Below are 115343 nucleotides of genomic sequence, written 5' to 3' on the forward strand. Positions count from 1 at the left end.
TATCGGAGGGGGGCTGACCCGAGGCGGCCGCCCCGCCGCAGGTCCGCACGCGCGATCTTGCACTTTGAGCCCTCGGAACGCCCGATTCGCCAGATTTATGGGGCACCCAAGTGCAAGATCGCGCGGGGCATCAGGAGCTAGGGGGCGGCAACCCGTCCCGAACTTCTGGGAACTTCGGCGATCTTGGAGTTGTGGTGCCTCGCATACCTCGTCAAACGGGCATCGTGGGCGCCACAACTCCAAGATCGATGGCGAGGTGAGGGCTGTCGTGCGGGGGCAGCCGGACTGGGCGACCCGGGTGCCGGATTCAGCCGGCCAAGGTGTGCGGGGGTGCCGCCACTTCGGGGAAGTGGAGTCGATCAAGCGGCTGAGGTCAGGCGGCGGGCCAGTCCTGGGAGGCCAGACGCGGCGAGACCGCCCCGGGTGGGGCGGCCTCGAGCCAGGACAGGAATCCGGTAACCGTGGAACGCGCCATGGCGATCTCGATCGGCGCGTGGTGGCTGGTACAGCGCAGGATCACCCACTCGGCCGGCATGGACATGCGCTCCTGGCCCTCGGGAAGCCGCCGTCGCTCGACCGCAAGCCCCTCGCGGGAGAGCACCCGCTTGGGGCGCAGCGCGAAGCTGAACATGCGGTACCAGCGGAGTTCGTCGCCGACGAAGCGACCGAATCCGGGTGACCAGCCGCGACCGTCGAGGATCGTGGAGACCCGCACGCTCAGCCGGATGGTGCCACCGCTACGTGTGAACAGGGCCCGCCGGATGAAGAGGATCAGAATGGCGACGACGACTACCGCTACGCCGATTCCGAACCCTTCGACGATCTCCATCGGCGGGTCTGCTCAGCGGGCCGGGGTGGCGGGGGTCGCGCTCTCGGCGAGCACCGTGACGCCCTCGCTGGTCACCGACAGGAAGCCGCCGGGCACGTCGAAGACGACCTGCTGGCCACCGGCCTGCTTGATGCGTACCTGGCTGGGCTCCGCGAGCTGGCCGAGCAGCGGCGCGTGCCCCGGCAACACACCGAGCTCACCCTCGGTCGTCCGTGCGACGACCATTTCGGCCTCGCCGGTCCAGACCTTCTCCTCGACGGCTACGAGCTCGACGTGAAGCTGCTGTGCCACGCTGTCTCCTTGCTGCGGCGGCGGATTGCCGAAAGTCTAGTCGCGCCCCCGCGGCCCACCCAACGCGGGTGGTGAGAGCCGGACCACCACGGCCCCGCACCCGCCCAGGCTACTTGGTTTTCTGAATGAAATCGGGGTGCTCCAGCAGGAAGGCATCGAGCTGTTCGGTGCGCAGGGCGGTGAAGAAGTCCTCCGCCGGTTCGAGCAGCCGCTCACCCCGGTACGCGCTGCCGGAGCCGATCGCCCCGCCGGGCAGCTTGATCGTCTCGATCGCGTTCGGACGGATGTCCTTCAGCGCCAGCCCGAAGTCCACCACGCTGTTGCCGCGCCCGTTGAAGACGAGCGACTTGCCGGCGGCCCGCAGCACCCGGTCGAGCTTGACCGGGTTGGTCACCACGTCGGCGCTGACCGCCTGGCTCGCCATGGCCTTGACGAACTGCTGCTGGTGCCGCTGCCGGCCGTAGTCACCGTCCGGCACGCCGTTCTTCGGGTAGCGCTGCCGGACGTAGTCCAGCGCCTGCCAGCCTTCGAGGTGGGCGTTGCCCTTCTTGTACACCGCCTGCGGTCCGAGGTAGCCGCCGCCACCGGGCCGGAGCTGGCGGGGCGTACCGTCCGGCTGGAGGTGTTCGGACCGGACCTCCCGCTCGATGTACATGTCCACGCCGCCCATGGCGTCGACGATCTTCTTGAAGCCGCTGAAGTTGATGATCGCGCCGGCGTCGAAGCGCTTGATGCCGGTGACGTCCTGCACGGTCTTGGCGAGCAGTTCGAAGCCCTGCGCGGTGCTGGGATTCTGCCCCGGTACGTTGCTGCCGTGCGACATGGCGGCGTTGAGCCGGTCGTTGCCGCCGGAGTAGTCGGCCTTGGCGAAGGCCGGGATGTCCACCCGCAGGTCGCGCGGGAGCGAGAAGAGGTAACCCCGGTCCATGCTGGCGGGCACGTGCAGCACCATGATCGAGTCGGCGAGCGGCCGGGCGGTCGACGTACGCGGGTCGACGCCGACGAGCAGGATGTTGAGCGGACCCTTGATGTCGCTCTTCTTCTCGTTGGCGCCGGCGGCCTGGTCACCGAAGAGGTCGGCCTTGCCGACCGAGCCCTCGTAGCGGGCGACGAGGGCGCGGGAGCCGAGCAGCACGGAGCCGCTGAGCACCACCATGACGATGCCCAGGATCGTGCACACGCGGGCCCAGCGGGGCACGCCTCGCCACATGGACCGCTTGCCGCGGTCCGTGCCGCCCTTACCGCCCACGAGCATCTCCAATCGTCACGCCCACGGGTAGGAAGACGGGCGCGGGGGTCCGTTTGGTTGCAGAGATCAACGGCCGGGATGTGAAAGTCGTGTCAGGAACGGTACCGCGCGATTCGGCGAACTGCTTGCCGGAGATCCGGGCATCTGGTAGTGCAATGGTCGGAAACGGCGAGGGCCGCCCCGGCTTTCGCCGGGACGGCCCTCCCCTGTGTGAGCGGGCTCTCAGCCCTCCTCACCCATCAGTTCCTTGGCCTTGGCCTTGAGGTCCTCCAGGCCGCCGCACATGAAGAACGCCTGCTCCGGGAAGTGGTCGAACTCCCCCTCGCTGATCCGGCGGAAGGCGTCGATGGTCTCGGCGATCGGGACCGTCGAGCCGGGGACGCCGGTGAACTGCTCCGCCGCGTACGTGTTCTGCGAGAGGAACCGCTCGATCCGGCGGGCGCGGCCGACGGTGAGCTTGTCCTCCTCGGAGAGCTCCTCGATACCGAGGATGGCGATGATGTCCTGCAGGTCCTTGTAGCGCTGCAGGATCCGCTTCACCTCGGTGGCGACGGCGAAGTGCTCCTCGCCGACGAACTCCGGGGCGAGAATCCGGGACGAGGACGCCAGCGGGTCCACGGCCGGGTAGATGCCCTTGTCGGAGATCGACCGCTCCAGGTTGGTGGTCGCGTCGAGGTGGGCGAACGTGGTGGCCGGCGCCGGGTCGGTGTAGTCGTCGGCGGGCACGTAGATCGCCTGCATCGAGGTGATGGCCTGGCCCCGGACGGAGGTGATCCGCTCCTGGAGCTCGCCCATCTCGTCGGCCAGGGTCGGCTGGTAACCCACGGCGCTCGGCATACGCCCGAGCAGCGTGGACACCTCGGAACCGGCCTGGGTGAAGCGGAAGATGTTGTCGATGAAGAGCAGCACCTCCTGCTTCTTCACGTCGCGGAAGTACTCCGCCATGGTGAGCGCGGAGAGCGCGACCCGCAGACGGGTGCCCGGCGGCTCGTCCATCTGGCCGTAGACGAGCGCGGTCTTGTCGATGACGCCCGACTCGGTCATCTCGGCGATGAGGTCGTTGCCCTCGCGGGTGCGCTCACCCACGCCGGCGAAGACCGAGGTACCACCGAAGTTCCGGGCCACGCGGGTGATCATCTCCTGAATGAGCACCGTCTTGCCCACGCCGGCGCCGCCGAACAGGCCGATCTTGCCGCCCTTGACGTACGGGGCGAGCAGGTCGATGACCTTGATGCCGGTCTCCAGCATCTCGGTCTTCGGCTCCAGGTCCGCGAAGGCCGGGGCCTTACGGTGGATGCCCCACCGGTCGTCGGCCTCGATCGTCTCGCCCTCGGTGAGGTTGAGGCACTCGCCGATCGCGTTGAACACGTGGCCCTTGACCGCGTCACCCACCGGCACGCTGATCGGTGCCCCGGTGTCACGCACGTCGGCGCCGCGGACCAGACCGTCGGTCGGCTGCATCGAGATGGCACGGACCAGGTTGTCACCCAGGTGCTGGGCGACCTCCAGGGTCAGCGTCTTCTCACCACCCGAGAGGGTCACGTCGACGTGCAGAGCGTTGAACAGCTCCGGCATGGCGTCGCGCGGGAACTCGGCGTCGACGACCGGGCCGATGACCCGGACCACGCGACCCGTGGCCGTCTTGGTCTCAACTGCGGATACAGTCATCACACTTCACTTCCCGACGCGGCCAGCGCGTTCGCGCCGCCGACGATCTCACTGATCTCCTGGGTGATCCCGGCCTGACGGGCCGAGTTCATCTCGCGCGTGTACTTCTCGATCATCTCTTCGGCGTTGTCGGTGGCGCTCTTCATCGCCCGCCGGCGGGCGGCCGACTCGCTCGCCGCCGACTCCAGCAACGCCGCGAAGATCCGCGTGTTGATGTACTTCGGCAGCAGGGCGTCGAGCAGCGACTCCGGCTCCGGCTCGAACTCGTACGCCGGCAGCGCGCCCTCGGTCCGAGGCCGGTCCTCGACCTGCATCGGGCCGATGATCCGGGTCACCGGGTTCTGCGTCATCAGGGACTTGAACTCGGTGTAGACGATGTGCAGCTCGTCCACGCCGAGGATCCCGTCGGCGCCGGCATCCCCGTCCACGTCGTCCGCGCCGGCGGTGAACGCCTTGATCAGCGTGTCACCGACCTCGCGGGCGTCGGCGAACGTCGGCTGCTCCGAGAAGCCGGTCCAGCTTCCGGCGATCTGCCGGCTGCGGAACCGGTAGTACGCCACGCCCTTGCGGCCGATGACGTAGAGCACCGGCTCCTTGCCGTCGGCGCGCAGCCGGGCGATCAGCGACTCGGCGGTCCGGATCGCGTTCGAGCTGTAGCCGCCGGCCAGACCCCGGTCGGCCGTCACCAGCAGGACGCCCGCCCGCCGCACCCGCTCGCGCGGGGTGAGCAGCGGGTGGTCGATCCGCGCGTTCGAGGCCAGCGCCGTCAGCACGCCGGTGATCGCCTCGGCGTACGGCAGCGAGGCCGCCACCTTGGCCTGGGCCTTGGCGATGCGGCTCGTCGCGACGAGCTCCATCGCCTTGGTGATCTTCTTCATCCCCTTGGCGGAACGGATCCGCTGCCGGAGAACGCGTACCTGGGCGGCCATCGGATCAGCTCTCGGCCGGGCGGTCGGCGCCGTCGCGCAGGCGGGTCACCGTCTCGCGGGACTGCTCACCCTCCAGCGGCTTGGCCGGCGCCTCGTTGATCCGGACCTCCTCCTCCTTGCCCAGGAAGAGCTGCTTGAACTCGGTGATCGCCGAGTCGAGCGAGGCGATGATGTCGTCGTCCCACTTGTGGTCCGCGATCGAGGCCAGGACGCCCTCGTGCTTGTGCCGCAGGTACTGCAGGAACTCCGACTCGAAGCGGCGGACCTCGCCGACCGGGACGTCGTCCAGCTTGCCCTCGGTGCCGGCCCAGACGGAGACGACCTGCTCCTGCACCGGGTACGGCGAGTAGTTCGGCTGCTTGAGCAGCTCGACCAGGCGGGAACCGCGGTCCAGCTGGGCGCGGGAGGCCCGGTCCAGGTCGGAGGCGAAGGCGGCGAACGCCTCCAGCTCGCGGTACTGGGCCAGGTTCAGCCGCAGCGAGCCGGCGACCTTCTTCATCGGCTTCACCTGCGCGGCGCCACCGACCCGGGAGACCGAGGTGCCGACGTTGATGGCCGGCCGGACGCCCTGGTTGAACAGGTCGGTCTCGAGGAAGATCTGGCCGTCGGTGATGGAGATGACGTTGGTCGGGATGAACGCCGAGATGTCGTTCGCCTTGGTCTCGATGATCGGCAGGCCGGTCATCGAGCCGCCACCCAGCTCGTCGGAGAGCTTGGCGCAGCGCTCCAGCAGACGCGAGTGCAGGTAGAAGACGTCACCCGGGTAGGCCTCACGGCCCGGCGGGCGGCGCAGCAGCAGCGACACGGCCCGGTACGCCTCGGCCTGCTTGCTCAGGTCGTCGAAGACGATCAGGACGTGCTTGCCGCCGTACATCCAGTGCTGCCCGATGGACGAGCCGGTGTACGGGGCGAGGTACTTGAAGCCGGCCGGGTCGGAGGCCGGGGAGGCGACGATGGTGGTGTACTCCATCGCGCCCGCCTCCTCCAGCGTCCCCTTGATGGAGGCGATGGTGGAGGCCTTCTGGCCGATCGCGACGTAGATGCAGCGGACCTGCTTCTTCGGGTCGCCGGAGCGCCAGTTCTCGCGCTGGTTGAGGATGGTGTCCAGCGCGACGGTGGTCTTGCCGGTCTTCCGGTCACCGATGATCAGCTGACGCTGACCGCGGCCGATCGGGGTCATCGCGTCGATGGCCTTGATGCCGGTCTGCAGCGGCTCGTCGACCGACTTGCGGGACATCACGTTCGGGGCCTGGAGCTCCAGCTCGCGGTAGCCCTCGTTGGCGATGTCGCCGAGGCCGTCGATGGGCTCGCCGAGCGCGTTGACCACGCGGCCGAGGAACGCGTCACCGATCGGCACGGAGAGCACCCGGCCGGTGCGCTTGACGCGCTGGCCCTCTTCGATCCCGCCGAAGTCACCGAGGACGACGACACCGATCTCCCGGACGTCGAGGTTCAGCGCCACACCGAGCGTGCCGTCCTCGAACTCCAGGAGCTCGTTGGTCATGGTCGAGGGGAGGCCCTCGACGTGGGCGATGCCGTCGCCGGCGTCGGCGACGGTGCCGACCTCCTCGCGGGAGACGTCGGCCGTGTAGGAGGAGACGTAGCGCTCCAGGGCGCCGCGGATCTCCTCCGTCGAGATGGTCAGCTCGGCCATCCTCTGCTTCCTTAAGTATCTCAGGGCCCGGGATACCTGGTACCGACCGGTCCGGTGGCGACGAATCAGGGCTCAGCGCTTGGCGAGCGCGTTGCGGGTCTCGTTGAGGCGGCGCAGGACGGTGCCGTCGTACAGGTCGGAGCCGACCTGTACGCGCGCCCCGCCGAGTACGTCGGGGTCGACCGTCTGCTTGACGGAGACCTCCCGACCGTACATCTCCGAGAGGCGGGCACCGAGGCGTCGCTCCTCCTCCTCGGTCAGCGGAGCCGCCACGGTCACGTACGCGACCTGACGGTCCCGCCGGTCGGCGGCGAGCTCGACCAGCCGGGTGAGCGCACCGGTGAAGGAGCGTCCACCGAAACCAGCGAGCGCGGCCTCGACGAGGCTGACGGTGACCGGCTGGGCCTTGCCGGCGAGCAGCTGCCGGGCCAGTTCGGCCCGCCGCTCGACCGACGCCATCGGGTCGGAGAGCGTGTTGGACAGCTCGGCGGAACCGGAGACGACCTGCCCGAAGCGGAACAGCTCGTCCTCGACCTCGCCCAGGTCGCCGGACAGGTCGGCGCTGGCCAGCAGCGCCTCCACGCCGAGGCGCTCGACACCGTCGAGCAGCTCGGACGGGGCCGACCAGCGGCCGGACACCATCGACGCGAGCAGGTCGAGCGCTTCCGCGCCGACCCGGCCGCGCAGCATGTCGCCGAGCAGGCCGGAGCGGTCGGCGCCGGCCCGGGCCGGGTCGGAGAGCGCCCGGCGCAGCCGCGGCTCACGCCGCAGCAGGGCGGCGACGGAGAGGATGTCGTCGGCGGTGGCAGCCACCGCCGACGGCTCCGCGCCGCGGACGTACGCGTCGAGGCGCTCGGCCCCGGCCCGGTACGACTCCCGGCTGGCGGCCTGCATCAGCGGGCCCCCGTGCTCTCGAGACCGCTCAGGAACCGGTCGACGGTGCCCTTGCGACGCGCCTCGTCGGCGAGCGACTCACCGACGATCTTGCTGGCCAGGTCCACCGCGATGGTGCCCACCTCGGTACGCAGCTCGCGCACGATGGTGGCCCGCTCGGCGGCGAGCTGCTCCTTGCCGGCGGCGATGATCCGATCGGACTCCTCACGCGCCTTGGCGAGGATGTCCTGGCGGATCCCGTCGGCGTCGGCCCGTGCGTCGTCGCGGATCTTGGCGGCGTCGGTACGCGCCTCCGCGAGCTGGGCCCGGTACTGCTCGAGCAGCTTGTTCGCCTCGGCCTGGGCCGCCTCGGCGCGCTTGATGCCACCCTCGATCGCGTCGACCCGCGCCTGGTACATCGCCTCCATGCGGGGCATGACGAACTTCAGCAGGACGAAGACGAGCAGGGCGAAGGAGATCGTTCCGACGACCATCTCCTGCCAGATCGGCAAGATCGGATTGTGCGCGCCTTCGGCGGCGAGATACATGTCAGACCTCCGGATCGGGAGAGCTCGCGTCAGCTAACGGCGAAGGCGAGCACCAGGCCGAACAGCGCCAGCGCCTCGACCAGGGCGAAGCCCAGCACCAGCCAGGTGCGGTTGTAGCCGGCCGACTCGGGCTGGCGGGCGCTCGACTGGATGTAGGCCGCGAAGACCAGGGCCACACCGATACCGGGGCCGATGGCGGCGAGGCCGTAGCCGATGGTGTTGACGTTGCCACCGATCTCGGCAAGAACGTTCATTGCGGGTATTCCTCCTAGTTCACACGTGAGGGCTCACGTGTACGCGGTCGGTACCAGATGCTTGGCCGGGCCGGGTGCCCGCCGAGCCGGATCTCAGTGCTCGTCGGCCAGCGACGTGCCGATGTAGTTGGCGCTCAGCGTGACGAAGACGTATGCCTGCAGCACCGCCACCAGCGCCTCGAAGAAGGCCATCACGATCGCCATCGCGAAGGAGAAGACCGAGGTCGCCTGCACGAAGACGCTGCTCGACCCGAGCATCACGAAGCCGCCGACGGTGAAGACCAGCAGGAGCAGGTGGCCGGCGAACATGTTGGCGAAGAGTCGCAGTGCCAGGGTGACCGGCCGGACGACGAAGTTCTGCAGGAACTCGATCGGAATCAGCAGGAAGTGCATCGGCCACGGCACGCCGGGCAGGATGAGGCTCTGCTTGAGGTACTTGCCGAGGCCGTGCTTGCGGACGCCGACGTAGTTGTACATGACGTACGAGATGGCGGCGAGCACGATCGGGAACGCGATGTGCGAGTTCGGCGAGATCTGCAGGCCGGGCACGATGCTGAAGATGTTTGTCAGCAGGATGAAGCTGAACAGCACGGTGAGGTAGGGCGCGAAGCGGATGCCCGCGTTGCCCATCTGCTCACGGGCGATGTTGTCCCGGACCAGCCCGTAGACGGCCTCGGCGGCCCACTGGCCCTTGCCCGGCACCAGCTTCGGCTTCCGGTACGCGGCCACGAAGAAGATGATCAGCAGCGCGACGGCGATCCAGATCATGATGCTGAACTTGGTGACCCAGGGGCCGGCCACGTCCGGCGGGTAGAAATCCCCGACGCTGGGGGGCCAGGGAAGGTCCTGGGCGACGACCAGCTGTCCGCTCACCGTGTCATCCTCCGCACTCAACAGACCCGCGTGTGCCGGAACTCAGGCACTGAGCCTCTTCATGATCAGGTAGATCGCCCCGGCCGCGCCGAGCATCATGCCGACGGCGACCCCGATGCCGGCTGGCAGACCGAGGAACCGTTCCGCCAACCAGCCGAGGCCACCCCACACCAGAATGCCGGCGAGCAGGTAACCCACGACGGCGCCTGCCACACCCTCCGACGAGTGCTCGTCGGACTTGTGGGAGTGGGGGTCATCGGCCATGACGTGGCGAACAATATCAGCAGGGGCGCGCGGGGATGTGCGGCACCCCCCACACTGCGGACAGCGTGCGGGCCGTACTGCGGGCGCGTCAACCTGGCGCCACGTTACTCCTGTCGCGCCCGTCAGGGCACCCGCCGTACCGGACACGATTCAGCAAAGTCACTCGCTGTCGTCGCGACGCTCGAATGTGGGCAGCGGTGATCTCATCGCCCAGGTCAGGTGGGCACCGGTCCACGCCACCACGGCCGCGATGATCGCCACGCCCATGTCCGGCAGGCCGGGCCAGCCGGTGGCCGCCACGGCGGCCATCACCACGCCCAGGATCACGATCTTGGTGGCGTAGGTGACCAGCCCGACCGACATGATCATCCGAGGGTGGATGGCGTCCGCCCAGGCGACCGAGAGGCTGGAGATCAGGTAGCTGACGATCACCAGCGCCACCCCGGCCGCGAAGCCGGCCGCCCCGGTCGGGCCGCGCAGCAGCGCCGCCGCCGGCACCCCCACCACCGCGAGGGCCGCGCACGCCAGCAACGGTAGCCGCAGGTGGTTCAGCCGGGACCGGATCGCGCCGGGCTCACCCGCCCGTGGCGCCGTCATCGGGGGTACGCCGGGAAGGCGGCGACCAGCTCGGCGACCTCGCGGGCCACCCCGGCAAGCGCGTCGGCGCCTCCGGGGGCGCCGGGATCGGTGCGTACCGCGCGCGCGATCAGCCCGGCGATCCGGCCCATCTCCCCCTCGCGCATGCCCTGGGTGGTGACGCTCGGCGTACCCACCCGGATGCCGGAGGCGACGAGCGGCGGCTGCGGGTCGTACGGGATCGCGTTCTTGTTCAGCGTGATGCCGGCGGCGTCGCAGCGGGCCTCGGCCTCGGCGCCGGTCACGCCCGTCTCACGCAGGTCGAGCAGCGCCAGGTGGGTGTCGGTGCCGCCGGAGACCGGCCGCAGGCCGTCGGCGGCCAGGCCGTCGGCGAGCGCCCGCGCGTTCGTCACCACCTGGGCGGCGTACGTGCGGAACTCCGGCTGCGCGGCCTCGCGCAGCGCGACCGCCTTGGCCGCCACCGCGTGCATCAGCGGGCCGCCCTGGGTGAACGGGAAGACCGCCTTGTCGATCCGCGCGGCCAGCGGCTCCCGGCAGAGGATCATGCCGCCGCGCGGACCGCGCAGCACCTTGTGCGTGGTCGCGGTGACCACGTCGGCGTGCGGCACCGGGGACGGGATCGCGCCGCCGGCCACCAGGCCGACGAAGTGGGCGGCGTCCACCATCAGGTACGCGCCGACCTCGTCGGCGATCTCGCGGAAGCGAGCGAAGTCGATGAGCCGGGGGTACGCGGTCGCGCCACAGATGATCAGCTTCGGCCGGTGCGCCCGGGCCAGGTCGCGTACCTCGTCGTAGTCGATCGTCTCGGTGTCCGGCCGGACGGTGTAGCCGACCGGGTGGAACCACTTGCCGGAGAAGTTCACCCGGCTGCCGTGGGTCAGGTGCCCGCCGTGCGGCAGGTCCATGGCCAGCACCGTGTCACCGGGCTGCACCAGGGCGGCGTACGCGGCCAGGTTGGCGCTCGCCCCGGAGTGCGGCTGGAGGTTGGCGTGCTCGGCGCCGAACAGGTCCTTCGCCCGGGCGATGCCCAGCTCCTCGGCCCGGTCCACCTCGGCGCAGCCGCCGTAGTAGCGCCGGCCCGGGTAGCCCTCGGCGTACTTGTTGGTGAGCGTGGAACCGAGCGCGGCCAGCACCGCGGGCGAGGTGAGGTTCTCGCTGGCGATCAGTTGCAGACCGCCGCGCAGCCGGTCCAGCTCCCCCAGCACCACCTCGGCGATCTCCGGGTCGACGGTACTGAGCTGCTGGAAGTCCGGCCCCCAGAAGGTGTCCCTCGCGTTCTCCACAGCGAAGGAGTCTACGGAGCCGCAGACTGGAGGCCGTGAGATGCCTCGTCACCGGCGCGACCGGCTACATCGGCGGGCGCCTGGCGCCCCGGCTGCTGGCCGAGGGACACACCGTACGCTGCCTGGCCCGCACGGCCGGGCGGCTGCGAGACGTGCCCTGGGCGGCCGACGCGGAGATCGTCGAGGGCGACCTGCGCCGCCCGGAGACGCTGCCGTCCGCGTTCGAGGGCGTGGAGGTCGCGTACTACCTGGTCCACTCGCTCGGCCAGCGCGGCTTCGAGGCGGCCGACCGGGAGGCGGCGACCAACTTCGCCGAGGCGGCGCGCGCCGCCGGCGTACGCCGGATCGTGTACCTCGGCGGGCCGGAGCCGGCGGAGCGTGACGGCCTGCCCTCGGCGCACCTGCGCTCCCGGGCGGAGGTCGCGCGGATCCTGCTGGACAGCGGCGTGCCGACGGCGGTGCTGCGCGCCGCGGTGATCATCGGATCCGGCTCGGCCTCGTTCGAGATGCTGCGGTACCTGACCGAGCGGCTGCCGGCGATGGTCACCCCGCGCTGGGTGCGCAACCGGATCCAGCCGATCGCGGTCCGGGACGTGCTGCGCTACCTGGTCGGCTGCGCGCACCTGCCGGCCGAGGTGAACCGGGCCTTCGACATCGGCGGCCCGGACGTGCTGACCTTCAGCGAGATGATGCAGCGCTACGCCCGGGTGGCCGGGCTGCGGCCCCGGGTCATCCTGCCGGTGCGCCCGCTCACCCCGTCGCTGTCCTCGCACTGGGTCGGCCTGATCACGCCGGTGCCGAACGCGATCGCCCGGCCGCTGGTGGAGAGCCTGGTGCACGAGGCGGTGGCGCACGAGCACGACATCGCCGAGTACGTGCCGGACCCGCCCGAGGGGCTGACCGGCTTCGACCAGGCGGTGGCGCTGGCGCTGTCCAAGGTGCGCGACGCGCAGGTGGAGACGCGCTGGTCGAACGCGAGCGGGCCGGACGCGCCGGCCGAGCCGCTGCCGTCGGACCCGCGCTGGTCCGGCGGCACCGCGTACACCGACATGCGGGAGCGGGCGGTGGACGCGCCACCGGAGGCGCTGTGGCGGGTCATCGAGGGCGTCGGCGGCGAGCACGGCTGGTACTCGTTCCCGCTGGCCTGGTCGGTCCGCGGCTGGATGGACCGGCTGGTCGGCGGCGTCGGGCTGCGCCGGGGGCGGCGTGACCCGCATCGCCTCCAGGTCGGTGAGGCGCTGGACTTCTGGCGGGTCGAGGAGATCGTCCCGGGCGAGCTGCTGCGGCTGCGCGCCGAGATGCGGCTGCCCGGCCGGGCGTGGCTGGAGATGCGCGCCGAACCGGACGGTAACGGCGGCAGCAGGTACGTGCAGCGTGCCGTGTTCCTCCCGCGCGGCCTGCCCGGCCATCTCTACTGGGCCTCGGTGGCCCCGTTCCACGCCGTCGTCTTCGGCGGCATGGCCCGCAACATCGCCAAGGGCGCCGAACACCCGGCCGGTTAGGCGGGAGAGTCGCCCCGCAGTGCGGGGCCGAGGAGCAGTCCCCCGTCGATGACGTACTCGGCGCCGGTGATGAAGGCCGCGTCCGGCGACGTGAGGAACAACAGCAGCGCGGTGATGTCGGCGGGCTGCCCGAGTCGCGGGACGGCGAACGGCTCCGGCGAGTAGAAGTCGGCGATCGGGGCGTCGCTGCCGGCCGCCGGCTCGGTGATGAACGGAGTCTCGATCACGCCGGGGTGGATCGCGTTGACGCGGATGTTGTCGCGACCCAGCTCCAGGGCGGCGGTCCGGGTGAGCCCACGCACCGCCCACTTACCGGCGACGTAGGGCGCGTAGAGGGCGGTACCGCCCATCCCCATGGTGGAGCCGATGTTGACGATCGCTCCTCCCCCCGCGCGACGCAGCGCCGGGGCGGCCGCCTTGATGCCGAGGAAAGTGCCGGTGAGGTTGACGTCGAGGATACGAGCCCAGGTGGCCCGGTCGGTGGACTCGATGAGGGCCGGCGGGTTCTGCACCCCGGCGTTGTTGACCAGGATCGTGAGCGCGCCGAATGCCTTCTCGGTCTCCGCGACGGCGGCGACCCACGACTCCTCCCGGGAGACGTCCAGGCGGACGGACCGCGCCCGGTGTCCCAGCTCGGCGGCGAGGCCGGCGCCCCGCTGGGCGTCGATGGCGCCGATGACGACGTTGGCGCCCTCGGCGTGCAGGGCGCGAACGTGGCTGGCCCCCTGCCCACCGGTGCCGCCGGTGACGAGAACTGTCTGATTGGCGAAGCGGGACATCGGATCCTCCGGTGACGCGAGACGGATGGCGAGTCGGGCGACTCACCATGCCGACGCTACGCCCTGGGCGAATGGTGAGTCAACCCACTCGCCTCGCTATGATGGCCGCATGACCCCAGCGCCGTCGGCCTATCACCAGCGTGTGGCGGAGGAGAAGCGCGCGCTGATCGTGCAGGCCGCCACCGAGCTCTTCCTGGAGTTGGGCTACGACCGGGCCTCACTGGCGCGTGTGGCCGCCAGTGCCGGCGTGTCGAAGGCGACGCTGTTCAAGCAGTTTCCGACGAAGGCGGCTCTGTTCGACGCCATCGTCATCGACTCCTGGGCCCGCAACGAGGTCGCCGACGTGCCACCTGCCGGTGACCTGACGGCCGGATTGACGGTCCTCGGACGGCACTACGCGACGCTGTTGAGCCGGCCGGAGATGACCGACCTGTTCCGCATCGTGATCGCCGAGCTGCCACGCTTTCCCGAGCTGGCCAGAGCACATTTCGCGCAGGGCAAACTGCCGTACTTCGAGTCCGTCCGGATCTACCTCTCGGCCGAGCACGACGCGGGAGCCGCGGACGTCGCCGACCCGGAGATGGCCGCCACGCACTTCCTCGGGATGATCTCCAATTACCTGCTCTGGCCGCGCCTGGTCCTCCCGGACTGGACGGTCACCCCGGACCGCACGACAGCGGTCGTCGACGAAGCCGTCCGAACCATGGTCGCGCGATACGGCAGGCCGGCGAGCTGACCCTCAGTTGCCGGTGCGCGGGCTGGTGTGCTGGAAGGCGACCGCCTGGCCCGGCGGGACGAAGTCGCGTACCGGCTCGTCGCGCAACGCCCACGCGAGGATGCGGCCCACCGCGGCGATCTGCCGCTTCTGCACGCCGCCGCCGACCGCGTCCCGGGGGTCGTCCGGGTTCGCCGCGATCGTCGCCACCGAGAGCTGCGGCGTGAACGCGACGACCGTCTCCGTGGCGTTCCGCTCCGAGCTGCCGGTCTTGCCGGCCACCGGACGGCGCAGGCCCGGAGCCAGCTCCTCGGCCGTGCCGCCGTCGCAACGCCGGTACATCGACTGGTCGCCGACCGGGCAGCGGCTGGCGTCGGCCGCCGCGCGGGCGACCTCGGTGTCGAGCACCTGCCGGCAGTCGGTGTTCCCGGCGGGGATCTTCCGGCCGGACGGGTCGGTGATCGAGGTGACCGGCGTGGGCCGGCACCAGGTGCCCTCGGCGGCCACCGCGGCGTACGCGCCGGCCAGGTCGAGCGGCGTGGTGGCGGAGACGCCGAGCGTGAACGGGCCCCAGCTCTTCGCGCCGTCGTGGGCCATCTTCGCGTCGGCCGGAGCGCGGAACACGATGCCCAGCCGCTGGGCCATCTCGACCACCCGGTCCGCGCCGACCCGCTCGGTGAGCCAGGCGAAGTACGTGTTCACCGACCGGCCGAACGCGTCCCACATGTCCCGGTCGCCGTCCATCCAGTAGGTGTTGGCGTTCGCCGGGCACCACCGGCCGCCGCAGCTCGCCGGGCCGGCGCCGACCGGGTACTGCGTGACGTAGACGCGCGGCGCGTCGAACACCGTGTCCAGCGGCAGCCCGGACTCCAACGCGGCCAGCAGGGCGAACAGCTTGAACGTCGAGCCCGCCTGGTAGCCGGTGATGCCGCCACCGCCGGCCACCAGCTGGTTGACCGTGTTCGGGTAGTTCTGCTGACCGTCCGGGTTCGCGGCCACGCCGTACGTGCGGTTCACCGCCATCGCCAGCACCCGCCCGGTGCCCGGTTGCACCACAGCGGTCGGCGCGGCGCGCGCGATCGTCTCCGGGTAGATCTCCCGCACCTGCTCGCTCGCCTTGGCCTGCACGTCCGGGTCGAGCGAGGACACGATCGACCAGCCACCGCGGCGCAGCGTGCGCTGCCGCTCGTCCACCGTCTCGCCGAACGCCGGCTGGGCGTTCCACCACTGGGTGAACCAGTCGCAGAAGAAGCCCCAGTCGTTGTGGTCGGCGGGCACCGCGGCGCAGTCGTTCGGGGTGGTGTTGGGCGCCAGCGCCAGCTCCGCCGCCTTCGCCGCCTCGGCGTCGGCCGCGCTCGCCCGGCCGGTCTCCACCATCCGGTCCAGCACGTACGCCCGCCGTTGCCGGGCCGAATCGGCGTCGCCGTTGATCGGGTCGTCCGCCGGGGACCGGACCAGCCCGGCGAGCAGCGCGGCCTGGGCCAGCGTGAGCCGGTCCGGTGTGGTGGAGAAGTAGCGCTTGCTGGCGGCGGCGATGCCGTACGCCCCGGCGCCGAAGTACGCGATGTTCAGGTAGCGCCCGAGGATCTCGTCCTTGCCGATCTGCCGTTCCAGCGTCAGCGCGTACCGCATCTCGCGGATCTTGCGCCCGACGGTGATCTCGGTGGCGGCGGCGCGCTGCTCCTCGGTCAGCCGGGGGTCCCCGGCCAGCGCGTTGCGCACGTACTGCATGGTCAGCGTGGAGGCGCCCTGGCGGGTGCCCTCGCGGCGGTTGGCGGTGAACGCCCGCGCGACGCCGCGCACGTCGACGCCGTGGTGCTCGTAGAAGCGCACGTCCTCGGCGGCCACGATGGCGTCGCGCATCACCGGCGCCACCTCGGCGACCGGCACGTCCACCCGGTCCTCGACGTAGAACGAGGTGATGAGCGTCCGCCCGTCGTTGGCGTACAGGTTGGACCGCTGTGCCGGCTGCGGCGTCTTGAGCGCTTCCGGCAGCGCGGTGTACGGCATCAGGTTCTTCAGGCCCAGCCCGAAGACCAGCGCGGCCGGCAGCGCCGCGACGGCCAGGACCAGCCCGGCGAGCACGCCGGCGAGCACAACGGTGAACAGTTTGTCGAGATAGGCCCGGTTCATCAGCTCTCCCCGCAGGAGCCGGCCGTACGGACCAGTTCAGAATGACCCGAATGTTCGCTTTAGCCGACACCTTCCGAGAAAGGCGCAGAAAGTTCGCGAGGAAGGATGAATCTCAGGGCAACAGCGCGGCAGCCAACGGCTGCACCGTCTCCTCGATCTCGTCCGCGACCCGGCTGAAGCACTGGTCGCCCCGGCCCCACGGGTCGTCCAGATCGTCGGTGGGCAGCGCGGAGGCGTTCTGCCGGGCCGCGTCGACAGCCGCCACGAGCGCGACGCCGCGCGCGTACACGGCGTCCGGCGTGGGCTCGGCCGGCGGCAGCGCAGCGCGGTCCAGCCCGCCGAGCAGACGGCCGAACTCACCCAGCACGAACGTGCGCGCGGCGGCGTCCGGCCGCAGCGCCACCACGTACTCCTGCTGGTCGGCGGTTGCGGTGAGCACCAGGTCGGCGGCGTCGATCAGGTCCGAGCGCAGCCGCCGGGCGGCGAACCCCTCGGTGTCGCCGCCGCGCGAGAGCACCTGGCGGGCGGCGGGCGGGTTCATCTCCTCGCCCGCGTGCCAGCCGCCGGTGCCGGCGCTGTGGCTGTGCACGAGCGCGTCCGAACCGGCCGGGTCGACGCCGAGGCGGGCCAGCCGCTCCCGGACCGCGAGCAGCAGCAGCCGCTCGGCCATCGGCGACCGGCAGATGTTGCCCATGCAGACGTGCAGGACGGTGAAGGGCGGCACTCAGATCCCCCGCTCGTCGAGGATGCCCGGCACGACCTCCCGCAGCTTCGCCAGCGTCACCGCGCCCTCACGCAGCACCCGCGGCACCTCGCCGGTCAGGTCGACGATCGTGCTCGGCACCGGGTCCACCGCCGGCCCGGCCTCCAGGTAGGCCCGCACGCCGTAGCCGAGCTGGTCGCGCGCCTCCTCGGCGGTGAGCGCGGCCGGCTGGCCGACCTTGTTGGCCGACGCGACGGCCATCGGCCCGGTCTCCCGCAGCACCTCCAGCGCCACCGGGTGCAGCGGCATCCGCACCGCCACCGTCCCGCTGGTGTCGCCCAGGTCCCAGGCCAGGCTCGGCGAGTGCTCCACGACGATGGTCAGCGCGCCCGGCCAGAACGCCTCGACCAGGTCGCGGGCCGCGCCGGGCAGCGAGAACACCAGGCCGTCGAGCGTGTGCCGGGAGCCGATGAGCACCGGGGGCGCCTGCCGGGCGCCGCCCTTGGTGTCCGCCAGGGCCTTCACCGCGTACGGCGTGAACGCGTCCGCCCCGATGCCGTAGACCGTGTCGGTCGGCAGGACGACGAGTTCCCCGTTCTTGACCGCCTCGATGGCAGCGGCGATGCCGCGGTCCCGGTCGGCGGGCGACCGACAGTCGTAGAGCATCACGAGGAGTCAGTCTGCCACGCCCGGGCGGTCTCGGCGTGGGTGCCGTCCGCCCGCCGGGACGCGCTCGCCCAACGGGGCCGCCCGGCCAGGTCCCGGTGCTCCTCGACGCGGTCGTAGCGGCCGTCGCCGCGCAGCAGCGCGGGCACCGCCGCCGCGTGCGTGTCGTCGTGCTCGATCCCGATCGCGCCGCCCGGGCGCAGCAGCTCGGCGGCCCGGCGCACCACCGGGCGGATCACGTCCAGCCCGTCCGCCCCGCCGAACACCGCCTCGTCCGGGTCGTGCCCGGCCACCTCCGGCGGCACCGCCACCGACCTCGGCACGTACGGGGGGTTGCACAGCAGCACGTCGACCCGCCCGGCCAGGCCGGCCAGCAGCTCCGGACCGGTCACGTCGGCGGCCACCACCTCGACCGGCCGGTCCCCGGCGGCAGCCCGGTCGGCCGCGTTGCGCCGCAGCCAGGCCAGCGCGGCCGGGGACCGTTCCACAGCCACCACCCGGGCCGCGGGCACCTCCTGCGCCACCGCCAGGGCGATCGCGCCGGAGCCGCTGCACAGGTCGACCACGAGCGGCGCGGCGTGCTCCCGGGCCCGCTCGATCCCCCACCCGGCCAGCAGTTCGGTCTCCGGCCGGGGCACGAACACGCCCGGCCCGACCGCCAGCTCCAGGTGCCGGAAACCGGCCGAGCCGAGCAGGTGCTGCAACGGCTCCCGGGTCACCCGCCGCCCGACCAGGGCGTCCAGGCGGTCACGCTGCGCCGGGGTGAAACCGTCGGCCAGCGCCAGCCGGCCACGTGGCACGTCCAGGACGTACGCGGCCAGCTGCTCGGCCTCGGCTCGGGGCGCCTCGACGCCCGCCGCGGCGAGCGCGCGCGCCACCCGGTTGATCACCAGCGAGGCGCGTTCGCGTTCTGTCCCTTCGGACGGGTGTTGCGGGAGTGCGGTCACGCAATAATCATGAGGCGTCGCGGCTCACCTCACGAGCGGGTGCGTCCGGGCGCACACCGCAGGGAGGTCGCGAGTGGGCTGGCTCGACCAGGTCGAGGACCAGGTTGACGCTCTCCGACGCGCACGGTCACTGCAGGAGGCCAGCCGGTCCGCGGAGGCGTGCGTCCTGCTCGACCGCGTCATCCGCACCACCGGCGACCCGTACGCCCGCGCCGACGCGCTCGTGCAGCGCCTGTCCGCGCTGATCAACCTCGGCCGGACCGCCGAGTTCACCCGGGCCGTCGAGGACGCCTCCGCCGCGGTACGCGACCTCGCCGAGCCCTACCTGCACGGGCACCTCAACGCGCTCGCCGCGCTCGCCGCCCACCACCAGGGGGCGCTGGACCGGTGCGTGATGCACCTGGTCCGGGCCGCCCGCGCGCTGGGCGCCGACGACACGCCGGACCGGGACACCGCGTGGGGCTGGCACGACCTCGCGATGGCGTACTCGTACCTGAGCTTCCACGGCCACGCTCTGGGCGCGATCGAGCGGGCCCGCGAGGTGGGGCTCAGCGCCGGCATCCCGGAGGAGACGTTCGCCGCGCCGGGGATCCGGCTGCGCAACGCGGTGGCGCTGGACCACAACGGCGACAGCGACGGCTGCCTGCGGGTGCTGCGCGACGTCGCCGGTGACCTGGCCCGCTTCCTGCGCGGCGGGCGGGCCGGCAACCTGCGCCCCAGCAGCCTCGCCGCGTACGGCTACGCGGCGGCCCGGCGGGCCGCGCTCGGCGACCGGGTGGAGTCCGCCGGAGACGCCGACCCGAAACGGCTGCTCGGCCACGGCGGCGACAGCGCCCGCGCCCGCGACCTGCGCCAGCTCGGTCAGGTCTGCCTGGCCGTCGCCGCCAACCGCCCGATCGAGGCGGTCACCCGGCTGGACGCGCTCCAGGTCTCCGACGAGACGCTCGGCGCGGCCGAGGCGCCCCGGCTGCGCAGCGTCGCGCTTGCAAGGGCCGGCGACCACGCGGGCGCGCACCGGGCCGACCGGCACGCGTTCCGGCTGGCCGCGCGGCGCAGCGACCGGCTGCGGGACGTCTACATCGACGGCATCGCCGCCCGGATCGACCACGAGGAGATGCGCCGCGAGGCGGCCCGCTACGAGGGCGAGGCGCTCACCGACCCGCTCACCGGCCTGCCCAACCGGCGCCGGCTGGAGCGCTACCTGGGGGCCGTGGTGTCCCGGGGCGAGCGCGTGGTGATCGGGGTCTGCGACCTCGACGGGTTCAAGGCGGTGAACACCCGCCACGGCCACCACTCCGGTGACCTGGTGCTGCAACGGGTCGCCGGGGTGATCAACCGGGTGATGCGGCGGGGCGACTTCGTGGCCCGCTACGGCGGCGACGAGTTCGTCGTGGTGCTGCCCGACACCGTCATGCCGGAGGCGGTCGAGGTGGCCCGGCGGATCGAGGCCGCCGTCCGCACCGAGGACTGGGAGTCCCTGGTCCCGGGCACCCCGGTCGGGGTGACGATCGGTTTCGCCGAGGTCGACGGCAGCACCACTGTCAGCGTCCGGGAGGCGCTCGGCACCGCGTTCGAGCTGGCCGACCGGGAGATGCTGCGCGCCAAGGCGCGACCACGCGCGAGCTGAGCGGTAAGGAAGGGCCCCCTGTTAACGCCTCCGGTAGAGGAAGGGCCCCCTGTTAACACCCAGCGGTCAGCGGCGGGACAGCTCCGTCTCGCCGGCCAGGCGGGCCGCGCGGTCCGCCTCGGCCAGCGCGTCGAGCACCCCGTCCAGCTCGCCGGCCAGCGCCAGGTCCAGGTTGTACGCGGTGTAGCCGATGCGGTGGTCGGTGATCCGGTTCTGCGGGAAGTTGTAGGTGCGGATCCGCTCGGACCGGTCCACGGTGCGGACCTGCGCCTTGCGGGCGTCCGACGCCGCCGCGTCGGCCTGCTCCTGGGCCGCGGCGAGCAGCCGGGCCCGCAGGATGCGCATGGCCTGCTCGCGGTTCTGCAGCTGCGACTTCTCGTTCTGGCAGGACACCACGATGCCGGTCGGCACGTGGGTGATCCGTACCGCCGAGTCGGTGGTGTTCACCGACTGCCCGCCGGGGCCGGACGAGCGGAACACGTCGATGCGCAGCTCGTTCGGGTCGATGGTGACGTCGACGTCCTCCGCCTCGGGCAGCACCAGCACGCCGGCGGCGCTGGTGTGGATCCGGCCCTGCGACTCGGTCACCGGGACGCGCTGCACCCGGTGCACGCCGCCCTCCCACTTGAGCCGGGACCAGACCCCGTTGCCGCCCTCCGGCACGCCCTTGCTCTTGATCGCCAGCGACACGTCCTTGACGCCGCCGAGGTCGGAGTCCTGGGCGTCGATCACCTCGGTGACCCAGCCGTGCCGCTCGGCGTACCTGGTGTACATCCGCAGCAGGTCCCCGGCGAACAGCGCCGACTCCTCGCCGCCCTCGCCGGCCTTGATCTCGACGATCACGTCCTTGGCGTCGTGCGGGTCGCGCGGGATGAGCAGTTCCGCGAGCCGTTCCTCGAGCGCCGGCAGGGAGCTGGCGATGGCCTCCGCCTCGGTGGCGAACGTCGGGTCCTCGGCGGCCAGCTCGCGCGCGGCGGCCAGGTCGGCGCGGGCCTGCTCCAGTTCGCCGGCCGCCTTGTGCAGCGGGACCAGTTCGGCGTACCGGCGGCCGACCCGCCGGGCGGTGCCCTGGTCGGCGTGGATGGCCGGGTCGGCCAGCCGCCGCTCCAGCTCGGCGTACTCGTCGAGGAGGGCGGCGAGGCGCTCACTGCTCATGCTGCGGATGCTCCTTGGGTGTGAAAACCGGCGCAAACGGACGAACGCCCGTGCCCGGCAGGAGCCGGACACGGGCGTCGTCGACGGAGCTACTTGGCCTTCTTGCCCTGAACCTTGGCGTACTTCTGCTGGAACTTCGCGACCCGACCGGCGGTGTCCAGCACGCGCTGCTTACCGGTGTAGAACGGGTGGCAGGCGCTGCAGGTCTCGACGCTGATGGCGCCGCCCTTGGCGGTGCTGCGGGTCGTGAAGGTGTTGCCGCAGGAGCAGCGGACCTCGGTGGTCACGTACTCCGGGTGGATGTTGGGCTTCATGTCGCCTCGGTCCTTTCGTCGGTGGTCGCCGGGTCGCCGTCGATGCTCCCCGTCGTCCGCGACGGGCTCGGGCGTGAACCGGAACCGGTGGCCGATTGACCAGTCTGCCACGGGCGTCTTCCACCCGGCACAGGAGGTCCGCCACCCGCAACGCCCGCCCACACTCCCGCATTCCCACCCCCACGCCCCCCACCCTGCTGATCATGAACTTGGCGGCAATTCCTGTCGCTTTTGTCGAGGTCAACTTCATGATCAACGGAGCGAGCGGCGGAGCGAGGCGGGGGGCGGGGGCCGGGGGCGGGGCTCCTCCCCCAGGATGAGGAGCCCCGGCCTCCGGGTCAGGCGGCGGGGGCGCGGACCGCTGCGGCCGTGGTGACAGTCGTCTCGGCCTTCACGCCGTTGACGGTCACCGCCAGCAGCACCTGCGCCCCCGGGCGCAGCGCGGTCAGCCGGCCGGTGGCCGGGTCGAACCGGGCCACGTGCCACGGCCGTACGCCCGTCGCGCCGCCGATGTGCAGGTTCGGCGAACCGGACCAGTCGGCGCTGACCGGCGCCGCCACCGGCACCTGCCGGCCGCTGGGCTGGGTGAGCGTGGCCGTGACGTCCACCGGCGAACCCTGGCGCACCTGCGCGGGCGCGGTCAGCGCGAGCCGGTCGACGTGGGCGTGCATCTCCGCGCTCACCCACGTCGGGCCCTCGGCCAGCGGGTCGCGGCGGGCCCGCTCGGCCTCCCCCGGCGTCACCGGGTCCACCCCGAACTCGGTCCAGCCGGTGAACCCGCCGAGCGCGGCCGGGGTCGACGGGTCCTTGCCCGAGTTGCCGTTGATCACGTACGGCACGCCGTCCACCCGGTCGGCGTGGAACGTGCCGACGTGCCCGTTGACCATCAGCGCGCCCTTGCCGGTGCGGTGCTGGAAGTCGGCCAGCCACTGCTCGACCAGCGCCGCCTCCTTCCGGTCGCCGAGCTGGCTGGCCTTGGCCGGGCTCGGGTCGCGCGGCGGGTGGTGGAACAGCACCGCCACCGAGCCCACCGAGCGGTCGCCGGCGGCCTGGTCGAGCGTCCGGCGCAGCAGCTCCACCTGGTCGAACCCGCCGCCGCGCAGCGAGCCGGTGGCCGTGCTGAGCGTGAGGAACCGGGTGCCCCGGTGATCGAAGACGCGCGAGGTGTCCCCGAAGACGCTGCGGAAGTTGTCGATCGGCGCGCCCATGATCTCGTGGTTGCCGGGCACGTAGTGATACGGCACCTCGCCGCCCAGCTCCTCGTCCAGGATGCGCTTGGCCAGCGCGAAGTCCGCCGGGTAGGCGGTGTCCACGAAGTCGCCGTTGATGATCAGGAAGTCCGGCCGGGCGGCGCGGACCTCGCGCAGCGTACGGCGGGCCTGGGCGACCAGGTCGCTGTCCGGGTTCGCGGCGACGAACTGGGCGTCGGAGAGCACCGCGAAGCGCCAGGGCGCTCCGTCCACTGTGCCGTCGCGCAGCACCACCCGGTCGGTGCGGTTCGGCTCCGGCGGCGCCTGCACGTCCGGCGGTACCCGGGCCACCAGGTCGTCGATCACGACCTCGCTGCGGTACTGCTTGGCCGGGTCGGTCTCGGCCACGTAGAACCGGCGCACCCGCACCGGGTACTGCACGCCCGGCGGTACGGCGAACTCGACGTACTTCCAACCGGTCCAGTCCAGGTACGGGCCGCGCAGCACGAACTGGGTGTCCTGCGCGTCGTGCAGGTGCAGGCTGGGCCACTCGCCGGTGCCGTTGGCCTTGATCCACATGCCGAACGCCTGCGGCTGGCCCGGTACGTCGATCCACGCGGGCGGGTCGGCGTACGCGGCCCGGGTGCCGGTGGACTGGCTGAAGTCGTACGACATCCGCAGCCCGCTCCCGGTGTGCCCCTCGGCCGGTGCGACCGACCCGGAGGCGCGGGCCTGGCTGAACTTCCAGGACGCCGCGTCGTCGAACCCGGCCACCGGCACGTCGGTGAGCCCGACGGTCACCGGCAGGACCGTGCTGTGGTTGCCGACCCGTGCGGTGACCAGCGCCGAGCCGGTCGCGGCGAGCGCTTTGACGGACAGGTTGCCGTCGGCGGTGGGGGTGACGGAGAGCAGGTCCCTGTCGTACTCCAGCTTCAGGTCGGCCGGCTCGATCGGCGCGGTGTTGCCCTCGGCGTCGTAGCCGACCACGCCGAACAGGCCGCTGTCACCGGCGCGGTCCAGGCCGACCCGGTCGACGGTGCCGTCGATCCGCTGCAGCGGGCCGAGCACCGTCAGCTCGATGGTGCCGCGGGCCCGGCCGCGGGCGGCGGTGACGGTGCTGCGGCCGGGGACGGCGGCCCGGAACACGCCGTCGCCGTCGACCCGTCCGTGGGTGGCGTGCCAGCGCGGCTCGCCGGCGGCTGGGCCGTACGTCTCGTCGTATCCGGCGGCGGTGAGCCGGCGGGTGAGGCCGGGGAAGACCCGGTCCGGCCGGCCGCCGCGCACCGGTGCGACGCCCGGCGCGGCGGTCGGGTCGCTGGCGGTCTCCAGCCAGTAGCCGGTGAGCCGGCCGCTGCCCTTCGGGGCGTAGACGGCGAGCCCGTTCGGTACCGGCCGCTCGCTGCCGTCGGACGGGCTGTTCTCCACCTGGACCGTGGCCGCGCCCGGCTCCCGGGCGAGCAGCGTGGAGGAGCCGCCGCCGTCGAGGTTGAGCGCGTTCGCGGCGCCCAGCTCGGCCATCATGCGGCCCATCTCGGTCTGCGTGACGCCCCGGCTGTCCACCTGCCGGCCGTCCACAGTCATCATGATCATCTTGCGTCCGTCGGCGGAGAAACCGACAGCGGTGCGCGGGGCCAGCGACGCGTCGGCGATGGTCTGCACCACGCCGTCGCGGACCAGCACGTTGCCGCCGCCCACGGCGGCGCGCAGGTCACCGCCGTCGGAGGCCCGCGGCCGCCAGGTCACGTCCACCGCGTCGCCGGGCCGCAGCGCGGCGAGCGCGTCGGCACCGGCCTCGCGGCCCAGCAGCACGGTGCTGCCGGCCGGGATCGGCCCCTCGCCCGCCGTGGTGGCCACGCTCGCCACCCGGCCGCCGGTCAGCGTCACCTCGACGGTCCGGGCCGCGCCCTCCACGGCCCGCTTGCGGGTGTACGAGCCCCAGAGCGGCGTGAACACGCCCACGCCGTCGCGCTGCACCATGTTGTTGAACTGGGTGAGCGGCACCGGGCCGGCGGGCAGCGTCGCGGCGCCCTCGAAGCCGACCTCGACCACCCGGCCGATGCCCTGCGCGCTGATGCCCACCGCGTTGGGGTGCCCGGCGATCGGCGACTGCACCAGTTCGCCGGAGCGGATGCCGACGCCCTGGGCGGCGCCGGAGTTGTTGATGTCGAAGAAGTCTCCGTTGACCGCCGCGACCGCGCGGGACCGGTCCACCGCGGCGCGCAGCGGCTCGTCCCTGGTCACCTCGCCGGAGTTCACGTAGTCCACCGTCAGCCCGCCGCCCAGGTCGGCGGTGAGCGCGTCGGCGCGCAGCCAGCCGGCCGCGTCGTACCTGTCGAAGGAGGTCAGGCTCAGGCCGGGCGCGACCGGCCGGGTGCTCTTGGCGGTCTCCAGGCCGCCGGCCGGCTCCACACCGGCGAGCGCGACGGCGGGGTCGGGGCGGGACGAGGCGCGTGGCGCGTCCTCGGCGGCGGTGGCGGCCGGCGGCGCGACGGGCGACGGCCCGGCGGCCGTCGCGGCGGACGGCGTCGGCGCGGTGATGGTCAGCAACGGCGTCAGCAGCAGGACGCCGGCGAGGCGGGCGGGTCGACTGCGGGTTCGCATGGACGACAGTCAACCCGACGATGAACAGAAGTTTCAATACCTAGCGACTGAACCGTAGGAAAACTTCACCATCGGCGGTACCCGGTACGCGACGAGGGGCACGGCCGCGTACGGCCGTGCCCCTCGTTCGTCGGATCCGTCAGCTCACTCGCCCGGGGTGGACTTCGCGATCTGCATCAGGAACTCGATGTTGGTGCGGGACTGCTTGAGCCGGTCCAGCAGGAGGTCGAGCGCCGCCTGCGAGTCCAGCGAGTGCAGCACCTTGCGGAGCTTGTGGATGATCGCCAGCTCCTCCGGCGCGAGCAGGACCTCCTCCTTGCGGGTGCCGGAGGGGTTGATGTCGATCGCCGGGAAGACACGCTTGTCGGCGATCTTCCGGTCCAGCTTCAGCTCGGCGTTACCCGTGCCCTTGAACTCCTCGAAGATGACCGTGTCCGCCATGGACCCGGTCTCCACCAGCGCGGTGGCGAGAATGGTCAGCGAGCCGCCGTTCTCGATGTTGCGCGCCGCGCCGAGGAAGCGCTTGGGCGGGTAGAGCGCGGTGGAGTCGATACCACCCGACATGATCCGGCCGCTGGCCGGCGCCGCCAGGTTGTACGACCGGCCGAGCCGGGTCACCGAGTCGAGCAGCACGACCACGTCGTGCCCCAGCTCGACCAGGCGCTTGGCCCGCTCGATCGCCAGCTCCGCCACCGTGGTGTGGTCCTGCGGCGGACGGTCGAACGTGGCCGCGATGACCTCGCCCTTCACCGAGCGCTGCATGTCGGTGACCTCTTCGGGCCGCTCGTCGACCAGCACCACCATCAGGTGGCACTCCGGGTTGTTGCGGGTGATCGCGTTCGCGATCGCCTGCAGCACCATCGTCTTGCCGGCCTTCGGCGGCGACACGATGAGCGCCCGCTGGCCCTTGCCGATCGGCATGACCAGGTCGATCACCCGGGTGGTGAGGATGTGCGGCTCGGTCTCCAGCCGCAGGCGCTCCTGCGGGTAGAGCGGGGTGAGCTTGTAGAACTCCGGCCGGCGCTTCGCCTCGTCCGGCTCCATCCCGTTGATGGTGTCCAGCCGGACCAGCGGGTTGTACTTGTCGCGCCGCTGCTCGCCGTCCCGCGCGGCCCGCACGGCGCCGGTGATCGCGTCACCGCGGCGCAGGCCGTACTTCTTGATCTGGGACATCGAGACGTACACGTCGTTCGGGCCGGCCAGGTAGCCGGTGGTCCGGACGAAGGCGTAGTTGTCGAGCACGTCGATGATGCCGGCGACCGGGACGAGCACGTCGTCCTCGCCGACCTGCGGCTCGCGGCCGCCACCGCTGTCGCCCTCGCCGCGCTCGCCGCGGCCGCGACGACGGTCCCGGAACCGGCTGCGCCGGCCCCGCCGGCCGCCGCCCTCGCCGTCGTCGTCGCCGTCGTTGTCCCGCTCGGCGCGCTGACCACGGTCGTTGCGGTCGCCCCGGTCGTTGCGGTCGCCCCGGTCGTTCCGGTCGCCCCGGTCGTTGCGCTCGGCGCGCTCGCCCCGGTCGGCACGCTCGTTACGGTCGCCCCGCTCGGCCCGGTCACCCCGGTCGTTGCGGTCGCCCCGGTCGTTGCGGTCGCCGCGCTCGGCCCGGTCGCCACGCTCGGCCCGGTCGCCGCCACGCTCGGCACGCTCGCCGCCGCGCTCACGGCCCCGGCCCTCGTTGCGCTCACCGCGCTCGGCACGGTCGGTCCGCTCGCCGGTCTCGGCGGGCGCCTCCTCGGCGCGCGGCGTCTCGGCCGGCCGCGCCTCGGTCGCCGGCGTCTCGGCCGGGCGGGCCTCGGTGGTCGCGGCCGCAGTCCGGCTGCGGCGACCACGGGTACGGCCCTCGGTCGCCTCGGCGGCGGGCGCCTGCTCGGCGGGGCGCGCCTCGGCCCGCTCCTCACGGACCTCCGCGTGCACCTCCTCACGGGCGGGAGCAGCAGCCGCGGCCGCTACCTCGGCGCGCGGTCGAGGGGTTCCGGCGGCGGCGCCGCCCTGCTGCCGCTCGGTGATGGCACTGATCAGCTCGCCCTTGCGCATGCGGGCCGTACCAGAGATGCCGAGCGACGCGGCCAGGCTCTGGAGCTCCGGCAGCAGCATGGCCGACAGGCCGGTGCCGCTCCGGCGGCGGCGCGTGGGGGCGGCGGTGGTGGCATCGCCAGCGACGTTGGAAACATCCGACGTCACGTCGGTGGTGTCGCTCAATGGATTCCTTCCCTCGATAGGCCGGAGCTGCCCGGAGTCGTGGAGCCAGGTGGCCGGGCGGCCTCGGTGCACCCGCCTCGCATGGACGCGTCGCGGGAGTCTGTGACACAGCAGCCGGTGGTTTCCCGACTCACCACCATCGGTGAGCAGGTCTCGCCGCCTGCGGCGACCTGTGGAAACTGCGGTGCGGCGTGGGCCTTGGGCAGGGGTGACGGGCTGACCGCCGAGAGCTTCGGGGGTGCGCCGAACCGCAGGAAGATCGCATGCTTCGCGGCTGTGCTAGGTCTAGAGCGTAATCAACTCTTCCGACCTGCGGCAACAGGGCCCCGCTCGGCGTGTCAAAGTCTACCCCGGATGACCCGGGCACCGCTGACATCTATCGGCAACTCCCACCGGCGCCAATCTGTTCCCGGCTCAAATCCCACCGGGACCTGGGAAAGCGCCAGCACCGTCGGCCCCGCCCCACTGACCACAGCCGCCACACCAGCCGCACGCAGCGCGCCGACGAGCGCCGCGGTGGCGGGCATCCCGGGCGCCCGCTGCTCCTGGTGCAGCCGGTCGACGGTGGCCGGCAGCAGCAGCGCCGGATCGGTGGTCAGCGCGTGCACCAGCAGGGCCGCCCGGCCCGCGTTGAGCGCCGCGTCGGCGTGCGGCACGGTGGCCGGCAGGGCGGCCCGGGCCACCGAGGTCAGGCCCCGCTCGGCGGGTACGAAGACGGTCGGGCGCACGGCCGGCGCCACCGGCAGCGACACCGCCCGCGCGCCGCCCGGCTCCGTCCAGGCGATCGTGAAGCCCCCGAGCAGGCAGGGCGCGACATTGTCCGGATGCCCCTCCAACTCGGCGGCCAACCGCAGCGCGGCGTCGTCGTCCATCCGCTGCTCGCCGCCTGCAACCAGCGCGCGGGCCGCCAGCACCCCGGCCACGATCGCGGCCGAGGACGAGCCGAGCCCACGCGCCTGGGGAATGCGGTTCTCGCACTCCAGCGCCAGGCCGGCCGGCTGCGCGCCGAGCACGTCGAAGGTGGCCCGCATGGCGGTCACGATCAGGTGCCGCTCGTCCGCCGGCAGCTCACCGGCACCCTCGCCGGTGACCGCCACCCGCACGCCGCCGCCGGTCACCTCGGCCGTGACGTCGTCGTGGCGGCCCAGCGCCAGGCCGAGCGCGTCGAAGCCGGGGCCCAGGTTGGCGCTGGTCGCGGGCACCCGGACCCGGACCGGGCCGGGGAGGAAGGTCGTCGGCACCGGCTCATGCTAGGACGTCACCCCGACAGCCCGGCCGGACCGCCCGGAGCGTGGGACCGGCGTGTCAGCCGGTGCGCTCCGGGGTCGGCGCGTCGACCGGGTCGGTGAGCGAGAGCCGCCGGGTGGCGAACCGCCAGCCGAGCGCGTAGACGACGGTGACCAGGCCGCAACCGACCAGCACGGTGCGCTCGTCCACCCGGTCCACCACGAGCGCCACGACCAGCTGGCTCACCGCGATGGCGAGCGTGGCCAGCATCATGTCGGTGGCGAAGACCCGGCCGCGCAGCCGGTCCGGCACCTCGCCCTGCAACGCGTAGTTGGACAGCACCCAGTTGCTGCCGCCGCCCAGGTGGGCCAGGAAGACCAGGACCAGCACCAGCGGGAACCAGGACACCACCGACGCGCCCAGATAGGCCAGGCCGTACAGCGACATGGACAGCGCCAGACCGGTCAGCAGCCAGGCCCGGTTGCTGAGCACCCGGCGCATCAGGATCGGACCGACCAGGGCCCCGGCGCCCCGGGCCGCGAAGAGCAGGCCCGCGCCGACCGGGCCAACGCCGTACACGCCGGCGAGCAGCGGGAAGACGGTCAGCACGCCGTTGCCCAGGCCGACTGCCGACTTCACGGTGACCAGCGCGAGCACGCGCGGGCGCTGGGCGATGTAGCGCAGCGCCTCCCGGATCGCCGCCCACGTGCGCGGCACGGCCGCCGCCGGGTCGCGCGGCGCCTGCAGGGGCCGGCGGATCAGCGCGGCCAGGCCGAACGCGGCGAGCAGGCCCGCGGCGGCCACCCAGAAGCTGGCGTACGGGCCGTACGCGGCGCTCAGGATGCCGCCCAGTGAAGCGCCGACCACTGTCATGGTGCCCCAGGCCGAGCCGGCGACCGCGTTCGCCGCCGCCAGGTCCGCCGGGTCGACCACGTTGGGCAGCGCGGCCTGGGCGGCCGGCGAGTAGAACGCCTTCGCCACCGCCACCAGCGCGATCGCCGCCAGCGCCAGCCAGGCCGTGCCGGCGCCGCGCACACCGAGCAGCAGCAGGACACCGGCCAGGGCCGCGATGTTCGCCGCCATCATCACCTTGCGGCGGTCGAACCGGTCGGCCACGGTCCCGGCGTACGGCAGCAGCAACGCGGTGGTGCCGGTGTCCACGGCCAGCACCAGCGCGCCCCACACCCCGCTGCCGGTCAGCTCCGGCAGCAGCACCAGCAGCGGCACCATGACGAACCAGTCCGCGCCGAACACGACCAGCTCGGCGATGAACAGATGGCGGAAGTCGCGGTTGCGGACGAGGACGGAGAGGGTGGGCGACACGCGGGCACCCTATCGGGCCGCTCCCCCACCGGCAGCTCGGCGCAGCAGGTCGGAGACCGTGACGAAGGTGTATCCCCGGGCCCGCAACCCGTCGATCATGTCGGGCAGGCCGCGGAGCGCGACCAGCCGCCGGTCGTCGCCCACGTCGTGCCCGAGCACGATCGTGCCGGGGCGCACGTCGGCCACGATCCGCCGGGCGTGCCCGGCCGGGTCGTGCGGGAACTCGCTCTCGACCATCTGCAGCGTCCACAGCACCAGCCGGTAGTCCAGCCGGGCCGAGGCGTACAGCACCGCGCCGCCCAGATGTCCCCAGGGCGGGCGGAGCAGTCGCGGGGACGATCCGGTGGCCGCGGTGATCGCGTCGTGGCTGCGGCGCAGGTCGTCGTAGACCGTCGCGGCGTCCATCCGGGCCAGGTCGCGGTGCGCCCAGCTGTGGTTGCCGACCTCGTGGCCGTCCATCCGGTCCCGGACCAGCGGGGCGTGCCGGCGCGCCCGCTCACCGACCAGGAAGAAGGTGGCCGGCACCCGGTGTTCGGCCAGCGTGTCCAGCACCATCGGGGTCCACTGTGGGCGGGGGCCGTCGTCGAAGGTGAGCGCCACCAGGGGTTCGTCGGTGCGTACGCCCCAGACGACCTGGACCCCGCCGCGACCGACGTCCTGGTGGCGGTTGCCGAGCGTGGCGCTGGCCGGGCCGCCCGCCAGCGGGAGGCGGCGGTCGGCCACCCAGGTGCTCTCCACGGTGGCGGCGGAGCCGAGCGCGGCGCCGCCCAACAGCAGCGCGGACCGGCGCAGCACGGTACGTCGATTCCACCGGCCCGCGACCCCCATCGCGCCCCCGCACCGAAAGTAGGCATCAGCTCACCGAGCGTACCGCCGGATGCGCTTCTGGTGTGTCCCGTGCGTCGAGGTGTCGGGAGGGGCCGCGCGGGCCCCTCCCGACCCGTCACTCGGTGGGGGGAAGCGGGGAACGGCGGCTCTTGGGCAGGCGGAGCACCTCGAACTGGTCCGTACCGTCGATCAGCGCGCCCGACGGGCGGGCCGGTGGCGGCGCGACCTGAGCCCGCTCCTCGACGCGCTCCTCGCCGCCGCCGACCGGCACCGGCACCGGATCGGCCGCCGGCTCCGGCTCGACCGGCGCCGCCGCGCCCCGGCGCCGGGCCCGGAACGAGCCCTTGGTGTGCTCCACCATCGTGTAGAGCGTCGGCACCAGCACCAGCGTCAACAACGTCGAGCTGAGCAGGCCGCCGATCACCACGATCGCCAGCGGCTTGGAGATGAAGCCGCCCTCACCGGTCAGGCCGAGCGCCATCGGCAGCAACGCGAAGATCGTCGCGACGGCTGTCATCAGGATCGGCCGCAGCCGGCGCCGGCCGCCCTCCACCACGGCCTCGGTCACGTCCATGCCCTGCGCCCGGTACTGGTTGATCAGATCCAGCAGCACGATCGCGTTCGTCACCACGATGCCGACGAGCATGAGCACGCCGATCAGCGCCGGCACGCCCAGCGGCGTCCCGGTGACCAGCAGCAGCCCGATCGCCCCGGTCGCCGCGAACGGCACCGAGATCAGCAGGATCAGCGCCTGGGTGAGGCTGCGGAACGTGGCCACCATGATCAGGAAGACGATCGCGATGGCGGCCAGCACCGCGAGCCCGAGGTCCGCGAACGCGTCCGCCTGGTCGGCGCTGACGCCGCCGATCTCGTACGTGGCGCCCGGCACGTCCAGCGCGTCCAGCCGCTTCTGCAGCTCCTGCGTGGTGGCGCCGAGGTTTGAGCCGGTCGCCGTGCCGGTGACCGAGACGCTGCGCTCGCCGTCGATCCGGGTCACCTGCTGCGGGCCCTCGACCTGGTTGACGTCCGCGATCGCGTCCAGCGGCACCGCGCCGACCGGCAGCGCCCGCAGCTCCGCCACGGTCAGCGGCGGCCGGGCGCCGCTGCTCAGGACCACGGTCTGGGCCGTGCCGTCGAGCGTGACCTGGCCCAGCGGCGCACCCCGGTACACCTGCGCGACGAGCTGCCCGACGGCCGCCTCGGTGAGCCCGGCGCGGGCCGCGGCGACCCGGTCCACAGTCACCTCGACGCGGGGCACCCGCGTGGCCAGGCTGCTGGTGACGTCCTCCACGCCCGGCGTGTCGGCCATCGCGGCACGTACCGCCTCGGCCGCACGGGTCAGCGTCTCCTGGTCGGCGGCCTGCACCACCACCTCGACCTGGTTGGCCGAGGCGTTCTGCCCGCCGCCGAACGTCAGCTCGCCCACCTCCGGGCCGAGCGCGTCGAACTCCTTGCGCAGGCCCTGGCGTACCGTCGCGGCGTCGGTGTCGTCGGAGAGCGACAGCGACCAGGTGGCCCGGTCGCTGCCGCCGCCGGCGAACGGGTTGTCGCCACCACCGGCGCTGACCTGGTAGGTCTCCACCCCGGGGGTACGCCGCAGCACCTCCTCGATCCGCGCGGCGGCCCGGTCGGTGCCGGCGAGCGAGGTGCCGGCCGGCATCTCCTGCCGGATGGCGAGCGTGTCCTGGCCCGAGTCGTCCAGGAAGTTCGTCTCCAGCTTCTGTGCCAGCCCGAACGTGCCCAGGAGCACCAGCAGGCCCAGGCCGACGGTCGCCCACCGGGTCTTCCGGGAGCGGGTGGCGAAGTCGATCACCGGCAGGTACGCCCGCTGCAGCGGGTTGCGCAGCTCCTTCTCCTCGGCCTCCCGCCGGGCCGCGGCGTCGTCGGCGCCGCCGCGCGGCCGCAGGAACCAGTACGCCAGCACCGGGATGACAGTGAGCGACACCAGCAGCGAGGCGAGCAGCGCCACCGTCACGGTGATCGCGAACGGGGCGAAGAGCTGCCCGACGAAGCCGCCCACCAGGGCGATCGGCGCGAACACGGCGACAGTGGTGAGCGTGGACGCGGTCACCGCGCCGGCCACCTCGCGGACCGCGGTGAGAATCGCGTCCCGCTTCGGCTCGCCGTACTCCAGGTGCCGTTTGATGTTCTCCAGCACCACGATGGAGTCGTCCACCACCCGGCCCACCGCGATGGTCAGCGCGCCCAGGGTGAGCAGGTTGAGCGAGTAGTCGCCGGACCAGAGCACGATCAGCGCGACCAGCACCGACAGCGGGATGGACACCGCGGTGACCACCGTGGAACGCACCGACAGCAGGAACACCAGGATCACCACGACCGCCATGACCAGGCCCAGCAGGCCCTCGGTGGTCAGGCTCTCGATGGACTTCTCGACGAACGGGGCCTGGTCGAAGACCACTGTCAGCTCGGCGCCTGCGGCGTCACCCAACTCGTCCAGCCGGTCCCGGATCTCGTGCGAGATCTCCACCGCGTTGCCGTCCGGAGCGGCCGTCACCGCGATGCCCAGGCTGGGCTTGCCGTTGGTACGGGTCAACGAGGTCGCCGGGGCGAGCTGCTGCTCCACCGCTGCGACGTCGCCGAGGCGTACCGGGGCGGCGGGCGCCGTGGTGAGCACGATGCCGCGCAGGTCGTCGAGCGTCCGGATCGGCGTGCCCACCTGCACCGGCAGCGACCGGTCGCCGTCGGCGAGCGCGCCCGCCGGCACCGCCACACCGTTGCTCTTGAGCGCCGACGCGATGGCGGTCGGCGCCACCCGGGCGGCGGCGAGCTTCGCCGGGTCCGGCGTGATCGTCACGATCTGGTCCCGGGCGCCGGTGACGTCCACCGACCGGACCCCGTCCAGCGCCTCCAGCTCCGGCACGACGGCGGTACGCAGCTTCTCGGCCAGCGCCCGCTCGTCGCCGTCACCGGTCGCGGCGACCACCACGGCGGGCAGGTCGTCGGTGCTGCCGGCGATCACCTGCGGGTCGACGCCCTCGGGCAACTGGGCATCGATCCGGTTGAGCGCGGTCTCCATCTTGTTGACCACGTCGTCCAGGTCGGTGCCGAACTCGTACTGCACCTGGACCGTGGCCGAGCCCTCGCGCGAGGTCGAGGTGACCGTGTCCAGGCCCGGGATGCCCTTGAGGCTGTTCTCGATCGGCTCGGCGACCTGGGCTTCGACGATCTCCGGCGCGGCACCCGGGTACGTCGCCACGATGAACGCGGCGGGAAACTCCAGCGACGGCAGGAGCTGCTGCTTCAGCGACGGCACGGCGAACAGCCCGAACGCCGTCGTCACCAACGCGACGAGGGCGATCAGGCCCCGGTTGGCGAGACTGAATCTGGCGAGCAGCGACATCGGCGTTACTCACTCCTGAAGAGGGGGTTTGCGGGGCCCTGAGTCTGCCGCACGGCCCGACACTCCCGGCATCCGCCCCAGCCGATGACATCGCCGTGCTTGAGGGTCGCCCGCACCCGCCTTGATCGACTCCACTTCGCCGAGGTGGTTGCGTCCCACCCACCCCGATCCCGCCACTTCCCCGATCTGGAGTCGATCAAGGGCGGGGATACCGCCACCTCCCCGAACTGGCATGGGTCGAGCGCGGAGGGCGCCGGCCGGTCCGGGAACGACGCGGGAGACGGAGGGATCAGACCAGGTCGAGGGAGCGCGCGGCGGCCAGCGCGTCGTTGGCGATCGTCACCGGCGCGGGCGCGGTCGAGATGGCCCACTCCGGGTCCTTCAGACCGTGCCCGGTGACCGTGCAGACCACCCGCGACCCGGCCGGCACCTTGCCGGCGGCGGCCTGCTGGAGCAGACCGGCGACGCTGGCCGCGCTGCCCAGCTCCACGAAGACGCCCACCTCGCGGGCCAGCAGCCGGTACGCCGACAGGATCTCCCGGTCGGTGACGGCGGAGATCAGGCCGCCGGAGGCGTCCCGCGCGTCGAGGGCCTTGGTCCAGCTCGCCGGGTTGCCGATCCGGATGGCGGTGGCGATCGTGGACGGCTCCGGCACCACCTGGCCGGTGACGATGGGGGCCGCGCCGGCGGCCTGGAAGCCGTACATCCGGGGGGCCTTCGTGGCGTTGCCGTCGCGCAGGTCCTCGGAGTAGCCCATCCAGTACGCGGTGATGTTGCCGGCGTTGCCGACCGGCAGGCAGTGGATGTCGGGCGCGTCGCCGAGCGCCTCGACGATCTCGAAGGCGGCGGTCTTCTGGCCGTGCAGCCGGTCGATGTTGACGGAGTTGACCAGCGCGACCGGGTAGTCCTGGGCGAGCTTGCCGGCCAGCCCGAGGCAGTCGTCGAAGTTGCCCTGCACCTGGAGCAGCTTCGCGCCGTGCACGAGCGCCTGGGCCAGCTTGCCCAGCGCGATCTTGCCCTGCGGCACCAGCACCGCGCAGGTGATCCCGGCGCGGGCCGCGTACGCGGCGGCGGAGGCGCTGGTGTTGCCGGTGGACGCGCAGATGATCGCCTTGTCACCGGCCTCGACGGCCTTGGAGACGGCGACCGTCATGCCCCGGTCCTTGAACGAGCCGGTCGGGTTGGCCCCTTCGACCTTGAGCCAGACGTCCGCGCCGACCCGGGCGGAGAGCACCGGTGCCGGCAGCAGCGGCGTGTTGCCCTCGTGCAGGGTGACGACGGGAGTCGCGTCGGTGACCGGCAGCCGGTCCCGGTACGCCTCGATCAGTCCCCGCCACATGTCGCGCTCCTCGCCTCTGTCGCCCCGCTCCGGGGCCTGCCAACAGCGTGGACCAGCCTGCCCGGCCGGCCACCGGCACACCCTGCCTTAACCATCAGGCGGGACGCGCCGGTTACGCGCCGCCCTCCACCCGCAGCACGCTCGTCACCGAGCGGACGATGTCCAGTCCGCGCAGCTCACGGACGGTGGCCGCGAGCGCGGCGTCGGGCGCGACGTGGGTGACGATAACCAGTTCCGCGTCGCCGCCGGCCGGGCCCTGCCGCACCGTGGCGATGGACACCTCGTGCCGGGCGAAGACCCCCGCCACCCCGGCCAGCACACCCGGGCGGTCGGCCACGTCGAGGCTGATGTGGTAGCGGGTGAGCGCCTCGCCCATCGGCCGCACCGACAGGTCGGCGTACGCCGACTCGCTCGCCGCGCGTACCCCGGCGAGACGGTTGCGGGCCACCGCCACCACGTCGCCGAGCACCGCGCTGGCGGTGGGCGCGCCACCGGCGCCCCGGCCGTAGAACATGAGCTGCCCGGCCGCGTCGGCCTCGACGAACACCGCGTTGAACGCGTCGCCGACGCTCGCGAGCGGGTGGGTCAGCGGGATCATCGCCGGGTGCACCCGGACGTTCACCGTCTCCCGGCCCTCCGGGTCGACGCCCCGGGCGGCGATACAGAGCAGCTTGATCGTGCAGCCCATGGCCTTGGCGCTGGCCACGTCGGCGGCGGTCACCTCGGTGATGCCCTCGCGGTGCACGTCGGCGGCGGTCACCCGGGTGTGGAACGCCAGCGAGGCGAGGATGGCGGCCTTGGCGGCGGCGTCGAAGCCCTCCACGTCGGCCGTCGGGTCCGCCTCGGCGTACCCCAACTCGGTGGCCTCCTCCAGCGCCTCGGCGAAGCCGGCGCCGGTGGCGTCCATGGCGGAGAGGATGAAGTTGGTGGTGCCGTTCACGATGCCGGTGACCCGGGTGATCCGGTCGCCGTGCAGCGACTCGCGCAGCGGGCGCAGCAGCGGGATCGCCCCGGCGACGCTCGCCTCGTAGTAGAGGTCGGCGCCGCCCTCGGCGGCGGCGTCGTGCAGCGTCGCGCCGTCCTCGGCGAGCAGCGCCTTGTTGGCGGTGACCACGCTCTTGCCCGCGCGCAGCGCCTCGACGAGCCAACCGCGGGCCGGCTCGATGCCGCCGACCACCTCGACCACCACGTCCACGTCGTCGCGTTTGATCAGCCCGAGCGCGTCGGTGGTGAACAGCGCCGGGTCGACCGGCAGGTCGCCGCGGTCACGGCCAAGCCGGCGTACGGCGATCCCGGCGATCTCCAGCGGGGCGCCGATCCGGGCGGCGAGGTCGGCCGACTGCTCGTGCAGCAGTCGGACCACGTCGCTACCGACCGTGCCACAGCCGAGCAGCGCCAAGCGAACCGGTGAGGTCATCCCACATCCAATGCCAGCAGGTCGTCTTCGGTCTCCCGGCGGACGATCAGCCGCGCCCGACCGTCACGGACGGCGACGACCGGGGGCCGCGGGACATGGTTGTAGTTGCTGGCCATGCTCCGGCAGTACGCCCCGGTGCCGGGCACCGCAACAAGATCTCCGGGCTGCACGTCGGCGGGCAGAAATTCATCCTTCACCACGATGTCCCCGGACTCACAATGCTTTCCCACCACGCGGGCGAGCATCGGCTGCGCCGTCGACGTGCGGTTCGCCATCGTGGCCGAGTACGAGGCGTCGTAGAGCGCGGTACGGATGTTGTCGCTCATCCCCCCGTCCACGCTCACGTAGGTGCGCAGGCCGTCCACGTCCTTCACGGTCCCGGCCTGGTAGAGCGTGAACACGGCCGGGCCGACGATCGCGCGGCCCGGCTCGACCGACAGGTGCGGCACAGCGAGGTTCTCCGCCGCGCACTCCCCGTCGACGATCTTGCGCAGGCGCTTCGCCAGGTCGTGCGGCGACGCCGGGTCGTCCTGGGTGGTGTACGCGATGCCGAAGCCGCCGCCCAGGTCCAGCTCGGGCAGCTCCACGCCGCGGGCGTCGCGGATCTGCGACTGGAGCGCGAGCACCCGGCGGGCGGACACCTCGAAGCCGCTGGCGTCGAAGATCTGCGAGCCGATGTGCGAGTGCAGGCCGCGCAGCTCCAGCACGTCCTCGTCGAGGATCTTGAACGCGGCCGCGGCGGCGGCGCCGCCGGCGAGCGAGAAGCCGAACTTCTGGTCCTCGTGCGCGGTGGCGATGAACTCGTGGGTGTGTGCCTCCACGCCGACGGTGACCCGGACCAGCACCTTCGGGCGTACCCCGCGCTCGCGGGCCAGCTCGGAGAGCCGGTCGATCTCGGTGAACGAGTCGACGATGATCCGCCCCACCCCGGCGTCGACCGCCCGGGTCAGCTCGGCGACCGACTTGTTGTTGCCGTGGAAGCCGATCCGCTCCGCCGGCATCCCGGCCGACAGCGCGGTGGCGAGCTCACCGCCGGTGCAGACGTCGAGGAACAGGCCCTCCTCGGCGATCATCCGGACCACCGCGCGGCACAGGAAGGCCTTGCCGGCGTAGTAGACGTCCGTGTCCGGGAAAGCCGCGCGGAACTCGCGGCAGCGCTCGCGCAGGTCGTCCTCGTCCAGCACGTACGCCGGGGTGCCGTACTCGGCGGCCAGGTCGCGGACGTCCAGGCCCGCGACGGTCAGCGCGCCGGCCGGGCCGCGCACCACGTTGCGCGGCCACAGCTGCGGCACCAGGGCGTTGACGTCGACCGGGGTACGCAGCCAGGCCGGCCCCCGGCTGCCGATCTCGCCGTGCAGCGCTCCTGCCTCATGCGCCCGCATGACTACATCCGCTCCGGCGCGGACACCCCGAGCAGGCGCAGGCCGTTGGCGATGACCACCCGGGTCGCGTCGTTGAGCCAGAGCCGCGCCCGGTGGGTGTCGGTGATCTTCTCGTCGCCCTGCGGGGCGATCCGGCAGTTGTCGTAGAACCGGTGGTACGCCTGCGCGACGCTCTCCTCCAGGTAGCGCGCCACCCGGTGCGGCTCGCGCAGCTCGGCGGCGGTGGCCACCACCGCGGGGAACTCGGCGAGCGCCTTGAGCAGCTCGTTCTCCTTGTCGTGGCCGAGCAGCTCGGGCTGGAACGCGGCGGCGTCACCCCGGGTCAGCCCGATCTCGGCCGCGTTGCGGGCCACCCCGGCGGTACGCGCCGCGACGTACTGGACGTAGTAGACCGGGTTGTCGTTCTTGGCCCGGGTCCACAGCTCCACGTCGATGTCGATGGGCGAGTCGGCCGAGTAGCGGGCCAGCGCGTACCGGGCCGCGTCCACGCCGATCGCGTCGACCAGGTCCTCCAGCGTGACCACGGTGCCGGCCCGCTTGCTCATCCGCACCGGGGCGCCGTCGCGGACCAGGTTGACCAGCTGGCCGATGAGGATCTCCAGGTTGCGCGCCGGGTCGTCGCCGAAGCAGGCCGACATCGCCTTCATCCGGCCGATGTAGCCGTGGTGGTCGGCGCCCAGCATGATCACGACCCGGTCGAAGCCGCGCTCCCGCTTGTTCAGGTAGTAGGCGCAGTCGGCGGCGAAGTACGTCCACTCGCCGTTGGACTTGCGCAGCACCCGGTCCTTGTCGTCGCCGAACTCGGTGGTGCGCAGCCAGGTCGCGCCCTCGGACTCGAAGACGTGCCCCTGCTCCCGCAGCCGGGCCAGCGCCGCGTCCAGCGCGCCCTGGTCGTGCAGGTCCTTCTCGTTGAAGTAGGTGTCGAACTCCACACCGAAGTCGCGCAGCGAGGACTTGATCTCGGCGAACATGAGCTGGACGCCCTCGGTCCGGAAGACCTCCTCGGCGGCGTCCGGGGTGAGGTCGAGCACGTCCGGCCGGCGGCGGACCACCTCGGCGGCGATCTCCGCGATGTACGCGCCGCCGTAGCCGTCCTCCGGCGCGGGCTGGCCCTGCGCGGCGGCCAGCAGCGAGCGGGCGAACCGGTCGATCTGGGAGCCGGCGTCGTTGAAGTAGTACTCCGTGCCGACCTCGGCGCCGGTGGCGCGCAGCAGTCGGCTGAGCGCGTCACCGACGGCCGCCCAGCGGACCCCGCCGATGTGCACCGGGCCGGTCGGGTTCGCCGAGACGAACTCCAGGTTGATCCGCTGCCCGGCGAGGGTGTCGCTGCTCCCGTACGCCGGGCCGGCCTCGACGATGAGCTTGGCGAGCTGACCGGCGGCGGCCGCGTCGAGGCGGACGTTCAGGAAGCCCGGCCCGGCGATCTCCACCGACTTGACCCCCGGCGCCTTGGCCAGCTCGTCGGCCAGCGCGGTCGCCAGTTCCCGCGGGGGTACGCCCACCTTCTTGCTGAGCTGGAGCGCCAGCGTCGAGGCGTAGTCGCCGTGATCCGGGTTACGGGGTCGCTCGACGGTGGTCTGCGCGGGCAGCGCGGCGCGGTCCAGCCCGCGCTCGTCGAAGACGGCGTGGGCTGCGGCGAGGACGACCTCGGCGAGTTCTGCGGGAGTCACTGATCCATGTTATCGGGGGTAGACTCGGGCACCGCGGCGGCGACCCAGCATGTGAACCGGCCCCGCGGTCCCCCTGACCGACCGACCTGACGAGGCACGATGAGCATCAGCACCCCGGGCGGCCCGGAGCGCCGTCCCACCGTGGTCAGCACCGGCAAGAAGCCGGCCGCCGGCCGGCCCGCGGCTGCCGACAAGCCAGCCGCGAAGGCCGGCGCGGGCAAGGCCGGGGGCGGCAAGGGCACGCCACGGCCCGGTGCCGGCGGCAAGGGCCGCAAGCCGATCGCCCCGGTGAAGGTGAGCCAGGGTCGCTCGTGGGGCCCGATCGCCCTGTTCGTCGCGGTCGGCGTGCTGGCCGTGGGCATCATCGGCGTCGGCGCCTGGGCGGTCTACCAGGGCGGCCAGCCGTGGGAGAAGCGGGCCCAGGCGATCAACGGCATCGTCGACTACCGCGAGAAGGACAAGGACCTGGTCAAGGGCGGCAACCACCAGCCCGGCGCGATCAAGTACGACGTCCTCCCGCCGGTCGGCGGCCCGCACAACCAGGCCTGGCAGAACTGCATGGGTGACGTCTACGACGCCCCGATCGCCAACGAGCACGCGGTGCACAGCCTGGAGCACGGCACGGTCTGGATCACCTACCGCCCGGACCTGCCCGCCGACCAGGTGGAGAAGCTCAAGAGCAAGGTGCAGGGCAAGGAGAAGCTGATGCTCAGCCCGTTCGAGGGGCTGGACAAGCCGATCTCGCTGCAGGCCTGGGGCTACCAGCTCAAGGTCGACAACGCCGACGACGGCCGCATCGACGACTTCATCAAGACGCTGCGGGTGAACGCCTCCATCGAGGGCCCGAACGCGCTCTGCGACCAGGGCGTCACGGCCACCGGCACCGCTCCGCGCGACAACCTGCAGAACACCATGCCCCAGCAGCCCACCCAGTAAGGACGACGCCGCGATGACCGCTCCGGTGACCACCGACAGCGAACTGGACGAGGCTCCGGCCGCCGACCAGGGCGGCCGGGGCGCGATGCGCCGTTACGGCCTGCCGGCGGTGGTCGCCGCCCTCGTGGTCGGGCTGCTCCTCGGGTACGCCGGCGGTCTGCTCACCCCCACGCTCACCCGGCCGGGTGAGAACTCGGCGGAGGCCGGGTTCGCCCGGGACATGACCGCCCACCACAACCAGGCCGTGGCCATGGGGCTGCTCGCGTTCAACCAGGGGCAGGACCCTGAGGTACGCCAGGTCGGCGTGGACATCGCCACCGGCCAGCAGGGCGAGATCGGCACCATGCAGACCTGGCTGCGGTCCTGGAAGCTGGACCCGACCGGCGGGCAGGCGCCGATGGCGTGGATGAAGGACGGCGGCGGGCTGATCAAGGACGGCCTGATGCCGGGCATGGCCACGCCGGAGGAGATGGCGAAGCTGCGCGCCGCGAGCGGCCGCGAGTTCGACGTGCTCTTCCTGCAGATGATGATCCGCCACCACATCGGCGGCGTGCACATGATCGACGGCATCCTCGAGCAGGGGCGTGACGACGACGTGCTGGCGGTCGCGCAGGTCATGAAGAACACGCAGCAGAACGACCTGACCAACCTGAGCGCGGCGCTGAAGCGCCTGGGCGGCACCCCGTAACACCACCCGCCACCCCGCAAGACCCCCGAGGCCCGGTCCCCCTTCCCAGGGGCACCGGGCCTCCCCCGTCCCGCCCTCACCCGCCCGCCCGCCCGCCCGGCGATCTTGCAGTTACTGCCCCGGCCATGCCGGATTCGCCCCGTTACGCGAGGGCCGCAAGTGCAAGATCGCGGGAGGATGGGTGAGGACGGCCCGGGTCGGCCCGACAGGGCATCCTCGCCCGCCCCTCGCGCGTCCGCGCTTCCGGTTCGGAGCTTGATCGACACCAGTTCGGGGAAGCGGCCGCCTCCCCGCTCTTGATCCACTCCAGTTCGGGGAGGTGGCGTTATCCCCGCCCTTGATCGACACCAGTTCGGGGAGGTGGCGGGGTCAAGGTGGGTGGGATGCAACCACTTCGGCGAGGTGGAGTGGATCAAGAGCAGGGTGATGTGCTCGGGCAGGCTGGCCGGTCGAGGTAGGACGGGGTGGGACGGGGTGGCCGTGCCGAGGGTCGGCTGGTGGCCGAGGGCCGGCCCGACAGGGGCATCCCACCCGCCTCGCGTACCCGCGCTTCCGGTTCGGAGCTTGATCGGCACCAGCTCGGGGAAGTGGCGGCATCCCCGCTCTTGATCGACACCAGTTCGGGGAGGTGGCGAGATCAGGGTGGGTGTGATGCAGCCACTTCGGCGAGATGGAGTCGATCAAGGGTGGGCTCGTGGCCCGGGGTGATGTGTTCGGGGCAGGCGGGCCGGTCGAGGTTGGACGGAGAGGCCACGTCGAAGGTTGGGGCCGGGGGTGAGATGTCCCGGTTTGGGTGTTTGTAACGTTTTGGGGCTAACGGGTCATTGTGGGGGTTGGAGAGTTTTCTACCCACATATCGTGACCAGTTGCGATTCGGGCTCGTTGCCCAAGACGTGGGGGTTGCACTCAGAGACGCAGGGCGGTCGGTGACCAGCTGGTGCCGACGCCACACCATCGGCGGTGACGGAGCGGTGGCAGCCGTCCGTCGCGGACTGCGGCAGGGCGAGCCGGGAACGCTCAGCCGCGAACAGGAACTCGAACTCATCGACGTGCTCCGGGGGGTCCACCCCGACGAGTTCGGCCTCGACGAGGAACTCTGGACACGGCAGAGCCTGACCGCCCTCATCGAGCGCCGGTTCGGGCTGACGATGGACGCCGGCACCGTCGGGGCGTACCTGCGGGCCTGGGGTCTGGGGCCGCGCGAGCCGCGCGAGCGGGCCTGCGGCCTGTGCGTCAGCGCGGTCGAGCGGTGGGTACGCAGCGAGTACCCGACGATCACGCGGGCGGCCCAGGAGCACGCCGCCGAGGTCTACTGGATCGGCCGGGTACGCCTGCGCGGCACCATGCCCGCCGCCGACGTGGTCTCGGCGGTCTCGTCGCGGGGACGGGTGCGGTTCATGGTCACCACGCCGTCGGTGGATCCGCCGCTGCCCCGGGACTTCGTGCTGCGGCTCAGCGGCGCCGAGGAGCGCACGGTGCACCTGATCGTGGACGGCTCGTGGCCGCGCAACGAATGGCCCCGTCGGCTGCCCCGGCGCGTCGTGCTGCATCCGCTGCCGAGCTGTGGTCGCGCCGTCGCCGCCGCCTGATCCGACGAAGATCGACTCGCGGGGTACCGATTCGGTGATCCGGGAGGGGGTTTGCTACTCTTCTCGGGTCGCTGAGCCCCCGTAGCTCAGGGGATAGAGCACCGCCCTCCGGAGGCGGGAGCGCAGGTTCGAATCCTGCCGGGGGCACCAGATCAGATCACCGCAAGGCCCTTGACCAGCTCGGTCAGGGGCCTTCGTCGTGTCCCCGGCGTGCGCGGCAGTGTCCCCGAATTCGGGAATGTACAGGTCACGGGCTGGCTAACCTCGCGGTGAACGGGTCGAACCCCAGCACCTGCGAAGGTGAGCCAGTTGCCCGAGACTCCGTTGACCAACCGCCCCAAGATGCACACGGGCGTACCCTCCTCGCTGACCACCGCGCACCGATCGGTGATGCGCGCCGTCGCCGTCGCGGACGCCCCTTGCGGGCTGTGGTTCCTCGAAGCGGTGGCCGCGCACACCGGCACCACGTCGGACGAGCGGATCGACGCGACGGTGGAGGAGCTGATCGTGCGCGGGTTCCTCGTCGACACCGCCGCCGGGCTGCGGCTGTCTTCCATCGCGTTGCGCGACGACGTACTGCGGGACACCCCGCCCTCGGTGCGGCAGGCGCTGCGCGAGGCGGCGGCCGAGGTGCTCGCCGACGGCGGGCGCCCGGCCCAGGCGGCCCGGCAGCTGCTGCGGGTCCTGCCGGCGGTGAGCCGGTCCGCCTCGGCGCTGGCCGCGCGGCTGGCGGTCGACCCGGCGGTCGGTCCCAGCCTGGCCGCTGATCTGCTGCTGGCCGCCCCCGCGCCCGGGGCGGCGGAGGCGCGCCTGGCCTGGCTGGTCGACGTCGCCGACAACCTCTACCTAGCGGGCCGGGTGGACGAGACGCTGCGGATGCTGCACCGGGAGGTCGCCGCCGACCGGTACGGGCCACGCCAGCGGGCGATGCTGCTCGGGCGGCTCGGCGCCTACTACGCGACCCAGCGTCCCTCGCTGTCCCTGACGTACCTCGGGCGGGCGCTGAACCAGGAGCTGGACGTCGCGGGGCGGAGCTGGACGCTCACCATGCTGGCGTCGCTGGCGGCCCGGTTCGGGCACCCCGACGCCGCCGAGCTGGTGGCGGCGGCCCAGCGGGCGCACGAGCACAGCCCCTCCCCCGGCGGCGCCATCCGGCTGGCCCTGGCGAACGCGGCCCGCGCAACCGCCTGCGGCGACCTGCCCCGCGCCGCGCGGATCCTGCGGGAGGTGGACGCGGGCGAGCCCGCCGCCCGGCCACCGAGACCCGCCCGATCTGGACGATGATCGTCACCTGGGCCCTGGCCGTGGTGCTGATCGCGTTCACCTGGGGCAAGCACCCGCCGGCGGCGAGGACCGGGCGGCGCTGACGCGGACCGGGCTCACCCGGCCTCGCGGCGGGCCTTGGCGCGCCGCTTGCCCTCGTGCATCGCCTGCACCCGGGCCACCGGGATGGTCCGTCCCTGCTCGACCAGGTCCGCCGGCAGCCGCTGCGGCGCGGGCAGCGCCTCCGCCCAGGGATCCCGGTCGCCCAGTAGCGCGGGCACGGTCCGCACGGTGAAGTCGGCTGGGCTCGCGCTCTCCAGGTCGGTCCAGCCCACCGGGTACGACACGGGGGCGCCGGGCCGGATCCGGGGACTGTAGGCGGCCACCACAGTCGCCCCGTACGCCCGGGTGGAGTCGACGAAGACGCGGCCGCGGCGGTCGGCGACGATGAACGCGGTGGTCGCGGCCGCCGGGTCGAGCCGTTCGGTACGGACGGCGAGCGCCCGGGTCGCGGCGGCGGCCTCCTCCGCCGTGGTGGCCGGGTCGACCGGCACGATCACGTGCAGCCCTTTCGCGCCGCTCGTCTTCACCGCGCCGGCCAGCCCGGCGTCGGCGAGCGCCTGCCGGACCAGCAGCGCGACCCGCACGGCGGCCGGGAACGAGTCGCCCTCCGGCGGGTCGAGGTCGAGCACCAGGTGGGTCGGGTGCTCGGGCTGCGCGGCCCGGCCGAGCGTCGGGTGGTATTCGACGGCCCGCTGGTTGGCGAACCAGAGCAGCGTCTGCCGGTCGTCGCAGAGGGCGTACGAGATGCGCCGGCGCGACGCCTCGGCCCACACCTCGGTACGGCGCACCCAGTCGGGCGTGTACTTCGGCAGGTTCTTCTGCATGAACGGCTCCTGGCCGGGCCGCACCCGCAGCACCGACAGCGGCCGGTCCCGCAGTTCCGGCAGGATCCGGTCAGCCATCGCGTCGAGGTAGTCGACCAGGTCGCGTTTGGTCGCCCCGGCGCCGTCGAACAGCGGCTGGTCGAGGTTGGTCAGCGACACTCCGGCCCGGGTCTCGTCGGCGGCGCCCATCGGACCACCATCCCGGGCCGGGCCCGGCTCGGCAACCCCGACACGGTGCCCGGCGCGCGCCTCACCGACCGGCACCTGCGACGATCGGGGCGTGGGCGAGGCAGAGGCGGACCGGTGCGGATCGGGCGCGGCGGAGCAGGCGAGCGCCTGCACCGTGCGGGAGGCGCTGGACCGGGTGGGCGGGAAGTGGGCCATCGGCATCCTGATCGCCGCCTCGGCCGGCCCGGTCCGCTTCACCGAGCTGGAGCGCCGGGTGGAGGGGATCAGCCGCCGGATGCTCACGCTGACGCTGCGCAACCTGGAGCGGGACGGGCTGCTGGACCGGCACGTTCACCCCTGCGTGCCGCCGAAGGTCGAGTACACGGCCACCCCGATGGCCCGCGAGCTGTACGACTCGCTGGTGGCGCTGACCAGCTGGGCCGAACGGCACCGCGAGGCGATCAGCGCGGCCCGGGCCGAGTACGACCGTAGGCACGGCCACCCACCGGCCTGAACAACTGAAATCGCCCTTATGTGGCGAACACCACGCGCTCTATCTGACCGATCGGTCAGCGCCTGACCGATCGGTCAGGCATGCTTGATGTCATGGCGCGCCCCACCCCGGCCACCCACGACGAGTTGCTCACCGCGGCGGCTCGGCGGTTCGCCGTCACCGGCTACAAGGGCACCTCACTCCAGGACATCGCCCGTGAGGTCGGCTGCTCCAAAGCCACAGTGCTCTACCACTTCGCCAGCAAGGACGCGCTGCTCGGCGAGCTGATGGCGCCGGCCATCGCGGTGCTGGAGGAACTCGACACCCGGATCGCCGAGCACACCGGCGCGGACGCACAGCGCGTCGCGGCGGAGGGCTTCGTCGACCTGGCGGTCCGCTTCCGCCGCGAGATCGCGCTGCTCCGCGGCGAGTTCTCCGACCTGCTCCAGCAGCCCACGTTCATGCACATCCAGCAGATCTCCGAACGGCTGGTCGCGGCGTTCGCCGGCTTCTCCGACCGGCCCGAGGCCCGGGTCGCGGCGCTCGTCGTACTCGCCGGCATCGCCGAGACCTGCGGCGAGTTCCTGGACATCCCCGACGAACAGCTGCGACCCGCGCTGCTCGCCGTGGCGTACCGCGCGCTCGAAGTCTCCATCTGATCCGAACCTGCGAGGACAAGGAAGGTCCATGGCGACCCTGCTGTACCGGCTCGGCCGGGCATCTCTGCGCCGACGGCGACTCGTCGCCGTCATCTGGCTCGTCGTACTCGTCGGCCTCGGCCTGGCCGCGGCCACGCTGCGGGGCCCGACGGCGAGCAACTTCACCATGCCCGGCACCGAGTCGCAGAAGGCGATCGACCTGCTCGCCGACCGCTTCCCGGCGGCCAGCGGCGCCACCGGCACGATCGCTATCAAGGCGCCACAGGACGGCGCGCTCACCACGCCCGCCGGCCAGGGGTTGGTCAAGCAGGTCACGCAGGAGGCGGCCACGCTGCCCGGCGTGGTCGGCGCGGTCGACCCGTACCAGGCGCAGGCGCTCACCCCGGACGGCCGCTACGCGCTGATCCAGGTGCAGTTCGCCGGCGGGGTCGACGAGATCACCGACGAGCAGCGCGACGCGTACGAGAAGGTCGGCGAGCAGGCCGAGGCGCAGGGCTGGCAGATCGCCCCCGGCGGCGAGGTGCTGAACGCCGAGCCGGAGGTCGGCTCGACCGAGGCCATCGGCGTGCTGGTCGCGGCGATCGTCCTGGTGATCACGTTCGGCTCGCTCGTGGCGGCCGGGATGACCATGCTGAACGCGCTGATCGGCGTCGGCGTCGGCATGGCCGGTCTGTTCGCGCTCAGCGGCGCGGTCGAGCTGACCAGCACCGCGCCGATCCTGGCGCTGATGCTCGGCCTCGCGGTCGGCATCGACTACTCGCTGTTCATCACCTCCCGGCACCGGCAGAACCTCCTCGACGGGCTCTCCCCGGAGGAGGCGGTCGGCCGCGCGGTCGGCACCGCCGGCTCGGCTGTGGTCTTCGCCGGCGCGACGGTGGTGGTGGCGCTCGCCGGCCTGGCCGTGGTGGGCATCCCGTTCCTCACCGTGATGGGCCTGGCCGCGGCCGGCACCGTCACGATCGCCGTGCTGGTGGCGATCACGCTGGCCCCGGCGCTGCTCGGCTTCGCCGGCCACAAGGTGCTGCCGCGCAAGCTGCGTGACCGCAAGGCGGTCGAGGACCCGGCCACCGGCTCGGAGGACCGCACCGGCTTCGGCTTCCGCTGGGCGAACTGGGTCACCAAGCTGCGCATCCCGGTGATCCTGGTCGGGCTGCTCGGCCTCGGCCTGCTCGCGATCCCGGCCCAGGACATGCGCCTGGCGCTGCCGGACGCCTCCGCCGCCGCCGAGGGCACCCCGGCCCGGGTCAGCAGCGACCTGATCCGGGAGGGCTTCGGCCCCGGCTTCACCGGCCGGCTCGCGGTCGTGGTGACCGCCGACTCGCCGCAGGCGACCCAGGCCGCCATCCCGCAGGTCACCGCGCTGATCCAGAAGACCGACGGGGTGCTCGCGGTGGCCCCGCCGCAGGTCGACCCGTCGGGGCGTACCGCGCTGCTCGGCGTGATCCCGGAGAGCGGGCCGACCGACGAGGCCACCGAGACGGTGGTGCAGGACATCCGCAAGCAGGTCGCCGGCATCCAGAACGCCGACGTGCTGCTCACCGGCGTCACCGCGGTCGGCATCGACGTGTCCGAGAAGCTCTCCGACGCGCTGCCGGTCTACCTGCTGCTGGTGGTGGGCCTGTCGATCCTGCTGCTGATGCTGGTGTTCCGGTCGATCCTGGTGCCGGTCAAGGCGGCGCTGGGCTTCCTGCTCACCGTGGCGGCCACGTTCGGCATCACCGTGGCGGTGTTCCAGCAGGGCCACCTGGCCGACCTGGTCGGCCTGGACACCCCGGCCCCGCTGGTCAGCTTCCTGCCCATCCTGCTCATCGGCATCCTGTTCGGCCTGGCCATGGACTACGAGGTCTTCCTGGTCTCCCGGATGCGCGAGGACTTCGTGCACGGCGATACCGCGCAGCAGGCCACCATCAACGGCATGGGGCACGGCGCCCGGGTGGTCACCGCCGCCGCGCTCATCATGATCTCGGTGTTCGGCGGCTTCGTCTTCCTGGAGGACCCGATCATCAAGTCGATGGGCTTCGCGCTCGCGATCGGTGTTGCCATCGACGCGTTCGTGGTCCGGATGACCATCGTGCCGGCGGTCATGTCGCTGCTGAACAACGCCGCCTGGTGGCTGCCGCGCTGGCTGAACAAGATCCTGCCCAACGTGGACGTCGAGGGTGAGGGCCTGCGCGCCCACCTCGCCGAGAAGCAGCACGCCCAGGTGTGAGCCGTACCGGGTGGGGTCCGACGGGCCCCACCCGGTCACACCCCCGCCGGGTACGTCTCCATCTCGCCGGGCGTGACGTGCGCCGGCAGCGGGTGCAGCGCCGTGGTCTCGTCGCACCAGATGAACGCGTCGTAGCGCTCGCCCAGCCGGGTCGGCACGTAGTTGCCCCAGGACTCGAAGCTCGGGTCGTACACCACCCCGATGGCCCGGTGGTCCGCCTCGCCGGTCACCCACTCCGGCTGGTCGTCGCCGCCGAAGACCAGCACCGCCCGGTCCGGCATCAGCTCGTGCAGCCGGTGCTCCACCGAGCCCTTCCGGGCCGGCGGCACCACCATCGCCTCGGCCGGGGAACCCCAGCGCGGAGCGGCTATCACGCTGCCGCGCCAGCTCCCGAAGCCGATCAGCGCCACCGTGTCCCGGCCGTGCCGTTCCCGGCCCAACTGCCCGATGTTGACCATCCCGTCCGCCGCCATGTCGGTGGCCCGGGCGTCGCCGACGTGCGTGTTGTGCGCCCACACGATTCCCCGCGAGCCCGGCCCGTACCGGTCGAGCAGCCGGTCGAGCGTGTCGGCCATGTGGATGTCGCGCACGTTCCACGACTCGGGGCCGCCGCCGACCATGGCCCGGTAGTACCGCTCCGCGCCGGCCACCACCTCCGCGTTCTGCCAGGCCGAGAAGCGGTCCGGGCCGTCCGCGGCGGCCTGTTCCCGGGTACGCGCCAGCAGCCGGACCACCTCCTCCTCGCACCGGGCGGAGACGAACCGGCTGGCCATCGCGTACTCCTCGGGCCGCTTGCCGTACGGCTCGAAGCAGCGGTACGCCTCCTGCGCCGCCTCCAGCGAGGCCGGGTCCTCCTCGCCCAGGTAGTCGAAGATGGCCTGCATCGACTCCCAGAGGGAATACACGTCCAGCCCGTGGAAGCCGGCACGTTCCCCCTCCGGGCGTTCCAGGTTCCACGCCCGCAGCCAGCGGCAGAAGCGGGCCACCTCGGCGTTCGCCCACATCCAGGTGGGCCAGCGTTCGAACCGTTCCAGCGCGACCAGCGGATCGGCGAGCCCGTCCGGCGCGCCGACCACCGACCGGTGCACCCTGTCGCAGTCCGGCCAGTCCCCCTCCACCGCCACGAAGTCGAACCCCTGCTCGGCGATGAGCCGCCGGGTCAACTGCTCCCGCAGCCGGTAGTAGTCGTAGCTGCCGTGCGTCGCCTCGCCGATCATCACCACGCGGGCGTCCCGGACGCGCTCCAGCAGCGGGTCGAAGTCGCTCGGCGCGCCGAGCCGCTGAACCAGCATGTCCGCGGCTACCCGGGGCCCGCCGGGGCAAACCGCCGCCGTCGAGTCGGGCGGCGGGCGTACGGCGGCGGCTGCGGCCCGGGTCCGGCGAGGCGGGCGTGGCGGCGGACGCGGGCCCGGCGGGGGGCATGGCACCGGGCTCATTGGGTAGCCGGGCGGCATGACCGTCACCGGCGCGCAGTTGCAGGAGTTCCTGGCCGGGCTGGACTACCCGGTCTCCCGGGAGGACCTGGTTCGCTGGGGCCAGGAGAACGGTGCCAGCACCGAGGCGCTGCAGGCGCTGCGGTCCCTGCCGGCCGAGGAGTTCCAGTCCCCCACCGAACTGGGCGAGGCGATCGTCACGCTGGCCGGCGCCTGACCTGCGGGTGTTAAGAGGGGCCCCTTCCTCTACCGGAGGCGTTAATAAGGGGCCCTTCCTTACAGCTCGACGGTGCGGCCCTGCGACCTTGCGGTCTCGGCGGCGTCGAGCACCGCCACCACCTCGCGGCCGAACCGCACGTCGCAGCGGTGGTCGCGGGTGCCCGCGTCGACCTCTTCCAGCAGCTGGTCGAGCGCGGTGGAGAACGCCTGGAGCGCGCTGCCGTCGCCGGGCGGGACGGTCTCGGTGCCGTTCTCGCCGAAGAAGACGAAGTCCCGGGTGACCGCCTCGGACGGCGCGTCCAGGGTGAGCGAGAGCGAGCTGGTGGCGCCGCCGTCGTGGGTGAGCAGCAGGTGCACCAGGCCGCTCGGGCCGTCCATCGCGGCGACCCGGGTGACCCGGCCGAGCACCGGCAGGATCAGCGACAGCGCGTGCGGGCCGATGTCCCAGAGCGCGCCGCGCTCCCGCCGCCAGGTCGAGTCGCCGTACGGGTTTCCCGGCTGGAAGATCGACGCGAACATGGTGGCCCGGGCGTGCTGCCAGCCGCCGGCCGCGGCGGTCGAGGCGAGGAACCCGGTGACGTTCGGGTGGAAGCGCTGGGTGAAGAAGACCACCGAGGCCACACCGGACGCCTGGGCCGCGTCGACCACCCGGTCGGCGCCGGCGAGGTCGAGCGCCAGCGGCTTGTCCAGCAGCAGGTGCCGCCCGGCGGTGGCGGCGCGGACGGCGATGTCGGCCTGCACGTCCGGCGGGAGCGCCACGGCGATCGCGTCGCACGCGTCGATCAGCGCGTCGACGTCGGTGAAGGCCGGTACGCCGTGCCGGGTGGCCAGCTCCTCCGCCTTGGCGGGGTTGCGCCCCCACACGCCGGCGAGCCGGGCCCGCGGGTGCGCCTCGATGGCCGCGGCGTGCGTCTGCGCCGCCCAGTAACCCGTGCCGAACAACCCGAACCGCACCCGGACCCCCTGCCGTCGACGTCCGCCACCGGCGTACGCCGGGACCGTGATCCACGCTAGTCGTCCGGCCGGTCCGGCGCGCCTCGACCCGGCGGGCGGGCCGCTACTACACCGGTTAGTAGGCTGTGCCGGTGAACGACACTGTGTCGACGACCGTCGCGGCGGCCGCCGGATCGCCGGTGGACGGGCCGCTCGCCACGGTCGCGATCGTGATCTCGCTGGCGGTCGCGCTCTGGGCCCTGGTGGCGGCGGTACGCCACCGGCCGCCGGACCGGATCCAGTTCGTCGGCCTGGCCGTGCTGGAGGTGGCGCTGCTCGCGCTGACCGTGGTGGCGCTCGTCGCGCTCGGCGGCGGCGAGCGGCCGGGCGAGCCGGGCGCGTTCTTCGGCTACCTGGCGACGCTCGTCTGCCTGCCGCCGCTGGCCTGGGTGCTGGCGCGGATGGAGCCGACCCGGTGGGGCTCGGGCATCGTCTGCGCGATCTGCCTTGTCACGCCGGTCGTGGCGGTCCGGCTCCAGCAGACCTGGGAGGCGCTCGGTGGCTGACACCACGACCGCGCACGAGCATCGCGCCACCAACCGCGGCCCGGGCCGGCTGCTGATCGCCGTCTACATCGTCTTCGCCATCGCCGCGACCTCGCGGGCCGGCCTGCAGATCGCCACGAAGTTCGACGAGGCGCCGGTGGCGTATCTGCTGTCCGCGGTGGCGGCGCTGATCTACATCGTGGCGGCGGTCGGGCTGGCCCGGGCCGGGCACGCCGGCCGCCGGGTCGCGCTGGCCTGCTGCGCCGTCGAACTGGTCGGGGTGCTCGGCGTCGGTGTGCTGAGCATCGCCGACAAGGAGCTGTTCCCGGACGAGACGGTCTGGTCCGGCTTCGGCAGCGGCTACGGCTACGTGCCGCTGGTGCTGCCGGTGCTCGGTCTGTTCTGGCTCTGGCGCACCCGGCGCGACCCCGCCTGAGCGGGCCCGCGCCGGGTCGGGGGCCGGTCAGTCCTTCGGACCGCCGGCGACGTAGATGACCTGGCCGGAGACGAACGACGCGCCCTCGCTGGCGAGGAACGAGATGGTGTGCGCGACGTCCTCCGGGCGGCCGGGGCGGCGTACCGGGATCTCGGCGGCGGCGTGCTTCTGGAGGTCGTCGAAGTCGACCTTCATCCGGGCCGCGGTGGCGGCGGTCATGTCGGTGACGATGAAGCCCGGCGCGACCGCGTTGACTGTGACACCGAACGGGCCCAGCTCGATCGCCAGCGTCTTGGTGAAGCCCTGGAGGCCGGCCTTCGCGGCCGAGTAGTTCGCCTGGCCCCGGTTGCCGAGCGCGGACGTGCTGGACAGGTTGACGATCCGGCCCCACTTCGCCTCGACCATGTGCTTCTGCGCGGCCTGGCTGAACAGGAACGCGCCGCGCAGGTGCACGCCCATGACCGTGTCCCAGTCGCCCTCGGTCATCTTGAACAGCAGGTTGTCGCGCAGCACACCCGCGTTGTTGACGAGCACTGTCGGTGCGCCCAGCTCGGCGGCGATCCGCTCCACGGCTGCCTCGACCTGGGCCCGGTCGGACACGTCGGCGCCGACGCCGAGCGCCCGGCCGCCGGCCGAGCCGATGGCGTCCACCGTCTCCTTGGTGGCGGACTCGTCGATGTCGACCACGGCGACGGCCATGCCGTCGGCCGCCAGTCGGCGGGCGGTCGCCGCCCCGATGCCGCGCGCGGCTCCGGTGACGACGGCGATGCGGGGCTCCTCCGACATGCTTACCTCCCGGTAACTTGTGGCTCGATCGAAGGAGCTTAACCCGCCGGTACGCCGCGCCTACCGCCCGTGGCCCCGGCAGAGCCGGATCCACCGGTAGCCGTACCCGCCGAGCTTGAGCCGGTCGAGCTTGCCCACGTCCTCGTAGTTGCGGTCGCTGAGCACGTCGATCGGCAGGTCCGCCTCCGGGGCCAGCGTGCTCAGGTCCACCTCGACGTCCTCGGTGCCGAGGTTGTGCAGGAAGACCATCGTCCCGGTACGCCCGTCGGCGCGGTGCGCGAGCACGCCCGGCGGCATCGGCACGTCGATGTGGGTGGTGCTGCCCGAGCCGGTCTCCGGCGCCTCCCGCAGCGTCCGGATCATCCGCTCGAACCAGCCGAGCAGCGACCGCGGGTCCTTGCGCTGGGCGGTGACGTTGACGTTCTGGTAGCCGTACTCGCCCTTGTCGATCACCGGGCGGACCAGCTTCTCCGGCTCGGCGGTGGAGAAGCCGGCGTTGTCCGCGTAGGACCACTGCATCGGGGTGCGGATCGCGTCGCGCCCGTCCAGCGACAGGTCCTCCCCCATGCCGATCTCCTCGCCGTAGCGCAGCACCGGCGTGCCGCGCAGCGAGAACTGCAGCGAGTACGCCAGCTCCATGTGCCGGCGGTCGTTGCCGAGCATGGGCGCGAGACGACGGCGGATGCCCCGGCCGTAGAGCTGCATGTTCTCGTCCGGGCCGAACTTCGCCAGCACGTCGTTGCGCTGGTCGGCGGTGAGCCGGGACAGGTCGATCTCGTCGTGGTTGCGCAGGAACGTGGCCCACTGACCGCCGGTGGGCAGCTTGGGGGTGTCCCGCAACGCCTCGATGATCACCTCCGGGTCCTCCCGGGCCAGGGCGAGCATCAGCCGGCCGTTGAGCATGAAGTCGAACAGCATGTGGATCCGGTTGCCCGAGCCGCTGCCGTCACCGAAGTAGACGGGCAGCTCGTCCGGCTCCACGTTCGCCTCGGCCAGCAGGACCGCGTCGCCACGTCGCCACTGCACGTGCTGACGCAGGTCGGTGAGGAAGTCGAAGTCCTTCGGCGAGTTCGGGTTGCCCGGTTCGGTGCGCTCGATGATGAACGGCACGGCGTCCATCCGGAAGCCGGAGACGCCGAGCTGGAGCCAGAACGAGGTGATCTTCTTGATCTCCGCGCGGACCTTCGGGTTCTCGATGTTCAGGTCCGGCTGGAACTTGTAGAAGCGGTGGTAGTACCACGCCTTCGCGGTCCGGTCGTAGGTCCACGTCTCGTGCTGCTCGCCCGGGAAGACCATGCCCTGGTGGCGGTCGGCCGGCTCGTGGTCGGCCCAGACGTACCAGTCCCGGTACGGCGAGTCCGGCGAGGACCGGGCGGACTGGAACCACGGGTGCTGGTCCGAGGTGTGGTTGACCACCAGGTCGATGATCACCCGGATGCCCCTGTTGCTCGCCTGGTGCAGCAGTTCGGCGAAGTCGCCGAGCGTGCCCAGTCGCGGGTCGACGTTGTAGAAGTCGGTCGCGTCGTACCCGTCGTCCTCGTTGGGCGAGGGGTGGATCGGGTTCAGCCACAGGCAGGTCACGCCGAGCCGGGCCAGGTAGTCCAGGCGGCCGATCAGCCCCTGGAAGTCACCCACTCCGTCGCCGTCGGAGTCCGCGTACGTGTCGACGTCGAGGCAGTAGACGACCGCCTCCTGATACCACCTGTCACCCATGCGAGGACTACTTCTCCGAACGTGCGCGCCGTCAAACCCGGTACGGTGCCGGGATGAACGAGGCGTACGACTGGTCCGCCGGCCACTGGCTGAACCCGCCCGAGCGGGCCGAGCCGGTCGACGGCGGCCTGCTCGTCGAGCCGCACGGCGGCAGCGACTTCTGGCGGCGCACCAGCTACGGCTTCGTGCACGACGACGGCTCGGCACTGCTCGCACCGTTCGGCGCGGGCAGCGCCGTGGAGGTGTCTTTCCTCCTCGACTACTCGGAGCAGTTCGATCAGGCCGGTGTGCTGGTCCGGGTGGACGAGCGGCGGTGGACCAAGGCCGGGGTCGAGGTGAGCGACGGCGCGCCGCAGGTCGGCGCCGTGGTCACCGACGAGTTCTCGGACTGGTCGGTGGCGCCGGTGCCGCAGTGGTCGGGCCGGGAGGTGACGGTCCGGGTGAGCCGGGCCGGGGACGCGCTGACCGTCCGGGCCCGGTGCGACGACGAGCCGTGGCGGCTGGTCCGCGTCGCCCCGCTCGACCCGGCGGCGCAGGCGTCGGCCGGGCCGTACTGCTGCTCGCCCAGCCGGGGCGGGCTGCGGGTCCGCTTCACCGGCTGGCGACGGGGTCCGGCGGACGCCGCGCTGCACCCGGAGGGCTGAGTCACAGGTGTGACACCGGCCGGTCCGGGTAACACTTTCGGATCTCCGGCTCTCGCGTGGAAGGACCGACATGGCCCTGGCCCAGGACGTCGACCCGAACCAGTTCACCGGGCTGACCGGCTGGGTGGCGAGCGTGATCGACTCGCTCGGCGCGGTCGGCGTGGCGTTGCTGGTGGCGCTGGAGAGCATCATCCCGCCGATCCCGAGCGAGATCGTGCTGGCGATGGCCGGTTACCTGTCCGCCGAGGGCCGGTTCAACGTGGTGTTCATCGTGCTCGCCGCGACGGTCGGCTCGCTGCTCGGCGCGCTGGTGCTCTACTGGCTCGGCGCGGCGCTCGGCGAGGAGCGGCTCAAGCGCTGGCTGGACCACATCCCGCTGGTCGACCTGCAGGATCTGGAGAAGGCCGACCGTTGGTTCGAACGGCACGGGCGGTGGGCGGTGCTGATCGGCCGGGTGGTGCCGGTGGTCCGCAGCCTGGTCTCCGTCCCGGCCGGCGCGAACCGGATGCCGCTCGGTGAGTTCATCCTGCTCACCACGCTCGGCAGCGGGGTGTGGAACGCGCTGATCGTCGGCGCCGGGTTCACCCTCGGGTCGCGGTGGGAGGACGTCGACAGGTACAGCTCGTGGTTCAACTACGCGATCTTCGCCGTCTTCGGTTTCATGATCGTGAGCTGGGCGGTGAAGAAGGTGCGCCGGCGGCGCGCCCGGCAGTCGGTGACCGCCGGGCGCTGACCGCGTCGCGGGCTCAGAAGCCGGCGGTGATGCCGGTGAACTCCCAGGTGTTCTGCGCGATGCCGGAGCAGTTGGCGACCACGCCGCCGCCGGGGCAGGGCCGGTCCCGGTTGACCGACCAGAACGTGAACCGGGCCAGGCCGCGCGCCTTGGCCCAGTCGCGGATCTGCGTCCAGGTGGCCGGCGAGGTCAGCTCCTGCTGGTCGGAGAGGCCGTTCATGCCGGACAGGCCCATGTGGGCGTACGCGGTGGCGTCGGACCAGCCGAACGCGTTCTTGAGCGCGGTCTTCAGGCCCTCGGCCGCGTTGACGGTGCTCTGGTACATGTTCGCGCCGCCGCCGAAGTCGAACGGCATGATCGTGAACACGTCGATCCCGGCGCCCTTGGCCGCGGCCTGGTTGATCAGCCGGGTGCCGTAGTACGACGGCCCGGTGGTCGAGGTGCCGAACGTGATGATCGTCTTGATCCCCGGGTTGTTCTGCTTGACGATCTTCAGGGCGTCCAGGATGCGGTCCTGCACCACCTCGTTCTCGAACTCGTCGCTGTTCTCGATGTCGATGTCGATGGCCTTCAGCCCGTACGCGTTGATGACCTGCTGGTACGCGCCGGCCAGCGCGGCGGCGGACGAGCAGTTCGGGCCGAGCTTGTTGCCGCTCCACCCGCCGAAGGACGGGATGACGTCGCCGCCGGCCGCCTTGATCGCGGCGATGGTGGCGGCGTGCGTGCCGCCGGTCAGCGGACCGCTGCCGTCCCAGGCCGGGGTGCAGCCGCCGCCGGAGAGCACGAACGCGATGGTGAACCACTTGATCCCGGTCGCGCCCATCACGGTGGACGGCGCGGGCGGGTCGCCCCAGCCCGGGTAGAGGTAGGGAGCGGCGGCCATCGCGCCCCCGCCGCCACCGGTGCAGCCGCTGGTGGTGGCCGCGACCGCCGCCGACTTCGCCGACTCGCCGCTGCCGTTGTACGCGGTCACCGTGTAGCTGTGCCCGCTGCACGCGGCCAGCCCGGAGACGGTGGCCGAGGTGCCGGTGACGGTGGCCTTGACCGTGCTGCCCTCGTACACCCGGTAGCCGGTGACGGTGCCGGAGACCGCGTTCCAGGCGAGCGAGACCGACGACGCGGTGGTGCCGGTGACCCGCAGGCCGCCGGGGGTGGCGGGCGCGCCCGGGTTGCCGGGGTTGCCGCCGCCGGCGCAGGAGGCGCCGTTGACGGTGCAGTTCACCGGGTCGCCGGTGCCGCTGACGACGAAGCCGAAGCTGGTGCTGGCGCCCGGGGCGAGCGCGCCGTTCCAGGACTGGTTCACGGCGGTGACGTGCTGGCCGGAGGTGGTGAGGCGGGCGTCCCAGAACGAGCCGAGCGTGCTGCCGGACGGCAGGTCGAACTGGACGTTCCACGAGGAGATGGCGGCGGAGCTGTCGTTTGTGACGGTGAACCGGGCCTCGTACCCGCTGCTCCAGCTGGAGGTGCGGACGAAGGCCGCGGTGGCGGCGGAGGCGGGCGGGGCGGCGAGCAGCGCGCCGGCGACCACGGCGGTGGTCAGCGCGGCGGCGAGCGTCGCCAGGCGGGGGCGGAGTCTCACGGCGTCCTCCAGGGGACGGGCGGGGGGTGGAGAGGGATTCACAACCGTCGACGTGCGCCTATTATTAGGAGTGTTAACTGTTTCTGTCCAGCACCGGTTCGACGCGACCCGGACCGGGGTCCGGGCCGCGCCCCCATCGGCCTCAGCGGCGGAAGGTGAACCAGTTGACGTTGACGAAGTCGGACGGCTGCCCGCTGCTGAACGTCAGGTAGACCGTGCGCCGCCCGGTCACCGCGCCGACGTTGCCCGGCACCGAGCGCCAGGTCTGCCAGCCGCCGGTGTTGCCGATCGCGAAACTGCCGATCGGCGGCGCGGTCGGGCTGTCCACCCGGACCTCCACCAGCCCGCTCACCCCGGACGCCGCGCCGGAGGCCACCCGGGCCACGAAGTCGCGCGGCGGCGTGGAGCCGAAGTCGACGTTGTCGTAGCGGGCCCAGTCGCCGTTGGCGAGCCAGCCGATGTCCTGGCCGCCCTCGGAGCACGTCTCCACCTGCACGCCGTTCTGCGCGTTGAACGACTCGGCCTGGATCGTCGAGTAGGCGTCACGCACCCCGCCCGGCGGCGGCGTGGTCGGGGTCGGCGACGGGTTGCTCCCGCCACCCCGGGTGTAGACGGCCACGTAGTCGACGAGCATCGACCGGCCGGACACCGTCGACGCGGTCGGCGTCGCCGACCCGGCTACGCCGTCCGGGAAGCCGCCGCCCATCGCCACGTTGAGCAGCAGGAAGTAGCCGGCGTGGTTGGTCATCTGACTCCAGTACGGCTCACCGATCTGGTTCTGCCCGACGGTGTGGAAGAGCTGGCCGTCGACGTACCAGCGCAGCTGCTGCGGGCTGATCGAGGCGTCCCACTCGAACCGGTAGGTGTGGAACGCCGACTGGCAGGTGCTGCCCGGGCAGGCCCGGGACGCGCCGATGCCGTTGAACTCCCCGCACGGGCCGCCCGGCGCGACACCGCAGTGCAGCACGCCCCAGACCGAGTTGATCCCGTTGACGTTCTCCATCACGTCGAACTCGCCGATACCAGGCCAGTTCTGGTAGTTGCCCCGGTACGGCGAGCCGAGCGCCCAGAACGCCGGCCAGTACCCGGATGCCGCCGCGCCGGTCACGTTCGGCATCTGGATCCGGCCCTCCAGGGCCAGCACGCCGCCCGACGGCGGCTTGAAGTTCGCCCGTACCGTCTCGATCCGGGCCGAGGTCCAGCGGCCGGCCGAGTCCCGCAGCGGCGTGATGCGCAGGTTGCCCGAGCCGTCGTGGGCCAGGTTGGCGGTGCTGGAGGTGTAGGTCTGGATCTCGCCGGTGCCCCAGTTGGCCGGGCCGCCCGGGTAGCTGGTGCCGGTATCGATGATCCAGTTGGCGGACGAGGGCAGCGTGCCGGCCGAGCCGGTGAAGTCGTCGCTCCACACCAGGCTCCAGCCGGAGGGAGTCGGGGGCACCGCGGCCTGGGCGGTCATCGAGACGCCCGCGAGCGCTGTGGTGAGCGCGAGCACACCCGCGGCCAGGGCGAGGCGGCGGCGCGATCGGGGCACGGTGGCGGAGGCGGCCGGAGCCGCCGGGATCGGGTTCATTCGGGGTGCCTCTCTGCGGGGACGGGTCCGGGAGAGCGCTCTCTGAGAGCGATTTCTACGCGCCCGCACCCGCACTTGTCAACGCTTGTCGATGGCTGCCGCCGGCTGCGGGCGACGCAGCACCACCTGCTCCAGCGCCGTCCACGCCGTGGTGGTCACCAGATAGAGCACCGCCGCCAGCGGCACCACCAGCGCCACCAGCACCGTGCCGTACGGCAGCAGCGGCAGCAGCCGGCCGAGCACCGCCGCGCCCGGACCCTCGGTCGGGGTCCCGGCCACCGTGCCGGTGGCGGCTGCCGCCCGGCGCATCCGCCGCGACGACCACCAGGCCAGCGCGAGCAACGCGGCCAGCAGCACGCCGAACACCAGCGGCACCGGGCCGGCCAGGCCGTCGCCGAGGTGCCACCCCAGCGGTACGCCGGCCAGCCGCTCCCCCAGCAGCTGCGGCGCGCCGTCACCGGTGGCGAACAGGCGGTACATGACCAGGAAAAACGGCGCCTGCAACAGCGCCGGCAGGCAGCCCGCGACCGGACTGGCCCCGGCGTTGCGGTAGAGCGCGAACAGCTCGCTCTGGAGGCGGGCCGGGTCGTCGGCGTACCGGCGCTGGAGTTCCCGTACCTCGGGGGCGAGTGCGGTCCGGCGCCGCTCCCCGCGGACCTGGGCCACTGTCAGCGGCGAGATCAGCAGCCGGACCGCGGCGGTGAACAGGACGATGGCGGCCGCCGTGGCGGCGCCGCCGGTGAGCGGGGCGAGCACGTCGGCGAGCCAGGTGACGACGGTGGCCGCGGCCGACGCCGCGGAGTGCAACGGTGCGAAGGCGAGCATGGGTGGACCCCTCGGTGGCGATTCCGGGTGTCCCGGGCGGCGACGTGCCGCACGGCGGGACGGATGACGACGGAATCGGCCGCGAAAGCCGGGAAGGAAACGGCGGCCCGCCGGCGCGGGCCGGAGGGTGGCTACGCGGCCGAGGGGCGCAGGCCGGGTGCGCGGGGGCGCGGACGCCCCGGCGCGTTCGGGTCGACCTGGCGGGGAACGCCGCGACGGCGGGCGCGGGCCCGCAACGCGGCGGCGAACCGGGTGCCGGGCGGCGTGGGCAGCGCGCGGACCCGCAGCGCGAGCAGGGTGGCGAGCAGCAGCGCGGCGACCACCGCCGCGCCGGCGAGCAGCCCGGCCGGCCGGTCGGCGAACAGGGCGAGCGCGTACGCCCACGCCCCCGTCAGCACCGCCAGCATCCCCGCCACGCGACCACGGTATCCCGCCGTGTCACGCCCTGCTGCCCCGTGCGCGAACGCACTCGACCGACCCGAACGGGCGAACCGGCGCCGACACGCCCACCGGCACGTTTTCCGGAACGGACACGGTGGGTAACAGGTCCTCGGCCACGCGGCACCGTGCCGCGAGTGGTCCGGAGGAGACGGTGGTGGCGATGAGCGGCTCAGTGGCGGAGCGGGAGCGGAGCGCCGCGTCGGGCGGAACCGACCTGCTGACAGTCGGCGTCGAGGAGGAGTTCCTGCTCGCCGACCCGCACACCGGGACCGCCGTACCCGCCGTCGACCTGGTCATGGAGCAGGTGCCGGCCGAGCTGCGCGGTCAGGTGGAGCGCGAGTTCCAGACCAGCCAGATCGAGATCGGCAGCCCGCCCGGGCTGGACCTGTCCTCGATCCGGCACTCGCTGTCGATGCTGCGCGCCGAACTGGCCGACGCGGCCGAGCGGGCCGGCGTACGGCTGCTCGCGATCGGCACCGGACCGGTCGACGGGCCGGTGCCGCCGGTGGTGGACAAGCCCCGCTTCGACCGGATGATCGAGCGGTTCCGGCTGCTGGTGCCCGGTCCCGGCAACAACGGCATGCACGTGCACGTCGGCATCCCCGACCCGGACACCGGCGTGCAGGTGCTCAACCACGTCCGGCCGTGGCTGCCGATCCTGCAGGCGGTCACCGCGAACTCCCCGTTCTCCCGCAGCGAGGACACCGGGTACGCGAGCTGGCGCTCGGTGGAGTGGGAACGCTGGCCGTCGGTCGCGCCCACCCCGTACCTGGAGTCGCACGAGCACTACGAGCGGCTCATCCGGCAGCTCATCGCCAGCGGCGTGATGCTGGACGAGGGAATGCTCTACTGGTACGCCCGGCTCTCCGCCAAGTACCCCACCGTGGAGATCAGGATCGGCGACGTCTGCCCGACCGTGGACGACGCGGTGCTCGTCGCCGCGCTGGTCCGCGCGCTCGTGGCGACCGCGCTCACCGACATCGCCGCCGGCCGTCCCGCCGTCAACACCGACCACCACCTGCTCGTCGCGGCGCACTGGCGGGCCGCCCACGACGGGCTGGAGGGCGAGGGCGTCGACCTCACCGACGGTGAGCTGCGCCCGGCCTGGGAGCTGCTGGACCGGCTCGTCGACCGGCTGCGCCCGGAACTGGATCGGCACGGCGACCTGGACCGGGTGACCGATCTGCTGGGCGGGCTGCGCCGGCACGGCAGCGGAGCGGCCCGGCAGCGGGCGGTGTTCGCGCGTACCGGACGGCTCGTCGACGTGGTCACGGACGTGGCACGCCAGACCCGTGGCTGAGCGGCCGCACGGCCGTGTCCCGGCGTGACAGGATGGGCGGCGTGGCGGAGCGCATGATCGTCATCGGCGGCGACGCCGCCGGCATGTCGGCGGCGTCGCAGGCGCGTCGCCGCCGCCGCGACCGGTCCGACCTGGAGATCGTCGCGTTCGAGCGGGGGCACTTCACCTCCTACTCGGCCTGCGGCATCCCCTACTGGGTGAGCGGCCTGGTCGAGGAGCGGGACGAGCTGATCAGCCGCGATCCGCAGACCTTCCGCGACGACTTCGGCATCGACGTCCGCACCCGGCACGAGGTCACCGCCGTCGACCTGGACCGCCGCGAGGTGATCGCGCGGGACCTGGACGGCGGCGGCGAGGTCCGCGCCGGTTTCGACACCCTGGTGTACGCCACCGGCGCGTCCCCGGTGCAGCCGGACTGGGCGCGCGACGACGTGTCGGGCGTGTTCGGCGTGCAGACGCTGGGCGACGGCGCGGCGCTGATCGACTGGCTGGAACGCGAGCCCCGGCCCCGGCGCGCGGTGGTGGTCGGCGGCGGCTACGTCGGCGTGGAGATGGCCGAGGCGCTCGTGCAGCGCGGGCTCTCCGTCCAACTGGTGGAACAGGCCGACCAACCCATGTCGACCGTCGACCCGGACATGGGCGAGCTGGTGGCCGACGCGATGCGCGCCACCGGCATCGGCGTCCGCACCGGCCTCACCGTCACCGGGCTGGAGGAGCGGGACGGCCGGATCTCCGCCGTGGTCACCGACGAGGGACCGGTCCCGGCCGACGTCGTGGTCCTGGGTCTCGGGGTACGCCCCAACACCGCGCTCGCCGAGGCCGCCGGCCTGCCGATCGGGCCCTCCGGCGGCGTCCGGACGGACCGCCGGATGCGGGTGCCGGGCGTGCCCGGCGTCTGGGCTGCCGGTGACTGCGTGGAGTCGCTGCACCGGGTCAGCGGCATGCCGGTACACATCCCGCTCGGCACGCACGCCAACAAGCAGGGCCGCGTCGTCGGCATCAACATCGGCGGCGGCTACGCCACCTTCCCCGGCGTGATCGGCACCGCCGTCACCAAGGTCTGCGAGCTGGAGGTGGGCCGCACCGGGCTGCGCGAGCGGGACGCGCTGGACGCCGGCTTCGAGTTCGTCACGGTGCTGGCCCAGTCGACGAACCGGGCCGGCTACTACCCCGGCTCGCGTCCGATGACGGTCAAGCTGATCGCCGAGCGGCCCAGCGGGCGGCTGCTCGGGGCGCAGATCGTCGGCTGGTCCGAGGCGGCCAAGCGGATCGACGCGCTCGCCGTGGCGCTGTGGAACGGCATGACGGTGGACGAGATGACAGCGCTCGACCTGGGGTACGCGCCGCCGTACGCCCCGGTGTGGGACCCGGTGCTGATCGCCGCCCGCAAGGCCGTCGACGCCCTCGCCGCCGCTGTGTAAGGAAGGGCCCCCTATTAACGCCTCCGGTAGAGGAAGGGCCCCTTCTTAACACCGAGACCCGGGTTTGTCGGTGCCCGGCGTTAGCGTGTGCGCGTTGCCGGTCCGGCACTTCCCCTCGGAGGTAAACCCCCATGTCACAGGAGACGACCTACCTCGAACTGTCCGAAGTGGACGGTGGAGCGCACAAGTTCTACGAGGTGGTGGTCGACGACACCGCGATGACCGTGCGCTACGGGCGCATCGGCGACCAGGGCCAGGTGAAGACGAGCACCTTCCCGGACAACGCCCGCGCCCGCGCCGCCGCCGCGAAGAAGATCGGCGAGAAGGTCCGCAAGGGGTACGCCCCGGCGGTGCGCGGCGTACGCCAGAAGCGCACGGTCTCGCGCCGGCAGATCGTCAGCACCCGCTCCACCGCCCGCACCGCGCCGGTCCTCTGGCGGTACGCCTCGGGCGCGCCCGCCTTCGGCATCTTCGTCGACGACCGGCACTGCATGGTCGGCAACGAGCACGGCGTGATCACCACGCTCGACCACGACGCCCGGCTGCTCAACCAGGTCCGGCTCCCCGACGGGGTGAAGTGCATCGTCGCCGACGACGCCTGGGTCTACGCCGGCTGCGACGACGGCAACGTCTACGACCTGTCCGGCAAGGTGCCGCGCGCGGCGTACGCGATCGCGCCCGAGATCGACATCTACTGGCTGGACATCCACGACGGCGTGCTGGGCGTGTCCGATCGCGACGGCGGCATCTCGGCGATCGACCACGAGGACGAGTTCCTCTGGCGCCGGCCGGGGCGCGGCCGGTCCGCGTGGATGGTGCGCTGCGACGCCGACGCGATCTACCACGGCCACTCGCAGGGGGTCACCGGCTACGACTGGCGTACCGGGCGGGAACTGTGGCACACCGGCACCGGGGCGGTCCTGTTCGGCTGGCAGGAACGGGACGCCGTGTTCGCCGGCACCGGCACCCGCGAGGTGGTCCGCCTGCGCAAGGACGGGCGGGCCGAGCAGACGTACCGCTGTGACGCCGCGGTCTTCTCCTGCGCCACCGCCGAGGGCGGCCGGTACGTGTTCGCGGGCGACAGCGCGTCCTCGATCTACTGCTTCGACCAGGCCGGCAACCGGCTGTGGAAGCTGGGCACCGGCTGCGGCTCGGCGTACTCGATGCAGTACCACGACAATCGGCTCTACGTGGTCACCACGAGCGGCCACCTAGCCTGCATCGACGCGAGCGAGGCGGCGATCCGGGCGGCCGAGGCGGGCAGCGTGCCGGACGTGGTCGACGTGAAGGCGCCGGCCCGGCTGCCCGAGCCGGCCGCCTGGACGTCCGTCGAGGTGACCACCGACGACCGCGACGGCGTGCTGGTGCAGTGCGTCGAGCAGGGCGGCCGGCTGCGCGTCCACGTTCTGGCCGACGGCTACCGGCGGGACTGGCCGGTGCAGTTCCCCAAGGGCATCCGCGAACCGGGCGCGCGCTTCCTGGTCACCGAGATCCGCGAGTCCGGCCGGGGCGGCTTCTACCGGGCATACGGGGACATCCGCCGGCTGCGCTGAGCCGCCGGCCGAGTCGGAGGGCGGGTCGGCCGGGGTCCTCGGCCGACCGTCCCGGCGAATCGACAGGCCGACGGGGCAGCCGGCAACACATCGACGGAGTACGGTACCGACAGGAGAACTCTCCGTTACCGGTCAACCTCGGAAGGGGCACCGACATGCGAGTGTGGCGCATGGCCGCGACGGCTCTTCTCCTGCTGCCCGGCGGTGTCCTCGTCGCCGCGCCGCCCGCAACCGCCGCACCTTCCGCAACCGCCACGCCCTCCGCAACCGCCACGCCTTCCCCTGCGGCCGCGGCGGACCAGACGCCACCGGTGCTGGTGGACGTCACGGTCTCACCCGACGCGGTCTCCGTCTCGGGCGTCGACCTGGTGCCGGTGACGGTGACGGTGCACCTGACCGACGACACCGGCGTGGTCGAGGCCTCCGAGATGGACGGCGGCTCCCTGCCCTACGTCGGTCTGCGCCTCGTCGGCACGGACCGCACCGACGGCGCCGAGTTGTCGCTCACCGCTGGCACCCCGCAGGACGGCACCTGGAGCGCGACGATCCACGTGCCGTCGACCTGGAACGGCACCTGGGAGGTCCACCGTCTGGTGGCGACGGACGCCGCCTGGAACCGCCTGGACGTCGACCCGCCCGCCTCGGCGGACACCAGGCTGGAGGTCACCGGCACACACCGGCCCGCGGTCACCATGCGTCTCACCCCGAACCCGCTGGTCGGTGACGGACCGCTGACCGTGGCGGGACGGTTCTACTACGAGGACACCGGCGAGGGCATCGGTAACCAGCCCATCTTCTTCGGCACCGACAACCTCTGCGTTGAATATCACAGCGAGCCCAACGGCACCACCAAGGCCGACGGCACGTTCTCCCGGACCTATCCGAAGGGCGACAGCTACCTCAAGTGCGTCGGCATCACCCGTCCGTCCAACTCGAGGGTCGCACCGTCCTACATCGTCGTCACGGCAGACCATCCCCGGGTGAAGCCGACAGTCACGGCGAAAGCGAACCGCACCACCGTCACGCCCGGCACCACAGTCACCATCACCGGCGAGGTGAAGCCCGACGCCGGCTGGAACATCGAACTACAGCAACTCCAGGGCAGGACGTGGCGGAAGGTGGCCGCCGACCTGACGAGCGGAGACCGCGGCGCGTACCGCATCCCCATCACGCCGAAGACACCCGGCACCTTGCGCTACCGCGTAGTCGTCCCGAGTGAAGACCCGGCGACGGTCGGCGTGTCCGAGGTGGTCACCGTACGCGTGTCGACACCCGGCGGCGAGCCCTCGCCGGGCGGCGGCGGAGGCGGTGGCACCGTCGGAGGCGGAGGCACCGGAGGGCTTCCGATCACCGGTCCCGCCACCGCGCCGCCGGTGGCTGGCGGCGGGGCTCTCCTGATCGTCGGCGCCGGCCTGATGCTGCTGGCCCGCCGCCGCCGACCGATCTCAACCCCGGACGGGCGGTAGACCAACGGCCGGTAGGCCGGGCAGAACGACCCGTCCCGGACGGGCGGAAGGCCGGACAAAGGACCCATCCCGGCGGGCGGAAGGCCGGACAGGCGGAAGGCCGGGCATGACGACTTCCCCGGCCCGGCTCCCCGGCGCCGAGTCCCACCGCCGCCGGTCCGCAAGCTAGCGAAGGATCTCGGCATCGACTCAGCCAGCGCGGCACGGCCAGCACCCCACCCCCGCCCGCACGCCGCACCCCGCACCCCGCACCCCGCACCCCGCACCCCGCACCGGAACCCTGCACACCTGCCAGTTGATCAAGGAGTTTGGGGCGGATTCCTGATGCTCCGGTGACGCGAACTCCTTGGTCAACACCGGTACCGAGTGGTGCCCGCAGGCCGACAGCCGCGGCCCAGCTTGATCAACACCAGCTCGCCAAGGTGGTCGCATCAGCGGCTCCGCGACACCACCATCTCGGCGAGCTCGTGTTGATCATGGGCGATGATGCCGCCACCTCGGCGAGGTGGTGGGAGGCGCGCCCACCTGGGCGAGGTCCTCGCCCGCCGGTGAGCAGCCGGCGTTCCCTGATCGGGCCGGGCGGCGCCGAGGGCCTCGCTCGGCCAGGATGACCGGATGCGGTGTGACATTCCTGAGAGCCTGCGCTGGGTCGAGCGGACGGAGGCCGGGCGGGCCTGGCTCGCGGAGCTGCCGGACCGGCTCTCCGCGTGCGTCGCACGGTGGGAGCTGACGGTCGGGCCGCCGTTCGGGTACGCGTTCGCGTCGCTGGCGCTGCCCGCGACGCTGCCCGACGGGACGCGGGCGGTGCTGAAGCTGCAGTACCCGGACGACGACAGCCGTCACGAGGCCACCGCGTTGGCGCACTGGGACGGCCGGGGCGCGATCCGGCTGCTCGCCCACGATCCGGGCCGGCGCGCGTTGCTCGTCGAGCGCTGTGACCCCGGCACCCCGCTGTACGGCCTGCCGCCCGACGCCGCGCTCGACGTGGCGGTCGAGCTGCTGCCCCGCCTCGGGGTGCCGGCCGGACCGCCGTTCACTCCGCTCGCCGAGGAGGCGGCCGGCTGGGCGGAGCGGATGCCGGGCAACTGGCAGCGGGCCAACCGCCCGTACGAGCGGCGGCTGCTGGACGCCGCGCTCGGGCTGCTCGCCGACCTGGCGCCGAGCCAGGGTGAGCAGGTGCTGGTCAACCAGGACCTGCACGCCGGCAACATCCTGGCGGCGGGACGCGATCCGTGGCTGGTGATCGACCCGAAGCCGCTGGTCGGCGAGCGGGAGTTCGCGGTGGTGCCGCTGGTGCGCGGCGCCGAGCTGGGCCACTCCCCCGCGGCGGTCCGGCACCGGCTCGACCGTCTCAGCGCCGAGCTGGGCCTGGACCGGGAGCGGGTACGCGGCTGGGCGATCGGCCAGACGGTGGCCTGGTGCATCGGCGGCGACCAGGTCTTCCCCGGCAATGTCGAGGCGGCCCGCTGGCTGCTCGACGAGATGTGAGTCAGCCCGCCTGGCAGGTGGGGCACCAGTACAGGTTGCGTCCGGCCAGCGTGCCCCGGCTCACCTCGGTGCCGCAGACGTGGCAGGGCGCGCCGGGGCGGCGGTAGACGTACACCTCGCCGCCGTGCCGGTCGACGCGCGGCGCGCGGCCGGTGACCTCGGGCAGGTCGGCGTCGCGCACCGTGTCGATTCGACCCCGCTCGACCGCGCGGGTCATCAGCGTCACCAGGTCCGTCCAGAGTTCGGCCCAGCCGGCCGCGCTCAGGTCGCGGCCGGGCAGCAGCGGCGGCCGGCCGGCCCGGAACAGCGCCTCGGTCACGAAGATCAGGCCGGTGCCGGCCACCACCGACTGGTCCAGCAGCAGCGCGGCGAGCGGGGTGGGGCTGCGGCGGATCCGCGCGTACGCCCGGTCGGGGTCGGCGTCGGCGCGCAGCGGGTCCGGCCCGAGCCGGTCGCGCAGCGCCGTCACCTCGGGCGGGGTCAGCAGTTCGCAGGCGGTCGGGCCGCGCAGCTCCAGCCAGTTCCGGTCGCTGTGCAGGCGCAGCCGCACCTGCCCGACCGGGGACGGCGGTTCCCCGGGCCCGTCGGCGAACTTCCCGTACAGACCCAGGTGTACGTGCAGCGTCAGCTCGCCGGCGTAGTGGTGCAGCAGGTGCTTGCCGTACGCCTCGGTGCCGTCCAGGACGGTGCCGCTGAGGCGGGCCGCGCCCTCGGCGAAGCGGCCCTGCGGGCTGTCTGCGTGCACCTTGTCGCCCGCGAACAGCTCGGCGTGCCGGGCGGCGAGGCGGTGGATGGTGTGTCCCTCTGGCACAACGACCAAGCGTAGCCAGCGGATCGGACCGCCGGCGACGTCGGGTCCTGAGACGACGTTGAATCGATGTTCGTCGACTGAAAGACTGGCGGCGGTAGCGCTCGGGAGCCAGTGCGAGCCGCTCGATCTCGCCGGAGGGACAAGCGCGGGGTGATGTGCCACCCCGGTGCCGGGCAGTCGTCTCCGGCGCTCCGCCGTGCCGCTACGGCGGCGACATCGCGGTCCACCACCACTCCGGCGCCGACCGCCCCCGGCGCCCCCAGCTCGGGAGAGACACATGCTCCGTACGCTCGGCGCGGCACTGGCCGCCACCCTCACCCTGACCGGCCTGACCGCCTCGGCCGGTGCCGACCAGTCACCCGCCGCCACGGCGATGACGGCCGCCGCCACGGCGACGCCCACTCCCACGCCCACCTTCGCCTGCCCGCCGGCGCTGCCGGTCACCGGCCAGGTGACCGGGGCCACCGCGACCAGCGTCACCATCACCTACTGGATGGTGCTCAGCCCGCCCTGCGGCTACGACCCGCCGCTCCTCGTCAGCCTCTTCACCAGCCGCGAGGACGCCACCGCGTGGCGCAACCCGGTGGCCGAAGCCGTCACGGGGCCGGAGCGCCAGGGAAAGGTGACAGTCACCGGCCTGGCCCCCGACACCGACTACTGGTTCCGGTTCGGCGACACCCACGGCACACGGGACCCGTACGTGATCGGCGGGCCGGCCCGGACGTCGGGAACCTGCTCCGCGACGGCCACGATCGACGCCAGCTGGGGCGGTGGCTTCGTCGCCACGGTGACGGTGCGCAACGACGGCGCCGAACCGGCACCGGGCTGGCTCGTCTCCTGGCGCTGGTCGGGTGACGAGCGCATCCAGTCGGTCTGGGGTGGGGTGGCGGAGGGCACCGGCCAGGACGTCGCGGTCCGCAACGCCTCCTGGAACGGGACGCTGCCGCCGGGTGGCTCGACGACGTTCGGCCTGCTCGTGGCGGCCGGCGCGACGCCCGGCACCATCACGCCGAAGTGCGGCAGGTGACAGCCGTGCGAGGGACGACACGGTACGGCGCGGTCGTGGTGGCGCTCGCGGTGGCGCTCGCGGCGGCGGTGCTGGGACCGGCGGCGGGCGCGCTGGCGGCGCCGGTGACAGTCACCAACGGCACCCAGTTCACCGACACGAGCGGCGCCGTGGTGCACGCCCACGGCGGCGGCGTGCTCAAGGTCGGCGACTACTACTACTGGTTCGGCGAGAACCGCAACCCGGACAACACGTTCCGGGCGGTCTCCGTCTACCGCTCGACGGACCTGCGCACCTGGGAGTTTCGCAACAACGTGCTCACCCAGTCGTCGGCGGCCGAGCTGCGGGTCGCCAACATCGAACGGCCGAAGGTCATCTACAACGCCGCCACCGGCCGGTTCGTGATGTGGATGCACAAGGAGAACGGGTCCGACTACAACGAGGCCCGGGCGGCTGTCGCCTCCTCGGCCACTGTGGACGGCAGCTACACCTATCACGGCAGCTTCCGGCCGCTCGGGCAGCACATGTCCCGGGACATCACGCTCTACAACGACAACGGCACCGCGTACATGATCTCGGCCGCCGACGACAACTACGACCTGAACATCTACCGGCTCACGTCGGACTACCTCAACGTGGCCACCCTGGTGGGCAACTTCTGGGACGGCGCGCACCGCGAGGCGCCGGCGATGTTCAAGCGGGGCAGCACCTACTTCCTGCTGACGTCGGGGGCGACGGGGTGGAGCCCGAACCAGGCCCGGTACGCCACCGCGTCGAGCATCTCGGGACCGTGGAGCGGCTGGACCGACGTGGGCAACGGCACCACGTTCAACTCGCAGCCGGCGTTCGTGCTGCCGGTCCAGGGCACGTCCGGCACCAGCTACCTCTATCTGGGTGACAGGTGGGCCGGAGCGTGGGGCGGCCCGGCCAACGACTCCCAGTACGTGTGGCTGCCGATCGCCTTCCCGACCGCCACCAGCATGAGCCTGACCTGGTACCCGTCGGTCACCATCGACGCGGCGGCGGGCACCGTCACCGGCAACTCGCCCGCGTACTACCGCGTCACCGCCCGGCACAGCGGCCGGGTGCTGGACGTGATCAACGGCTCCACGGCGAACAACGCCGAGGTCAAGCAGTGGAGCTGGAACGGCGGCGGGAACCAGAGGTGGGAGTTCCAGGACGCCGGCGGCGGATGGTTCCGCCTCGTCAACGCCGCGAGCGGCAAGTGTCTCGACGTCGCCAGCGCGAGCACCGCCGACGGCGCCAACATCATCCAGTACACCTGCGGCAGCGGCGCCAACCAGCAGTGGCAGTGGGCCGCGCGCGACGGCTGGTTCCAGTTGCGGGCCCGGCACAGCGGCAAGTGCCTGGACGTCGTCAACGCCGGCACCGGCGACGGCGCGGACGTCCAGCAGTACACCTGCGGTTCGGGCACCAACCAGCAGTGGTCACGCACGGTGGCGTGACCGGACGGCACGCCTGAGCGTGCGGAGCGAGCCCAGGGGTGTCGATTTCGGCACCCCTGGGTACTTCCTGCATGTCATGCGCGGCCTCCGCGCCTGGATCAGGAGGTGCCACAGTGAAGATCCTGTCCCGCCGGAACGCTCCGGCGACCAGTACCGATACCAACGGCGACGGTGTCGTCGACGAACGCGACCGGACCGCCGAGCAGCCGGCCGACCGGCCGGTGGTCACCGACCGCGACGAGGAGCGGACCACGTACCGCAGCGCCGCCACCGCCACCGACGACGAGCGCGCCCGGGACGCGGCGACCGACCGGGACGCACGCGACCTCGACGCCACCACCGACGGCCGGACGGCGACCACGACGACCGGCCGCCGGACCGTGGCGGCCGACGACGAGCGGGAGGCGGAGGCACGGCGGCGGGCCGCGGACCGGGGCGCGGCGGCGCGTGCGGTCACCGGCCGCCGGGTCGACGCCGACACGCGGACCGTTCCGGTGACCGACGCGCGGACCGCCGGCGCGGCGCCCGTCGCCGAGCGCACCACCGACCTGGACCGCGACGGCCGCGCCGACCTCGACCGGGACGGCCGCCCCGACGGTACGGACACCGACGGCGACGGTCGGGTGGACCGGCCGGAGCCGTACACCACGAAGCGTCCCCGGGCCAGCCTGCTCGCCACGCTCGGCCTGATTGTCTCCGTGGTCGGGGCGCTGTTCGTGCTCTCCGGCACGCTCGCCGGGTACGGCATCGGCGTCGGCGCGGCCGGCGCGGTGCTGGCCGTGCTGGGCCTGATCGCCACCCGTCGCCGGCACGTGGCGGGCAAGACCGACGCGCTGATCGGCATCGCCGTCGGCCTGGCCGCGGTGGTGCTCGGCATCGTGGCGATGACCGGCCAGTTCGACTGGCCGACCACCGACGGCGACTGGGCGGGCCGCTTCCGCGAGTGGCTCGACTCACAGTTTGCCAACTGGTTCTGACGGGCACTGTCCCGATCGCCGACGCAGGGCGTCGGCAGCCTGATCAGCTCCGGTGGTTCACCGGCCGGGCAACACCTCTTTCGGGGGCGGCGGTTCGCCGCCCCCGAAGTGTGTCCGGCGTCGACGCAACGATCGTTCGCCACCCAGTGGCTCAACGCAACGATTCGCTGCTCAACGCAACTTCTCGCGGTGGATGTCGTCTACCCGGGCCGCATAACGTTGGACCACGGCGCCAGCCCGTGGGCCGACGGTGGCCGGGCGCGCCCGACCCTGGGAGCACGACATGACGATGGACGCCATCCGCCAGCGCTTTCTGATGTGCCGGCCGACGTACTTCGCCGTCGACTACGCGATCAACCCGTGGATGGACCCGACCGCCCCGGTCGACGCCGACCTGGCGATCCGGCAGTGGGAGCAGCTTCGGCGCACGTACCTCGACCTGGGCCACGAGGTCGACCTGATCGAGCCGGTCGCCGGCCTGCCGGACATGGTCTTCGCCGCGAACGGCGGCACCGTGATCGACGGCAAGGCCATGGCGGTGCAGTTCCGCGACCCGCAGCGCGCCGACGAGGCGCCCGCGTACCGGGCCTGGTTCGAGGCCGCCGGCTTCGAGATGTACGACCCGAAGCACGTCAACGAGGGCGAGGGCGACATCCTGCTGGCCGGTGACCACCTGCTCGCCGGCACCGGGTTCCGCACCGCGCACGCCTCGCACGCGCAGCTCCAGGAGGTCTTCGGCTACCCGGTGGTCACCATGCAGCTGGTGGATCCCCGCTTCTACCACCTGGACACCGCGCTCACCGTGCTCGACGAGCGCACCGTGGCGTACCTGCCGGAGGCGTTCTCCCCCGGCAGCCGGGCGGTGCTGCGCCGGCTGTTCCCGGACGCGATCCACGCCACCATGGCCGACGCCGAGGTGCTGGGCCTGAACGCGGTGAGCGACGGCCGGCACGTGGTGCTGCCCGCGCAGGCCACCGACCTGGCCGCGAAGCTGCGCGACCGGGGCTACGAGACCATCGGGATCGACCTGTCCGAGCTGCGCAAGGCCGGCGGCGGACCGAAGTGCTGCACGTTGCGACTCCGTCAGGGAAAGGCGAGCAAGTGATCATCGACGACATGCTGCGGACTCCGTCCGCGGTCCGGGACGCGGAGCGTCACACGGCGCACAACTACCACCCGCTGCCCGTGGTGATCTCGTCGGCCGAGGGCGCCTGGCTGACCGACGTGGACGGCCGCCGCTACCTGGACTGCCTGGCGGGATACTCGGCGCTGAACTTCGGCCACCGGCACCCGAAGCTGATCGAGGCCGCGCACGCGCAGCTCGACCGGCTCACGCTGACCAGCCGCGCGTTCATCCACGACCAGTTCGCCGACTTCTGCCGCGAGCTGGCCGCGCTCTGCGGCAAGGACCTGGTGCTGCCGATGAACACCGGCGCCGAGGCGGTGGAGACCGGCATCAAGGTGGCCCGCAAGTGGGGCTACCAGGTCAAGGGCGTCACGCCGGGCCAGGCCAACATCGTGGTGGCGGAGGGCAACTTCCACGGCCGTACGACCACCATCGTCAGCTTCTCCACCGACGAGGACGCACGCGCCGACTTCGGGCCGTACACTCCGGGTTTCACTGTGGTCCCCTACGGCGACCTGGCCGCGCTGACCGAGGCGATCGACGAGAACACGGTGGCCGTGCTGCTGGAGCCGATCCAGGGTGAGCAGGGCGTCGTGGTGCCGCCGGAGGGTTACCTGCCGGGTGTGCGCCGGGTCTGCACCGAGCGCAACGTGCTGTTCGTCGCCGACGAGATCCAGTCGGGCCTGGGGCGTACCGGCGCGACGTTCGCCTGCGAGCACGAGGGCGTCGAGCCGGACATGTACCTGCTCGGCAAGGCGCTCGGCGGCGGCATCGTGCCGGTGTCGGCGGTGGCCGCGAACCGCGACGTGCTGGGCGTGCTCCAGCCGGGCCAGCACGGCTCGACGTTCGGCGGCAACCCGCTTGCCTGCGCGGTCGCGACCGAGGTGGTCCGGCTGCTGGCGACCGGCGAGTTCCAGCGCCGCTCGGCCGAGCTGGGCGAGCGGCTGCACGCCGGTCTGCGCGGCCTGATCGGCAAGGGCCTGGTGGCGGTACGCGGGCGCGGCCTGTGGGCCGGGCTGGACATCGACCCGGCGCTGATGACCGGCCGGCAGGCGTGCGAGCTGCTGATGGAGCGGGGTGTGCTCGCCAAGGACACGCACGGTTCGACCATCCGGCTCGCCCCGCCGCTGGTGATCACCGAAGAGGAGATCGACCACGCGGTGGCGCAGCTCGCCGCCGTGCTGGCCGGCTGAGGCCGTACGCGAGAAGGCGCCGGGACCGCGACGGTCCCGGCGCCTTCGCGTGCGGGTCACTGACGTGGCAGCCGCATCGCCATCGTCGGCGCCTCGGCCATCACCGAGTTCGGGGTGTACGTGGCGTCGCTGCTCATCTTGGCGGCGCGGCCCACCTGCACGCCCGGGTACAGCTCGATCAGGTCCCCCTCGGCGAGCACCCGGGACTGCTGCGGCGCCAGCGCGATCCGCTCGTTCTCCGCCATCGAGCCACCCGGGCGTACGCCGGAGCCGTTGGTGCTGGTGTCGGTGACCACCACCTCGCCCACGCGCAGCTCCAGCCGGATGTGGCTGCGGCTGATCCAGCGCCGGGCCTCGTCGTTGAGCCACTGGCCCAGCGTCACCGCGCCCGGCCCCTCCGGCGCCCGGCCGACCTGCACCGGCTCGGTCTCGGTGAGCGCGAACCGCTTGCGCACCAGCCCGCCGATGCGCACCGCGAGCACCTCGGTACGCGGGCGCGGACCGGCGTCGGAGAGCCGAGCGCCGTGCCGGGGGCAGGTCGGGGCGCCGGTGCGCAGCGTGGGCGGCGGCTGCTCGGCCGGTGCCCGGTCCACGGCGGCCAGGTCGGCGAACGCGCCGCCGCCCCCGCCGCCGCCGAACAGCGCGCAGCCCGGTTCGGGGCAGCGCCACTGCCGGGAGAGCAACTTGACGCCGGCCGGTGAGCGGCTGCCGGTGGCCGGGTCCTGGCCGCCGCCGACGTGCGCGATGAACACCGGCCCACCGGCGCCGGGCACCGGGGCGAGCACGCGCCCGGCCTGCCCGAGCCACGGGTACCGGCCGACCAGCCCGTCCAGCCGGGCCCGGGTGAGCACCGGCAGGCCGAGCAGGTCGGCCACCTCCAGCATCCGGTCACCGGGCTGGTCGAGCACCTCCACCAGGCCGTCGTCGGCCCAGCGGCGGACCACCATCCGCTCGTTGGAGGTCAGGTCGGCGTCGGACAGCAGCGCCCGGTGCACGATCGCGTAGACCGGGACGCTGTCCTCACCGATCTGCCGGGACAGCGCGTCGATGACCATGCCGAGGCGCAGCAGGCTGGCCGGCCGACCGCCGTCCAGGTTCTGCCAGCGGATGACCTCGGCCAGGTCGACCACGGCCCGGGCCAGCGACGGATCGGTGCAGACCCGTCCCTCGATGGCGTCGAGCACCTTGCTGATCTCGAATCTCATGCCGCAGCTCCGCACGATGTCGTCCCGTGACGCGGCCGGGGTGGTACGCCCCGCCGTGCCGCGCGCCACCACCGTGGCGCGCCCTCCACCAAGCGACGACCCTACCGGCAGCCGGCCGGGTCAGCCCGCGCGCAGCGGGCGGCCCACGTCGTGCAGGTGCGCCAGCGCCTGCCGGTACGACTCGATCAGCCCGGTCTCCGCGTACGGGACGCCCTGCTCCGCGCAGTACGCCATCACCAGCGGCCGGGCCCGGCGCAGGTTGGCGCGGGGCATGTTCGGGAACAGGTGGTGCTCGATCTGGTAGTTGAGCCCGCCCAGCGCCAGGTCGACGAGCCGGCCACCGCGTACGTTGCGCGAGGTGAGCACCTGCTTACGCAGGTAGTCGAGGCCGTCCTCGTCGGTCGGCATCGGCATGCCCTTGTGGTTCGGGGCGAACGAGCAGCCCATGTAGAGGCCCCACAGCCCCTGGTGCACGGCCGCGAACACCAGCGCCTTGGCCGGGGACATGACCGCGAACAGCAGACCGAGGTAGCCGGCGGCGTGGGCGGCGAGCAGCAGCGCCTCCACCGCGCGGTGCCGCATCGGCACCCGCCACCGCCCGTCCGGTTCGCGGTCGACGAGCGCCCGCACGCTCGCCACGTGCAGCGCCAGTCCTTCCAGCAGCAGCAGCGGGAAGAACAGCCACGCTTGGCGGCGGGCCATCCACCGGCCCAGGCCGCGCGTGGCGCTCGCCTGCTCGTACGTCCACACCAGCGCGCCCGCGCCGACGTCCGGGTCCTCGTCGGTGTGGTTCGGGTTGGCGTGGTGGCGGTTGTGCTTGTCGACCCACCAGCCGTAGCTGAGCCCGACGGCGAGGTTGCCGGCGACCAGCCCGGCCGCCTCGCTGGGCCCGCGCCGCCGGAACATCTGCCGGTGCCCGGCGTCGTGGCCGAGGAACGCCACCTGCGTGGTGGCCACCGCCATCACCACTGCAAGCGGCACCTGCCACCACGAGTCACCGACGAGCGCCACCAGGGCCCAGCCGGCCAGGAACGCGCCGAGCGTGAGCGCGATCCGCAGCGCGTACCGGCCGGGCCGCCGCTCGAACAGTCCCGCCTCGGCGATGCGGCGGGACAGCCGCGCGTAGTCGCTGCCCCGCCGTGCCGCGGGTTCCGTCGACGTGGAAGAAGTCATGTCGCCCCCCGATGCGCGAGCCACGCTCTCGTACGCGACTCTCCGTCACCGATTCTGGCGACGATCGTCGCCGTGGGTAATCCCGCAGACCCCCGGCTCGGGGGTGGTGCTGTCCCTACCCCGCCGGGCCGGACCCGGGCAAACGATCTTCGTCACACCGCAGCGAGCCCACGCATCGGTGGGCGCACCCCCTCTGACCAGCTAATCTGTACGTAAAGATGAGTACAGTTCATCCGAACGGTCAGCCGTGCCGGACGCACGGTCATCGACAGACGGGAGACATCACGGTGCGTGGATTGACAGACAAGGTGGTGCTCGTGACGGGCGGCGGCTTCAGCCCCGACCAGGTCGGCTCCGGACTCGGCATGTCCATGTGCGTCGAGCTGGCCGCCGAAGGCGCGAAGGTCGTCGTCTCCGACCTCTCCCTGGAACGCGCCGAGGCGACTGTCACCCGCGTCAAGGAAGCCGGCGGCGACGCGGTGGCGGTGGCGGCCGACGTCACCGACGAGGAGTCGGTACGCGCCATGGTGAGCGCCGCCCTCGACGCGTACGGGCGCATCGACGTGCTGGTGAACAACGCCGGCGTGTTCGGCGCGTACGTGCCGCTGCTGGAGATCGAGAACAAGCAGTGGGACCGCGTCATGGAGGTCGACTTGAAGGGCGTCTTCCTCGCCACAAAGGCCACGTTGCCGCACATGCTGGAGCGCGGCAAGGGTGTCGTGATCAACGTGTCGTCGGCGTCCGGCCTGGTCGCCAGCGAGGTCGGCGCGGAGTACACCACCGCCAAGCACGGCGTCATCGGGCTCACCAAGCAGATCGCCTACGACTACGGCCACCAGGGCATCCGCGCTGTGGGCATCGGCCCCGGCGTGATCAAGACCGCCGCCTTCGAGGGCGCGGAGATCACCAGCGACTTCCCGTTCTACGACCTGACCATGCAGGCGCCCGCCGGCCGGTACGGCGAACCGCACGAGATCGCCCGCGCGGTCTGCTTCCTCGCCAGCGACGACGCGTCGTTCATCCACGGCCACACCATCCCGGTCGACGGCGGCTCGCCGATCAGGTGAGGCGCACCGGCGCAGCGAAGCCCTCTCACCACAGTCGGTGAGAGGGCTCGCCGCTCGGGTCAGCCGAGCCGGGCCACGGCCTCGCGCAGCCGGACCAGATCACGCCGGCGCCGCTCGTAGGTAGCGGCCAGCCCGATCAGCAGCAGCCCGCCCACGCCCAGGAAGAGCCAGCGGGGCAGCAGGTCCCAGCCCCGGGCCAGCTCGTGCAGCGCCAGCGGCACCAGCGTGGCCGCGCCCAGCACCACCGGCGCCTGCCAGCGCCGGGCCGCCCCGCCCAGCACCACCGCCACCGCCGCCGCGCCGAGCGCGAGCCGCCGCCACGGCTGCGGCTCACCGGAGACGAGCACCGACACGAGGCTCGGCAGGAACACCGCGCCGAGCGCCGGACCGAACGTCAGCCAGCTGGTCAGCCCGGGCCGGCGTCGCAGCGCCAGCAGCCCGGCGCCCAGGGCGAGCGCCGCCGCCGGCAGCGTGTACGCCTCCAGCACGACCACCCCGCGCGCGGCCAGCACCAGCCACCCACCGACCAGTTCGCTGCCGGCGGCCACCGCGGCCAGCACGCGACGCCCGCCCGGCGACTCGCTCCGGCGCAGCACCCGGACCGCGACGGCCACGCCCCACAGCACGCAGACCGCCGCCGCGTGCCGCAACGAGCCGCCGGTGAGCAGCAGCGCGAGCAGCGCCACCGCCTGCGCCGCCGCCTCCAGCGCCCACGTGCCGGCCCGCCCGACGCCGCCCGGACCGCCGGACCGGACCACGCGCAGCAGCGGCGCCGCGTGCAGCGTCACGGCCGCGACGGCCAGGACCGCGAACGCCCCGGTACGCAGCGACTGCCCGGCCGTCAGCGACGCGACGAGGGCGAACCCGGTGGCCGCCGCGACGGCGCCCAGCCACCCCACGATCCGGACCACCGCCGGCCGTCCGGCCACCCCGGTCACCGCCCCGGCCACCACCAGCACACCGAGCGCGGCGAGCGTCCCGGCCCGGGTGGCGAGCAGACCACCGAACCCGGGTACGGCCAGCACCACGGCCAGCGGCACGAGCACCGCCCGGTACGCCCCGGTCAGCGCGGCGGTCAGCAACGCGGCCAGCCCGATCCCGAACGCCGTCGCCGGCACCACCGGCCAGGGCGCGCCGGCCGCCTCGGCCAGCACCGGCAGCGCCACCGCGCCGAACGGCGCCCCGGCGACCCACCACGCGACGCGGCGACCCGTCGCGGCGTACGCCCCGGCGGCGACGCCCAGGAGCAGCAGCACCAGCCCGGCGCGGGCGGTCCCGGCGGAAGCCGCCGCGGCGGCGGGCACCCCGGACCCGGGCCGCACCGGCAGGCCCGCGAACACCAGCAGCACGGTCCGCGCCGTGGCCAGCAGCGCCACCACGGCCAGCGCGGCGCCCACCGCGCGCGGGGCGGCCGCCGGCCGGGAGCCACCCCCGGCGGCGAGCGCCAGCAGGACCCCTGCCGCCGCGTAGAGCGCCACCGGTTCCCCGCCCGGCGCGACGAGCGGCACCAGGCCGGTCCCGGCGAGCGCCACGGCGAGCCCGGTCGAGGCGTACCCGCTCAGGTCGGTCCACAGGCGACGGACGGCGAGGGCGACGACCACCGGCACCACGACGGCGGCGGCAGCACCCCGCAGTTGCCACCACGGCGGCGCGCCGAGGCCGAACAGCGCGACGGCCACCGCCGCCGGTACGGCGACCAGCGCCACCGCGAGCGCGACGCCGCCGACAACCGGCTGCGCGCCCAGCCCGCGCCGGCCCAGCCCGGCCACCGTCACGCCGAGCAGCGCCGTCACGGCGAGCACCGCCACCGCCCCGCCGGGCGCGGCGACGCCGACCAGCAGCGCGTGCCCGAACAGCACCGCGGCGGCCGACGCGGCGACCGGGACGACCACCCGGCCCGGGCGCGGCCTGGCCACCGCCGCCAGCAGCAGCGCGGCGGCCGCCCCGAGGTCCACCACCAGCACCAGCGGCCACGGCACGGCCGTCACGGCCGGCGCGGCGAGCGCGACCAGCCCGGCGGCGATCACACCGACCAGCGGCCGGCCCGCCCGGGGCGTCAGCAGCGCGACCGCGCCGGCGGTCAGCAGCAGGGCCGCCGGGAGCTGCCAGCCCCAGGACGGGACCGGCACGTCCCGCCCGCCCTGCCAGGCCGGGAACGAGGCGCTCGCGGTCGCCGCGCCGACCACGCCGGTGAGCACGACAGTGACCTGGCCCAGCGCGGCGGCCACCGCGAGCACGCCCACGAGCGGACCGGTCCGCACCGGCGCGGGCAGCGCCCGGACCGCACCGGCGAGCGCCGCCACCACGAGGCCGGCGGCGATCAGCAGCAGCCCGGAACGCAGCTCGGCGACCGGCCGGATCAACGCGCCCGCGAGCACCGGCGCCAGCAGTCCGGTGGTGGTCGCGCGCCAGAACCGGCCGCCGGCCGCTACCGCGCCCGCGACCGCTGCCAGCACCACCAGCAGCAGCGGGCCACCGGCCAGCAGCGGCGTGCCCGCCGCGTGGCCGACCGCCAGCGGCACCAGCGCGCAGCCGGCCGCCAGGACCAGCGCCACGCCGTGCCCGGTCCAGCCCAGCACCAGCCCGGCCGCCACCGCGGCGCGGTTGCCGGAGGTACGGCGGCGCAGCGCCACCACCACCGCGAGGTCGCCGAGCGCCACAGCGGTCAGCACCAGCGCCCAGCCGGCGGCGGTGGGCCGGAACGCGGCCACGGCCAGGGGCAGCACCGGCTGCGCCAGCAGCCACGCCGCGAACCAGGGTGCGGTGAGCCGGCTGACCAGCGCGTATCCGGCCGCCACCGCGGTACTGACGGCAGCGACCAGCGCCGCGTACCGGCTGCCGGGCAGGCCGGTCACCCCGAACAGGTCCACCGACCAGGCGGCGTACCCGTCCAGGACCACCAGCAGCAACGCCACCGAGGCGAGCGTCTCGGCGGTGCCGCGCAGCCCGCGCGCCCGGGCGACGAGCGGCGCGGCCAGAGCAAGCGCGGTGACCGCCAGCAGGACCAGCGCCCGGCCGGTCACCCCGAACGTGGCCCAGGCGACAGCGGTGAACACCACGGCGGCGGTGCCGAGCAGCAGTCCACCCAGCACGAACAGCAGCCCCTGCACCGCCCGGGTGGAGGTTTCCGCGCCGCCGGGGCGTACCGGGGCGGGGGCCTGCGGGATTTGACGCGGCGGCGGCGCCGGGAGCGGCGCGGGACCGGCGGCGCCCGGCACGGGGATCTCCTGACGGATCCGGGCGGCCAGCGCCGACCGCCGCTGCCGGGCCGTGGACAGGCGGCCGGACAGATCGTGGTACGCGAGCCGGGCCGCCTCGACGCGCGGCGCCAGCTCGGTGATCTCCCGGTCCAGCCGGATCACCTCGGCGGCGGGCGGGTAGGGCGGACGGCCGCAGCCGCGGCATCCGGCGACGAGGTCGGCCGGGGCGCCGCAACCGGGGCAGGGGTAGCCGGTGTTCTCCACCCGGCCAGCTTCGCGGGCGGCGGGGCGGGCGGACAGAGTAGGAGTACCTAGGGCCGGGTCTGCTCGCGCACCCAGGCGGTGTAACCGGGGTTGCCGCTGTCCTCCCGGCTGACCAGGATCTCCGGCACCTCGTACGGGTGGTTGGCGCGGAGCTGGTCGACCAGCGCGTCCACCCGGTCCGGCGCGGTCTTGAACCGCACCTGCCACTCGGCGGTGGTCTGGATCGCCGACTGCCACCAGTAGGTGCTGTCCACCGGGCCGCCGACCTGGGCGCACGCCGCCAGCCGGCCGGCGACCGCCGCGGCCGCCAGCACGTCCGCGACCCCGCGGGCGTCCACCACAGTCGTCACCACGCAGATCTGCTCCACCAGCGCACCTTACGCGGCGCGCGGCCGGCGCGCCGAACAGGCGCGGGGAATCGGATCAGGCGTCGACGGTGCCGTTGCGGTTGTCCGCGATCCACCTGTCGATGCGGGCCCACCAGTCGAACAGCCACTCGATGCGTTCCTGCTCGCCGGCCGGGATCTCCTCCGGCGGCACCGACCAGAACCGCATCACGATCCGCTTGTCCATCGGCAGTTCGCGCCACACGTCGGCGACGGTGAGCATCTGGTCCAGGCCGGTGTGCGCCACGAAGATCACTCCGGCGTCCGGCGCGGCGTCGAGCGCGGCGAGCAGCCCGCCGGGCTGCGGGGCGAGTACGTGCCGCATCCGCTCGGCGCGGCGCGCCATCCGCTCCAGCCCGAGCCCGCGGAGCCGGTCGATCGCGCGCAGCCGCCGGGACGGGGTGAAGTTGCCCCCCTCCGGGAAGATCACGAAGGCGTCGTCGTCGTCCAGGCCGGTGGCCAGGTGCCCGATCTGCCGCACCACCGAGTCGCGCCCGTCCGGCCCGGCCGCGATGAACCGGTTGGGCAGCCGGTTGAGCAGCACGTCGATGGCCGGATCCCACTGGAGCGTCTCCTTGAGCACGATCCGGGGTTCCCGATTGAACCAGTTCACCAGCGCGTGGATCAGGATGAACGAGTCACCGGGCCCGGCGTGCCGGCAGACCACCAGCTCGGGGCGGCCGGGCAGGGCGGTGTCCGGGTCGGTGCCGACCACGTCGATGCTCAGCCGCAGCGTCCACCGGGCCTGCCAGAACATCACCCGCAGGAACCATCCGGCGAGCACGTAGTGGGCCCGCTGGAAGGCCGGCGCACGCTTGTAGACGCCGAAGCCGGAGGCCAGCCAGAGCAGGAAGAGGGCCAGCAGCGCGGCGGCGTCCCAGACCAGGTAGACGGTGCCGAACCAGAGCAGCCGCAGCGGGCGTAGCCGTCCCGGCACCAGCGGCGACGCGGCGAGCGCGAGCAGCGCCCAGGCCGGCAGCGTGGTCACCACGAAGAAGGCGAGCAGCACCACTCCGGGCGCGAGCACCAGCCGGCGGAGCCAGCGGGGCGGCAACGGCATCAGCGCTCCAGCGCGGTGTCCAGGTATCGGCGGGAGGCAGTGTACGCGCGACTGATCCGCCGGCCCACCGCCGCGGTGTCCCGGTACGCCCACGGGCTGTCGTCGCGCGGCTCCAGCCCGCCGGTGGGCAGCACGTGTACCTCCACGTCCTCGGGCAGCGCCGCCATCTCCCGCGCGAACCGGTGCCGGCGGGCGATCTCGAACGCCACCTGGGCGATCTCCCAGGGGCGGCGCGGCGGGCTCAGCTCACGCTCTATCCGGCCCACCTGGAGCACGAAGATCTGCTTCGCGCCGAGCAGCACCGCCTCGCCGACCGGGATCGAGTTGACCACGCCGCCGTCGATGTAGTGCTGGCCGTCGATCTGGGTCGGGGGCAGCAGCCCGGGCACCGAGGCGGAGGCGAGCACGGCCGGCACCAGCGGCCCGCTGTGGAACCAGTGCTCGGCGGCGCGCTCGATGTTCGCGGCGCAGCAGCGGAACGGCACGGCCAGGTCGGCGAAGGTGGTGTCCTCGCCCAGTGTGCTCTCCAGCAGGCGGTACAGCGGCCGGGGCGAGTGCAGGTGGGTACGGGCGGCGAACCGGCGCAGCTGGCGGGCGACCGAGTCGCCGTACACCTCGCTGGCCTCGGGCGACGCCCAGAGCCGGACCAGCCGGTCGGTGACCGCCTCGGTCGGGTCGGCGGCGACCAGGGCGCCGTTGACCGCGCCGATCGAGGTGCCCAGCACCAGGTCGGGTTTGATCCGGGCGCGGAACAGGGCGCGCAGCATCCCCACCTCGACCGCGCCGAGCACTCCCCCGCCGCCGAGCACGAACGCCACCGGACCTGCTGCCATGACGTTCATCCTGGCACGCGGCCCACAGCCGGCCGGGCGGACCGTCCCCGCTGGTCCCGGCGGTGACCGGGAGCCATCACGGATGCGCGCCGCGCGATCGGCGCCGCGCGGACTGTTGACAGGTAAGACACATTCACGCAACCTGATAGCGCTCCCGAGCCCAGGCAGGTGCGAGCTGATGGCGACACTCCAGGCCGGCCGCCTGCTGGCCCGTCGGTACCGGCTCATCGACCGGATCGGCGCCGGTGGCATGTCGGTGATCTGGCGGGCCCGCGACGAGGTGCTCGACCGGGTGGTGGCGGTCAAGGTGCTCGCGCCCTCGCTCGCCGCCGACGCCCGGTTCCGCGACATGGTGCGCGAGGAGGCCCGCTCGGCCGCCCAGCTCGACCATCCACATGTCACGGCCGTGCACGACTACGGCGAGACGGTGGCGCCGGACGGCTCGATCACCTCGTTCGTGGTGATGGAGCTGCTCGCCGGTGAGGAGCTGGAACACCGGCTCACCGAAGGGCCGCTGCCCTGGCCGGAGGCGGTGGAGACCGGCGCGCAGGTGGCCGAGGCGCTCGCCGCCGCGCACCGGCTCGGCATCGTGCACCGGGACGTGACCCCGGCCAACGTGATGATGACCGGCACCGGGGCGAAGGTGCTCGACTTCGGCATCGCCACCCGGGTCGGGACGCCGGACGACGACGAGGACGGCGGCACGTTCGGCACCCCGGCGTACGTGGCGCCGGAACGGCTGGACGGGGCGCCGGCCCAGCCGGCCACCGACGTCTACTCGCTCGGCGTGCTGCTGTTCGAGACGCTGACCGGGCACCCGCCGTACCCGGCGGAGACCTGGGAGGAGTTGAGCGCCGCGCTCGCGGAGAGCCCGGAGCCCAGCCTCGACGGCGTACCGGGGCTGCCGGGACCGGTCGCGGAGATCTGCCTGCGCTGCCTGGCCCGCGACCCGCGACAGCGGCCCACCGCGCACCGGGTGGCGGCCGTGCTGCGCGACCAGATGCTGCCCGCCGACCCGCAGGCCGCCACCATGCTGGCGCCCACCATGACGCTGCCCGCGCTGCCGCCGTCGTCTGCTCCCCCGCCGCCCGGGCCGGCCGCGGACCCGGTCCCGCCGGGCAACCCGGCCGCCGCGCCGAGCCGGCGGCGCGTCCGCGCGCTCGCGGCGGCCGGCGTGGCGGTGGTCGCCGCCGCCGCGCTGCTCGTGCCCACGCTGACGCCGGACCGGCCGGAGGACCCCCGGGTGCTGCCGACCGCCGGGCCGGTCCAGCCGCCGTCCACCGTCGCGCCCGCGCCGGAGCCGCCGGTCGTCACGGCGCCGGCCACACCGTCGAGCGAGCCCGCCACCGGCGGCAACCGTCCGCCCGCGACCGGCCAGCCCGACGCCGCCGAACGGGTCGACGGGCTGATCGAGGCCGGGCTGGCGGAGGGTCAGATCCGCGAGGACGTCGGGGTGGACCTGCGCAACCTGCTGCGCAACGCGGTCGCCGCGAGCGGTGAGGGCGAGGTGACCGCCGCCGTGGACCGGCTCCGCGACAAGATCGACGAACGCCGCCGCGAGGGCAGCATCACCCCCGGGTACGCGCGGCGGCTCGACGCGGCCGCCGCGGAACTCGTGGCCGGGCAGACCTGACCGGTCAGCCCGCGACCGCGGGCGCGACCGCCCGGGGTGCCCGTGCGCCCGCTCGCGCGGCCAGGAAGCCCCGGTAGACCGCCTCGTAGTCGGCGGCCATCCGCTCCACCGAGAAGTTCTCCGCGACATGGGCGACGCAGTCCGCCGGATCCAGGCCGGCTGCCGCCGACAACGCCGCCGGCAGCTCGTCGGCGTCGTCGCAGACGAACCCGGTGACCCCGGAGCGGACCAGCTCCGGCACCGCGCCCCGGCGCAGCGCCACCACCGGGGTGCCGGTCGCCATCGCCTCCACCATCACCATGCCGAACGGCTCCGCCCACTGGATCGGCATGATCAGGCAACGGGCTTCCAGCAGCAGCCGCCACGCGGCCTCGCGGTCGGCGTTCAGCACGAGCGTGACGTCGTCGCCCAGCAGCGGCCGTACCACCTGTTCCAGGTAGCGGCGCTCGGCCGGCTCGTTGCACTTGCCGGCCAGCGTGAGCGGCAGCCCGGCCGCCCGGCACGCCGCGATCGCCACGTCCGGGCCCTTGTCCGGGCTGAACCGGGCCAGCCAGAGCACCGGTCCCGTCCCGGGCGCCCGCTTGCGCGGGACGTCCCGCAGCGGCATCGCGTTGTGCACGGTGCCGGCCCAGGGCAGCCCCGGATTCGCCCGGCGCTGCGCGTGCGAGATCGCGACCAGGCCCACCCCCCGGTCGGTGTTGCCGAGCACGGTGCCGTACTCGCCCACCGGGTTGCCGTGCACGGTCGCGACAGTGGGCACCCGGCGGCGTCCGGCCACCAGCGGGCCGATCGTGCTGTGGTCGTGCACCAGATCGAAGTCCGCCGGGCCGATCAGGCGGTCGACGTGGGCCAGGTGCGCCAGCTCGGGCAGCGACTCGCCCATCCGCTCGTACTGCAGCTCGTCGCAGGTGGAGACGAAGTCGGCCGAGGTGCCGTGCCCGGTCCCCGCCCCGAACAGAGTCACCGCGTGCCCCCGCTCGACGAGCGCGTCGACCAGTCCCGCGACCAGCGTCTCCAGCCCGCCGTAGCCGGGCGGCGGCACCGACAGCCAGGGCGGCACCACCATCGCGATCCGCAGCGGCCCGGCCCGCCAGCGCTCCGAGGACTGCTGGTTCACGGCCACGAGTCCTCCCCGCTCGGTCCCCGGCGTACCCGCTGGGTCGCGGGTTCCCGGCCCGGCCCGCGGTAAACGACACACCGTCGGCTCAGCCGGACACCACGATCCCGACGTGCACCTCACGTACGCCCGGTAGGGCCCACGCGGCCCGTTCCGCCTCCTCGCGCTGCCACCAGGCGCCCACGACGCCGTCGAGCACCACAGTGTCGCCGTCGACCCGGGCGTCGATGCGCTCGGTGCCGGTCCGCCGCAGCAGCAGGCGGCGCAGGTCGAGGCGCTGCTGCTCGTCGCTGGGCGGGGCCGGGGGCCGTACCTCGATCAGGTTCGTCACCCCGCGTACGCCGCGCAGCCGGCGCAGCTCACGCTCGGCGGTACGGCGCTGGAAGCCGAACTCGACCTCGCCCCGGAGCATGACCCAGCCGGCGGCGACCGTCACGTCCAGCCGTTCGGCCGGCACGAAGCTGTCCCACTCCAGCGCCCGGCCGGCCGCGATCGCGATGTCGGCGTCGGTACGCCGGTCCGTGGCGGTCAGGTCGACCTCCAGGTCGCTGGCGACCGCGCGCACCCCGCGTACCCGGTGGGCGCAGCGCTCGACGGCCCACCGCCGCGCGTAGCTGTCCACCCGCCCGGTGAGCGTGACGACGCCGTCGGCGACCGTCACGCCGACGTCGGTGGCCCGGGTCTGCGCGTCCCAGTCCAGTTCGGCGAGGACGTCGCGCTGGATCAGCTGGTCGGTACGCACAGTGGACGTGGTGGTCATGCCCCCAGCGTGGCCCGGTTGCGGGTGAGCCGGTCTCACCCGCACCGGGTGAGAAAGAGGACGGGCGGCGGGCGACGGAGCCAACCCCCTTGGCTCCGTCGCCCGCCGCCCAGGAGGGAGGCAGGTCTTGGGGACTATGACGTCTCGGCGAGCGTCACGGTTGCGGTCTCAGCGGATCCGTTTCGCTTGTACTCGACCTCGACCCGGTCGCCGACCTTGCCGGCCTGCACCGCGCCGACCAGATCGTTCGAGTCGTTGATCACCTTGTCGCCGAACTTGGTGATCACGTCGCCGCGCTGGAGCCCGGCCTTCTCGGCGGGGCTGCCCGGAGTGACGGCGGCGACGAGCGCGCCGCCGTCCTCGGCGCCGTTCACGCTCACCCCGAGCGAGGGGTGGCTGATCTTCTCGCCGCGCTGGAGCTTCTCGGCCACGTCCTTGGCCTTGTTGCTCGGGATGGCGAAGCCCACGCCGATGTTGCCGGTGCTGCCCTGCCCGGCGGTGGCGATGGCGGTGTTGATGCCGATCACCTCGCCCCGGGTGTTGACGAGCGCGCCGCCGGAGTTGCCCGGGTTGATCGGGGCGTCGGTCTGCAGCAGGCCGGAGATCGAGCTGGCGCCCTGCTGCGGGTTCTGCTGGCCGCTGCCCGCCTGGATGGTGCGGTCGCGGGCGCTGAGGATGCCGGCGGTGACCGAGCCCTGCAGGCCGAGCGGGCTGCCCAGGGCGAGCACCTGGTCACCGACCTGCATGGCGTCGCTGTCGCCGAACTTCGCCGCCTTCAGGTCGCTGACCCCGCTGGCCTGGACCACCGCGAGGTCGGTCTTCGGGTCGGTCCCGACGATCTTGGCGGTCGCGCTCTTGCCGTTGGCGAAGACCACCCGGACGGTGTCGCCACCGGCGCCGGCCACCACGTGGTTGTTCGTCAGCACGAACCCGTCGGCGCTGAGGATCACCCCGGATCCCTCACCGCTGCCCGTCATGATCGTGACGATGCTGTCCTGGACGGACGCCGCGATCTTGGGCAGGTCGGCGCTGTTGATGATCGGGGCGGCGGAGTAGGTGCGGGTCGGGCCGTCCCCGTCGAGCGCGAGCGCCAGCGCGCCACCGGCCACGCCCGAGCCGAACATCAGCGCCAGCGCCAGCGCGCCCACGCCGACGATCTTCCCGGCCCGGCTGGGCCGCGCCGGCTGCGGCGTGCCCCACGGCGGGGTCGGCTGCCCGGCCTGGTACGGCTGGTAGCCGTGCTGCCCGTGCTGCCCGTGCTGTCCCTGGTACGGCTGCGCCTGGTACGACGGGACCGGCCCGCCGCTGTGCGGCGCCGACTGGTAGCCCGAGCCGCTCTGCTGCTGGGCCCAGCCGTGCTGCTGGTGCTGCTGCCCGTACCAGGGGTGCTGCTGCTGCGCCGCGGCCTGGTACGGCGTCCCGCCCTGCGGCGGGTACGGGCCGGCCGGCGGAGCGGCCGGGTTCGTGGTTCCAGCCTGCGCCGTGGTTCCGGCGGCCGGGGTGTCGGCCGGAACCGGCGCGGCGGCCGGTGTGTTCGAGGTGTTCGAGGAGTCCGACGTCCCGCTCTCGACGCGGGGCAGCTCGGCGGTGTGGTGCGACGGCTCGGCGTCGGCGGGGGCCGGCGACCGCTGCGGATCGGTCTCGTGGTCGGTCATGCCCCCAGCTTTCCCTGTGGCACTGTCATCAGCCTGGAATCCGCCTGGAAGTTTTCTGAACGTCACTCGCCCGGCTCGGGCGCCTCGGGCAGCAGCGGCAGCTTCACCCGGAACGTCGCCCCGCCGCCGGGGGTCTTGTCCACCTCGACGGTGCCGTGGTGCGCGGCCACGAGCGCGGCCACGATGGCCAGGCCGAGGCCGGTGCTGATCGGCCCGCCGGCCCGCCGGGTACGGGCGGCGTCCACCCGGTAGAACCGTTCGAAGACCCGCTCGGCCTGCTCCGGCGTGAGGCCGGGACCGGTGTCCGCCACCTCCACCACGGCGAGGTTGCCCGCCTCCGCCCGCAGCCGCAGCGTCACCGAAGCGTCCGGCGGGGTGTGGGTGAGCGCGTTCGTCATCAGGTTGCCGATCACCTGGCGCAGCCGGGCGTCGTCGCCGAGCACCACCAGCGGGCCCGCGCCCGGGTCCCGCTCCAGCTCGATCCGCCGGTCCGGGGCGACCACCCGGGCCGCCTCCACCGCGTCCGAGGCCAGCACCGGCAGCTCGACCGGGGCCAGCGCGATCGGCCGTTCCCGGTCCATCCGCGCCAGCAGCAGCAGGTCCTCCACCAGCAGCCCCATCCGGGCCGCCTCGTCCTCGATGCGGCGCAGCAGGTCGGCGGTCTGCTCCGGCGCGCGCGCCGCGCCCTGCCGGTACAGCTCGGCGAAGCCCCGGATCGTGGTCAACGGCGTCCGCAGCTCATGCGAGGCGTCGGCGATGAACTGCCGCATCCGCTCCTCGGACCGGCGGGCCCGCGCCTCCGACGCCTGCGCGTACGCGGCCGCGTCCCGCGCGCCCATCTCGGCGCTGCGCGCCGCCGCCTCGGAGGCCGCCCGCGCGGTGAACGCGGCCTCGATCTGCGCCAGCATCGCGTTCAGCGCCCGGGACAGGCGACCCAGCTCGGACGTCGGGCACGGCCGTCCCATCTCCGGGTCGGGCACGCGCCGGGTCAGGTCGCCGCCGGCGATGGCGGCCGCCGTACGCTCTATCTCCACCAGCGGCTTCAGGCTGGTACGGACGATTCCGGCGCCGACGGACGCCAGTGAGATCAGCACCGCGCCCCCGACCAGAAGGTCGATCCACACCAACTGTCGGACGGCGGAGTCGACACCGGTGAGGTGCTGCCCGAACGCGATGATCCGCCCGTCGGGCAGGTCGGCGTAGAGCATCCGCCACCGGCTGCGGCCGTCCTCGGAGCGCACGGTGAACGGGTCACCCACCCGCTCCCGGTATCCGACGTAGTCGGCTGGGAACCGCGGCAGTTCCTCGTCGCGCAGGCCCTCGTAGCGGTACGGCCCCTCCGGCAGCGACCTCGGCGCGATCACGGACGCCACGTAGTCCGACGGAATGGTGATCTTGATCTGGTCGCCTTGGGGCTTGTCGAGCGTGTTGGCCACCGTGAGCGCCCCGCCGCGCAGCTGGTCGTCCGCCTGGCCGATCAGATAGTTGCGCAGCAGGAACGCCGTCAGGCCGCTGATCACGACCAGGGCCGCGGCCACGAGCGCGAGGACGGCGGCGACGAGCTTCAGCCGGAGCGGGACGCTGCGCAGCCTGCCCTTCGCGTCGTGGACGACGTTCACGCCGCCGGCTTGCGTAGCACGTAACCCACTCCCCGGAGCGTGTGGATCAGCCGCGGCTGCGTGTTGTCGACCTTGCGCCGCAGATAGGAGATGTACGACTCGACGATGTTGTCGTCACCGCGGAAGTCGTAGTTCCAGACGTGGTCGAGGATCTGCGCCTTGCTGAGCACCCGGTTGGCGTTGAGCATCAGGTAGCGCAGCAGCTTGAACTCGGTCGGCGAGAGCTGCACCCGCTGACCGGCGCGGTGCACCTCGTGCGTCTCCTCGTCCAGCTCCAGGTCGGCGAAGGTGAGCCGGGACGGGGTCTGGTCGCCGGTCGCGGTGCGCCGCAGCACGGCCCGGATCCGGGCAGTCAACTCCTCCAGGCTGAACGGCTTGGTGACGTAGTCGTCGCCGCCCAGGGTGAGCCCGCGGATCTTGTCGTCGGTGGCGTCGCGCGCGGTCAGGAAGACCACCGGGGTACGGGTGCCGCCCTCGCGGAGCATCCGGATGACCTCGAAGCCGTCCAGGTCGGGCAGCATCACGTCCAGCACCACCAGGTCGGGCCGGTGGTCCTTGGCCGCGTTCAGCGCGGCGCTGCCGCTGGTCGCGGTGGCCACGTCGAAGCCCGCGAAACGCAGGCTCGCGGAGAGCAGTTCGAGGATGTTGGGATCGTCCTCGACCACGAGCAGTCGAGCCTCCGTCTGGGTAGCCGCCATGGGCCCCATCATCCGCGCTCCGGCTGCGGCCACGCTGGGTGGACCCTGGAAACAACCTGTGAGATCAGCGGAACAGCCGCCGCAGCCCTTCGGCCGCCCCGTCGAGCATCCGGATCGCGGTCCGGAGCTGGTTGTCACTGAGCCGCCGCGCCCGTACCAGCGCGCCGACCTCGACCGTGAACGCGGCCAGCCGCTTGTCGAACTCGGCGAGCAGCGGCGAGTCGTCCGGACGGGCCGATCCCCCGTCGCCCGCCGGACGGGCCGTGGCGGAGGCCGTCCACGCGCCCTGCCGGGTCTGCCGGGCCACCTCGCGCAGTTCGCGCTTCAGGTCGCGGACCGAGCCGCGTACCTCGTTGTGGATCTCACCGGCCAGCGCGGACAGGTCCTCGACCGCGGCGCCGATGTCGGCCTCCAGGGTCGACAGCTCGTCGGCGCGCTGCCGCAGTTCGGCGCGGCCCGCCTCGGTGATCTCGTAGACCTTGCGGCCGCCCACGGCGGTGTGCGTGACCAGGCCCTCCGCCTCCATCCGTTGCAGACGGGGGTAGATGGTGCCGGCGCTGGGCGCGTACAGGCCGAGGAAGCGGTCCTCCAGCAGGCGGATCAGCTCGTATCCGTGCTTCGGGCCGTCGTCGAGCAGCTTCAGCAGGTAGAGCCGGAGCCGGCCGTGGCTGAACACGGCGGTCACGGCAGCTCCTCCACGTCCTCGGCGGTCGCGACCGGGCGGGCGAGCAGCGCGATGCTGCCGGAGGTCGCGGAGGCCCAGAGCCTACCCGTACCGCCGCCGAGCACTCCGTGGCTGTCCTTGATCGAACCGAAGCCGCGCTGCCCGCCGTCCACCTGCGGAAAGCCGCTGGTGATCTTGCCGGCGGTGGTGTGCAGGTGCACCGTGAGGTCGCTGTCCTCGCGAACCCGTACGGTGATGCTGCCGGAGATGGCGCTGAGCCGGATCTCGCTGCCCCGCGGGTTGTCCAGGTCGCAGGTGATCGAGCCGGAGACGGCGTGGGCGCGTACCCGCTCGGGCGCGCTGTCGGCGAGGATCAGCTCACCGGAGACCGTCTCCAGGTCGAGGTCGCCGCCGATGCCGAGCGCCTCGACCGGGCCGGAGATGACCTTGGCGCTGGTGCGTCCCCGCAACCCCCGCAGCGTGACCTCGCCGGACGTGACGTCGACCCTGGTGTCCCCGCGCAGGCCGGAGGCGACGAGCGTGCCGTCCACCAGGTGCAGGTCGGCAAGGACCTCGGCCGGTACGGCGACCGACACCTCGGCGCGATACCGGCGGTGGAAGCCGCCGAAGGACCAGAGCACGCCCGGCCACCGGGTCGGCCGCTCGTGCTGGACGGTCAGCCGGCCGTCGCGCATCTCGACCAGGAGTGGCCGCCGGCCGATCCGGGTGACGTCGACCCGTGCCGGGCCGTCCGTGGCGACCACGTTGAGCCGGCCGCTGACCAGCCGGACGTCAAGCCGGGTGACCGGCTCGTCCACCGTGATCCGCTGCGGGCTGTCGACCGTCCAGTTGGTCATGGCGTCCTCCCCTCGACGACGTACCGACCGACGGCACGTCGAGTAACACGAGGAGCGTAACGCGATACATCGCGACTGAACAAGCGCCTATCGCGACTGTGTCGCGTCTCCGACGCCGCTCGTCCGCCCGCAGCCGGTAGATCTTGGAAGCAAAAGGTCCTCATGACGGCCGTTTGCTTCCAAGATCTCTGACGGTCCGGCGCGACGCGCGCGCCGGTCAGCCCTGCGGACGGGCGGGGCCGGGCGGGGTCGGGCGGATCGCGGCCTCGGCGGCCCGGGCCAGCGCCCTACGATCCGCCCCCGGCGCCGGGTACAGCGCGGCCCGCACCGTCACGACCACGGTCAGGCCCCGGGCGGCGAGCACCCGGCGCATCGAGGCCCACAGCGTCTCCTCGCCGAGGAAGGCGGCGAGCGTGCCCGGGTCACCGCCGTACCGGTAGGCGAGGTCCAGCGGCACCACCGGCGTGCCGGTGGCCACGGCGGCCTGGAACATCGCCGGGCGGAAGCCACCGGCCGGGCGACAGTCGGTGGCGGCGCCGCACCAGGTCGTACCCTCCGGGAAGACCGCCACCGGCCGCCCGGAGCGCAGCGACTCGGCCACGCGCGCGACGGTGGCGGGCAGGTCGCGCGGGCGGGACCGGTCCACGAACACGGCGCCCGCCGCGGCGGCGAGCGCACCCACCACCGGCCAGCGCCGCACCTCGCGTTTGGCCAGCATCCGGGCCGGCGAGACCGCCAGCACCGCCAGGACGTCCAGCCAGGAGACGTGATTGGCGACCAGCAACGCCCGGCCACGCGGCGCCCGGCCCCGGGCCACCAGCCGCACCCCGAGGGTACGCAGCGTCCACCGCGCCCAGCCGCGCGTCGCGGCCCGCCCACGCGCCGCCGGCAGCAGCGGCAGGAGCGCGGCCAGGCCGGCCCCGGCCAGCAGCATTCCGAGTACGCCGAGCAGCCGTCCCGCCCGGCGCAGCCGCGACACGTCCGGGGTGGTGGGCGGCGGCAGGCAGTCCGGCCCGCAGCCCGACGCGGGCCGCCACAGGCCCTTGCCCGGCCCGCCCCCGGCACGACCGGCCACGCCCCCGACGGGACCGGCCGCGGCCCTGCCACGCGGAGGAGCAGCGGCGGTCACGAGCCGCCGCCGAGGAAGTGCCGCAGGTAGCGCGGGTTCATCCGGTCGAGCGAGAACAGCACGTAGAAGTCGGCGCAGCCGAAGTCGCTGTCGTACGCCGGCTCACCGGCCACCCAGGCGCCGAGCCGCAGGTAGCCGCGCAGCAGCGGCGGCACGAGCGCCCGGCCCCCGGCGGGGGTGAGCGCGCCCGGGTCGGCGGCGGGCGCCTCGGCGAACCAGGGTCGGCGCGGGGTCACCCGCAGCGCCGGCGGGGCCAGGTGCCGGGCGCTGACCTCGGCCCACACCGCAGCGGCGGCGACCCCGCCGTCGGTGACCGGCACCGAGGCGCAGCCGCCGAGCCAGCGGGAGCCGCGCAGATGCAGGTAGCGGCAGATCCCGGCCCACATCAGGTTGATCACGGCGCCGGTCCGGTGGTCCGGGTGCACGCACGAGCGGCCCGCCTCGACCAGGTCGTCGCGGAGCGGGGCGAGCGGGCGCAGGTCGAACTCGCCGTCGGCGTACCGGCGTGCGGTGCGGCCGGGTGGCAGCAGCCGGTACGTGCCGACGACCTCGCCGGTGCCCTCGCGCAGCACCACCAGGTGGTCGCAGTGCGCGTCGAACTCGTCGGAGTCGAGCCCGGTGACGGCGCCCGGCACTGTGGCGCCGAGTTCGCCGGCGAACACCTCGTGGCGCAGGCGTTGCGCGGCCGCGACCAGTGTCGGGTCGTCGGCGATCAGCAGGGTGTAACCGCTGGTCGTGAGCGGTGCGCCAGCGGCGTGCAGAACGGCCATGGCTCCTGTGTAGGTGCCGTGGGTTGCCACCGGGCGGGGTGAGGGGTGTCGATCCGGTGAACGCCGGTCGGCGGCGTCGTGCGCACCGGGACGGCCGGTGCGGCGCGGGGGTGTGCGAGGCTGCCGGACGGACCGCCGGCGAGGGCGCCGGCGGAGGTGAACCCGGAGGTGCGCATGCTGGTCGAGGCCCGGTTCCAGGGACCGGACGGTTCGGGCAACGGCGGCTGGAGCGCCGGGATCTTCGCCGCGCTGATCGACGACCGGGGGCCGGTCGAGGTCACGTTGCGCCGGCCGCCGCCGCTGGAGACCCCGCTGACCGCCGCCGACGGCGAGGTACGCGACCCGGACGGCCAGTTGATCGCCCAGGTACGCCGGGTGGAGCCGGTCGAGGCGGTGGTGCCGCCGGTGGACCGGGCGACGGCGGCCGACGCCGCGCGGGCGTACCCCGGTCTGCTGGACCACCCGTTTCCCCGCTGCTTCGTCTGCGGCCCGGCGCACCCGGACGGCCTGCGGATCTTCCCGGGGCGGCTGCCGGACGGGCGGACCGCCGCGCCGTTCCGCGCCCCGGCCGAGGTGACGCCCGCGACGGTGTGGGCGGCGCTGGACTGCCCGGGTGGCTGGGCGGTGCTGGCGCCCGGCCGCCCGTACGTCCTGGGGCGGATCGCCGCACAGGTCACGGCGCTGCCACGACCCGGCGACGAGTGCGTGGTGACCGGCCTCGCGGTGGGCGGTGAGGGGCGGAAGGCGGAGGTGCACACCAGCCTGTACGGTGCGGACGGCGCATTGCTCGGCCGCGCCCGGGCCACCTGGGTGGCGCTGGCGACCGCCTGATGTCCTACCTGAGGAGGACGGCGCGTACACGTCCCGCCTGATTGACCCCCTTGCGCCGGGTTGGAAGGCTGTTGCGGGGCGCCCCCGCAACAGCGCCCCCACCGGCGCGCGTCATGCCCGCCGGGGCAGGAGAGGAGAATGATGTCCGACGGGCAGCCACGCCCCAGTGCCGGGACCGGCCAGATCATCGTGTCCGGCCTGACCAAGCAATACAAGACCGTCCGCGCGGTGGACAATCTGTCGTTCACCGTCGAGCCGGGCCGGGTCACCGGCTTCCTCGGCCCGAACGGCGCCGGTAAGACGACCACGCTGCGCATGCTGCTGAACCTGGTGACGCCGAGTGCCGGCACGGCGACCATCGGCGGCAGCCGGTACGCCGACCTGCCCGACCCGCTGCGCACGGTGGGCGCGGTGCTGGAGGCGTCCAGCGCGCACAAGGGCCGCACCGGCATCAACCACCTGCGGGTGATCTGCGCGGCGGCCGGGCTGCCGAAGGAGCGCGCCGACGAGGCGCTCGCCCTGGTCGGGCTCTCGCCCGCGGCGAAGCGCAAGTTCAAGGGCTACTCGCTGGGCATGAAGCAGCGCCTCGGCATCGCCGCCGCGATGCTCGGCAACCCGCAGGTGCTGATCCTGGACGAGCCGGCCAACGGCCTGGACCCGGAGGGCATCCGCTGGATGCGCGGCTTCCTCAAGGGGCTCGCCGCCGAGGGTCGTACGGTGCTGGTCTCCAGCCACCTGCTCTCCGAGATGCAGCTGCTCGCCGACGACGTGGTGATCATCGCGGCCGGCAAGCTGGTCCGGCAGGGTCCGGTCGACCAGGTGATGGCGTCGATGACGCACGGCGTCCGGGTGCGGGTGCGCACCCCGCAGGCCGACGATCTGGCCACGGTGCTGCGCGAGCAGTCCGCCACCGTCGACGCCGACCCGCACGGCGCGCTGCTGGTCAGCGGCGTGGACGCCCCGACCGTGGGCCGCCTCGCACTGGCCGCCAAGGTCGAGCTGCACGAGCTGACCACCGAGCGGCCCGACCTCGAAGGGGTCTTCCTGGAGCTGACGGCCGGAAAGGCGGAGATCCGATGACGCTTGTCCGATCCGAACTGCTCAAGATCCGTACCACCAGCACCTGGTGGATCTTCGGGCTGATCAGCCTGCCGCTCTGGGCGCTGGCGCTGCTGTTCAACTGGTTGCAGACCGACGCGCTGGCCGGCGGCGACCTGGGCGAGGTACCGGCCGACCAGGCCGACCAGGTGCAGGCGATCTCCAGCGCCGACAGCCTGGCCGCCAACCTCTACACGAACGGCCAGTTCTTCGGCCTGCTCATCGTGCTGCTGCTCGGCATCGTGGTGGTGACCAGCGAGTTCTTCCACCAGACGGTGACCACCACGTTCCTCACCGCGCCGCACCGCACCGCGGTGATGCTGGCCAAGCTGGTCGCGGCCGGCGTGCTGGCGCTGCTGTTCTGGGTCGTCACCACGGTGCTGAACCTGATCTTCGGGCCGATGATCCTGAATGCCACGAACGTGGGCACCCAGCTCGGCAGCGGAGAGGTCTGGACGTCGGTCGCGCTCAACGGCCTGGCCTACCTGCTCTGGTCGGTGCTCGGCGTCGGGCTCGGCGTGCTGATCCGCAGCCAGATCGGCGCCACGGTGACCGGCATCCTGCTCTACCTGGGCGGCACCATCGGCGCGGCGATCGCCATCGGCCTGCTGGCCGGCCGCTTCGGCGACTGGATCAACCAGCTCCAGCTGCTGGTGCCGTCGCTGGCCTCCAGCCTGATGGTGGCCGGCACCGAGATCCCCGGCAACCCGCCCCGCTGGGCCGGCGCCGCGGTGCTGATCGGGTACGCGGTGGTGACCGGCGCGATCGGCGTCGCCACGATCCGCAAGCGCGACATCTCCTGACCTCGCGCTCAGGCCGGGCCCCGGCCGGTGACACCCGTCACCGGCCGGGGCCTTCGCCGTCTAGCAGGAGTCGCCGGATCACGCAGCGTTTGCCGAACTTCTGGCATCTTCTGTGAAACGGACCACCAGCCGGAGGCGAGAATGCCTGCGCCCAGCGCACGGCGTAGCCTTGGCATCGGTTTACCCAGCGTCGGCAACCGGGGGTCACCGGGGGCCACCGTGACATTCACAACCGCGTGAAAGAGGCGATTAGCGGCCGTGTCGACCCAGCAGACTTCGCAGGAGAACCCACTGGCGGGTTTCGGCCCGAACGAGTGGATCGTCGAGGAGATGTACCAGCGCTACCTCGCCGACCCCTCGAGCGTCGATTCGGCCTGGCACGACTTCTTCGCCGACTACCGGCCGGCCCCGGGCGCCGCCACACCGCGCCCGGAGGGGCAGGTTAAGCCGGCCGCGAAGCCGGAGCCGGCCGAGCAGCAGGAGGCGGTGGCCACCGTCAAGGAGCAGCCCGCCGCCAAGGCGGAGCCGAAGGCCGCCCCCAAGGCCGCGGCCGCCCCGGCCAAGCCCGCCGCCAAGCCGGCGGCGAAGGCGCCTGAGCCGGCCAAGAAGTCCGCCCCGGCCAAGCCGGCCGCCAAGGCGCCGACCGCGAGCGCCGCCGGCACCACGACGCTGCGCGGCGTGGCCGCCAAGATCGTGCAGAACATGGACGCGTCGCTGTCGGTCCCGACCGCCACCAGCGTGCGCGCCGTCCCGGCCAAGCTGCTCGTCGACAACCGCATCGTGATCAACAACCACCTGACCCGGGGTCGCGGCGGCAAGGTCAGCTTCACCCACCTGATCGGGTACGCGCTGGTGCGCGCCGTCGTCGAGCACCCGGAGATGAACAACTCCTTCGCCGAGGTCGACGGCAAGCCGGCGATGGTCCGCCCGGAGCACGTCAACCTGGGCATCGCGATCGACCTGGTCAAGCCGGACGGCTCCCGCAACCTGGTGGTGCCGTCCATCAAGGGCTGCGAGCAGATGGACTTCCGGCAGTTCTGGCAGGCGTACGAGGACGTGGTCCGGCGCGCCCGCCGCAACGAGCTGACCATGGAGGACTACTCCGGCACCACGATCTCGCTGACCAACCCGGGCGGCATCGGCACCGTGCACTCGATCCCGCGCCTGATGCAGGGGCAGAGCGCCATCATCGGCGTCGGCGCGATGGAGTACCCGGCCCCCTACCAGGGCATGAGCGAGGCCACCCTGGCCGAGAACGCGGTCAGCAAGGTCATCACGCTGACCAGCACGTACGACCACCGGATCATCCAGGGCGCGCAGTCCGGCGAGTTCCTGAAGGTCATGCACGAGCTGCTGCTCGGTGAGCGCGGCTTCTACGACGACATCTTCACCTCGCTGCGCATCCCGTACGAGCCGGTGCGCTGGATGCGCGACGTCGCAGTCGACAGCGAAGGCCAGATCAACAAGACCGCGCGGGTGCACGAGCTGATCCACGCGTACCGGGTGCGCGGCCACCTGATGGCCGACACCGACCCGCTGGAGTTCAAGATCCGGAAGCACCCGGACCTGGACGTCCTCCAGCACGGGCTCACGCTCTGGGACCTCGACCGCGTCTTCCCGGTCAACGGCTTCGCCGGCCAGCAGCGGATGAAGCTGCGCTCGATCCTCGGCGTGCTGCGCGACTCGTACTGCCGCCGCGTCGGCATCGAGTACATGCACATCCAGGACCCGGAGGAGCGGCGCTGGATCCAGGAGCGGGTCGAGCGCAAGTACGAGAAGCCGAGCCAGGACGAGCAGAAGCACGTGCTGAACCGGCTCAACGCCGCCGAGGCGTTCGAGACGTTCCTGCAGACCAAGTACGTCGGCCAGAAGCGCTTCTCGCTGGAGGGCGGCGAGTCGCTGATCCCGCTGCTCGGCGAGGTGCTGGAGTGCTCCGCCGAGGCCGGGCTGGACGAGGTCGTCATCGGCATGGCCCACCGCGGCCGGCTCAACGTGCTGGCGAACATCGTCGGCAAGCCGTACGAGAAGATCTTCTCCGAGTTCGAGGGGCACCTCGACCCGCGCTCCACCCAGGGCTCGGGCGACGTGAAGTACCACCTCGGCCAGAACGGCAAGTTCACCACTCCGGACGGCGAGCACGCGGTCAAGGTGTCGGTGGTGGCGAACCCGTCGCACCTGGAGGCCGTCGACCCGGTGCTGGAGGGGATAGTCCGGGCCAAGCAGGACCGGATCGATCTCAAGCTGGAGGGCTACACCGTGCTGCCGCTGGCGGTGCACGGTGACGCCGCCTTCGCCGGCCAGGGTGTGGTCGCGGAGACGCTCAACCTGTCCCAGCTGCGCGGCTACCGCACCGGCGGCACCGTGCACGTGGTCGTCAACAACCAGGTCGGCTTCACCACCGCCCCGGAGTACAGCCGGTCCAGCCTCTACAGCACCGACGTGGCCCGGATGATCCAGGCGCCGATCTTCCACGTGAACGGCGACGACCCGGAGGCAGTGGTCCGGGTGGCCCGCCTCGCGTTCGAGTACCGGCAGGCGTTCAACAAGGACGTCGTGATCGACATGGTCTGCTACCGCCGGCGCGGGCACAACGAGGGCGACGACCCGTCGATGTCCAACCCGGAGATGTACAAGATCATCGACTCCAAGCGGTCGGTCCGGAAGCTCTACACCGAGGAGCTGATCGGGCGCGGCGACATCACCGTGGAGGACGCGGAGGAGCTGCTGCGCGACTACCAGGGGCAGCTGGAGCGGGTCTTCAAGGCCACCCGGGACGCCGCGACCACACCGCGTCAGCTCAGCCGCCCGCCGCGGGAGGAGGAGCCGGAGCCGCATGTCGACACCGCCACCGACGCCGCGGTGGTCAAGGCGATCGGCGAGGCGCACGTCAACCTGCCGGAGGGCTTCACCCCGCACAAGCGGATCCAGCAGCTGCTGGAGCGGCGCCGCAAGATGTCCGTCGAGGGCGGCATCGACTGGGGCTTCGCCGAGATCATCGCGTTCGGCACGCTGCTGCACGACGGCGTCACCGTCCGGCTCGCCGGGCAGGACTCGCGCCGCGGCACGTTCGTCCAGCGGCACGCCTCGGTGGTCGACGCCAAGACCGGCGAGGACTACCTGCCGCTGATGTCGCTCACCGCCGACGGCGAGCGGTCGCGCTTCTTCGTCCACGACTCGCTGCTCTCCGAGTACGCGGCCATGGGCTTCGAGTACGGCTACTCGGTGGAGAACATCAACGCGCTGGTGGCCTGGGAGGCCCAGTTCGGTGACTTCGTCAACGGCGCCCAGTCGGTGATCGACGAGTTCATCTCCTCCGGCGAGGTGAAGTGGGGTCAGCGCTCCGCGGTGACGCTGCTGCTGCCGCACGGCCACGAGGGCCAGGGCCCGGACCACACGTCCGGCCGCCCGGAGCGGTTCCTCCAGCTCTGCGCCGAGGACAACATGCGGGTGGCCATCCCGACCACCCCGGCGAACTACTTCCACCTGCTGCGCCGCCAGGCCATGTCGCCCAAGCGCAAGCCGCTGGTGGTGTTCACGCCGAAGTCGCTGCTGCGGCACAAGCTCTGCGTGTCGCCGGTGGAGGACTTCACCACCGGGACGTTCTCCCCGGTGCTGGCCGACACCGCGGCTCCGGCGCCGGAGCAGGTGAAGCGGGTGCTGCTCTGCTCGGGCAAGGTCTACTACGACCTGTTCCAGGCCCGGCAGGAGCGGGGCGTGACGGACACCGCGATCATCCGGATGGAGCAGCTCTACCCGCTGCCCGTCGAGGAGGTCCGGGCCGCGCTCGCGCAGTACCCGAACGCCGAGGACTTCGCCTGGGTCCAGGAAGAGCCGGCCAACCAGGGCGCCTGGTCGTTCGTCGCGCTCAACCTGCTGGAGCACCTGCCCGAGGTCCGGCTGCGCCGCATCTCCCGGCCGGCCGCCGCCGCCCCGGCGGTGGGCTCGGCGAAGATGCACGAGGTCGAGCAGAACGCGCTGATCGAGGCGGCTCTCCCCCGCCCGTGACACCACCGGCAGCGGCCCGTCCCGACCCGGGGCGGGCCGTTGCCGTACGACGAGAGGAACACCGTGTACTTCACCGACCGTGGCATCGAGGAGCTGGTCGAGCGCCGGGGTGACGAGCAGGTCAGCCTGGAGTGGCTGGGCGAGCGGCTGCGTGACTTCGTCGACCTGAACCCGGAGTTCGAGACCCCGATCGAGCGATTCGCCACCTGGCTGGCCCGCCTCGACGACCCGGACGACGACTGACGCGCGCGGCCGGGCGCGGCCTCAGCCGGCCGCGCCCCGCCCGGCGACCCGCAGGTCCCCGGTACGCCGCAGCTTCTGCCAGCCCAGCCGGCCGCCGGTCAGCGCGGTGCCGACCGCCTGGAGCAGTACCAGGTACATGACCTGCCGGTAGACGAACTGCTGCAACGGCAGCACCCAGAGCACGCCGAGCCTCTCCCGGTCCAGCCGGAAGGCGAGCACCGCGGTGAGGAACTGGAGCGCGAGCATCACCAGCCAGGCCACCACCGTGTCGCTGCGGTCCAGGAAGATCAGCCCGTAGATGGCGAGCAGGTCGATCACCGGGGCGGCCAGCGGCAGCAGCACGCCGAACAGCGTCAGGAACGACAGGCACCGGCGGCCGAACCGGCCCGACGGACCGCTCTCGATCACCGAGCGCCGGTGCTTCCACATCGCCTGCATGGTGCCGTAGCTCCACCGGTACCGCTGCTTCCACAACTGGCCGATGGTGGTCGGCGCCTCGGTCCAGGCGCGGGCGCTCTCCTCGTACACGATGTGCCAGCCGGCGCGGCCGACGGCGATGGTGACGTCGGTGTCCTCGGCGAGCGTGTCGTCGGTCACGCCGCCCACCTGCTCCAGCGCCTGCCGCCGGAACGCGCCGATCGCGCCGGGGACGGTGGGCATGCAGCGCAGCGTCTCGTAGAGGCGGCGGTCGAGGTTGAAGCCGATGACGTACTCGATGTGCTGCCACTTGGCGATCAGACCGCGACGGTTGCCGACCTTGACGTTGCCGGCGACCACGCCGACCCGGGGGTCGGCGAACGGCTGGACCAGCCGGCGGACCGAGTCCGGCTCGAAGATCGTGTCGCCGTCGACCATGACGATCAGGTCGTGCCGGGCCAGCGCGACGCCGGTGTTCAGCGCGCTGGGCTTGCCGCCGTTGGGCTTGCGCACGACCCGCACGTTCGGCAGGCGCAGCGCCGCGACGATGTCGGCGGTGCCGTCGGTCGAGCCGTCGTCGACCACCACCACCTCGATGCCGCCGGGGTGGTCACCCAGGGCCAGCGAGCGGACCGCCGCGGCGATGCCCTCCCGCTCGTTGTACGCGGGCACGATCACCGAGACCGGTTCGGTGACCGGCGGGCCCCAGGACCAGTCGCGGCGACGGCGGCGGCGCGCGTGCCGCGGGGCCACGACGAACAGCAGCAGGGTACGGCCGATCGTGAGCACCCCGACGAGAACGAAGAAGACGCCGAGCACCCCGAACATGCCGTCGGCGACGCGTACCGCGCCGACCAGGACGTGGCCCCGCAACCGCTCGTCGAGCGGGGCCGCCGTGTGCCCGCCCACCGGGCCGGACACACCCGCGGCCGCGAACGTCTGGTTGAGTCCCTCGCTGACGGTGGTGAAGCGGTAGCCGCGTTCCAGCATCGCCGGGATGTACCGCTCCAGCGCGGCCACGGTGCCGGCCCGGTCGCCGCCCGAGTCGTGCCACAGCGCGATGGTGCCGGCCGTCCCGTCCGGCGTGGCGTTCGCGATCATCTCCTCGACCGGGAGCAGCTCCCAGTCCCGGCTGTCCACGTCGTTGACGACCGTGAGGTAGCTCAGCTCGCCCGCCTGCCGCAGCATCGGCCAGTCCCGGTCGGTGTACGCGTCCGCCCGGGACGAGTACGGGAAGCGCAGCAGCGACGTCCGGACACCTGTGGTGCTGGCGATGGCGAGCTGCGTCTGCGCGTACTCCAGTTCGCGCCGCCACTCCGGCAGCGCGGCGAGGTCGGGATGGGTGAACGTGTGCACGCCCAGCTCGTGGCCCTCGGCCACCAGCCGGCGGGTCACCTCCGGGTTTCTGACGACCTGCGAACCGATGACGAAGAAGGTGCCCTTGACCTGGTACTTGTCCAGGACGCGCAGCACCTCCGGCGTCCACCGCGGGTCGGGTCCGTCGTCGAAGGTGAGCGCGACGGTCCGCGGCGGCAGGCGGTGCGACTGGGTCCGGCCCTCCGCGCCGACGTTGACGATCGGGCCGCCGCCGACCACCGAGCTGGGGACCTCCCGCTGGCTGCCGGGCGTCACCCGGTTGTCCGGTACGAACGCGGCGTTCGTGTACGCCTCGACGACCAGCAGACCGCCCAGGACGACCACGACCATGGCGACCAGGGCCCAGCTCGGCCGGGGCAGGAGACGCCGCCCACGGGACCGGCGCGCGCCGGGGATCTGCCGCACGCCGGGGATCTGCCGGACGTCCAGCACGGCTGTGGGCGCGTCGTCCGGCTGCCGCCCGGCCCGGTGCCCGCGGGCGGCCCGCACACGGCGGGGGTCCAGCGTGACTGTGGGCTGCTCACTTGTCTGCGGGTTCGGGCGGGCGGGCGCCTGGTCACTCATCGGCGGGCGCGACCGGCGCGGCGGGCGGGTCGACAACCGCCGGCGGGTCGACAACGGGCGGCGGCACCTCGGCGGTGGGGGCGGTGGGCGGCGCGGTGGTGGCCGGCGTCTGGACGGGCCGGGGCGCGGTCGGTGCGGTGCGGGTCGGCCGGGGATACCGAGGGCTCGGCGGGACCGTGGTGGCGGGGGCGACGGAGGTTGCCGGCACCCGCACCGGCGCGGTGCGGATGTCGGTGGGCGTGTCCGGCGTGGCACGGGTCGGCGCGGGGGTGTCCGACGGTTTCGGCGAGGGCAGCCGCTGCTCGCTGGTCGGCTCGACGAACGGGATGACGGTGTCCGGGGTGATCGGCCCGCCGGCGAAGCTGACCCCCACCATGACCGTGTAGATCACGCCGGCCGCGCCGGCGCAGTAGGCGAGACGGCGAAGCCGCCGACGTCGCCGCCCGCTCGGGTCGACGAAGACGGGGGGCGATTCCGGTACGACGGGAATCAGTGCTGTCGGGCCTTCCACACGGCCAAGTGTAGATGCGAGAAATTTCCGCCTTCTCCCCCGGCTAGCCGTGCTGACCAGGCAGAACGGACAGCACCGACCTCGATCTTGTAGGTTGGGTGCCGTGGCGCGCAGCGTGTACCTGACCGGCGTTGGCTCGGGCGGGGGAAAATCGACAGTGGCGCTCGGGCTGGCCGAGCTGTTGTCCCGCCAGGTGGAACGAATCGGCGCGTTCCGGCCGCTCGTCACCGGCGACGGCACCGACCCGATCCTGGCCCTGCTCACCGAGCGCTACCGGATGGATCTGCCGGTCGACGAGCTGTACGGCGCCACGTACGCCGAAGCGAGCGCGCTCGTCGCGGACGGCCGCCGGGAGGAGCTGATCTCCCGGATCGTCACCCGCTACCGGGAGGTCGAGCGCCGCTGCCCGGCGATAGTGGTGGTCGGCAGCGACTTCGCCTACGGCGACGGCACCGGCCCGCGTGAGCTGGCCTTCAACGCCCGGCTCGCGACCGAGTTCAGCAGCGTCGTGGTCCCGGTGGTCGACGGTTTCGGGCAGACGCCCGAGACGATCGCGGCGGCGCTGCGCGGCGCGTACCACGATCTGGTCGACCTCGGCGCGACGGTGATCGCGGCGCTGGCCAACCGCGTGCCGGAGCCGATGACGCTGCCCGAGCTGCCGGTGCCCGCGTACGCGATCCCGGAGGTGCCGACCGTGTCGGCGCCGACGGTGGCCGAGGTCGCCGCGGCGCTGCGCGGCACCGTGCTCACCGGCGACGAGACCGCGCTCGACCGTGACGTGCTCGACTACGTGGTCGGCGCGGCGCACGTGCCGACGCTGCTGGACCACCTCACCGACGGGGCGCTGGTGATCACCCCGGGCGACCGCGCCGACCTGCTGGTGGCCGCCGGGGCCGCGCACGTCGCCGGGCAGGTGTCGCTGGCCGGGCTGGTGCTCACGCTCGGCGAACAGCCCGACCCGCGGGCCATGCGCCTGGTCGAGCGGATGAACACCGGGCTCCCGGTGCTGTCGGTACCCAGCGACAGCTACGACACGGTGTCCGCGTCCAGCCGGATCGAGGGCCGCCCCAGCACCGCCAACCCGCGCAAGGTCGAGGCAGCGCTCGGCGCGTTCGAACGCTGCGTGGACACCGACGACCTGGCCCGCCGGCTGCGGGTCAGCCGGTCCGCGCGGGTCACCCCGCTGATGTTCGAGAACGACCTGATCGACAGGGCCCGCGCCCAGCGCCGCCGGCTCGTGCTCCCCGAGGGCGCCGACGAACGGATCCTGCGCGCGACCGAGGTGCTGCTGCGCCGGAGCGTCGCCGAGATCACGCTGCTCGGCCGCCCGGACGAGATCGCCCGCCGCACCCGGGAACTGGGCGTGGACCTCGGCGACGCGCAGGTGGTCGACCCGGCGACCAGCCCGTGGCGGGACGAGTTCGCGCAGGCGTACGCGCAGTTGCGCGCCCACCGCGGCGTCACCGTGGAACTGGCGCACGACATCGTGGCGCAGCCCAACTACTTCGGCACGATGATGGTGCAGACCGGCCACGCCGACGGCATGGTGTCCGGCGCCACCCACACCACAGCCGCCACCATCCGGCCCGCGTTCGAGATCATCCGGACCGTGCCGGGCGTCTCGGTCGCCTCCAGCGTCTTCTTCATGCTGCTCGCCGACCGGGTGCTCGTCTACGGCGACTGCGCGGTCAACCCCGACCCGGACGCCGACCAGCTCGCCGACATCGCCATCTCGTCGGCCGACACCGCGGCCCGGTTCGGCATCGAGCCGCGGGTGGCGATGCTGTCCTACTCCACCGGCAGCTCCGGCGCGGGCGCCGACGTGGAGAAGGTCGCGGCGGCCACCAAGCTGGTCCGGGAACGCCGGCCCGACCTGCTGGTCGAGGGCCCGATCCAGTACGACGCGGCGATCGACCCGCAGGTGGCCGCCACCAAGCTGCCGGACAGCCCGGTCGCCGGGCGCGCCACGGTGTTCATCTTCCCGGACCTGAACACCGGCAACAACACGTACAAGGCGGTGCAGCGGTCGGCCGGCGCGGTGGCGGTCGGGCCGGTCATGCAGGGCCTGCGGCGGCCGGTAAACGACCTGTCCCGCGGCGCCACCGTGCCCGACATCGTCAACACGGTGGCGATCACCGCCATCCAGGCCGCCGCGGAGGCGTCGGAATGAGCCGCATCCTGGTCCTCAACAGCGGGTCCTCGTCGGTCAAGTACCGGCTGTACGACGGCGACGACGTCCTGGACAAGGGCACCGTCGAACGGATCGGCGAACCCGGCGGCGGGCCGGCCGACCACGAGAGCGCGGTCCGGGAGATCATCGGTCGGCTCGACCTGACCGGGCTGGCCGGCGTCGGCCACCGGGTGGTGCACGGCGGGCGGAAGTTCAGCGAGCCGGTACGCATCGACGACGCGGTGGTCGCCGCCATCGAGGACCTGGTGCCGCTCGCCCCGCTGCACAACCCGGCCAACCTGGCCGGCATCCGCGTGGCCCGGGAGGCGCTGCCGGACGTCCCGCAGGTGGCCGTCTTCGACACCGCGTTCCACCACACGCTGCCCGAGGCCGCCGCCACGTACGCGATCGACAAGGCCACCGCCGAGCGGTACGGCGTCCGCCGGTACGGCTTCCACGGCACCTCGCACGCGTACGTCTCGCGGCGCACGGCGGACCTGCTCGACCGCCCGTACGACCAGCTCAACACCATCACGCTGCACCTGGGCAACGGGGCGAGCGCGTGTGCCGTCCAGGGTGGCCGCAGCGTGGCCACCTCGATGGGCATGTCACCGCTGGAGGGCCTGGTGATGGGCACCCGCAGCGGCGACCTCGACCCGACAGTCATCTTCCACCTGCGCCGCGAGGGCGGCATGGGCGTCGACGACATCGACGACCTGCTCAACCACCGCAGCGGCCTGCTCGGGCTGACCGGCGCCAACGACATGCGTGAGGTGCTGGCCCGGCGTGCCGCCGGTGACCCGGACGCGACACTGGCCTTCGACGTCTACTGCCGGCGCATCACCGGCTACGTCGGCGCGTACTACGCGCTGCTCGGCCGGGTCGACGCGATCGCGTTCACCGCCGGGGTGGGCGAGCACGCCGCGCCGGTGCGTTCCGCGTCGCTGGCCGGGCTGGAGCGGCTCGGCATCGCCGTCGACCCGGCGCGCAACGACGGCCACGGCGACCGGATCGTCTCGCCGGACGGCGCGGAGGTGGCGGTGCTCGTGGTCGGCACCGACGAGGAGCGGGAGATCGCCCGCGAGACCCGCGAGGTGCTGGGCGTCTGACCGCGTTCTGGGCGACGGTGCCGCTACCTCGGCGAGGTGGCGTGACCCGGTGCGCCCGATGTCGCCACCTCGGCGAACTGGCGTGACCCCAGCGCCTCAGGTGCGACCCTGCCGCTGCCGGCGACCGGCGCGCGGCGGCCGGGTCAGCCCAGGGCGATCCAGGCGACCAGCGCGACCACCACGACGACGGCGACAGCCACACCGGCGATCAGCGGCACCCGGGACGGCGCCGACGCCGACGCGGCCGGCTCGGGCGAATCGACGAACGCGCGGAACTGCGCTGTGTTGCCACTCGGGTCGGTGTAGTTCTCAGCCATGCGGGTGACCCTAGCGAAACCGGCCGGACCAGGCCGCCCCGCCAGGCCGGAGCTCGACATCCGGCTCACCCGGCCCGCGCAAACCCGCCCGCCCGGTGGAGGCGTCGCCCGGCCGGGTGGTGACGGCAGCCGATCCGGACGGCGGGCGCGGACCGACCACTCGGCTGCCTACCGTGCAGGTGTGAGGGGGCAGCGGCTGGTGGCCGCGCTGATGACGGCGCTGCTGGCCGGCTGCGGCCAGGCCGTCGCCACCACCGATCCCGTACCGGCCGGTGTCCGGCCCGCGCCCGATCGCCAGTACGCGGTGGGGATGCGCCAGTTCACGCTCGACCCGGCGGGCACGCGGCCGCTGCCGGTCACCGTCTGGTACCCGGCCGACCTGCCCACGCAGGCGACCCCGTCCACTTCCGCAGGTCCCGCCGCACCGGCCCACACCACCGCACTACCCGGCTCCGCCCCCGCACGTGACGCCGCCCTCTCGCCGGGCCCCGCCGCCACCTCGACCGGCCCCGCCGCCGGGCCGTCCGGCACCGGCACGCTGGACGGGCCACGGGTGCGGCCGGGCGCGCCGTTCGCGGCGGGCCGGTTCCCGGTGGTCCTCTACAGCCACGGGCTGCGCAGCCTGCCCGCGCTGCACGCCGCCCTGACCAGCCGCTGGGCGGCCGCCGGGTTCGTGGTGGTAGCGCCCACCTACCCGCGTACGAGCCTGCGCGCCCGCAGCTACACCCGCGACGACGTACGCAACCAGCCGGCCGACGCCTGGCGGCTGGTCCGTCACCTGGTCCGCCTGGGCACCCGCCCCGGTGACCCGCTCGGCGCACACCTGGCCGTGGACCGGTTCGCCGCCGCCGGGCACTCGGCCGGTGGTCACACCAGCCTCGGAATGTTCGCCTCCGGGCAACCGACCCCGCTACGGGCCGGGATCGTGATCGCCGGTGGCCGGATGGTCGCCGGCTTCTCCCGTCCGCTCGCGCCGATGCTGTTCGTGCACGGGAGCGCCGACCGGATCGTGCCGGAGTCGATCGGCCGGGCCGCGTACGCCCGCTGCCTCGGACCGGCCGCCTTCCTGAGCCTGCGCGGTCAGGGCCACGGCGAGTATCTGACGCCGGGCCGCGCCGGTTTCCCCCAGGTGCTCGCCACCACCACCGACTTCCTGCGCTGGACGCTGTACGCCGACCGGGCGGCGCTGCGTCGCCTCCCCGCCGACGCGACAGCCCCCGGCACCACCTTCACATCCCACTCCCTACCCACGTGACCGCACCCGGCCCAGCGCCGTTGATCATGAGGTTGACGGCGACAAACCGGACAGCAGATGCCGCCAACCTCATGATCGACGCGAGCCGGGGCGGGGGTGGGTAGGGTGCGGGCGTGGACGGGCTGGAAGGGCGGCAACTGGGCGCCATCCGTGAGGTCGTCGAGGTGGCCGGAGCGGCCGGGATCGACGTCTGGCTGCGCGGCGGCTGGGCGATGGACTTCCACCTCGGAGCGGTGAGCCGCCCCCACGTCGATGTCGACTGGTACTGCTGGCGGCGGGACGCCGACCTGCTGGCCGACCGGCTCGGCGCGCTCAGCTGGCGGCCCGACCCCCGAATGCCGGCAACGCTCCAGCTCGACCTGGTCCGGGACGACGTCGAGCTGAGCTTCGCGTACCTCGACCGGGACACGGCGGGCCGGGTCGTCGTGGGCGCCGGACCGTGGGCGGGCACCGTCCTGCCCGAGGGCATGCTGAGCGCCCCACCCGGCCGGATCGGTCCGCTCGCGGCCCCGGTGATCAGCGTCGCCGCGCAGATCGAGTTCAAGGAGATGTTCCCGGTCTGGATGCCAGAGCGGCCCCGCCGTGCCAAGGACGCCGCCGACCTGGCCCGGCTCCGGGCATCGGCGTGCGACCACCCGACCGGCTGACCGGGCGGGGTCACAGGCGATCGCGAGGCACAATTCAGTTCATGCGCCGTCGTCCCGTCGCCCTGCTCACCGCCGCCGTCCTCGGCGCCGCCCTCGCCGGCTGCTCGGAGCAGCCCGCCGCCCCGGCCGGGCGGCCCGCTCCGGACACCGCACCGACAAGCGTCACACCGACCCCGCGCGTACCCGCCGGCAAGGCGCCCACGGAGAGCTTCGCGGTCGGCGTACGCCAGGTGAAGCTCAACCGGGACGGCAACCGGCCGTTGCCGGTGACGCTCTGGTACCCGGCGGCGGGCGCGGCCGGTGGCGCAGTCGAGCGCTCCGCCCCGGCAGCGGCCGGGCGGTTCCCGGTGGTGCTGTTCAGCCACGGGCTGACCGCCCGGCCGGAGGACTACCAGGTGCTGCTCACGCGCTGGGCGGCGGCCGGTTTCGTGGTCGCCGCGCCACGTTTCCCGCACACCTCTCGGGGCACCGACGGCAACGCGCTGGACGTGCTGAACCAGCCGGCCGACGTGTCGTACGTGCTGACCCGGGTGCTCGCGCTCGGCGAGAAGGCGGGCGATCCGCTGCGTGGCCGGCTGGACCCGGAGCGGGTGGCCGCGACCGGGCACAGCGCCGGTGGCGTGACCACTATCGGCCTGTTCACCGCGGGCCGGGACGCGCGGCTGGACGCGGGCATCGTCTTCGCCGGCACCGCGCTCGGCGTGGGCACCGCGTTCGCCGGCACCGTCGCGCCGCAGTTGTACGTGCACGGTGAGGCCGACGAGGTGGTGTCGTACGCCGCGGGCAAGGCCGTCTTCGACGCGGTGCCGTGGCCGAAGGCGATGCTCAGCCTGCCGAAGGGCGACCACGGCCGGGCGCTGCTCGGCGACGGCAAGGCGCTGGGCGTGGTCGCGGACACCACGATCGAGTTCCTCCGCTGGACGCTCTACGGCGACCCGGCGGCGAAGGAGCGCCTCCCCGCCGCCGCGGCCCGAGGCGGTGTGGCCACGCTCGACGACCGGCTGTAAGGAAGGGCCCCTTATTAACGCCTCCGGTAGAGAAGGGGCCCCTTCTTAACACGCCGCGCCGCGCGCCGCCAGCGCCGAGCGCCGCCAGCGCCGAGCACCACCCGCGCCGCGCGCCTCAGGCGGTGTGGTCGACGACCACCTTGCCGAAGACGTCGCCGGACTGCAGCCGGGCGAACGCCTCGGTGATCTCGCTGAACGGCACCACCCGGTCGACCACCGGCCGCACCTCGTGCTCGGCGCAGAACGCGAGCAGTTCGGTCAGCTCGTCGGGGGTGCCCATCGAGGTGCCGAGGATCTCCAGCTGCATGGCGAAGACCCGGCGCAGGTTGACCTTCGGCTCGTGGCCGGAGGTGGCGCCGGAGACCACGATCCGGGCCATCGGCGCGGCCGACTTCAGCGAGTGGTCGAACGTGGCCGCGCCGACCGTCTCGATCACCACGTCGACCCGTTCCGGCAGCCGCGCGCCGGGCTCCAGCGCGGTCGCGCCCAGCTCGGCGATCCGCTCCCGCTTGCCGGCGTCGCGGCTGGTCGCGTACACCCGCTTGCCGAGCGCGACGCCGAGCGCGACAGCCGCGGTGGCCACGCCACCGCCGGCGCCCTGGACCAGCACCGACTCGCCGTCGGCGACCCGGCCCTTGGTGGTCAGCATCCGCCAGGCGGTGAGCCAGGCCGTGGGCAGGCACGCCGCGTCGGTGGCCGACAGGCCGTCGGGCAGCGGCAGGAGGTTCATCCGGGGTACGGCGACCAGCTCGGCGAACGTGCCCTGGTAGTGCTCGGAGAGGATGGAGACCCCGCGCGGGTCGCCCGGGGTGGGCACCACCGGGTAGATGACGACCTCGTTGCCGTCCGGGTCGGTGCCGACCGCGTCGCAGCCGAGGATCATCGGGAGCTGGTCGGCGGTCAGGCCCACGCCACGCAGCGACCAGAGGTCGTGGTGGTTGAGCGAGCTGGCCCGGACCCGCACGGTGACCCAGTCGTCCTGCGGGTGGGTCGGCTCGGGACGGTCGCCGACGGCGAGCGCGGCGAGCGGGTTGTCGGTGTCGAAGGCCGAGGCGAAGGCAGCACGCATGATCGGCACGGTAACAAGCTGAGCAGCAGTTAAGAAGGGGCCCTTCCTCTACCGGAGGCGTTAAGAAGGGCCCCTTCCTTACATCTCAGCGGCGGGCGACGCCGTCGCGGCGGGCGGCTTCGGCGACCGCCTCGGCCACCGCCGGCGCGACCCGGGGGTCCAGCGGCGAGGGCACGATCGCGTCGGCGGTGAGCGACTCGGCCACCACGTTCGCGATGGCGTCGGCGGCGGCCACCTTCATCGAGTCGGTGATCCGGGTGGCGCCGGCGTCCAGCGCGCCCCGGAACACGCCGGGGAACGCGAGCACGTTGTTGATCTGGTTCGGGTAGTCGCTGCGCCCGGTGGCGACCACTGCCACGTGCCGGGCGGCCACCTCGGGGTGCACCTCCGGGGTGGGGTTGGCCAGCGCGAACACGATGCCGCCGGGGGCCATGCCGGCCACCGCCGCCTCGGGGATCTGGCCGCCGGAGACGCCGATGAGCACGTCCGCGCCGCGCAGCGCCTCGGTGATGTCGCCCTGGCGGCCCTCGGCGTTTGTGAGTTCGGCCAGCTCGGCCTTGGTGCCGGTCAGCTCGCGGTGCCGGCCGATGATGCCGCGCGAGTCGCACACCACCACCCCGGCCGGGTCGACGCCGCCGGCGATCAGCATCTTGGTCACCGCGACACCGGCCGCGCCCGCGCCGCTGACGGCCACCCGCAGGTCGCCGAGCTTGCGGTTGAGCAGCGTGGCGGCGTTGCGCAGCGCGGCGAGCACCACGATCGCGGTGCCGTGCTGGTCGTCGTGGAAGACCGGGATGTCCAGCGCCTCGTCGAGCCGCCGCTCCACCTCGAAGCAGCGCGGCGCGCTGATGTCCTCCAGGTTGATCCCGCCGAACGACGGCGCGAGCGCCTTGACCGTCGCGACGATCTCGTCCACGTCCTGCGTGTCCAGGCAGACCGGCACCGCGTCGACGCCGGCGAACTGCTTGAACAGCACCGCCTTGCCCTCCATCACGGGCAGCGCGGCGCGCGGGCCGATGTTGCCCAGACCGAGTACGGCGGAGCCGTCGGTGACGACCGCGACGGTGTGCGACACCCAGGTGTAGGTGTCGGCGAGCGCGGGGTCGGCGGCGATCGCCTCGCACACCCGGGCAACCCCCGGGGTGTACGCGAGGGAGAGGTCCTCGCGGCTGGTCAGCGGGACGGTGGAGGCGACTGCCATCTTGCCGCCGACGTGCAGGCGGAAGACGGGATCGGCGGGGTCCGGGGTGGACGAAGACATGGTGACTCCAGGATCTGTCGAGCAGACGGACCGGCCGGCGTGGTCAGCGGTGGTCAGCGACCGGCGGCGCGGCGGTGCGGGGGTCACCCGGGCACTTTCCGAGCATAGTCACGCTTCGGCAGCCAGTATGTGAGCGGGGTCATATCCGCTCCGGTCGTTACCGGCCCCTGACCAGTCCCGGACGCGGCCACCAGCGGGCCACCACCCGGCCGCGGACGTCGGCCACCCCGTACGCGCGGGAGTCGTCGGCGACGAACTCGTTGTCGCCGCGCAACCACCAGCCGCCGTCGCGCGGTTCCACCGCCCGCTTGACGACGAGCAGGTCGGGACGGCTGCGGAAGACCGCGACGACCACGTCACCGGGGCGCACCGCCCGGCCGCCGGTGCGGACCAGCACCGCGTCGCCGTGCCGCAGCGTGGGGGACATGGAGGGGCCGGTCACCAGCACCGGCGTCAGCGGGCCGCGCAGCGCCGGAGGTTCGCCGGTGGGCGCCATGTCACCTCCCAGCCCCCGAGGGCGTCTCCAGGAGTAATGTCGTCTTGGATCATCGCAAACAACCCATGGAGGACCCTGATGCGCCTTCCCCGCATCCTCACGCCCCGGGTGACGGCCAGCGCTCACTGCGACCTGCCCTGCGGCGTATACGACCCGGCCCAGGCCCGGATCGAGGCCGAGTCGGTCAAAATGATCTGTGAGAAGTACCAGGCCAACACCGACCCGGAGTTCCGCACCCGCGCCATCCTGATCAAGGAGCAGCGGGCGGAGCTGGTCAAGCACCACCTGTGGGTGCTCTGGACCGACTACTTCAAGCCGCCGCACTTCGAGAAGTACCCGCACCTGCACCAGCTGTTCAACGAGGCCACCAAGCTGGCCGGCGCGGCCGGCGCCAAGGGCGCGACCGACCCGGCCAAGGCGGACGAGCTGCTGGCGAAGATCGACGAGATCTCGAAGATCTTCTGGGAGACCAAGCAGGCGTGACGTCGCCCGACGGCACTCCGACGATCCGGCCGGTACGTCCTGGGGACGTACCGGCCGTCGTCGCCATGGTGCACGAACTCGCCGAGTATGAGCGCGCCCCGGAGCAGTGCCACCTCACCGCCGAGCAGCTGGAGGCGGCCTTGTTCGGGTCGGCGCCGGCGCTCTTCGGTCACGTGGCCGTCGACGCGGCGGACCAGCCGGTCGGTTTCGCGCTCTGGTTCCTCAACTTCTCCACCTGGGCCGGCGTGCACGGCATCTACCTGGAGGACCTGTACGTCCGCCCGTCCGCCCGGGGCACCGGCGCGGGCCGGATGCTGCTGGCCACCCTCGCCGCGATCTGCGTCGAGCGCGGCTACCAGCGGCTGGAGTGGTGGATGATCAACTGGAACCCGGCAGCCCGCTTCTACGCCGCGATCGGCGCCACGCCGATGGACGAGTGGACCCCGTACCGCCTGGCCGGGCCCGCGTTGCGCGAGCTCGCCACGCACGCGACGGCCGCGCCCACGCGGTCGGCCCCCTGACCGGGTAGAGTCCCGCACCGGGGGGAGGAGCCGTGACTCAACTGACCGGGCACCCGACGACTGACGACGACGTCGTCCACCTCACCGTGCCCGCCGACGGTGGTTACCTCGGCGTGCTCCGTACCG

Annotated in this window: 100 protein-coding genes, 1 tRNA gene and 1 pseudogene (1 of these 102 running past the window's edge); 41 read left to right on the plus strand and 61 right to left on the minus strand. The window is 73.0% G+C overall.

The genetic code is table 11. The annotated features are described in order from the left end of the window. Positions 1 to 373 precede the first annotated feature (373 nt). The 13 genes from HA073_RS21560 to glyA all read right to left on the minus strand — a co-directional run bounded on the left by HA073_RS21560 (position 374) and on the right by glyA (position 11312). Positions 374 to 829: a DUF2550 domain-containing protein gene (locus tag HA073_RS21560; protein WP_043328663.1), complete on the minus strand. Its 456-nt coding sequence runs from the start codon at positions 827 to 829 to the stop codon at positions 374 to 376. Between the two features lie 12 nt (positions 830 to 841). Further along, the gene (locus tag HA073_RS21565) at positions 842 to 1120 is read right to left on the minus strand and encodes a F0F1 ATP synthase subunit epsilon (protein WP_043328661.1); all 279 of its coding nucleotides are present in this window, start codon (positions 1118 to 1120) and stop codon (positions 842 to 844) included. 109 nt (positions 1121 to 1229) lie between these two features. Next, positions 1230 to 2375 (minus strand): LCP family protein, encoded by a 1146-nt coding sequence (locus HA073_RS21570; protein ID WP_043328659.1) that lies wholly within the window; start codon positions 2373 to 2375, stop codon positions 1230 to 1232. A 216-nt stretch (positions 2376 to 2591) separates the two neighbouring features. Continuing rightward, the gene (gene atpD, locus HA073_RS21575; protein ID WP_043328657.1) at positions 2592 to 4037 is read right to left on the minus strand and encodes a F0F1 ATP synthase subunit beta; all 1446 of its coding nucleotides are present in this window, start codon (positions 4035 to 4037) and stop codon (positions 2592 to 2594) included. Continuing rightward, a complete protein-coding gene (locus tag HA073_RS21580) occupies positions 4037 to 4966 on the minus strand; it encodes a F0F1 ATP synthase subunit gamma (RefSeq protein ID WP_030504728.1) in 930 nt (309 codons plus the stop codon). Before HA073_RS21580 ends, atpD begins: the two co-directional genes overlap by 1 nt. Positions 4967 to 4970: 4 nt before the next feature. Beyond that, positions 4971 to 6620 carry a F0F1 ATP synthase subunit alpha gene (gene atpA, locus HA073_RS21585; protein WP_064447833.1) on the minus strand — a complete coding sequence of 550 codons (1650 nt, stop codon included), beginning with the start codon at positions 6618 to 6620 and terminating at the stop codon, positions 4971 to 4973. A gap of 72 nt (positions 6621 to 6692) precedes the next feature. Continuing rightward, positions 6693 to 7514, minus strand: coding sequence for a F0F1 ATP synthase subunit delta (locus tag HA073_RS21590; protein WP_030504730.1), 822 nt, complete (start codon positions 7512 to 7514; stop codon positions 6693 to 6695). Then, the gene (locus tag HA073_RS21595) at positions 7514 to 8041 is read right to left on the minus strand and encodes a F0F1 ATP synthase subunit B (protein WP_030504731.1); all 528 of its coding nucleotides are present in this window, start codon (positions 8039 to 8041) and stop codon (positions 7514 to 7516) included. The genes HA073_RS21590 and HA073_RS21595 overlap by 1 nt, the downstream gene beginning before the upstream one ends. Positions 8042 to 8070: 29 nt before the next feature. Then, positions 8071 to 8295 carry an ATP synthase F0 subunit C gene (gene atpE / locus HA073_RS21600; RefSeq protein ID WP_018789141.1) on the minus strand — a complete coding sequence of 75 codons (225 nt, stop codon included), beginning with the start codon at positions 8293 to 8295 and terminating at the stop codon, positions 8071 to 8073. 93 nt (positions 8296 to 8388) lie between these two features. Beyond that, positions 8389 to 9168, minus strand: a complete 780-nt coding sequence (gene atpB / locus HA073_RS21605; protein ID WP_043328655.1) for a F0F1 ATP synthase subunit A — start codon at positions 9166 to 9168, stop codon at positions 8389 to 8391. A gap of 42 nt (positions 9169 to 9210) precedes the next feature. Further along, positions 9211 to 9432: a hypothetical protein gene (locus tag HA073_RS21610; protein ID WP_030504733.1), complete on the minus strand. Its 222-nt coding sequence runs from the start codon at positions 9430 to 9432 to the stop codon at positions 9211 to 9213. 159 nt (positions 9433 to 9591) lie between these two features. Then, positions 9592 to 10029: a hypothetical protein gene (locus HA073_RS21615; protein ID WP_064447834.1), complete on the minus strand. Its 438-nt coding sequence runs from the start codon at positions 10027 to 10029 to the stop codon at positions 9592 to 9594. Next, a complete protein-coding gene (gene glyA / locus HA073_RS21620) occupies positions 10026 to 11312 on the minus strand; it encodes a serine hydroxymethyltransferase (protein ID WP_166457169.1) in 1287 nt (428 codons plus the stop codon). The genes HA073_RS21615 and glyA overlap by 4 nt, the downstream gene beginning before the upstream one ends. Before the next feature lie 35 nt (positions 11313 to 11347). Here glyA and HA073_RS21625 point away from each other — a divergent pair, with 35 nt between their 5' ends. Then, complete coding sequence (locus HA073_RS21625; RefSeq protein WP_166457170.1) at positions 11348 to 12814, plus strand: SDR family oxidoreductase; 1467 nt, start codon at positions 11348 to 11350, stop codon at positions 12812 to 12814. On the opposite strand, the gene HA073_RS21630 is transcribed toward HA073_RS21625, so the two are convergent. After that, positions 12811 to 13593, minus strand: a complete 783-nt coding sequence (locus tag HA073_RS21630; protein WP_064447837.1) for an SDR family NAD(P)-dependent oxidoreductase — start codon at positions 13591 to 13593, stop codon at positions 12811 to 12813. The two genes, HA073_RS21625 and HA073_RS21630, sit on opposite strands and share 4 nt — an antisense overlap. Before the next feature lie 109 nt (positions 13594 to 13702). Between HA073_RS21630 and HA073_RS21635 the strand changes: the two genes are divergently transcribed. Then, positions 13703 to 14329, plus strand: a complete 627-nt coding sequence (locus HA073_RS21635; RefSeq protein WP_043328643.1) for a TetR/AcrR family transcriptional regulator — start codon at positions 13703 to 13705, stop codon at positions 14327 to 14329. A gap of 3 nt (positions 14330 to 14332) precedes the next feature. Here HA073_RS21635 and HA073_RS21640 read toward each other — a convergent pair whose 3' ends face one another. The 4 genes from HA073_RS21640 to prmC all read right to left on the minus strand — a co-directional run bounded on the left by HA073_RS21640 (position 14333) and on the right by prmC (position 18700). Then, on the minus strand, positions 14333 to 16441 hold the full coding sequence (locus HA073_RS21640; RefSeq protein ID WP_064447838.1) for a transglycosylase domain-containing protein: 2109 nt from the start codon (positions 16439 to 16441) through the stop codon (positions 14333 to 14335). 112 nt (positions 16442 to 16553) lie between these two features. Then, positions 16554 to 17165, minus strand: coding sequence for a phosphotyrosine protein phosphatase (locus tag HA073_RS21645; protein ID WP_043328639.1), 612 nt, complete (start codon positions 17163 to 17165; stop codon positions 16554 to 16556). Further along, positions 17166 to 17810 carry an L-threonylcarbamoyladenylate synthase gene (locus HA073_RS21650; RefSeq protein ID WP_043330966.1) on the minus strand — a complete coding sequence of 215 codons (645 nt, stop codon included), beginning with the start codon at positions 17808 to 17810 and terminating at the stop codon, positions 17166 to 17168. Continuing rightward, entirely contained in the window at positions 17810 to 18700 is an 891-nt protein-coding gene (gene prmC / locus HA073_RS21655) for a peptide chain release factor N(5)-glutamine methyltransferase (protein WP_043328636.1), read from the minus strand. Before prmC ends, HA073_RS21650 begins: the two co-directional genes overlap by 1 nt. 130 nt (positions 18701 to 18830) lie before the next feature. Here prmC and HA073_RS21660 point away from each other — a divergent pair, with 130 nt between their 5' ends. Beyond that, on the plus strand, positions 18831 to 20384 hold the full coding sequence (locus HA073_RS21660; protein WP_064447839.1) for a diguanylate cyclase: 1554 nt from the start codon (positions 18831 to 18833) through the stop codon (positions 20382 to 20384). 66 nt (positions 20385 to 20450) lie between these two features. Here HA073_RS21660 and prfA read toward each other — a convergent pair whose 3' ends face one another. The 12 genes from prfA to argS all read right to left on the minus strand — a co-directional run bounded on the left by prfA (position 20451) and on the right by argS (position 40390). Beyond that, a complete protein-coding gene (prfA, locus tag HA073_RS21665) occupies positions 20451 to 21539 on the minus strand; it encodes a peptide chain release factor 1 (RefSeq protein ID WP_043328634.1) in 1089 nt (362 codons plus the stop codon). 89 nt (positions 21540 to 21628) lie between these two features. After that, complete coding sequence (gene rpmE, locus HA073_RS21670; protein WP_030504744.1) at positions 21629 to 21853, minus strand: 50S ribosomal protein L31; 225 nt, start codon at positions 21851 to 21853, stop codon at positions 21629 to 21631. Positions 21854 to 22191: 338 nt separating this feature from the next. Beyond that, complete coding sequence (locus HA073_RS21675; protein WP_166457171.1) at positions 22192 to 25644, minus strand: phosphodiester glycosidase family protein; 3453 nt, start codon at positions 25642 to 25644, stop codon at positions 22192 to 22194. Positions 25645 to 25788: 144 nt separating this feature from the next. Beyond that, positions 25789 to 27843 carry a transcription termination factor Rho gene (rho, locus tag HA073_RS21680; RefSeq protein WP_113974608.1) on the minus strand — a complete coding sequence of 685 codons (2055 nt, stop codon included), beginning with the start codon at positions 27841 to 27843 and terminating at the stop codon, positions 25789 to 25791. 338 nt (positions 27844 to 28181) lie between these two features. After that, positions 28182 to 29084, minus strand: a complete 903-nt coding sequence (thrB, locus tag HA073_RS21685) for a homoserine kinase (RefSeq protein WP_166457172.1) — start codon at positions 29082 to 29084, stop codon at positions 28182 to 28184. Between the two features lie 64 nt (positions 29085 to 29148). Next, the gene (locus HA073_RS21690; protein WP_166457173.1) at positions 29149 to 30393 is read right to left on the minus strand and encodes an MFS transporter; all 1245 of its coding nucleotides are present in this window, start codon (positions 30391 to 30393) and stop codon (positions 29149 to 29151) included. A gap of 9 nt (positions 30394 to 30402) precedes the next feature. Then, the gene (locus HA073_RS21695; RefSeq protein WP_043328627.1) at positions 30403 to 31221 is read right to left on the minus strand and encodes a polysaccharide deacetylase family protein; all 819 of its coding nucleotides are present in this window, start codon (positions 31219 to 31221) and stop codon (positions 30403 to 30405) included. 115 nt (positions 31222 to 31336) lie between these two features. After that, positions 31337 to 34582, minus strand: coding sequence for an efflux RND transporter permease subunit (locus HA073_RS21700; RefSeq protein WP_064447845.1), 3246 nt, complete (start codon positions 34580 to 34582; stop codon positions 31337 to 31339). 289 nt (positions 34583 to 34871) lie between these two features. Further along, positions 34872 to 35921, minus strand: coding sequence for a threonine synthase (gene thrC, locus HA073_RS21705; RefSeq protein ID WP_043328624.1), 1050 nt, complete (start codon positions 35919 to 35921; stop codon positions 34872 to 34874). 112 nt (positions 35922 to 36033) lie between these two features. After that, positions 36034 to 37338 carry a homoserine dehydrogenase gene (locus HA073_RS21710; RefSeq protein WP_043328623.1) on the minus strand — a complete coding sequence of 435 codons (1305 nt, stop codon included), beginning with the start codon at positions 37336 to 37338 and terminating at the stop codon, positions 36034 to 36036. Continuing rightward, positions 37335 to 38720: a diaminopimelate decarboxylase gene (gene lysA / locus HA073_RS21715; protein ID WP_113974605.1), complete on the minus strand. Its 1386-nt coding sequence runs from the start codon at positions 38718 to 38720 to the stop codon at positions 37335 to 37337. Before lysA ends, HA073_RS21710 begins: the two co-directional genes overlap by 4 nt. Positions 38721 to 38722: 2 nt before the next feature. Further along, positions 38723 to 40390, minus strand: coding sequence for an arginine--tRNA ligase (gene argS / locus HA073_RS21720; RefSeq protein WP_064447846.1), 1668 nt, complete (start codon positions 40388 to 40390; stop codon positions 38723 to 38725). Positions 40391 to 40489: 99 nt separating this feature from the next. On the opposite strand from argS, the gene HA073_RS21725 reads away from it, so the two are divergent. From HA073_RS21725 to HA073_RS21745, 5 genes are all read left to right on the plus strand, one after another. After that, complete coding sequence (locus HA073_RS21725; RefSeq protein ID WP_043328620.1) at positions 40490 to 41326, plus strand: DUF3105 domain-containing protein; 837 nt, start codon at positions 40490 to 40492, stop codon at positions 41324 to 41326. A 13-nt stretch (positions 41327 to 41339) separates the two neighbouring features. After that, positions 41340 to 42014, plus strand: a complete 675-nt coding sequence (locus tag HA073_RS21730; protein ID WP_043328618.1) for a DUF305 domain-containing protein — start codon at positions 41340 to 41342, stop codon at positions 42012 to 42014. A gap of 893 nt (positions 42015 to 42907) precedes the next feature. Then, on the plus strand, positions 42908 to 43603 hold the full coding sequence (locus tag HA073_RS21735; protein ID WP_069087384.1) for a winged helix-turn-helix domain-containing protein: 696 nt from the start codon (positions 42908 to 42910) through the stop codon (positions 43601 to 43603). Positions 43604 to 43678: 75 nt separating this feature from the next. Continuing rightward, positions 43679 to 43753, plus strand: a tRNA-Arg gene (locus HA073_RS21740). Positions 43754 to 43912: 159 nt separating this feature from the next. Next, positions 43913 to 44887, plus strand: a complete 975-nt coding sequence (locus HA073_RS21745; protein ID WP_240925896.1) for a hypothetical protein — start codon at positions 43913 to 43915, stop codon at positions 44885 to 44887. A gap of 95 nt (positions 44888 to 44982) precedes the next feature. On the opposite strand, the gene ligD is transcribed toward HA073_RS21745, so the two are convergent. After that, entirely contained in the window at positions 44983 to 45942 is a 960-nt protein-coding gene (gene ligD / locus HA073_RS21750) for a non-homologous end-joining DNA ligase (RefSeq protein WP_166457174.1), read from the minus strand. A gap of 91 nt (positions 45943 to 46033) precedes the next feature. Here ligD and HA073_RS21755 point away from each other — a divergent pair, with 91 nt between their 5' ends. The 3 genes from HA073_RS21755 (at position 46034) to HA073_RS21765 (ending at position 49282) form a co-directional block, all read left to right on the plus strand. Further along, positions 46034 to 46435 (plus strand): helix-turn-helix domain-containing protein, encoded by a 402-nt coding sequence (locus HA073_RS21755; RefSeq protein ID WP_043328596.1) that lies wholly within the window; start codon positions 46034 to 46036, stop codon positions 46433 to 46435. Between the two features lie 92 nt (positions 46436 to 46527). Continuing rightward, positions 46528 to 47073, plus strand: a complete 546-nt coding sequence (locus tag HA073_RS21760) for a TetR/AcrR family transcriptional regulator (protein ID WP_043328594.1) — start codon at positions 46528 to 46530, stop codon at positions 47071 to 47073. 28 nt (positions 47074 to 47101) lie between these two features. Then, the gene (locus HA073_RS21765; protein ID WP_043328592.1) at positions 47102 to 49282 is read left to right on the plus strand and encodes an MMPL family transporter; all 2181 of its coding nucleotides are present in this window, start codon (positions 47102 to 47104) and stop codon (positions 49280 to 49282) included. A 35-nt stretch (positions 49283 to 49317) separates the two neighbouring features. On the opposite strand, the gene HA073_RS21770 is transcribed toward HA073_RS21765, so the two are convergent. Next, the gene (locus HA073_RS21770) at positions 49318 to 50574 is read right to left on the minus strand and encodes an erythromycin esterase family protein (protein ID WP_064447850.1); all 1257 of its coding nucleotides are present in this window, start codon (positions 50572 to 50574) and stop codon (positions 49318 to 49320) included. Positions 50575 to 50734: 160 nt separating this feature from the next. Here HA073_RS21770 and HA073_RS21775 point away from each other — a divergent pair, with 160 nt between their 5' ends. After that, entirely contained in the window at positions 50735 to 50932 is a 198-nt protein-coding gene (locus HA073_RS21775; protein WP_043328589.1) for a DUF2795 domain-containing protein, read from the plus strand. A gap of 59 nt (positions 50933 to 50991) precedes the next feature. Here HA073_RS21775 and HA073_RS21780 read toward each other — a convergent pair whose 3' ends face one another. Continuing rightward, positions 50992 to 51888 (minus strand): Gfo/Idh/MocA family protein, encoded by an 897-nt coding sequence (locus HA073_RS21780; protein WP_043328587.1) that lies wholly within the window; start codon positions 51886 to 51888, stop codon positions 50992 to 50994. A 131-nt stretch (positions 51889 to 52019) separates the two neighbouring features. Between HA073_RS21780 and HA073_RS21785 the strand changes: the two genes are divergently transcribed. Next, a complete protein-coding gene (locus HA073_RS21785) occupies positions 52020 to 52433 on the plus strand; it encodes a hypothetical protein (protein WP_082931094.1) in 414 nt (137 codons plus the stop codon). Next, positions 52426 to 52903 (plus strand): annotated as a pseudogene (locus HA073_RS21790) (hypothetical protein). The gene HA073_RS21785 and the pseudogene HA073_RS21790 overlap by 8 nt, the downstream one beginning before the upstream one ends. Here the strand turns inward: HA073_RS21790 and fabG are convergent. Further along, entirely contained in the window at positions 52876 to 53634 is a 759-nt protein-coding gene (gene fabG, locus HA073_RS21795; RefSeq protein WP_113974714.1) for a 3-oxoacyl-ACP reductase FabG, read from the minus strand. The pseudogene HA073_RS21790 and the gene fabG overlap by 28 nt on opposite strands. A 60-nt stretch (positions 53635 to 53694) precedes the next feature. Continuing rightward, the gene (locus tag HA073_RS21800) at positions 53695 to 55347 is read right to left on the minus strand and encodes an alpha-amylase family protein (protein ID WP_043328583.1); all 1653 of its coding nucleotides are present in this window, start codon (positions 55345 to 55347) and stop codon (positions 53695 to 53697) included. Between the two features lie 53 nt (positions 55348 to 55400). On the opposite strand from HA073_RS21800, the gene HA073_RS21805 reads away from it, so the two are divergent. Next, positions 55401 to 55991, plus strand: coding sequence for a DUF1349 domain-containing protein (locus HA073_RS21805; RefSeq protein WP_043328581.1), 591 nt, complete (start codon positions 55401 to 55403; stop codon positions 55989 to 55991). A gap of 70 nt (positions 55992 to 56061) precedes the next feature. After that, positions 56062 to 56724 carry a DedA family protein gene (locus HA073_RS21810; RefSeq protein ID WP_043328580.1) on the plus strand — a complete coding sequence of 221 codons (663 nt, stop codon included), beginning with the start codon at positions 56062 to 56064 and terminating at the stop codon, positions 56722 to 56724. A 13-nt stretch (positions 56725 to 56737) separates the two neighbouring features. Here HA073_RS21810 and HA073_RS31030 read toward each other — a convergent pair whose 3' ends face one another. The 4 genes from HA073_RS31030 to HA073_RS21830 all read right to left on the minus strand — a co-directional run bounded on the left by HA073_RS31030 (position 56738) and on the right by HA073_RS21830 (position 61102). After that, positions 56738 to 58303 carry a cellulose binding domain-containing protein gene (locus tag HA073_RS31030; RefSeq protein ID WP_069087379.1) on the minus strand — a complete coding sequence of 522 codons (1566 nt, stop codon included), beginning with the start codon at positions 58301 to 58303 and terminating at the stop codon, positions 56738 to 56740. A 142-nt stretch (positions 58304 to 58445) separates the two neighbouring features. Further along, complete coding sequence (locus HA073_RS21820) at positions 58446 to 59870, minus strand: carbohydrate-binding protein (protein ID WP_069087378.1); 1425 nt, start codon at positions 59868 to 59870, stop codon at positions 58446 to 58448. Positions 59871 to 59948: 78 nt separating this feature from the next. Next, positions 59949 to 60695 carry a membrane protein insertase YidC gene (locus HA073_RS21825; protein WP_166457175.1) on the minus strand — a complete coding sequence of 249 codons (747 nt, stop codon included), beginning with the start codon at positions 60693 to 60695 and terminating at the stop codon, positions 59949 to 59951. 131 nt (positions 60696 to 60826) lie between these two features. Next, positions 60827 to 61102 (minus strand): DUF6412 domain-containing protein, encoded by a 276-nt coding sequence (locus HA073_RS21830; protein WP_043328576.1) that lies wholly within the window; start codon positions 61100 to 61102, stop codon positions 60827 to 60829. A gap of 185 nt (positions 61103 to 61287) precedes the next feature. Between HA073_RS21830 and HA073_RS21835 the strand changes: the two genes are divergently transcribed. The 5 genes from HA073_RS21835 to HA073_RS21855 all read left to right on the plus strand — a co-directional run bounded on the left by HA073_RS21835 (position 61288) and on the right by HA073_RS21855 (position 68364). Further along, positions 61288 to 62436 (plus strand): glutamate--cysteine ligase, encoded by a 1149-nt coding sequence (locus HA073_RS21835; RefSeq protein WP_043328575.1) that lies wholly within the window; start codon positions 61288 to 61290, stop codon positions 62434 to 62436. Between the two features lie 41 nt (positions 62437 to 62477). Beyond that, the gene (locus HA073_RS21840) at positions 62478 to 63857 is read left to right on the plus strand and encodes an FAD-dependent oxidoreductase (RefSeq protein WP_166457176.1); all 1380 of its coding nucleotides are present in this window, start codon (positions 62478 to 62480) and stop codon (positions 63855 to 63857) included. A 131-nt stretch (positions 63858 to 63988) separates the two neighbouring features. Continuing rightward, positions 63989 to 65410, plus strand: a complete 1422-nt coding sequence (locus tag HA073_RS21845) for a WGR domain-containing protein (protein ID WP_166457177.1) — start codon at positions 63989 to 63991, stop codon at positions 65408 to 65410. Between the two features lie 155 nt (positions 65411 to 65565). Further along, positions 65566 to 66876, plus strand: a complete 1311-nt coding sequence (locus HA073_RS21850) for a hypothetical protein (RefSeq protein WP_166457178.1) — start codon at positions 65566 to 65568, stop codon at positions 66874 to 66876. Positions 66877 to 67491: 615 nt separating this feature from the next. Then, positions 67492 to 68364, plus strand: coding sequence for an aminoglycoside phosphotransferase family protein (locus HA073_RS21855; RefSeq protein WP_166457179.1), 873 nt, complete (start codon positions 67492 to 67494; stop codon positions 68362 to 68364). Position 68365: 1 nt separating this feature from the next. Here the strand turns inward: HA073_RS21855 and HA073_RS21860 are convergent, their stop codons facing one another. Further along, a complete protein-coding gene (locus HA073_RS21860; RefSeq protein ID WP_166457180.1) occupies positions 68366 to 69175 on the minus strand; it encodes an Fpg/Nei family DNA glycosylase in 810 nt (269 codons plus the stop codon). A 277-nt stretch (positions 69176 to 69452) separates the two neighbouring features. On the opposite strand from HA073_RS21860, the gene HA073_RS21865 reads away from it, so the two are divergent. From HA073_RS21865 to rocD, 5 genes are all read left to right on the plus strand, one after another. Further along, positions 69453 to 70202 carry a cellulose binding domain-containing protein gene (locus tag HA073_RS21865; RefSeq protein ID WP_064447860.1) on the plus strand — a complete coding sequence of 250 codons (750 nt, stop codon included), beginning with the start codon at positions 69453 to 69455 and terminating at the stop codon, positions 70200 to 70202. A 5-nt stretch (positions 70203 to 70207) separates the two neighbouring features. Beyond that, positions 70208 to 71647, plus strand: a complete 1440-nt coding sequence (locus tag HA073_RS21870) for an RICIN domain-containing protein (protein ID WP_199496151.1) — start codon at positions 70208 to 70210, stop codon at positions 71645 to 71647. A 113-nt stretch (positions 71648 to 71760) separates the two neighbouring features. After that, positions 71761 to 72624: a DMT family transporter gene (locus HA073_RS21875; protein ID WP_166457181.1), complete on the plus strand. Its 864-nt coding sequence runs from the start codon at positions 71761 to 71763 to the stop codon at positions 72622 to 72624. 289 nt (positions 72625 to 72913) lie between these two features. Then, positions 72914 to 73729, plus strand: coding sequence for a dimethylargininase (gene ddaH, locus HA073_RS21880; protein ID WP_181373781.1), 816 nt, complete (start codon positions 72914 to 72916; stop codon positions 73727 to 73729). Beyond that, positions 73729 to 74943, plus strand: a complete 1215-nt coding sequence (gene rocD, locus HA073_RS21885) for an ornithine--oxo-acid transaminase (protein WP_181373782.1) — start codon at positions 73729 to 73731, stop codon at positions 74941 to 74943. The genes ddaH and rocD overlap by 1 nt, the downstream gene beginning before the upstream one ends. A 56-nt stretch (positions 74944 to 74999) precedes the next feature. Here rocD and HA073_RS21890 read toward each other — a convergent pair whose 3' ends face one another. Next, positions 75000 to 76148 carry an FHA domain-containing protein gene (locus HA073_RS21890; protein ID WP_064447934.1) on the minus strand — a complete coding sequence of 383 codons (1149 nt, stop codon included), beginning with the start codon at positions 76146 to 76148 and terminating at the stop codon, positions 75000 to 75002. Between the two features lie 120 nt (positions 76149 to 76268). Beyond that, a complete protein-coding gene (locus HA073_RS21895) occupies positions 76269 to 77321 on the minus strand; it encodes an acyl-CoA desaturase (RefSeq protein WP_064447862.1) in 1053 nt (350 codons plus the stop codon). A gap of 287 nt (positions 77322 to 77608) precedes the next feature. Between HA073_RS21895 and HA073_RS21900 the strand changes: the two genes are divergently transcribed. Beyond that, positions 77609 to 78388: an SDR family NAD(P)-dependent oxidoreductase gene (locus HA073_RS21900; protein WP_051611364.1), complete on the plus strand. Its 780-nt coding sequence runs from the start codon at positions 77609 to 77611 to the stop codon at positions 78386 to 78388. 59 nt (positions 78389 to 78447) lie between these two features. Here HA073_RS21900 and HA073_RS21905 read toward each other — a convergent pair whose 3' ends face one another. The 4 genes from HA073_RS21905 to HA073_RS21920 are packed head-to-tail and all read right to left on the minus strand — an operon-like array spanning position 78448 to position 84131. Next, positions 78448 to 81852, minus strand: coding sequence for an SCO7613 C-terminal domain-containing membrane protein (locus tag HA073_RS21905; RefSeq protein WP_166457182.1), 3405 nt, complete (start codon positions 81850 to 81852; stop codon positions 78448 to 78450). 47 nt (positions 81853 to 81899) lie between these two features. Beyond that, positions 81900 to 82220 (minus strand): divalent-cation tolerance protein CutA, encoded by a 321-nt coding sequence (cutA, locus tag HA073_RS21910; protein WP_030503202.1) that lies wholly within the window; start codon positions 82218 to 82220, stop codon positions 81900 to 81902. Between the two features lie 55 nt (positions 82221 to 82275). After that, on the minus strand, positions 82276 to 83298 hold the full coding sequence (locus HA073_RS21915; protein ID WP_140946623.1) for a 1-acyl-sn-glycerol-3-phosphate acyltransferase: 1023 nt from the start codon (positions 83296 to 83298) through the stop codon (positions 82276 to 82278). Then, positions 83298 to 84131, minus strand: a complete 834-nt coding sequence (locus HA073_RS21920) for a patatin-like phospholipase family protein (protein ID WP_043328558.1) — start codon at positions 84129 to 84131, stop codon at positions 83298 to 83300. Before HA073_RS21920 ends, HA073_RS21915 begins: the two co-directional genes overlap by 1 nt. A gap of 178 nt (positions 84132 to 84309) precedes the next feature. On the opposite strand from HA073_RS21920, the gene HA073_RS21925 reads away from it, so the two are divergent. Next, a complete protein-coding gene (locus HA073_RS21925; protein ID WP_166457183.1) occupies positions 84310 to 85764 on the plus strand; it encodes a serine/threonine-protein kinase in 1455 nt (484 codons plus the stop codon). A 4-nt stretch (positions 85765 to 85768) separates the two neighbouring features. On the opposite strand, the gene HA073_RS21930 is transcribed toward HA073_RS21925, so the two are convergent. The 9 genes from HA073_RS21930 to HA073_RS21970 all read right to left on the minus strand — a co-directional run bounded on the left by HA073_RS21930 (position 85769) and on the right by HA073_RS21970 (position 95033). Beyond that, entirely contained in the window at positions 85769 to 86830 is a 1062-nt protein-coding gene (locus HA073_RS21930) for a glycosyltransferase family 4 protein (protein WP_176722745.1), read from the minus strand. A gap of 139 nt (positions 86831 to 86969) precedes the next feature. Continuing rightward, complete coding sequence (locus HA073_RS21935; RefSeq protein WP_166457184.1) at positions 86970 to 87641, minus strand: BON domain-containing protein; 672 nt, start codon at positions 87639 to 87641, stop codon at positions 86970 to 86972. A 134-nt stretch (positions 87642 to 87775) separates the two neighbouring features. Then, positions 87776 to 89296 carry a S1C family serine protease gene (locus HA073_RS21940; RefSeq protein WP_166457185.1) on the minus strand — a complete coding sequence of 507 codons (1521 nt, stop codon included), beginning with the start codon at positions 89294 to 89296 and terminating at the stop codon, positions 87776 to 87778. Positions 89297 to 89358: 62 nt separating this feature from the next. Then, positions 89359 to 90915, minus strand: coding sequence for a cell wall metabolism sensor histidine kinase WalK (locus tag HA073_RS21945; RefSeq protein WP_166457186.1), 1557 nt, complete (start codon positions 90913 to 90915; stop codon positions 89359 to 89361). Beyond that, the gene (locus HA073_RS21950) at positions 90912 to 91613 is read right to left on the minus strand and encodes a response regulator transcription factor (RefSeq protein WP_043328553.1); all 702 of its coding nucleotides are present in this window, start codon (positions 91611 to 91613) and stop codon (positions 90912 to 90914) included. Before HA073_RS21950 ends, HA073_RS21945 begins: the two co-directional genes overlap by 4 nt. A 64-nt stretch (positions 91614 to 91677) precedes the next feature. Continuing rightward, entirely contained in the window at positions 91678 to 92298 is a 621-nt protein-coding gene (locus tag HA073_RS21955) for a PadR family transcriptional regulator (protein WP_030503210.1), read from the minus strand. Beyond that, positions 92295 to 93134, minus strand: coding sequence for a DUF4097 family beta strand repeat-containing protein (locus tag HA073_RS21960; RefSeq protein ID WP_043328551.1), 840 nt, complete (start codon positions 93132 to 93134; stop codon positions 92295 to 92297). The genes HA073_RS21955 and HA073_RS21960 overlap by 4 nt, the downstream gene beginning before the upstream one ends. Positions 93135 to 93351: 217 nt before the next feature. Continuing rightward, positions 93352 to 94209 (minus strand): 1-acyl-sn-glycerol-3-phosphate acyltransferase, encoded by an 858-nt coding sequence (locus HA073_RS21965; protein WP_166457187.1) that lies wholly within the window; start codon positions 94207 to 94209, stop codon positions 93352 to 93354. 50 nt (positions 94210 to 94259) lie between these two features. After that, positions 94260 to 95033: a GNAT family N-acetyltransferase gene (locus HA073_RS21970; protein ID WP_166457188.1), complete on the minus strand. Its 774-nt coding sequence runs from the start codon at positions 95031 to 95033 to the stop codon at positions 94260 to 94262. Between the two features lie 174 nt (positions 95034 to 95207). Between HA073_RS21970 and HA073_RS21975 the strand changes: the two genes are divergently transcribed. The 5 genes from HA073_RS21975 to HA073_RS21995 all read left to right on the plus strand — a co-directional run bounded on the left by HA073_RS21975 (position 95208) and on the right by HA073_RS21995 (position 102013). Then, positions 95208 to 95864: a hypothetical protein gene (locus tag HA073_RS21975; RefSeq protein WP_069087399.1), complete on the plus strand. Its 657-nt coding sequence runs from the start codon at positions 95208 to 95210 to the stop codon at positions 95862 to 95864. 138 nt (positions 95865 to 96002) lie between these two features. After that, positions 96003 to 96944 (plus strand): ABC transporter ATP-binding protein, encoded by a 942-nt coding sequence (locus HA073_RS21980; protein WP_375336241.1) that lies wholly within the window; start codon positions 96003 to 96005, stop codon positions 96942 to 96944. Continuing rightward, positions 96941 to 97765, plus strand: coding sequence for an ABC transporter permease (locus tag HA073_RS21985; protein WP_104112716.1), 825 nt, complete (start codon positions 96941 to 96943; stop codon positions 97763 to 97765). The genes HA073_RS21980 and HA073_RS21985 overlap by 4 nt, the downstream gene beginning before the upstream one ends. 258 nt (positions 97766 to 98023) lie before the next feature. Beyond that, positions 98024 to 101770 carry a multifunctional oxoglutarate decarboxylase/oxoglutarate dehydrogenase thiamine pyrophosphate-binding subunit/dihydrolipoyllysine-residue succinyltransferase subunit gene (locus tag HA073_RS21990; RefSeq protein WP_166457190.1) on the plus strand — a complete coding sequence of 1249 codons (3747 nt, stop codon included), beginning with the start codon at positions 98024 to 98026 and terminating at the stop codon, positions 101768 to 101770. Positions 101771 to 101833: 63 nt separating this feature from the next. Next, positions 101834 to 102013: a DUF6104 family protein gene (locus HA073_RS21995; RefSeq protein ID WP_030503218.1), complete on the plus strand. Its 180-nt coding sequence runs from the start codon at positions 101834 to 101836 to the stop codon at positions 102011 to 102013. A gap of 21 nt (positions 102014 to 102034) precedes the next feature. Here the strand turns inward: HA073_RS21995 and HA073_RS22000 are convergent, their stop codons facing one another. Further along, positions 102035 to 104371, minus strand: a complete 2337-nt coding sequence (locus tag HA073_RS22000; protein ID WP_166457191.1) for a bifunctional polysaccharide deacetylase/glycosyltransferase family 2 protein — start codon at positions 104369 to 104371, stop codon at positions 102035 to 102037. Beyond that, a complete protein-coding gene (locus HA073_RS30360) occupies positions 104364 to 104882 on the minus strand; it encodes a hypothetical protein (RefSeq protein ID WP_205798135.1) in 519 nt (172 codons plus the stop codon). The genes HA073_RS22000 and HA073_RS30360 overlap by 8 nt, the downstream gene beginning before the upstream one ends. Before the next feature lie 94 nt (positions 104883 to 104976). Between HA073_RS30360 and pta the strand changes: the two genes are divergently transcribed. Further along, positions 104977 to 107052, plus strand: coding sequence for a phosphate acetyltransferase (gene pta / locus HA073_RS22010; RefSeq protein WP_140946433.1), 2076 nt, complete (start codon positions 104977 to 104979; stop codon positions 107050 to 107052). After that, positions 107049 to 108161, plus strand: coding sequence for an acetate/propionate family kinase (locus HA073_RS22015; RefSeq protein WP_064447873.1), 1113 nt, complete (start codon positions 107049 to 107051; stop codon positions 108159 to 108161). The genes pta and HA073_RS22015 overlap by 4 nt, the downstream gene beginning before the upstream one ends. A gap of 143 nt (positions 108162 to 108304) precedes the next feature. Here the strand turns inward: HA073_RS22015 and HA073_RS22020 are convergent, their stop codons facing one another. After that, complete coding sequence (locus HA073_RS22020; protein ID WP_166457193.1) at positions 108305 to 108478, minus strand: hypothetical protein; 174 nt, start codon at positions 108476 to 108478, stop codon at positions 108305 to 108307. A 181-nt stretch (positions 108479 to 108659) separates the two neighbouring features. On the opposite strand from HA073_RS22020, the gene HA073_RS22025 reads away from it, so the two are divergent. From HA073_RS22025 to HA073_RS22035, 3 genes are all read left to right on the plus strand, one after another. Further along, positions 108660 to 109733, plus strand: a complete 1074-nt coding sequence (locus HA073_RS22025; protein WP_166457194.1) for an alpha/beta hydrolase — start codon at positions 108660 to 108662, stop codon at positions 109731 to 109733. 113 nt (positions 109734 to 109846) lie between these two features. Then, a complete protein-coding gene (locus HA073_RS22030) occupies positions 109847 to 110380 on the plus strand; it encodes a nucleotidyltransferase domain-containing protein (RefSeq protein ID WP_043328535.1) in 534 nt (177 codons plus the stop codon). Between the two features lie 41 nt (positions 110381 to 110421). Continuing rightward, the gene (locus HA073_RS22035) at positions 110422 to 111387 is read left to right on the plus strand and encodes a chlorophyllase (protein ID WP_064447876.1); all 966 of its coding nucleotides are present in this window, start codon (positions 110422 to 110424) and stop codon (positions 111385 to 111387) included. 115 nt (positions 111388 to 111502) lie between these two features. Here HA073_RS22035 and HA073_RS22040 read toward each other — a convergent pair whose 3' ends face one another. From HA073_RS22040 to HA073_RS22050, 3 genes are all read right to left on the minus strand, one after another. After that, positions 111503 to 112456, minus strand: a complete 954-nt coding sequence (locus tag HA073_RS22040; RefSeq protein ID WP_166457195.1) for a zinc-binding dehydrogenase — start codon at positions 112454 to 112456, stop codon at positions 111503 to 111505. Between the two features lie 85 nt (positions 112457 to 112541). After that, on the minus strand, positions 112542 to 113717 hold the full coding sequence (locus HA073_RS22045) for an NADP-dependent malic enzyme (protein ID WP_043328531.1): 1176 nt from the start codon (positions 113715 to 113717) through the stop codon (positions 112542 to 112544). A gap of 157 nt (positions 113718 to 113874) precedes the next feature. Then, positions 113875 to 114213, minus strand: coding sequence for a S24 family peptidase (locus HA073_RS22050; protein WP_043328529.1), 339 nt, complete (start codon positions 114211 to 114213; stop codon positions 113875 to 113877). A 78-nt stretch (positions 114214 to 114291) separates the two neighbouring features. Here HA073_RS22050 and sodN point away from each other — a divergent pair, with 78 nt between their 5' ends. The 3 genes in view from sodN to HA073_RS22065 are tightly spaced (at most 32 nt apart) and all read left to right on the plus strand, a layout consistent with a single transcriptional unit that may run on beyond the window. Then, on the plus strand, positions 114292 to 114696 hold the full coding sequence (gene sodN, locus HA073_RS22055; protein WP_043328527.1) for a superoxide dismutase, Ni: 405 nt from the start codon (positions 114292 to 114294) through the stop codon (positions 114694 to 114696). After that, positions 114693 to 115217, plus strand: a complete 525-nt coding sequence (locus HA073_RS22060; protein WP_166457196.1) for a GNAT family N-acetyltransferase — start codon at positions 114693 to 114695, stop codon at positions 115215 to 115217. Before sodN ends, HA073_RS22060 begins: the two co-directional genes overlap by 4 nt. A 32-nt stretch (positions 115218 to 115249) precedes the next feature. Beyond that, positions 115250 to 115343, plus strand: partial view of an ATP-binding protein gene (locus HA073_RS22065; protein WP_166457197.1) — the 5' end (the start) only. It continues 311 nt past the right edge of the window; only the first 94 of its 405 coding nucleotides appear in the window; its start codon is at positions 115250 to 115252; its stop codon lies off the right edge, out of view.

Origin of the sequence: Micromonospora sp. CMU55-4, assembly GCF_011602315.1 — a bacterium.
Taxonomy (GTDB): Bacteria; Actinomycetota; Actinomycetes; order Mycobacteriales; family Micromonosporaceae; genus Micromonospora; species Micromonospora chalcea.

Bases quoted from the DNA above. Each gene is read 5' to 3' on its own strand.
- HA073_RS21980 (WP_375336241.1), top strand. From the start codon at position 96,003: ATGATGTCCGACGGGCAGCCACGCCCCAGTGCCGGGACCGGCCAGATC.
- rpmE (WP_030504744.1), bottom strand. From the start codon at position 21,853: ATGAAGCCCAACATCCACCCGGAGTACGTGACCACCGAGGTCCGCTGC.
- HA073_RS21770 (WP_064447850.1), bottom strand. From the start codon at position 50,574: ATGCTGGTTCAGCGGCTCGGCGCGCCGAGCGACTTCGACCCGCTGCTG.
- HA073_RS21935 (WP_166457184.1), bottom strand. From the start codon at position 87,641: ATGACCACCACGTCCACTGTGCGTACCGACCAGCTGATCCAGCGCGAC.
- atpD (WP_043328657.1), bottom strand. From the start codon at position 4,037: ATGACTGTATCCGCAGTTGAGACCAAGACGGCCACGGGTCGCGTGGTC.
- HA073_RS21635 (WP_043328643.1), top strand. From the start codon at position 13,703: ATGACCCCAGCGCCGTCGGCCTATCACCAGCGTGTGGCGGAGGAGAAG.
- ddaH (WP_181373781.1), top strand. From the start codon at position 72,914: ATGGACGCCATCCGCCAGCGCTTTCTGATGTGCCGGCCGACGTACTTC.
- HA073_RS21695 (WP_043328627.1), bottom strand. From the start codon at position 31,221: ATGGGGGTCGCGGGCCGGTGGAATCGACGTACCGTGCTGCGCCGGTCC.
- prfA (WP_043328634.1), bottom strand. From the start codon at position 21,539: ATGAGCAGTGAGCGCCTCGCCGCCCTCCTCGACGAGTACGCCGAGCTG.
- HA073_RS21675 (WP_166457171.1), bottom strand. From the start codon at position 25,644: ATGCGAACCCGCAGTCGACCCGCCCGCCTCGCCGGCGTCCTGCTGCTG.
- HA073_RS21800 (WP_043328583.1), bottom strand. From the start codon at position 55,347: ATGGGTGACAGGTGGTATCAGGAGGCGGTCGTCTACTGCCTCGACGTC.
- HA073_RS21930 (WP_176722745.1), bottom strand. From the start codon at position 86,830: ATGGTGGTGCCGCCCTGGCTGTCGGTGCCGCCGCCCGGCTACGGCGGG.
- HA073_RS21595 (WP_030504731.1), bottom strand. From the start codon at position 8,041: ATGTATCTCGCCGCCGAAGGCGCGCACAATCCGATCTTGCCGATCTGG.
- HA073_RS21615 (WP_064447834.1), bottom strand. From the start codon at position 10,029: ATGACGGCGCCACGGGCGGGTGAGCCCGGCGCGATCCGGTCCCGGCTG.
- HA073_RS21805 (WP_043328581.1), top strand. From the start codon at position 55,401: ATGAACGAGGCGTACGACTGGTCCGCCGGCCACTGGCTGAACCCGCCC.
- fabG (WP_113974714.1), bottom strand. From the start codon at position 53,634: ATGTCGGAGGAGCCCCGCATCGCCGTCGTCACCGGAGCCGCGCGCGGC.
- lysA (WP_113974605.1), bottom strand. From the start codon at position 38,720: ATGCGGGCGCATGAGGCAGGAGCGCTGCACGGCGAGATCGGCAGCCGG.
- HA073_RS21985 (WP_104112716.1), top strand. From the start codon at position 96,941: ATGACGCTTGTCCGATCCGAACTGCTCAAGATCCGTACCACCAGCACC.
- HA073_RS21775 (WP_043328589.1), top strand. From the start codon at position 50,735: ATGACCGTCACCGGCGCGCAGTTGCAGGAGTTCCTGGCCGGGCTGGAC.
- HA073_RS22000 (WP_166457191.1), bottom strand. From the start codon at position 104,371: ATGAGTGACCAGGCGCCCGCCCGCCCGAACCCGCAGACAAGTGAGCAG.
- sodN (WP_043328527.1), top strand. From the start codon at position 114,292: ATGCGCCTTCCCCGCATCCTCACGCCCCGGGTGACGGCCAGCGCTCAC.
- HA073_RS21560 (WP_043328663.1), bottom strand. From the start codon at position 829: ATGGAGATCGTCGAAGGGTTCGGAATCGGCGTAGCGGTAGTCGTCGTC.
- HA073_RS21630 (WP_064447837.1), bottom strand. From the start codon at position 13,593: ATGTCCCGCTTCGCCAATCAGACAGTTCTCGTCACCGGCGGCACCGGT.
- HA073_RS21760 (WP_043328594.1), top strand. From the start codon at position 46,528: ATGGCGCGCCCCACCCCGGCCACCCACGACGAGTTGCTCACCGCGGCG.
- HA073_RS21730 (WP_043328618.1), top strand. From the start codon at position 41,340: ATGACCGCTCCGGTGACCACCGACAGCGAACTGGACGAGGCTCCGGCC.
- HA073_RS21610 (WP_030504733.1), bottom strand. From the start codon at position 9,432: ATGGCCGATGACCCCCACTCCCACAAGTCCGACGAGCACTCGTCGGAG.
- HA073_RS21925 (WP_166457183.1), top strand. From the start codon at position 84,310: ATGGCGACACTCCAGGCCGGCCGCCTGCTGGCCCGTCGGTACCGGCTC.
- HA073_RS22050 (WP_043328529.1), bottom strand. From the start codon at position 114,213: ATGGCGCCCACCGGCGAACCTCCGGCGCTGCGCGGCCCGCTGACGCCG.
- HA073_RS21570 (WP_043328659.1), bottom strand. From the start codon at position 2,375: ATGCTCGTGGGCGGTAAGGGCGGCACGGACCGCGGCAAGCGGTCCATG.
- HA073_RS21855 (WP_166457179.1), top strand. From the start codon at position 67,492: ATGCGGTGTGACATTCCTGAGAGCCTGCGCTGGGTCGAGCGGACGGAG.
- HA073_RS21700 (WP_064447845.1), bottom strand. From the start codon at position 34,582: ATGTCGCTGCTCGCCAGATTCAGTCTCGCCAACCGGGGCCTGATCGCC.
- HA073_RS21725 (WP_043328620.1), top strand. From the start codon at position 40,490: ATGAGCATCAGCACCCCGGGCGGCCCGGAGCGCCGTCCCACCGTGGTC.
- HA073_RS22040 (WP_166457195.1), bottom strand. From the start codon at position 112,456: ATGCGTGCTGCCTTCGCCTCGGCCTTCGACACCGACAACCCGCTCGCC.
- HA073_RS21820 (WP_069087378.1), bottom strand. From the start codon at position 59,870: ATGAACCCGATCCCGGCGGCTCCGGCCGCCTCCGCCACCGTGCCCCGA.
- HA073_RS21865 (WP_064447860.1), top strand. From the start codon at position 69,453: ATGCTCCGTACGCTCGGCGCGGCACTGGCCGCCACCCTCACCCTGACC.
- HA073_RS22020 (WP_166457193.1), bottom strand. From the start codon at position 108,478: ATGGCTGAGAACTACACCGACCCGAGTGGCAACACAGCGCAGTTCCGC.
- HA073_RS21830 (WP_043328576.1), bottom strand. From the start codon at position 61,102: ATGCTGGCGGTGCTGACGGGGGCGTGGGCGTACGCGCTCGCCCTGTTC.
- thrC (WP_043328624.1), bottom strand. From the start codon at position 35,921: ATGTGGCGGGGACTGATCGAGGCGTACCGGGACCGGCTGCCGGTCACC.
- HA073_RS21940 (WP_166457185.1), bottom strand. From the start codon at position 89,296: ATGACCGACCACGAGACCGATCCGCAGCGGTCGCCGGCCCCCGCCGAC.
- HA073_RS21895 (WP_064447862.1), bottom strand. From the start codon at position 77,321: ATGACTTCTTCCACGTCGACGGAACCCGCGGCACGGCGGGGCAGCGAC.
- HA073_RS21975 (WP_069087399.1), top strand. From the start codon at position 95,208: ATGCTGGTCGAGGCCCGGTTCCAGGGACCGGACGGTTCGGGCAACGGC.
- HA073_RS21915 (WP_140946623.1), bottom strand. From the start codon at position 83,298: ATGCCGTTGCCGCCCCGCTGGCTCCGCCGGCTGGTGCTCGCGCCCGGA.
- HA073_RS22035 (WP_064447876.1), top strand. From the start codon at position 110,422: ATGCGCCGTCGTCCCGTCGCCCTGCTCACCGCCGCCGTCCTCGGCGCC.
- HA073_RS21650 (WP_043330966.1), bottom strand. From the start codon at position 17,810: ATGCTCTACGACTGTCGGTCGCCCGCCGACCGGGACCGCGGCATCGCC.
- HA073_RS21850 (WP_166457178.1), top strand. From the start codon at position 65,566: ATGCGAGTGTGGCGCATGGCCGCGACGGCTCTTCTCCTGCTGCCCGGC.
- HA073_RS22015 (WP_064447873.1), top strand. From the start codon at position 107,049: ATGAGCCGCATCCTGGTCCTCAACAGCGGGTCCTCGTCGGTCAAGTAC.
- HA073_RS21825 (WP_166457175.1), bottom strand. From the start codon at position 60,695: ATGCTCGCCTTCGCACCGTTGCACTCCGCGGCGTCGGCCGCGGCCACC.
- ligD (WP_166457174.1), bottom strand. From the start codon at position 45,942: ATGGGCGCCGCCGACGAGACCCGGGCCGGAGTGTCGCTGACCAACCTC.
- HA073_RS21890 (WP_064447934.1), bottom strand. From the start codon at position 76,148: ATGAGATTCGAGATCAGCAAGGTGCTCGACGCCATCGAGGGACGGGTC.
- HA073_RS21920 (WP_043328558.1), bottom strand. From the start codon at position 84,131: ATGGCAGCAGGTCCGGTGGCGTTCGTGCTCGGCGGCGGGGGAGTGCTC.
- HA073_RS21950 (WP_043328553.1), bottom strand. From the start codon at position 91,613: ATGGCGGCTACCCAGACGGAGGCTCGACTGCTCGTGGTCGAGGACGAT.
- HA073_RS21970 (WP_166457188.1), bottom strand. From the start codon at position 95,033: ATGGCCGTTCTGCACGCCGCTGGCGCACCGCTCACGACCAGCGGTTAC.
- HA073_RS21765 (WP_043328592.1), top strand. From the start codon at position 47,102: ATGGCGACCCTGCTGTACCGGCTCGGCCGGGCATCTCTGCGCCGACGG.
- HA073_RS21810 (WP_043328580.1), top strand. From the start codon at position 56,062: ATGGCCCTGGCCCAGGACGTCGACCCGAACCAGTTCACCGGGCTGACC.
- HA073_RS21960 (WP_043328551.1), bottom strand. From the start codon at position 93,134: ATGACCAACTGGACGGTCGACAGCCCGCAGCGGATCACGGTGGACGAG.
- atpE (WP_018789141.1), bottom strand. From the start codon at position 8,295: ATGAACGTTCTTGCCGAGATCGGTGGCAACGTCAACACCATCGGCTAC.
- HA073_RS21640 (WP_064447838.1), bottom strand. From the start codon at position 16,441: ATGAACCGGGCCTATCTCGACAAACTGTTCACCGTTGTGCTCGCCGGC.
- HA073_RS21710 (WP_043328623.1), bottom strand. From the start codon at position 37,338: ATGACCTCACCGGTTCGCTTGGCGCTGCTCGGCTGTGGCACGGTCGGT.
- HA073_RS21590 (WP_030504730.1), bottom strand. From the start codon at position 7,514: ATGCAGGCCGCCAGCCGGGAGTCGTACCGGGCCGGGGCCGAGCGCCTC.
- atpA (WP_064447833.1), bottom strand. From the start codon at position 6,620: ATGGCCGAGCTGACCATCTCGACGGAGGAGATCCGCGGCGCCCTGGAG.
- HA073_RS21580 (WP_030504728.1), bottom strand. From the start codon at position 4,966: ATGGCCGCCCAGGTACGCGTTCTCCGGCAGCGGATCCGTTCCGCCAAG.
- HA073_RS21845 (WP_166457177.1), top strand. From the start codon at position 63,989: ATGTCACAGGAGACGACCTACCTCGAACTGTCCGAAGTGGACGGTGGA.
- HA073_RS22045 (WP_043328531.1), bottom strand. From the start codon at position 113,717: ATGTCTTCGTCCACCCCGGACCCCGCCGATCCCGTCTTCCGCCTGCAC.